We start from the raw sequence: 115343 nt of genomic DNA, 5'->3' as shown, positions 1-115343 counted from the left end.
TAACATTGCGCTCGACTTTGAAGAATCGCGCCTCGATGTAGAGGAGTTTTCTTGGTTTAAGCCAATAGGTGAGCCTGCGAACGCGATTGTTCGCGTGATCACAGAGGAAGAAGAACAGACGACCGAGATCGCCTTCATCGCAGAGGGCGTCGACTTCCAGGGTGATGTTTCTCTGGGCGCTGACGGACGGCTAGAAGACCTCTCAGTTGATCGTATCTACATCGAAGACGAGCTTGACCTGCGTGGTGAACTTCGGCGTCCGGATCCTCTCACGCTCGAACTGGAGCTAACCGGTCCGTATCTGAATGCCGCGCCTCTCCTGGAAGGGGTTCTGAACGCCGGCGCCGCAGGTGGCAGTGGTGCGCTTCCTATCTTTGGGGAAGTCACGCTGGATGCGAATATTGATCGCCTTCAGCTTAGAAATGATCTGCAGGCTCAGGACGCGACAATGCGTGTGGATTTCTCCGGGCCACGGCTGAACAGTTTTGAGCTTGCTGGGTCGTTAGAACTGGATAATCCGTTTGCGCTCTCTATTCAGGGGCTGGAGGATGGTAACAACCAGCTCACGGCGCAGGCGAGCAATGCGGGTGGATTGATCTCTGCGGTTCTCGGGCAAGACTTCGTGACGGGTGGCGAGCTCAGCATGAGCGGTATCATGCGAGCAGATGAGCAGCCGTCCGACCTGAATATCACTCTCAGAAATGCGCGCATGGCGAACGCCCCTTTGCTGACGCAGATTCTGTCTCTTGCGTCACTTCGAGGCTTGTCAGATGTGATGTCAGGTGAGGGCGTGCTGTTCTCAAATGTCGAGCTTCCGCTGACGCTCACACCTGAGGGGTTCTATATTCGCGGCGGCAAGGCATCGGGCCCGGCGCTCGGTTTAACAGCGAATGGTCATATGCTTGACGATGGTGAAGACCTGCAGATCAGCGGTGTGCTCGTGCCGTCATTCGGTGTGAACTCGGCCTTGGGCGGAATTCCGATTATTGGTGATCTGTTTGTTTCACGCGAAGGCGAAGGCGTGTTTGCTATCACCTATGATGTGCGTGGATCGCTGGAAGAAGCGCGTGTCTCGGTGAACCCGCTTTCAGGTATTGTTCCGGGTGTGCTGCGCCGCGTATTTGAAAACCCTGAAGCTCCGGTCCCGCAGCCAGAAGAAGTCACGGAACCGGAAGAGCTGGAACCTGCGCCCTAGCTGAGTTGAAGGCGGGCGTGGCGCTTTTTGCCGATGGACAATGTCGCCAGACCATCTGCATCAAAATCCGAAAGGCTGAATGTGGCGTTCTCGTCGCTGACGCTCTCGCCGTTGAGCTTAGCGGCATTCTGCTTGATGCTTCGGCGCGCTTCCCCGTTGGATTTCGTCAGACCAGCCGCAGAGAATCCGGCTGCGACCAGCATGCCTGCTTCGACATCACCTTTGGAGATATCAAAGGTTGGCAGAGCGTCTCCGCTTGCGCCTTGTTCAAACACTTTTGCTGCGGACTCTTTTGCGTCTTTCGCAGCTTGCTCGCCGTGAAGCATAGTCGTCGCAGCGTCCGCCAGAGCAATTTTTGCATCGTTGATCTCTGCACCTTCAAGTGCCTCAAGACGCTCGATTTCAGCCAATGGAATGTCGGTAAACAGACGAAGGAAGCGACCAACATCAGCGTCTTCAGTATTGCGCCAGAATTGCCAGAACTCGTACGGGCTCTTTTTGTCTGCGTTGAGCCATACAGCGCCACCAACCGTTTTACCCATTTTCGCACCGGACGCGGTCGTGATGAGCGGACAGGTAATGCCGAATCCCTGATTGCCATCCATTTTGTGGATGAGGTCCGTGCCGGCGACAATGTTGCCCCATTGGTCAGAGCCACCAAGTTGCATCATGCAATCTGCGCGTCGAGAAAGCTCGAGGAAATCATAGGCTTGAAGCAGCGTGTAGTTAAATTCGAGGAAGGTGTATGGCTGCTCGTTTTTGAGGCGTCGCGCGACAGTATCCTGTTTCACCATCGTGTTGATGGTGAACAGCTTGCCTACGTCTCGAAGGAATTCGATGTACCCGAGGCCATCGAGCCAGTCGGCATTGTTCAGCATCACAGCGTCTGTCGGTCCGTCACCGAACGTCAGGTAGGCTTCAAAAGCCTTTCGAATGCCAGCCGCGTTTTCCGCGATCTGCTCTTCGGTCAGGATTGGGCGCGACTTTTCCTTATCTGTCGGGTCGCCGATCTTGGTCGTGCCGCCGCCGATAAGTACAATTGGCTTGCCGCCCGCTTGTTGAAGGCGGCGGAGCATCATAATGCTGACGAGGTGTCCTACATGGAGGCTGTCTGCTGTGGCATCATATCCGGTATAAGCAACTGGCACACCTTTGGAGCAATAAGCGTCCAACTCAGCTTCGTGAGTGGTCTGCTTGATGTAGCCGCGGGATTGCAGCGTGCTTAGAAAATCGGATTTGAATTCATTCATGTTAGTCTCCAGTCGACGCGGCGATCTAGCACGAAGGGTATAAGGTTTGAACACTGAGACAGGCGTTTTTTCACCAATCTGGACAATAGGCTTTATGAGCGGCACTTCGATTGATGCGGTCGACGCTGCAATCATTCGTACGGATGGTGAAAAGGTGTATGAGTTCGGACCGGTGTCAGAGCGTAAATTTGCACCTGAAGAGCGTGCCGTCATCAGCGCTGCCGTGGAGGCTGCGCGTGCGTGGCACTGGGAAGGCGAGCCGCCGCAGGCTGCCTTTGACGCGGCTATGATTGTCCTAAATCGCGCCCACAAAGACGCTTTCGATGATGCTGTGGCTCAATGCGCGCCTGACGCTAGGCCAGCGCTTGCCGGCGTGCATGGACAAACCGTTCTGCATAAGGCGCCTCAAAACGGCGTGAACGGCCGGACGCTTCAGATTTTGGATGCGCAGTCTCTGCAAGCGTTATTGGGCGTTCCGCTCGCGTACGACTTTCGAACAGCAGATGTAGAAGCCGGAGGTGAGGGGGCGCCACTGGCGCCAGTCTATCACCTCGCACTGAGCGCTGATCTCGAGCAGCCTGTTGCGGTATTGAACCTCGGCGGTGTCGCAAACCTGACGTACATCAACGGTGATGAAATTTTCGGGTTCGATTGTGGTCCCGCCAATGGTCCTGTCGATGAGTGGGTCATGAAGCATCATCAGGGCACGTATGACGCCGATGGCCACGCTGCGCGACTGGGTGAGGTGCATGCCGAACGCCTCGCCGACTGGATGAGCCACCCGTATTTCAAACGATCTTATCCGAAGTCGCTTGATCGATATGATTTCAACGCTGATCTTGCAGATGGCCTGTCGTTCAATGACGGATGTGCAACCCTCACAGCATTTAGCGCCACCGGGGTCGCATCAGGGCTTAGTTTATTCCCCAAGCCTGTCACGAAAGTCATCGTTTGCGGCGGCGGGCGTCTGAATCCGTTTCTGATGGAAGAACTGAATCAGCGCTGCCCTGTGCCGGTTGTTACGGCAGAGGATGAAGGCTGGCGCGGTGATTCAATTGAGGCTGAAGCGTTCGCACTTCTGGCCGTGCGCAGCAAGCGTGGCCTGCCGCTCAGCTTTCCGGGTACGACTGGAGTGCCGTACCCGCTAACGGGTGGAAAAATGATCGAGTGATCAGATGTCGCCGAGGCGCTCGCGCTCGGCTTTCTGAAGGCTCTCATCGAGATACTGGGCGCAACGTTCAGTCATTTCGTCCAGCTTGCCTTGATAGAAGTGGTTCGCGCCCGGGATTGAATCACGTGTGATCACTTCGCCTTTCTGGACGCGTACTTTTGTAAGCGAGCGTTCGATGTCGGCTGGTGGCGCAACTTTGTCCTGATCACCTGACAGGATCAGGCCAGAAGCCGGGCATGGAGCCAGGAAGCTTAGGTCGTAGTGGTTTGCTGGCGGAGAGATAGCGAGGAAGCCATCAATTTCCGGACGACGCATCAGAAGCTGCAGGCAAATCCACGCGCCGAATGAGTAACCTGCAACCCAGCAGTAACGCGGCGTTTCAGTCAGCGATTCCATATAATCGAGAACGTAAGCAGCATCTGACAATTCGCCCGAACCCGATTCGAACTGGCCTTGGCTGCGACCGACTCCACGGAAGTTAAAGCGCATCACGGAAAAGCCGCGGGACTCAAACAGGTTGTAGAGGGAAATCGTCACTGGATCCTGCATCGTGCCGCCAGCACGCGGGTGCGGGTGAAGGATGAGAGCGATTGGAGAGGATTCATCCGGGCCTTCCGTGTAGCGGGCTTCGATACGACCAGCCGGGCCGGGAATGATAATCTCTGCCATGTAGTGCTCCTTAGTGCAGCGTGCGACAATTTGCTGAAGGCTGGGTGTAAACCTTCAATTGACTAAAAATCAAGAATTTCGGAAGAAAAATAGTTGACCTTTCTCAATGGGTATCTATCTCCCACTCAGCTGGAGTTAAAAGATGAAACTTGGAACGAAGGGCCGCTACGCGGTTATGGCACTGGTCGATCTGGCCGATTCTCCGCTGGATCAACCGAAGACGCTCGCAGAGATTGCTGCCAGTCAGTCTATCTCGCTTTCTTACCTTGAGCAGTTGTTTGCCAAGATGCGCCGCCGCGGCGTCGTTAAAAGTGTTCGTGGTCCGGGTGGTGGATACGTGCTTGCAAAAGACGCATCCAAGACCCGTCTGAGCGACATCATTCTCGCAGTTGACGAACCGATCAAGACAACACGTTGTGCGCCGGACTCCGGTCGCGGCTGTGGTCCGGACGGTGAGCAGTGTGCAACGCACGAACTGTGGGATTCACTTCGTCAGCACATTCTGGGCTTCCTGGCTCAGGTAACGCTGGATGATGTAGTAAATGGCCGTGCAGGTCAGATTGTCCAGACACGACGTCTTGATGGAAGTCAGGCTGCCTGACAGGCGCTATGATTTATTGTGATTACAATGCGACAGCCCCCCTTCGTCCAGAAGCGAGGGAAGCTTTAGGCTTTGCGCTTGATATAGGTGCAAACCCTTCGTCCGTGCATTCCGCCGGACGGAAAGCGCGTGGCATTGTAGAAAAGGCCAGACAATCGCTGGCGACCGCTATCGGCGGGCGATCCGAGGACATCGTTTTTACAAGTGGCGGCACGGAAGCGAACGCGCTTGCTATCAAGGGCGCTTTGGCGCTCGTCGAAAAGCCTGTTGTATTTGTTTCCGGTCTCGAGCACCCCGCGGTGTCCGCTCAGATGCCGGACAATGCTCGTAGGGTGTCGTTGAAGCCTACGGGTGAAATAGATCTTGATGATTTGAAGGTACAACTCGACGCACTGGAGGAAGGAGAAGTTCCGTTCCTCTGTCTGATGCTCGCAAATAATGAGACGGGCGTTATTCAGCCGGTTCAGGCGGCGGCACAAATGGTTCGCGACGAGGGCGGTTACACGCATTGCGATGCAGTGCAGGCGCTCGGGAAAATTCCGGTGAATGTTGGCCTTCTGGGCGTCGACTACGCAGCGTTCTCTTCCCATAAACTTGGCGGTCCGCAAGGCGTAGGAGCGCTCTGGTTTCGAGTTGGTGCGCCGCTAAAACCGCAGCTAATCGGTGGCGGTCAGGAACGGTCTATTCGTTCGGGCACTGAGAATGTCGCAGGAATTGCCGGGTTTGGAGCTGCTGTTGAAGCGTCTCAAGCTGTAACCGCGAAACGTCTAAACGACATTCGCGATCAGTTTGAGAATCTTGTCTCAGCGGCAGCGCCGGCCGTGTTCTTCGGCAAAACCTGCGACCGTTTGCCGGGGACGTCCTGTTTTGCCCTTGAAGGCTTTGCCAGTGAGACTCAAGTCATGGCTATGGACCTTGGCGGCGTTGCTGTATCAGCAGGCTCGGCATGTTCGAGCGGTAAGGTGAAAACCTCAGGCGTTCTGACGGCTATGCAGGTAGAAGAGAAAATTGCGCGGTCTGCGCTTCGGGTAAGTTTTGGATGGGCCTCAGAGCCCTCCGATGCGATTGCCGCAGCTCAGGCATGGATTAAAGCAGCAAAAAGAGCGGTTCCGGCCGCATTTAAGGAGAGCGCGTGATGTGTGATCACGATGTGTCCACGCACGAAAAAGACGAGACCGAAGTGAAGGTCAAAGAAGGTATCGATCAGGGAACGGTCGATGCCGCGCGCGCACTTGAGTCAAAGAATTATTCCGCGGGTTTTTCGACAGAAATCGAGCAGGAGTTCGCGCCGAAGGGGCTGAACGAAGACATTGTTCGCTTCATCTCTGAGAAGAAAGAAGAGCCTGAATGGATGCTGGAATGGCGTCTCAAGGCCTTTGAACGCTGGAAGCAGATGAAAGAGCCCGACTGGGCGAAAGTGAACTACCCGAAAATCGATTATCAGGACATCTACTATTGGGCGGCGCCTAAGAAAGGCGCGAAGTATGAGTCCATTGACGACGTTCCTGAAGAGATCCTCGAAACGTATAAAAAGCTCGGTATTCCACTTCGTGAGGCCGAGGTTCTTCTTGGCGTTGAAGGGGCAGCTGAGTCTGCTGCCGAAGCGCGAACTGACAAGCCGAAGGTGGCTGTAGATGCGGTCTTTGACTCGGTCTCTGTAGCTACCACCTTCCAGAAGGAGCTCAAAGAAGCCGGCGTGATTTTTATGTCGATTTCTGAAGCGGTGAAAGAATATCCGGAGCTGGTGAAGAAGTATCTCGGCACGGTCGTTCCGCAGTCTGATAACTTCTTTGCGACGCTTAACTGTGCGGTCTTCTCGGATGGTACATTTGTGTACGTCCCGAAAGGTGTGCGCTGCCCTATGGAGCTGTCCACTTATTTCCGGATGAATGCGCAAGGCACGGGTCAGTTTGAGCGTACGCTTATTGTCGTCGACGAAGGCGCTTATGTGTCCTACCTTGAGGGCTGTACGGCGCCGATGCGCGACGAGAACCAGCTTCACGCCGCGGTCGTTGAGCTGGTGGCTATGGACGATGCTGAGATCAAATACTCGACGGTTCAGAACTGGTGGCCGGGCGACGAGAACGGCAAAGGCGGCGTGTATAACTTCGTAACGAAGCGCGGTGACTGCCGCGGCGCACGGTCCAAGATATCGTGGACACAAGTTGAGACTGGGTCTGCAGTTACGTGGAAATACCCGAGCTGCATTCTTCGCGGTGACGACAGCGTGGGCGAGTTCTATTCGATCGCGGTTACGAATGGTCGACAACAAGCCGATACAGGCACGAAAATGCTGCACCTTGGAAAGCGTACGAAGTCTCGTATTATCTCCAAAGGTATCTCTGCGGGTAAGTCTGACCAGACATATCGTGGCCTTGTGTCGGTACATAAGAAAGCTGAGCGCGCACGTAACTTTACCCAGTGTGACTCGCTGCTAATTGGTGACACCTGTGGTGCGCACACTGTCCCTTATATAGAGACACGTCGCGCAGACGCACAGCTTGAGCATGAGGCGACAACAACGAAGCTTTCTGAAGATCAGCTCTTCTATGCCCGTCAGCGTGGTCTCGATGAAGAAGCAGCGGTCGCCTTGCTAGTAAATGGGTTTGTTCGAGACGTCATTCAGCAGCTGCCTATGGAGTTTGCAGTTGAGGCGCAAAGCCTCCTGCAGGTTAGTCTAGAGGGGAGCGTTGGCTAATGTCTCAATTCTGGTTCAAAAAGCGTACGAGCGTGACGGACTTCGGCCGACCTGCCAACTGGAAAGGCTGGGTCGCGGTCATCCTGTTCATATTCATTTTTGCGCTGATCATGCAGATGATCGGGGCCTGGGCATTTGGTGGCTTTGCGCCTGCTGTTACCGGCGTCTGGCTCTTTGCGATGCTGTTCGTGCTGTTTGGCGCATTCCTCAAAATTTGTAATCAGTTCTCGCCTCCGGCGGATGAGGCTTAGAAAGTAAGTTACCCATGCTGAAAATTGAAAATCTTACGGCGACAGTCGGCGAAGACGACGAAACGAAAGAGATCATCAAGGGCCTGACGCTTGAAGTGCCTGCCGGTGAGGTCCACGCAATTATGGGCCCGAACGGTGCAGGTAAGTCGACCATGTCATACGTTCTGACAGGCCGTGACGGCTATGAAGTGACAGGTGGTTCGGCTACACTCAATGGCGACAACATTCTGGAGATGGAGCCGGAAGAGCGCGCCGCAGCGGGTCTGTTCCTCTCCTTCCAGTATCCGGTTGAAATTCCGGGTGTTCCAGTCATGACATTCGTTCGAACAGCAATGAATTCACAACGCAAACTGCGTGGTGAAGAAGAAATCTCTGCGGCAGATTTTCTCAAGAAATCCAGAGCCGTTGCTGCCAAACTTAAGCTGACACCAGAAATGTTGAAGCGTCCTGTGAATGTAGGCTTCTCTGGTGGTGAAAAGAAGCGTCTGGAAATCTTTCAGATGATGATGCTGGAGCCAGGTTTCCTCATTCTCGACGAGACGGACTCAGGTCTGGATATCGATGCACTTCGCATCGTGTCTGATGGCGTTAATGAACTGCGTTCGCCTGATCGCGGCATGCTGGTTATCACGCACTATCAGCGTCTTCTGGATCACATTCAGCCCGATAAGGTGCACGTGCTTGCGAACGGAAAGATTATCGCGACTGGGGGACCAGAGCTTGCGCTTCGTCTCGAGAAAGAGGGCTATGACGGCGTCCTTTCGGAGGCTGCCTGATGGCTGCGCTGAAAGATCTGTTTCCAAACCCAAATGCAGCAGAGCTTGAACTGGCTGGCCTTTATGCCGGTTTGAAGGCGAACCCGCAGCGTGAACGCAATTTCGAAGCGTTTGCACAAACAGGGCTGCCGCATACACGCGTTGAAGCCTGGAAATATTCCGATTTGCGCAATGCAGTTCAAAGCCTGCCTGAGGCTGGCGTTGAAACGGAGATGACTTCTGCTTTCGTATCAGCAGATGCGACTGTTATTGAAATCGGCTCCGGTGTTCCAAAACTGCCGAAAGGCATGCGTGTTGCTTCTGAAGAAAATTTGACAGCGCTTGGCGGCGCTGAAGACCTGCCCGTGGCCGCTCTTGGAGCAGCCTTAACAAGGGCAGGGCAATCGTTGCTCATCGAGGTGACACAGAGCCCGGAGAAGCCTGTCCATCTGGTGTTCGATACTGTCTCTGCGAATGCCTTTCAGCGTGTAAGCTTCGTAGTTCGTAAGGGCGTGCAGTTCTCTGTTCTCGAAAGCCATATCCGTTCTGGCGGGTTTTCCAGCATTGTTCTGGAATACAGTGTCGAAGCGGGTGCCGCACTCGAACGCTTCATTTATCAGAAGGCGGTTACGTCCGCGGTTCAGGTTACGACCTGTATTATTCATCTCGCCGATGATGCCAGCCTGTCTCAAGCCGGTATTGGCTTTGGCGCAAAGCTCGCGCGTATGGAGACTCAGGTCTACCACCACGGTGAAAACGCAAAGGCCAGCATCAATGGTGCATACTTGGTAGGCGATGGATACCATCTCGATCAGACCAGCCTCGTGCGTCATGCGCAGCCGCACTGTGAGACAGAGCAGCTCGTAAAAGGCGCAGTTATGGACGGTGGCCGGGCCGTGTTTCAGGGCAAGTTCTTCGTAGCGAAGAAAGCGCAGAAGACGGCTGCTCAAATGGCGCACAACGCGCTCATTCTTGAGAATGGCGGCGAAGTGAATGCCAAGCCTGAGCTGGAAATCTACGCAGATGACGTTGAGTGCGCGCACGGCAATACCGTGGGTGCATTGGATGAGACGGCGCTGTTCTATATGCGCCAACGCGGTATTCCCGAAACGCAGGCACGTGCGCTGCTGACGCGGGCGTTCATCGGAGAAGCCTTAGATGACATGCCTGAAGCGCTTGGGGAAATTCTCATGGAAGAGGCTGGAGCATGGCTGACGGAGCGACTGTGACCCGTAACTTCGATATTGACGCCATTCGAGCAGAATTTCCGATTCTGTCTCGAGACGTGAATGGCAAGCCTCTTGTTTATTTCGACAGCGCGGCGTCGGCTCAGAAACCTCAGGCAGTCATTGATTGTTTTACGAACCAGATGAGCCATGCCTATGCCAATGTGCATCGGGGACTCCATACGCTTGCGAACGAAACAACCTCGGCGATGGAAGACGCGCGTGAAGATGTCCGTCGTTTCCTGAACGCTTCTGATGTGCACGAGATCGTCTTCACCAAAGGTGCAACCGAGGGGATCAACCTCATTGCGAATGGGATTGCAGAGCAGATTCAGCCGGGCGACGAGATTATATTGTCGGTCATGGAGCACCATGCCAACATCATTCCGTGGCATTTCCTCAGGGAGCGTCATGGGGCTGTCCTGAAGTGGATCCCTGTACTGGAAGACGGTCGGCTCGACATGGTCGCCTATGAGGCAGCATTCAGCGATAAAACGCGTTTTGTCGCGATGACACACATGTCAAACGTGCTTGGTACGGCCACCGATGCGAAACGCATTACGGATGTAGCGCATGCACGCGGCGTTCAGGTTCTGCTTGACGGGTGTCAGGGGGCTGTTCACCTGATCGTGGACGTTCAGGACCTGGATGTCGATTTCTATGTCTTTGCGCCTCACAAGCTGTACGGTCCTTCAGGCGTAGGTGTGCTTTACGGTAAGCGTGAAGCACTGGAGGCTCTGCGTCCATATCAGGGCGGCGGAGAGATGATCGAGACCGTCACAATGGATGGTGCGACTTATGGGGAAATACCACATAAGTTCGAAGCGGGTACGCCGCCAATTTTGGAGATTATCGCGCTTGGTGCTGCCATTCGCTGGTATGAGCAATTTGATCGCGGCGACGTTCAACGGCACGAGAAGGCGCTATATGAGCGCGCGTTTGATGCTGTGCGTCAGATCAATAATCTGACGGTTCATGGCACTGCACCGGGAAAGGGTAGCGTGCTGACCTTTTCCGTTGATGGCACACACCCGCACGATATCGCACAAATTCTTGACAAATATGGTGTGGCAATTAGAGCCGGTCACCATTGTGCTCAGCCATTGATGACCCATTTAGGGGTAAGCGCAACGGCGCGGGCGAGCTTTGGGATTTATAACACGGCTGAAGAAGTCGATACGTTCGTAGAAGCGCTGTCGAAAACGCTGAGAATGCTGGGTTAGGATGTCTTATGACTGGTGAAACTGCCGATCGCGATCTTATTGATGTTTCTGGCAGGGCAGAACGCCCTGCTGAAGAGGACAAGCCTTCTGCGATTCCAGAGGCAGAGCTTCTGCGTCTGACCGATGATTTGATCTCGGCTTTCAAGACTGTTTTCGATCCGGAAATCCCGGTCGACATTTATGAGCTTGGACTGATCTACACGGTCGATATCGATGACGATCGCAATGTTCAGATCGATATGACGCTGACTGCACCCGGCTGCCCTGTTGCGGGCGATATGCCCGGATGGGTGGAGAACGCTGCGCGTACCGTCAAAGGCATCAACGACGTAAATGTTGACCTCGTTTTTGATCCACCATGGGATACATCACGCATGTCAGACGAGGCGCGTCTCGCCTTGAATATGCTCTGATCCATCACGATCTGAGTCCGGAAGGAGAGGTTATATGGCCCGTCGACCACGTCCAAAACTTGTTACGCTGACTGACGCTGCTGCTAAGCGCGTTCGCGAGATTATGGAAAACAAGGGTAGCGGTTTCTTGCGTGTGGGCGTCAAAAATGGCGGCTGCGCGGGTATGGAATACGTTATGGACTATGCCGACGCCCCAGAACCGTTTGATGAGGTTGTTGAGGATAATGGCGTCAAAATCCTGGTAGACGCCAAAGCTGTTCTCTTTCTGCTTGGTTCTGTCGTGGACTATGAGATTACGCCGCTGCACGCAAAGTTCGTGTTTAACAATCCGAACCAGACTGACGCCTGTGGCTGCGGCGAGAGCGTTACCATTATTCCTGCGATCGCTGACGCAGAATAAGAAACGGCCTCGTCGAAACGAGGCCGGTACTGGATGAGCTAAATCTATCGATTATCCACGTCCTGTTGTCGGACAGCTCTGGACGAACGTTGAAAACGCATCGCTTGTTTCAGGGAAGGTGAGCGTCATAGGCTCCATTTGATTGAAATTCAAAACGATCTCTTCGCCGTGATTTACAGCGTTGAGCATAGTTACGATGGTTGATAGGTCGTTCGTGGTCAGCGTTGAGGCACGACGACGATGTGACCAACGGTCCTCGACTGTTTGATCTCCCACTGAAACAGTACCTGTTTTTTGTGACGTGAAACCGCGGCTGAATACGGCCTGGTCCACGATGTCATCGTCTGGCGTGTAAGCGAGTACAGCGCGCATTCCATTTCCTACGGTACAGACAAAAACGAGTCCCGGTCCCTGCTCGCTGATTGCTGCGAGTGTCCAGTTGTTTGCTGCTTCCAGATCTTCAGAGGCTTCGCCTCCTGCAAATGCGCGCATATCCCAGTCTTCTGCGGTTGCGGTAGCTGACCATGTGCCTGCAACGGCAATCATGGCGACGCTGGTGATAGTGGACTTGATCATGGGTGTTCCCTCAATTTCGATGTAAAACTTACTGCGCATCGAAATACAATAAACTCTAATCGAAATCCAGTATAAAAATATTGAAAAACGGTAATGTTGGGTTTGTTTTGGTGTCAGGACACGTGTCCGGACACCGGATTAGCGACTTCACCTTTCGCCGGATCGGGTATCAAAACTGTTGGTTTGACGGCGGTATTTCGTCCCTCGGCTACCAGTCTGGCGGTCGCTGTTTCAATGGTATGAGTTAGTTCAGACATGAAGGCGCTTTTATTCTCACCTGCCTCCATCGGGGGTAAAAATTCCACTACTGCCATGCCAGGTTTCTTTTGGTGGTCCTCCTGGCTCCAATAGAGGCCGATATTCGTTGCGACCGGCACGACGGGCACTTTCATCCCATTCGCCATATGCCAGACTCCGGCTTTGTATCTGAAGTGATAGTCGACCGGAGCGAGGTGTCCTTCCGGATAAATCAGAACTCTACGACCATCTTCGCGGATGCGCTCAAGTCCTTCTGCAAGGGATGCAGCTTTGCGTTCACCGCCGCCACAGGTGTCGATAACAATCGCGCCAAGCTTTTGCAGAATCTTCCCTACGAACGGAAATTTCTCAAGGTGATCGCCTGTGACGAAAGCAATGCTTTCGATCTCCGGATAAATCAGATAACCGTCGCCCCAGCTCTGATGCTTTGCCGCGATGACAAATGGTCCGTCTGGAAGGTTGTCGCGCCCGCGAATTTCATGGCGTATGCCGGCAAAGACCCGAAGGCTCCAGCGCATGCTTTTCACGTAAGACAGTATGAGCGCGCGGACGACCGTATCGCCTGGCAGTATCAGAGCGGGCAGGGTCACCAGCACGTACAGGATAGAAAACATCCAGTATGCCACTGAGAATATGAGGGAGCGCATTAGTCAAAATCACTCAGGCGATACTTCAGGATGGCCATGATTGCAGCGGCCATATCGTCCTTGTACTGGGAGAACGGACCCTTCAGACGATTATAAAGCTTGTTCTGACCTGCTTGCGTAATGACGCCAAGGCACATTGCAGAGAGGATTTCGGGATCGCCCTTGGGAATGTGTCCGTTCTCCATCAGGTCCGCGATCATCGCCTCGGTCAGAGATACAGGGTCATCTTCGCGGCGGACGTCATTCTTGATGAAGCGATTCAGAAATAGGAGGTGATAGCAGCAATACGCCCAATCCTCGTCGGCAAGTTCGCAATAAGCGCCGACGATTGCTCCGACGCGGCTTTTGAGGTCGTTTCCTGCGAGGGCGGCCTCAATGAGGAGTCGTGACAAACGGTCGTGCAGCTGCATGAAGAGCGCTTCGGCGAGCTCTTCTTTGCCTTTATAGTGGCGATATAATGCCCCTTCGGAAACGCCAGCGCGTTCTGCAATTTGCCGTGTCGTTGCTGCATCAATTCCTTCAGAAATGAAGAGCTCGATGGCTGCGCGTTCGATTTTAGGCTTGGCGTTTCTTGTTCTTGTCTGAGTGGGCATAGTAATCTCCATGCTGATCCAGATAGCATGGATAAGCGCCCTATGCAAGTGATCGTTCACTTACAATGAGGCGAGCACAGAATGCCGGTTGTTCCGCGCCGGTCTATGCGGCGCGTGTTTCTTTCTGGAGTTCAACGCTCACCTGATTACGGCCGGCTCGTTTTGCGGCGTATAGCTGCTCATCCGAGCGGCGGATGAGGGTTGAGCAGGAGTCTTCGTCAGTGAGTTCGGCTGCACCGAACGACATGGTGACGTTGCCAAGCGAGTCGCCTGTAGATTTGCGTTTCAGTTTCTTCACTTCGATTGCTTTGCGCATGCGCTCGAGAATGTCGCAGGCCTCTTCGGCAGTCACGCGAGGCATAATGATAGCGAATTCCTCACCACCATAGCGCGCCACGAGGTGATCTTTCAGCGCAAGACGTTCCAGCGTTGCAGCGACGAAGCGAATGACCTGATCGCCGGTTTGATGGCCCCAGGTGTCGTTAAACGATTTAAAATGGTCGATATCGCAGATCGCAAGCGTAAGCGGATAACCGAGATTGCGCGCTTCATGTGTCCGGAAGCGCAGCATATTGTCGAACTGTTTGCGATTTGCGACGCCGGTGAGAGCGTCCGTGAGGGCTTCAGTGCGGATTGTCTGAAGGTGTTCACGCAGATCGCTGATTTCCGAAGACGATTCTTCAAGCTTCTTTGTGAGCTCGGCATTCTGTTCTGACATCTGCTGGGTCGCAGAGGACAGCTTGGAAACGATTTCAAGAATTTTGTCAGGTGACAGGCTGGATTGCTCGAGTTCCTCAGCGGCATCATCCAGATGACCGGAGAATTCTTCTGTGCGGTGACCTGCCTGATTCAGTGCCTGTAGAGCGGCTGTGAGTTCGCTCGCGAGCTTTGCGCCTGTTTGGGCAACGTGAGCGCTGAAACGGCTGGAATTGAAGTATTTGTCGTAGAGAAGCTCGGTCTGCTGTTCGTCCAGATGGCCCGTATCCGAGATGTAAGATTCAATCTCGTTGCGCAGGCCTGGCGTCCAGTCATTCTGGTAGTGCAGCCATAGCTCATAGTTTTGTGGAGACGCGGACAGTTCGTGATCAATCACGCCATCAACTGCCTGATGGCCTGTTGTACGACCTTTATCGCCGGTGAGTTCACCAATTTTCATAATCGCGTCCCGTTCTAGCAACGATGACGTAATCAAACATAAAAAGGTAAAGGCAAAGAAAAACAGCGTCAGCTATTTCATCTAAACGCATCGAATTTTCTTAAGATTTAGCCGGATAGGCACGTGGGAAGCATGAAGGCCTCCCACATAAATGCGCTTTTGATTTAGATCGGGCGTTGTAAAAACGCTGGCACGTGATCACCGAGGCCGACTACTGGGCCTGCTGGCGCAGGTGGAAGAAGTTCAGAGTCACCGCGCGATTTTTTGCTACCACGGCTTTGTTTTTTCTCTTTGTCGTTGGAGCTTTCGCGGGCAGCTGACTTTTCGGTCCGGTCAGAGCGCTCAGAACGCTCGCTACGATCATTTCGGTCATTGCGGCGACCACGGGAGCGTGAAGAGCGGCCACCATCGGATGGGAGAGCCTCAAGCTCTTCCGCCAGCCCTTCAGGCATAAAGTCTTCTACAGACTTCTGCACGCGCTTTACGACTGCATCCCACAATTTTTCATCTTCCGGGCAAACAAGCGTGAAAGATTCACCTGTGCGACCTGCACGGCCGGTCCGCCCGATGCGGTGAACGTAATCGTCTGAGTTTGGAGGCGGTGAATAGTTGAAGACGTGGCCAACAGCTGGAATGTCGAGTCCGCGGGCAGCGACGTCGCTGGCGACGAGAAGCTTCAGTTCGCCATTCCTGAATTTGTCTAGCGTTTGCGTCCGGTAGGCCTGCGGCAGGTCACCATGGATCGGTGCCGCATCATGACCATGCTTGGTCAGTGATTTAGCGACAATGTCGACCTCAGATTTCCGGTTGCAGAAAACGATCCCGTTCGTGACGTCGCGGCTCTCGATTACGCGACGGATCGCTGTACGCCGTGCTTTGTGATCATTGGACTTGAGCGGAATTTTGTACTGGGTGATTGTGTCTGCTGTTTGCGCAGGACGGGACACCTCAATCCGCTTGGGATCATTCTGGAACTGCGCGGCAAGACGCGCGATCTCTGGCGGCATCGTTGCGGAGAAGAGAAGTGTCTGACGACGCGGTGGAAGCAGTTTGCAGATTTTCTCAATGTCAGGAATGAAGCCCATGTCCAGCATGCGGTCGGCTTCGTCGATGACCAGCATTTCGACGCCAGTCAGGAGCAGTTTGCCACGCTCGAACTGGTCAATCAGGCGGCCAGGCGTAGCGATAAGTACGTCGACGCCTTGCATCAGAAGTTTGTCCTGATCGCCGAAGGATACACCGCCGATAAGCAGCGCCATAGTGAGCTTGTGATTTACGCCATATTTTTCGAAGTTTTCAGCAACCTGCGCAGCGAGTTCGCGCGTCGGTGCAATGACCAGGCTTCGCGGCATGCGCGCTTTGGAGCGGCCCTGTGCGAGGCGGTCAATCATAGGCAGTACGAAGGCCGCGGTTTTGCCTGTACCAGTCTGTGCAATACCCGTGACATCGCGCATGCTGAGCACGCTTGGAATGGCCTGAGCCTGGATTGGTGTAGGTTCGCTATAGCCGGCTGCAGTGACGGCTTTGAGCAGTTCCTCGCTCAATCCAACTTCGTCAAACGTCATCGGGTAAATACATTCCTTTGTGATTATTGTGATGGGTATACATTATCAATGTTGCCCATCTGCGCGCAAAATACCCGCCAAGTCGTTAAAGTCAAATAAAACGACTGGTTCCTCAGCATAGCGACTGAGATTTTCTGGTAAATCAGATGTCGAGTTCTTCTACGAACTGCGCATTTTCCTGAATAAACTGGAATCTGAGTTCGGCTTTCCGGCCCATAAGTGTTTCGACAAGATCGTCTGGCGCAATCTCTGTGTGCTCAGGAATCACGACACGCGCCAAAGTGCGCGTCTCTGGGTTCATGGTCGTTTCTTTGAGCTGCGCAGGCATCATCTCGCCAAGACCTTTGAAGCGCCCCAGATCGACTTTTTTGTTTTTGAACGTGCTGGCGAGAATCTCATCCTTATGGGCGTCGTCCATCGCATAGATGGTTTTGCCCCCGCTCGTGAGACGATAGAGAGGCGGCATTGCAAGGAAGAGTCGGCCGGAATGAACCAGCTCTGGCATCATGCGATAGAAGAACGTGATGAGGAGGGCCGCAATATGGGCACCGTCCACGTCCGCGTCGGTCATGATGATAACGCGTTCATAGCGAAGCGCGCTGAGATCAAACTTCTTACCGAGGCCGCAGCCGAGTGCGAGCGCGAGGTCAGATAGCTCCTGGTTCTTTGATAGCTTGTCCGCGCTTGCGTTCGCGACGTTCAGGATTTTACCGCGCAGGGGCAGGATGGCCTGTGTCGCGCGGTTACGAGCCTGTTTCGCGGAGCCGCCAGCCGAGTCACCCTCAACGAGAAATATCTCGGTGCCTTCGGGTGAATTGCTCGAACAGTCAGCCAGCTTACCCGGCAGGCGCAATTTGCGTGTTGCAGACTGGCGAGAGACTTCTTTTTCTTTGCGTCGTTTGAGGCGATCGTCAGATTGCGCTACGACCCATTCCAACAGCTTGTCGGCCTCTTTCGGAGACGCTGCGAGCCAGTGGTCGAAACGGTCACGTACCGCATTCTCTACGAGACGAAACGCAGCCGTGGTGGAAAGCTTGTCTTTTGTTTGCCCCTGAAATTCGGGGTTAGGAACAAATACTGAGAGCAGGGTGCCGGTTGTGCCTAGCACGTCTTCCGCCGTCACCTGGCTCATTTTCTTATGGCCTTTAAGTTCGCCATAAGCGCGAAGGCCTTTTGTGAGCGCGGAGCGAAGGCCAGCTTCATGCGTGCCGCCTTCGGGTGTCGGGATGGTATTGCAGAAAGACCGGATCTGGCTGTCATGGTCGCCGAAACCGCGGCTGGTCCAAAATAACGCCCATTCGACCTTTCCGGATTTGCCAGCGTCGACACTGCCCGTGAACGGGTTCTCAGTGATGGTGGACTTGTCTTTCAGCCATTCTGAAAGCTGGTCAGCGAGACCATTTGGATAGTGCAGAACGCTTTCTGCTGGCACTGAGCCGTCAGCCGGTAGAAGTTCTTGTGCGCAGTGCCAGCGGATTTCCACGCCGCTTTGCAGATAGGCTTTGGATTTTGCCATCTGATAAAGGCGCTTTGGCTTAAACGCGCAATTTTCGCCGAAAATCTCCAGGTCCGGCTTAAAGCGTACAGTTGTACCGCGTCGGTTCGGCATTGGGCCGGCGTTCTGAAGTGGCCCCGTAGAGTGCCCACGTTCGAACGATTGTTTGTAAAGCGTCTTATTGCGCGCAACTTCGACTTCGACGCGCTCGGAAAGCGCGTTCACAACTGAAATACCGACACCGTGCAAACCGCCAGCAGTCTCATATGCTTTGGATGAGAATTTACCGCCTGCGTGAAGCGTCGTCATGATCACTTCAAGAGCCGATTTGTCTGGCATTTTAGGATGCGGGTCGACAGGAATACCGCGGCCGTTATCGGAAACCGTCAGAAAACCGTCTGTGCCAAGCGACACGTCAATCCAGTTCGCATGCCCTGCAACGGCTTCGTCCATGGAGTTGTCGAGAACTTCGGCGAATAGATGGTGCAGAGCACGTTCATCCGTGCCACCAATATACATACCCGGGCGACGGCGAACCGGCTCCAGACCCTCAAGGACTTCAATGTCCTTTGCGGAGTAGGTTTCAGTTTCCTGACGATCGGGATTAGAAGACGTTGACATGTGGTAACCATAACTGAGTCGGCGCGCAGAACGACATTTATTCGCCCGAGGAAAGCTCGATGACAACGCCTCTGGGGCACGCTTTAACACTTCCTTGTGGATTGGTGCTGCCAAATCGTATCGCCAAGGCAGCTCTCTCCGAATTCATGGCGGATTCAGAAGGCGTGCCCTCGGAGCACATGATCGCACTATATCGGCGATGGGGCGAAGGCGGGGCGGGCCTCATAATCACTGGCAACGTGATGGTTGACCCTCGCTACATTGAGGCGCCGGGGAATGTGATTCTGAACGGCAAGCTTTCGAAAGTGGCTCGGACTCAATTACAAGCTATTGCTGAAGCAGGAAAGTCGTCGGGAAGCGCTGTCTTGATGCAGCTCTCGCATGCCGGCGCGCTTGCTTCAAAACAAGCATGCGAGCGCCCGGTGGCTCCCAGTTTGCGTCGTCGCGGGACACCAGGGACCGGCGCTTTTTCAAGCGCACCCTGCAGGGCGCTGACGCAAGAAGAGATTGAGTCCATTGTTGCTCAATTCGTTGCTGCATCAAAAATGGCGTCTGACGCCGGATTTGATGGTGTGCAAATCCAAAGTGGTCACGGTCATCTGATTTCCCAGTTTTTGTCACCGGGACTGAATAGGCGCACGGACGACTGGGGTGGCTCGCTTCATAACAGAGCGAGGCTAATGCTGGAGATTGTTGACGAGGTTCGAGCTCGACTGCCCGGAAATTTCGCAATCAGCATAAAACTGAACGCAAGTGACTTCATTGAGGATGGCTTCAGATTTGATGACTGTCTCGGTGTGGTCGAGTGGCTGAACAGCGCTGAAATTGATCTGATAGAGATATCCGGAGGAAGTCGGGTTCAGCCTAAAATGTTCGGGTTGATACAGCCAGATTGTTATGAGGCGGATGGTAGACTTGCATCCGGCTATAATGGGACCGGGGCATATTTTGGTAGCTTCTCAAAAGCAGTGAAGACGGTCGCGCGTATGCCGGTTCTGGTGACCGGAGGGGTGCGAAGTCGGAAGGATGCAGAGCAAGTCATTTTGCACGAAGTTGCGGACATCGTCGGCTTTGGACGTCCCATGTGTCTGGATGAAAAACTACCGGAGAAGCTTCTGTTCGGGGAGGTGGATGTAATTGATGACATCATGCCGGAAGGGCTCGTGCCTGGCGGTCATCTCGGCTTTGATTCCAGCTTTGGATTTTTTCGGGACGTCCACTTTGAGGCATTGATTGCATGGCATTCAATGCAGATGGCGCGCTTGTGCAATGGTTCGAAGATGGATGCGCCAGTCAAGCTTTTGTCTGCTCTCAGAGCATTCCGAAAGTCTTTGAGGGCGACGCGTCAGCGCTAGTCGGCGAGGTCTCTTACACGCTGACCACCGGCGGATCTGCGGTATTGCCAGGACCATGGGCGCATGGCGGTGCCGACGCGTGAAATGAAGGATTGATCATCGGCGCTGTCTGTGGTCGCTGCTGCCAGCTCGGCTGCCGCAGAACATGTTTGCAACCCTTGAGAAATCTCGGCGGCATTTTCAGCAAAGGTCTGGGATCGATAGATGAGCCCGGTGTTTGAGCGCCATGCTCCGGACCGCAGATATTCAGGTCCTCTGCGCCATGCGATGTAGAAGGCCGAAGCATCGCCGGGAAGAATGTTCACGAATTCAGATGACGCCGCGAAGTACCAGCCCATGAAATCTGATACATCGTGCATGCTCCGTGTGGACGCGCCGCGGTTGCCCGCTTCGTGCACGTAACGATTCCAGGTGGCATCAAAGTAACCGGCGGGAATACCCGGTTCATTGCGGTCCAGTATGGTCCACTCAGGGCGCCAACGTGACGGCAGATTATCCGCCTCCAGCTGCCATTCCTCAGCAAACAGCGCGAGCTGTGCTTCAACGCTCAGCCCCCAACGCGTCTGCGTGTGTTTCATAATATCCATCCAGTCGGGGCGATCTTCCAGAACACGACAAGCAAGTGCCTCTGAAGGCGACATGCTTTCAGTAGCCGCCGCCGGTAGCGTGGTTGTCACCAGAGCAAGAATGAATGTTGAAAAGCGCATAATGAACTCCGTTCGACTCAGTGTCGCACGCAGTTACCAATAAAAAGCAAACCGCCGACATCTTGCGATGCCGGCGGCTGTTCCTGTAAAATATCGGAAGAAACTGCCGATATTAAACTTTGTAGTACATTTCGAATTCGACCGGGTGAGGGTGCATTTCGAATGCCATAACTTCTTCCATTTTAAGGTCGATGTATGCGTCGATCTGATCGTCGTCGAATACGCCGCCAGCTTTGAGGAAGTCACGGTCAGCAGACAGAGAGTCGAGAGCTTCACGCAGAGAACCGCAAACCTGTGGGATAGACTTCGCTTCTTCCGCAGGAAGATCGTAGAGGTCTTTGTCCATAGCGTCGCCAGGGTGGATCTGGTTCTGGATGCCGTCGAGGCCAGCCATGAGCAGAGCCGCGAATGCGAGGTAAGGGTTTGCACCTGGGTCAGGGAAACGTGTCTCGATACGCTTGGCTTTCGGGGAAGAGCCGTAAGGAATACGGATAGACGCGGAACGGTTACGAGCAGAGTAAGCGAGCATAACTGGCGCTTCGAAACCTGGGACCAGACGCTTGTAAGAGTTGGTCAGTGGGTTTGTCAGAGCGTTCAGTGCTTTCGCGTGCTTGATGACGCCGCCAATGTAGTAGAGGCATGTTTCAGAAAGGCCTGCATAACCGTCGCCCGCGAATGTTGGTCCGCCGTCTTTCCAGATAGACTGGTGGACGTGCATGCCGGAACCGTTGTCGAGGTACATAGGCTTAGGCATGAAGGTCGCTGATTTGCCGTAAGACGCAGCGACGTTGTGAACTACATATTTGTAGTCCTGAACGCGGTCAGCCATTTCGAGAAGCGTTCCGAAAACCATGCCGAGTTCGTGCTGGGCAGGTGCAACTTCGTGGTGCTGTTTCTCTGGCTTCATCCCGAGTTCTTTCATCACTGAAAGCATCTCAGAGCGCATGTCTTGTTCGGAATCGACCGGTGGGACCGGGAAGTAACCACCTTTAGGGCCCGGGCGGTGACCCATATTGCCCATTTCGTAGTCTTTGTCCGTGTTCACTGGCAGCTCTGTAGAGTCGAACTGATAGCCGGTTTTGTGCGGCTGAACGGACCATTTGACGTCATCAAACACGAAGAATTCAGGCTCTGGACCGAAGAAAGCGGTGTCGCCGATACCTGTAGATTTCAGGTAAGCTTCTGCTTTTTTCGCAGTCATACGTGGGTCGCGGTTATACGCGTCCATCGTGCCTGGGTTCAGGATGTCACATTTGACGGTCATAGTGGTCTGCTGGAAGAACGGATCGATCTTCGCAGTAGATGCGTCTGGCATCAGGACCATGTCGGACTCGTTGATGGCTTTCCAGCCAGCAATAGACGAACCGTCAAACATTGTGCCGTCTTCGAACATACCTTCGTCAACCGCATCAGCCGTGAAAGTCACGTGCTGCAGCTTACCACGTACGTCCGTGAAGCGCAGATCTACGTACTCTACGTCTTTCTCTTTCATTTCTTTGAAAAATTGTTCAGACACTTTTCCCTCCAAGTTTGGGTTTTGCGTATTCAGTTAGCCCGATTAGACCGCGGAATTACCGCGTTCGCCAGTTCGAATTCTCACGACATCGTCAATTGTGGACAGGAATATCTTTCCGTCACCAATTTTACCGGTCTGTGCCGTTTTCGTGATCACCGAAATGGCTTCTTCCGCCATGTCATCGGAAACGATGATTTCGATTTTGAGTTTCGGGAGGAAATCTACGACGTATTCCGCTCCGCGATAGAGTTCGGTATGCCCACGCTGGCGTCCAAAGCCTTTCGCTTCGACAACCGTCATGCCGTGAAGACCCAGCTCTTGAAGCGCATCTTTCACTTCGTCGAGCTTGAACGGTTTGATCACTGCCTCGATTTTTTTCATCCCGGTACCAATTCGCTATTTCAATATTCTGGTTCAATATTCTGGCACTGTGGCCTACCACTCACGGCAGACTTGATAAGAGATTGAAGGGCGGTAGGCGTCCGATTGTGTTCGTGGGTCTAAAAAATGGGCGTCGCTGATTAAAAATTGGACGCATATTTCTGCGAGAGCAGAAGCCTTCATGTTATCCGTGGGGGATATCAGGTGTGGCAGCTTGGCTGAAGGCAAGTTTTGGTATCGATTCAACGCATTGGGGAATGTAACGGCTGATTCCGAAAATTGGCGTTTATACAGTCGTTTAGCATGCTTTATTTCCGTTGTGGCCCGATGTGTGCCTGTCTGTTGCGCTTCTCGTGTGTTTTTGCAGGACTTACTACCCCGGAATGCTGTGTTGTCGGCAGATTTTGACCTCTGGGCGTGTAATTGGAAACTATTTCTTTGGTAAAACAGGTTGCCAACTGTCTTAAAAAGCGTCAGTAAGCGCGTTCTACGAGTGCGGATGTGGCGAAACTGGTAGACGCACCAGATTTAGGTTTATCTGATTTATAAAACTCAATTAAAACAATGAGTTATTGCGAATTTTGGTTCAGTAGCTTTGGGTTGTTCGTGCCACCGCAACTTGCATCTCATATTAAATGCAATAAAAACAGTGACCTTCTGCTCAAAAGTGTGCGAGGTCGCATATTCTTTAAGAAATTGAGTGGGATGTGACATGCAGCGGTGTCGCGACGCGCTGTTACTTAGCTCCGCTAGAGTCTAAAATTGCAAAGATCGAGTTAGGCCAGACGACACCTGATTTGCTGGTCTCAATGAAGACTCGTCTTACTTCTGTAGGGCTATATGGCGTTGAGTGCGGCACACGGTTATATCCCTCGAGGAGCAGTTGGAGCGCAGTTGCGTAAGCGTCACTTTTCATTTTTTGCGCTTTATACTCGGAAGAAACTATCCAAAGCAGAAAAACGAATAGCGGGATGCTTATTATAACGCCTGTTTGTATAGTGTTGGTGCCATCAAAAAATAAGTAGGACACTCCCGCCGATAAAATTGCGGCTATTAAGGCGACGATTAGCAGACCACGGAAAAATATACCTGCGACTGTTGGAACCTCTAAGGTTTTGTTTAGCTGATCGGCACAATGAACATCGTATCGGAAAGTAGTGATTTCACAGCCAGCGAGGGCGTCCATCAGCCTCAATTCGAACAGGTCTGATCTCAGTGGTTGGGACAGATATTTTCTGGCAGCGTAATCTAGCTCACCTCTGTCAAACTTTCGAAAGTTATCATACGGGTCACCGTCTAATATGAAGTTGTCATGTTGCCATAGTTCGTCGCCGAACTTGGGTTTGCCGTCATCGTCTTTGCCAGAGCAAGCCGCATATAAAAGCGCGTCCAACGCTTCCTGTGCATTTACAAAGTATTTTTCAGCCGACAGGAATTCTGCGTTCTTGTCGGTATGGTTTTCTGAAGCAGCGAGCTGTGAAGCAGATTGAGCGAAACTTTCAGCGATGCGATCATATGCTCGGTACATTCTGGATTTTAAACGATAACGATCAACCAAGCGGCTGTAAGTATCATAACTATCATCTTCGTAATCTATCACGCTGCAGTCACCATCTAGACTTCTGTGAGTAATTCAACTTTCGGTACTATAGCGAGGTATTTGCTATGGTGAACCCTGTGAATTGTAACCGTCCGGAGATTGACTAATTTCTCAGCGCGTATATCACGGCGCACGCGCGGCTATGGCGAAATTGGTAGACGCACTGGTTTTAGGTACCAGCGGGAGACCGTGGGGGTTCGAGTCCCTCTAGCCGCACCAACTCCTTGTGACACGTTGTGTGACGCGGTGACACGCGAAGTGACGCGTGTGTCGCAAATCGTACGCTTCGGTGACACGATATGGCTTTAACCTTCTGAAATAACGTATAATTTTTTTACGTTGACAGATTTAGGTTCTGGCGCCGAGAGGCGTGGGGGTTCGAGTCCCTTCATCCGCACCATTTATTTTTCCTGACATTTCGAGCCAGCCCGGTTTCGCTGAATGTTTTTCAGGAATCGTCTTTGAGAGCGTGTGTTATACAAAAGTCTTTCGGTTGGCCTTTGTCAGCAGTTGATGAAGGTAGCTGCAAATGCTTTTGCATAGAGGGCATTTATCAACCTTCTAACTCGGCTTGTTTACAACGCTCCGTGCGCCGAAAACGCCGTCATAGCGCAGTCTGAGACTTATTTCGTATAACAAAGCACTTGCAACTCACCCACCTCTTAAATAGTCCTGTGCGCGAACAGCCATGGCTCGTTCGCGGGGGATGTCATGAGACGCACCTGGCGGGCGAAATCACCCCAACATAAGCCAGGATTATCATGAGCCTATATACACAATACCTCGAAGAGATTGCAGCCCGTAAAAAGGATGGCCTTCACCCTAAGCCGATTGATGATGGCGCTCTGGTTGCTGAACTGATCGAACAGATCAAAGACACAGACAACGCACACCGTGCGGATTCCCTGAGCTTCTTTATCTACAATACGCTTCCAGGCACGACGAGTGCTGCAGGTGTTAAAGCCGCATTTCTGAAACAGATTGTTGTGGGCGAAGAAAGCGTAGCGGAGATCACACCGGATTTTGCTCTCGAACTGCTCTCTCACATGAAGGGTGGTCCATCTGTTGAGGTGCTGCTCGACCTTGCGCTTGGTGATGATGCAACGGTCGCGGCCAAGGCTGCTGACGTTCTGAAAACTCAAGTTTTCCTTTACGATGCTGATATGGCGCGTCTCAAAGATGCATTCGATGCAGGTAATGCTGTCGCGAAAGATATTCTTGAAAGCTATGCGAAAGCGGAATTCTTCACAAAGCTTCCGGACGTGGAAGAGGAAATCAAAGTCGTCACTTACATCGCTGCAGAAGGCGATATCTCCACCGACCTTCTTTCGCCGGGCAATCAGGCGCACTCTCGCTCTGACCGCGAACTTCACGGTAAGTGCATGATCACCCCGGAAGCACAGGAAGAAATTCAGGCGCTGCAAAAGCAACACCCTGAAGCTCGTGTAATGCTGATCGCTGAAAAAGGCACAATGGGCGTTGGCTCATCACGTATGTCCGGCGTGAACAACGTTGCGCTCTGGACCGGTAAGCAGGCCAGCCCATACGTGCCATTCGTCAACATCGCGCCAATCGTGGCTGGTACGAACGGTATTTCGCCAATCTTCCTCACAACAGTTGGTGTGACAGGCGGTATCGGCATCGACCTTAAAAACTGGGTCAAGAAGCTGGACGAGAACGGCAAGCCTATCCTCGACGAAAATGGTGATGCGGTTCTGGAACAGGCTTACTCTGTCGAAACAGGCAAAGTTCTGACCATCAACACGAAGACCCAGAAACTCTACGAAGGCGATAAAGAACTCGTGGATATATCTTCCGCGCTGACGGCTCCGAAAATGGAATTCATCAAAGCGGGTGGTTCCTACGCGGTTGTCTTCGGTAAGAAGCTTCAGACGTTTGCTGCTGAGACACTCGGTATAGAAGCGCCATCTGTTTTCGCTGCATCGAAGGAAGTGTCACACGAAGGTCAGGGCCTTACGGCGGTTGAGAAAATCTTCAACGCGAACGCAACGGGCACAACTCCGGGTAAGACGCTCCACGCTGGTTCTGATGTCCGTGTGAAGGTGAATATTGTTGGTTCACAGGACACGACAGGTCTGATGACCTCTCAGGAACTGGAGGCGATGGCTGCAACTGTGATCTCTCCGATCGTAGACGGTGCTTACCAGTCTGGTTGTCACACCGCTTCTGTCTGGGACATCAAGGCTCAGACCAACATTCCAAAGCTGATGGGCTTTATGAATAAATTCGGCCTGATCACTGCGCGTGACCCTAAGGGCGAATATCCGGCCATGACGGACGTGATCCATAAGGTTCTCAACGATATTACTGTTGATGACTGGGCGATCATTATCGGCGGTGACAGCCACACACGTATGTCTAAAGGCGTCGCGTTCGGCGCAGACTCCGGTACGGTAGCGCTCGCGCTCGCAACCGGCGAAGCGACTATGCCGATCCCTGAATCTGTCAAAGTGACCTTCAAGGGCACAATGGCTGATTATATGGACTTCCGTGATGTGGTTCACGCGACACAGGCTCAAATGCTGAAAAAGTTCGGCGATAACGTCTTCCAGGGACGTATTATCGAAGTTCACATCGGCACGCTGCTCGCTGACCAGGCCTTCACATTCACTGACTGGACTGCAGAGATGAAGGCGAAAGCCTCTATCTGTATCTCAGAAGATGAAACACTGATCGAATCTCTGGAGATCGCGAAATCCCGTATCCAGATCATGATCGATAAGGGCATGGACAACGAGAATCAGGTTCTTCAGGGCCTTATCGATAAAGCGGACAAGCGTATCGCTGAAATCCGTTCTGGCGAGAAGCCTGCGCTGAAGCCAGACGACAACGCGAAATACTTCGCTGAACTCGTTGTTGATCTCGATGCGATTAACGAGCCAATGATCGCTGACCCGGACGTCAATAACGAAGACGTTTCCAAGCGCTACACGCACGACACGATCCGTCCGGTTTCATACTATGGTGGTGATAAGAAAGTTGATCTTGGTTTTGTTGGGTCTTGCATGGTCCATAAAGGCGATATGAAGATCATTTCTGAAATGCTTCAGAACCTTGAGAAGCAAAATGGCGAAGTTAAGTTCGCGGCACCACTCGTTGTTGCGCCGCCGACTTACAACATCGTCGACGAGCTGAAGGCAGAAGGCGATTGGGACGTTCTGCGCAAATATGCAGGTTTCGAGTTCGATGACACTCACCCGAAAGCCAAAGCGCGCACAGAGTATGAAAACATGCTCTACCTCGAGCGTCCGGGCTGTAACCTCTGCATGGGTAACCAGGAGAAGGCGGCTAAAGGCGACACAGTGATGGCGACGTCTACACGTCTCTTCCAGGGCCGTGTTGTAGAAGACGCCGACAACAAGAAGGGTGAGTCACTGCTCGCATCTACGCCGGTTGTTGTTCTGTCTACAATTCTCGGCCGTACGCCAAGCATGGATGAGTACAAAGCGGCTGTAGAGGGCATCAACCTCACGCAGTATGCGCCGCCGGTGAACTAAACCGGAGTAATCCTCAGAAATTGGAAAGGCGGGCTTAGGCCCGCCTTTTTTTATCTGCGAATACCGGGGCTTTCCAGTTCTAGGCCAGATGCGCGAACCGCAAGGTAGAACTCAAGATCAATATAGGTCTGGGAGCCGAGCTCCACAGGTTCAGCGCGGACTCCGGTATCACAGTCATGGAGCCTGCGGTGTAACGAGCCGAAGTCTTCCCACTCAAAACGGTAGGCCGGGAAACCATTGCTGTGCCCCTGACTGATCGTGTCGCCGCGCAATTGCTTGCCCCAATTGTCATCATGACATAGCGTGCAAGCCAGATTCAGTTGGCCGCGACGGGTCATGAAATAGTCCGCGCCGCGTTCAAAGGCTGACATGGTTTGGGGGGTGATCTCAACGTCAATGGGCAGGCCACGGGATTGCTCTGCGATATAGGCAGTCAGTGAGAGTAGCTCATCGCTTTCATAGGGCAGGGCGGTCAGGCCTTGGTGCCGGGTTCGGCACAGGTTGATCCGACCCTCCAGATTGATGAGCGTCTGCGTTTCTGTGTCGAGAGCTGGATACCGCGCGGCGACGCCTTCCATTCCATCTACGTGGCAGCTTGCACAGCTGGTTTCGCCTTGCTCAAAGAGGTCGGCTCCACGTTCAACCCAGAGATATCCGGGATTTTCAAAATCATCATTTTGCTGGGCTACAGTTTCAGGCGTCAGGAAAGTAGAGCCGGAAACCCGCAGCGTATCTTCGATGGGAAAGTCTGGTTCCAGCTGCGTGGATTCCGAAGAGCAGGCCGCACCGATAAATAGGAAGCAGGCAGCGAGTAGCCGCATTAGCTAACCTCGATTTGCGCGCTATCAGACCAGCTTTGTCCGTTCTGATCCGTCCAGACGAATTCGAAACTGCCGGATTCAGTAGCGCGGGCATAAAATTTCAATAGCGGGTTTGCAGCGACGCCGGGGTGAAAGTTTGATGAGAAAACGAGGGTTCCATTATAGAAGCATTCAAATTTGGTGATGATATCCTGTGGGATCATTTCGCCGCGTGAGCCAAAGCGGAAGCCACTTTCCATCTCGTGCTGGATCATGGCGCGCAGTTCGATGATTTCACCTCGGTCTGCCGTCTCTGGAACTGAAAGTCGTATAGTTGTCATAGCTGCCTCAATCAATCACACAGGCGGCGAGAGTAACCAGAGTTTGTTTCGCGCCAGACCAGAGTGTTCCATCATTCATTTCGGCTATAACGCGAATTGACTGGGTGCCGCCGAGCCGTATACGCGCCGAAACATCAGCGCGTCCTGACATCGGAGTCAGATGATACTGTGCAAGAACGGGCAGCGGGTTTCGCGGAGAGAAAACCACGATTTGCTTCACGTAGTCGTCTTCTGTCATCGGGCTGTCGACGGAGATATCAATGGGCACGGAGAAGCCGTTTTCAGCAATGGGCGGCAGATCCACGTTAACACGACCTTCAGTGATTACCCGGTCTCCGAACATGCCGCTAATGGCCTCATTCATCTCATCTTCGGTTGCCGCCGCAACTCTCGGAATCAAAAGCATGCTCATGCTGGCTGCACCAAGACGTAGCATTGTCCTTCGGGATAATAGAGGCGTATGCGTTATCATCAGTCCTGTGTCCGGCTGGCGAGATAAGCGACCAGATGTTCAATCTGATCGGCGTTGAGGATGGTCTGGCCCTGAAATTGTGCCTGAACCTGATTTAGGTCATGAAGACGGTAATAGGAGGGCATGACTGTATCTGGAACCAGACTTTGTAAGTCTACGAGCCTGAACCTGATCTGAGCAGGAGAAAGCCTGTCGCCGACGGTCGAAAGATCCGGTCCGACATTTCCCTGAAACTCTGCATCTACGCCATCGATTTGATGACAGAGTACGCAGTGCCCCTGAGCGCGATCGACGAATACAGTTTCACCGACCTCTGAAGAAGAGACTGTGTCCGAGAGCGGTGCGGGGATTGTATCGCCAACAATCATATTTGGGGTGACGAGTCGTTCCGCGAATGCTTCGGGACCGCAGAAGAGAAACGGTACAAGGCTGGATAAGGCGCAGGCTCTGATCAACCGAACGCCTCACTTGTAATGGTTCTGAACCAGTCTTCTGCCTGACGGGCCTCTGCCTCGCGAATCTCCGCGTCTGCAGCCAAAGGTGAGATGCCGCCAGCGCCATCGACGGAGCTGAATGCGCCGTCATCGTTTCGGTATACGCCAGCAATTGAAACGGCTCTGTCTGATGTGATGAACGAATAACAGGTGTTTGCGAGCGTCGTGGGTAGAACGTCCTCGCCGCTGAGAAGCCGCGCGACGGAGGCTGCGCACACTTTTGCCTGCAGGTTTGCGGAAAAAGCGGATTTCGGCATCGGATTCGCAATTGTTGCGTCACCAATTACGTGAATGTTTGGCTGAAGCGAAGATTCAAAGCTAGTCGCGTTGATCGGGCACCAACCGGTGACATCTGTTACGCCAGCCCGTTCCGCGATTTCCCCCGCCTTTTGAGGCGGGATCACATTGGCCACGTCAGCGCGGATTTCATCGAAATCAGTGTAGAGCGTTTTGGTTTCGGCGGTGACGCGATTCACGCGTCCGTCATTTGATGCACCTCGCCAATCCAGATGATCTGGATAATGTTCGGCCCATGCCTCCTGAAAGAGCGGCATTTTCGAGAACGTATCTTTTGAGTCCAGAATAATCAGCTTGGATGCTGGTTTCTCGGTCTTGAGATAATTCGCGATCAGGCTTGCCCGCTCATATGGGCCCGGAGGGCATCGGAACGGGGCTGCCGGGGCGGACATAACGACAGTGCCACCATCTTCCATCGCTTCGAGTTGGCGTCTCAGTAGAAGCGTCTGCGTCCCTGCCTTCCAGGCATGAGGCATTAGCTCTGCAGCGGCCCGGTCGTAACCCTCCAGCGCGCCCCAACGAATAGATATGCCCGGAGACATAATTAGACGGTCATAGCTCAGGATCGAGCCGTTATCTAAAGTGACTGTCCGTGCCTGACTGTCGACATCCGTCGCGAATGCTTGCGCGATCTCGATACCGTCGCCGACAAGGCTACGATAATCAAACTTCTGATCAGCAATGGACCGTTGCCCGCCAATGACGAGATTGCTGAAAGGGCAGGCCGTAAATACAGGATTTGGCTCAATGAGCGTTACAGACGTATTGGGTAGATAGGACTTTATGAAACGAGCGGCTGTTGCGCCCCCAAAGCCACCGCCGATCACAACGACTTTGGCGCGTGTCTGGGCAAAGGCTTTCAAATCCGAAGCGCTGATTAGTGTTACGCTGGCGATTGCGGCCAGTAATTTGCGCCTCGAAAGCATATTTGTATCGAGCGCCATGTCGTCAGACCTGTTCTGCGAAATAGTCCGCTAATGCCGTGAGCTGTTCGTCTGTGTAGCCGCGAGCAATACGGTGCATCACCGTCGTTCCGGTATCAGGCTGGCCATAAAACCGAAGCGAGGCGAGTATTTGATCGGCACTGCGACCGGCAAGAGACGGAATGCCCTGACCGGCTGTGTCTGTATGACAGCCGGTACATGAAAGTGCTGAAACGGAAAGACCGTTCGGGTAATTGCGCTCGGAGGCAGGCCTTGTATCGACCTCGGCATCAACGCTGAGGGTGCTGCAACTGGATAGGAAGAGCGCCCCAGCGATGATGAGAAATGAAATCGGGCGAAGCAAATCAGGCCTCGCGCAGATTACGATAATTGAGCGGAAGTTCGCGCACGCGATTACCCGTTGCCGCGTAGATCGCATTCAGAACGGCCGGTGCTGCCACAGCAATTGTAGGTTCGCCTACGCCGCCCCAGAAACCGCCCGATGGCATGACGATTGTTTCGACTTCCGGCATCTCTGAAAGGCGCATCACATTGTATGTGTCGAAGTTTGTTTCCTGCACTTCGCCATCTACAAAATTCACATTGCCGTAGAGCATTGCAGACAGGCCATAGACGAAGGAGCCTTCGACCTGAGCTTCGATCTGTTGTGGGTTTACCGCATGGCCCGGGTCAGTTGCAGCAACGATGCGGTCGATCTTAAGCTGGCCATTTTCGTCGACTGTGACCTCGGCGCATGCAGCTGTGTAGGAGCCGAATGAATAGAAGGCACACAGGCCGCGGTGTTTGCCGTCGTCAGAGCCCCAGCCGGAACGGTCTGCAACGGCTTGCAAAACCGCTGCTGATTTCGGGCTGTCCTGAAGGTGAGCGAGGCGGAATTCCAGCGGATCTCGACCAGCAGCCACAGCCAGCTCGTCCATCAGGCACTCCAGATAGATCGCGTTCTGGTTGGCGTTTACACCGCGCCAGAAGCCTGGTCGCACTGGCGGGTTCCGCATAGCGTGTTCCATGCGGAAGTTCGGGAAAGTGTATTTCAAGCTCTGGTCTGCTGTGCGCGGGTTATCCGGCGACGCGAGGCCCTGGAAGGTCGCGATGTCGATGCCACCGACAATAGCCTGAGGCATGATGCCGGCGAGGATGGACTGACCGGAAATACGGATGTTTACGCCAGTCAGATTGCCGTTTTCATCCAGCGCGCCGCGTACACGTGCTTTAGTCGTTGGGTGATAGAATCCCTGACGCTGGTCTTCCTCACGGCTCCATTGAAGCTTGATCGGTGTGCCTGGCATCTCTTTCGCGATGAGAACGGCTTGCGCGACGTAGTCTGACATACCTCGGCGACCGAAACCGCCACCAAGCAGCTGCTTGTAAACATCACATTGTGAGATCGGCAGTCCGGACGCTCGAGACGCCGCCGCGAGTGCAGCTTCGCCATTCTGCGTAGGGCACCAGACTTCACAGCGCTCTTCTGTGTAGAGCGCTGTCGCGTTCATTGGTTCCATCGGCGCGTGGCTCTGGAATGGAAGATTGTAGGTTGCTTCAACGATTTGGGCAGCCTCTGCGAAAGCTATATCGACATCTCCGCCCTGATTACCTATCGCAGCCTCATCTGCGGTCAGGCCTTCATCGAGCTCGGCTTCGAAATCCGCTGAATTGAACCGGTCGCCACCCGCCCATTCAATAGGGAGCGCTTCAAGAGCTTTGTTCGCGCGCCACCAGGTGTCGGCAATAACGGCCACTGCATCATCGCCAACCTGCATGACTTTTACTACGCCCGGCATGCCTTCAACAGCAGACGCATCAAAGCTCGCTACCGTCGCATTGCGAACAGGCGCAGCTTTGATCGACGCGAGCAGCATGCCGTCCAACACGATGTCGGCGCCGTATTGTTGAGCGCCGGTGACTTTGTCAGCGGTGTCGAGGCGCGCGACTGGTTGGCCAACGATTGTCCACGTGGATGGATCTTTGAGTGTAATATCGGAAGGTGCTTCCAGCTGCGACGCAGCTTCTGCAACGGCACCGAATGTCAGCTCATTGCCGGAAGGACCGTGAGTGATGACACCCTTGCTCACTGAGCATTCGCCAACAGGAACGCCCCATTCATTTGCGGCGGCCTGAACCATCATCATGCGCGCTGCAGCGGCGCCTTCGCGAACATACTGATGCGATGATCGGATACCCTGGCTGCCACCAGTGGAGAAGTCACGCCAGACACGGTTTCGGGCGAGGTTCTCACCCGGTGTCGGATATTCCGTGACGACCTTATCCCAGTCAGCTTCGATTTCTTCCGCAACAAGCTGCGCGAGACCGGTAAGCGTACCCTGACCCATTTCAGATCGAGCGATTCGGATCGTAACAACGTCATCGCGACCGATATGGACCCAGGCGTTTACTTCTGGGTTTGGAGGCAGATCAGCGGCAGCGGGTGTGTTGTCATCTGCGCCAGCACAACCTGCGAGGAAAGAAATTGTCAGTCCCGCAGCACCAGAGCTTACGAGAAATCCGCGGCGGGAAAGCGAAATAGAATTGGTCATACTAATGCCTCCGCTTACATCTTGGTTTTCGCGAGTTGCACGCCGCGGCGTACACGCTGGAAGGTGCCACAACGGCAGATGTTGGTGATCTCTGCATCTGTGTCCTCGTCAGTCGCTTCAGGATTGCTGTTCAGCATTCCGGCTACAGCCATGATCATCCCTGGCTGACAATAACCGCATTGTGGAACATCAAGCTCTTTCCAGGCTTCCTGAACGGGGTGGCTTCCATCTTCGGATAGACCTTCAATCGTTGTGATCTGCTCTTCTTCGGAAATAGCCGAGGCCGGATATACGCAAGAGCGAACAGCCATGCCGTCAATGTGAACGGTACATGCGCCGCACGCTGCGACACCACAGCCGTATTTCGACCCCGTAAGGCCGAGTTGTTCACGCAGTACCCAAAGCAGAGGTGTGTCGTCGTCAAATTCGACGTCTACTACCTGACCGTTCACGTGCAGTCTTGCCATTCCGATAGCCCTTCTTGATTTGTCGAAGGCTCAAACGTCCGAAAGAGATAGTTGAAACCAGTCTTTCGTCTCTGAACGCTTCGTCTCCCCTAAGCGATACGCTCTGTTTCACTTCAGGATAGTTTAATTTATCCAACCTGCCTACAGTTCAATATGAACTCGTTTAGCGGCCAGTCTAACAAAAAAGTGAGCGACGTCGAATGAGCCGCCTCAAGCCTTGTGGAAGTCGCCTGATTTACCACCCGTTTTGGAAACCAGTTCGACACCCGTGATGACCATGCCTTTGTCTACAGCTTTGAGCATATCGTAAACGGTCAGGCAGGCGACAGATACGGCTGTCAAAGCCTCCATCTCTACACCAGTTTTTCCCGTCGTTTTCGCAGTTGCTCGTACAGCGAGACTATTCGGACGATCGGCCTCGCTTATCTCGACAAGTACGCCTGTGAGAGGAAGAGGGTGGCAGAGTGGGATCAGGTCCGAGGTCTTTTTTGCCCCCATGATTCCTGCGAGTTCAGGTATTGCAAGCGGGTCACCTTTTTTGGTTGAACGCTGCAAGGCTAGCGTGAGTGTTTCCGGCTTCATTTCGACATAACCGATCGCAACAGCGACGCGCTCGGTCTGCGCCTTGGTGCTTACATCTACCATCCGCGCGCGACCGTCAGGGCCTATATGTGTCAGATCGTTAGGCATCAGACCTCCGTCAGGCGCGGCATAAGTTCGACCATATTACACGGGCGATAGCGGCTATCGAGTTGGTATTTGAGTATTTGGTCCCAGCCATCTTTGACGGCACCGGTCGAACCCGGAAGACAGAACACAAACGTGCTGCCAGCAAGGCCCGCAACAGCGCGCGACTGTAGGGTTGATAGACCGACCGTTTGAAAGCTGACCTGATGAAATACCGCTGAGAAGCCATCAATGACTTTATCAAAGAGTGGCGTAAGTGCTTCCACTGTGACGTCGCGACCAGTCAGGCCTGTACCGCCACTGGTGATGACCGCGTCCACCTTAGGATCAGCGATCCAGCTTTGAACGGCTTGCCGAACCAGCTGACGGTCATCGATCACAATTTTACGGTCTGCAAGAACATGACCGGCTTCGGTCAAACGGTCCGCGAGTGTCTGGCCTGAAGTGTCAGTTTCCATGGTGCGGGTATCACTGACTACCAGAACGGCAATGCGTACGGGTTTGAAGTTCAGTGATTCATCGATTCCTGCCATTCAGTTGGTCTCCGATTTCTGCCAGCGCTGGTTATCTTGATAATCCTGTTCGCGCGGTTCAATCCAGACTTCGCCAGTTTCCGTGATCTCTTTTTTCCAGAAAACAGCTTCGGTTTTCAAATAGTCCATCAGAAAGTCTGCGGCTTCGAAAGCTGCGCGCCGATGTCTGGATGCCGTCGCAACAAATACGATGGTTTCACCGGTCCGGATTTTTCCCGTTCGGTGATACACGGACAGCGCTTCCAGTGGCCAGCGGTTGAGTGCTTGCTCGACCGCTGCTTCAACCCCGTTCTCGGTCATGGGAGAGTAGGATTGAAGAAATAGCCCCAACACGCGGGTATCCTTACCATCTGGCCGAACGACGCCAGAGAAGCTGACAACGCCACCGGATGACGACAGCCTGGATTCGAAATCGTTCAGAAGTTCAGGGGCAGAAATTGGTTGATCCGAAATGTTGATGAGAACGCTCATTCTCATCCACCACCAACGGGAGGCATGAAGGCAATTTCATTTGCATTGGCCAGAGGATGTGCGTCATCGACAATTTCGCCATTTACGGCGATGCGGACAGTCGGTTCGAGAAACACACCTGCTGCCTGAAATCGCGCTTCAGCCCATGATCTAAGATCGCGTGCATGCGAAATGTCCGATGGCAGATCAATGCTCTCGGTCGGTTTCCGGGTGATGTCGCTGAGGCGACCGAAATAAAGAATATCAGCCATAAGTTAACCTCCGGTCGTCGACATATGGCGTGATACGCCGGACGTCTGACCGTTCGCACTGATTTCAAAGTCGTGCTTCTCCGGCTTTTTTCGGATCGCACGGTCGAGTGCGGTATCTAGCGCGGCTTGCGGGTTATCGGTGTCGCGAACCGCGGCGCGCAGATCAATGCAGTCATCCTGACCAAGGCACATGTAAATGCGTCCCGTGCACGTAACGCGAACGCGGTTACAACCGGCGCAGAAATTGTTGGTAAGCGGCGTAATAAAGCCGAGTTTGCCGCCGGTCTCAGCAATACGAACGTAACGAGATGGCCCCGCATTCGTTGGAGAATAGGGCAGGTCTTTCAATGTCCAACGCTCTTCGAGTTGTCCGCGGACGTCGGGCAGCGGCACATATTGATCGAAACGGTCTTCGCCGGTCTCTCCCAGAGGCATGACTTCAATGAGCGTCATATCGAAGCCTTCGCCATGGGCCCATTGCACCATGGACGGAATTTCGGCCAGATTATCGTGCTTCAGCGCGACGGTGTTCAGCTTCACTTTAAGCCCTGCGCGTTGCGCTGCTTCAAGTCCTTTCAGCACAGGTGTGAGTTTGCCGCGTCGCGTGATCTTGAGAAATCTGTCTTCGTCTAGTGTGTCGAGAGAGACGTTCACGCGCCGGACACCAGCGGCGTAGAGCTCTTCGGCATATTGCGCCAGAAGGGTGCCATTCGTCGTCAGGGTGAGCTCTTTAAGGCCGTAACCCAGCCGGTCACCCAGCGCGCGGAATAGCGTCATGATATCGCGGCGCACGAGTGGCTCGCCGCCAGTGATACGAATTTTGGACACGCCTCGATCAATGAAGGCAATAGCAACCATCTCTGTTTCTTCGAGAGACAGCAGGTCCTTTTTCGGCAGAAATGTCATGTTCTCTGCCATGCAATACGTGCACCGAAGATCGCATCGATCGGTCACCGACAGGCGAAGATATGTAATCTCCCGCCCGAACGGGTCGATGAGTGAATTCATCTTGGGATGTTTCAGATCATCAGCCATGTATAACTTCCTTCATGGCTTCCAGATCGGAAACCGTGTCGATATCTATAGCGTGCTGAGGTCGCAGAGGCACAGTGGCGGTATTCGACAGTGCTTTGAATATCTTGCGAGCGCCCTGATCACCCTCGGCAGCAAGGATTTCACTAAGACTTGCTCGCGAGAAGAGCGCTGGCGGTGTCAACTTACCTTCAAATTCGCTCATTACGGCAGTTACGCCAGGTTTGAACGCTGCATACAGCGCTTCAATGTGTTCGTCTGGCACAAAAGGCATGTCTGCAAGCAGGACGAGCACTGATTGGATATCAGAGTTTGCCTGCGCCACCTGAATGCCAAGCTTTAAGGACGAAGACAGGCCTTGCTCGGGGGCGGGATTTTCTACAATGGACCAGTGATTGGCTTTGAGGGCGGATTGGCGGTCGTTCTGTTGTCTGCCCGTAATGGCAATGCGTGAGCGAAAGCGCTTCTCGCCAGCTTTAGACGCTACCGTTGCAAGCACAGATTGACCATTTAAGTCCGCGAGAAGTTTGTCGCCATCTTCGAAACGAGATGACTGTCCTGCGGCGAGGAGAAGAACAGCGGATTCTGCGTAAATATTATGAGTTCGGGTCTGAAACGCGGCGATGATCTCCGCGAGTGTCGACACAGCTATGGAGGATGACTCGCGTAGAGATGGAACGAGCCCTATAGGGCCGTGTATTCTACCGATCTCATGCTGTGGGACGCCAGACAAATTGAGTTCCCGGCACCTGATTGCGTGCGTACGCGGGCTGCCGACTGCGCCGATATAAAATGACGGATACTCAAGCGCTTGCTGTAATAGCGCCGTTTCCCAATGGCGATCATGGAACATCAAGGCGAAAGCCGTCCATGGGTCATCTGACACGAGCGGAAGCGTTTTGGGCGTTTTCAGTAGCTCTAGTTTCGAAACACCTATCTGATCTGCAAAAGCGTAATCATTTGTGTCTGGCAGTTGCAGATGAACTTCAAGCCCGCTTGCCGTGGCCAGACGTGCGAGGTCGAGACAGTCGGCGCCACGTCCTGCAATGCGAAGGCGTAGTTTGGGTTTATAATCGAATTTTATAGTCTCGCTTCCAACGGCGAATTCGAGCGAGCCAACAGACCGTGCTTGCAGCGTTGAAAGCGTGGTGCGCAACTTTGATGGGTCATTTATTGGTTCGATATAGACATGTATTGCGCCGCCGCAGGGTAGGGGCAGGTCTATGAAACGAGAGCCCTGACCGTAGTGCAGGGCCACAGGAGAGTTCGCTTCGAGCGATCGCTGTGCCTGGAGAACAATATCGCTATCGATGCAACCACCGGAAAGATAGCCGGCTGAGAGGCCGTCCTCCGTTACGACCATAAGTGAACCGGGTGCTCTGACGCCGCCGCCAACTGTTTCCGTTATCACTGCAATGGCAATGCGTTTTCCGGACATATGCCAGTCCAGAAGTCGCGCGATTACATCCTGCGCGTGCGCCTCATATGTCGATTGAACGCTCGTCATCTGCGGTATCTATGCATTGATGGCGGATATTGCGAAACCCTGCCGTTCTCAAAAGTCGGTGAACGGAGAGAAAAGAAAAACGCGCGATCTATGACCGCGCGTTTTGATTGGAAGGTTTTATTTGCGCCAGACGGACGCGAGAACCGGATCTTCGAGATCCTCAGAGCCAGTGTATTTGCGCTCTTCGTGACGACCGACAACCATGTGGTGCACTTCGTCCGGACCGTCAGCAAGACGCAGCGTACGCTGTTGTGCATACATGCGAGACAGAGGTGACCACTGGGATACGCCTGTCGCGCCGTGCATCTGGATGGCATCGTCGATGATTTTGCAGACCTTCTCAGGAACCATAGCTTTCACCATGGAAATCCAGACGCGGGCTTCTTTGTTGCCGAGAACGTCCATGGCTTTTGCAGCTTTGAGAACCATCAGGCGCATTGCTTCGATTTCGATGCGAGCGCGAGAGATTTTCTCACGGTTGCCGCCAAGTTTTACGAGTGGCTGACCGAAAGCTTCACGTGTCAGGCCGCGACGGACCATGAGATCGAGAGCGCGTTCCGCAGCGCCAAGGGAGCGCATGCAGTGGTGGATACGACCCGGGCCGAGGCGAAGCTGTGAAATTTCAAAGCCGCGACCTTCGCCGAGAAGCATGTTCTCTTTAGGAACGCGGACATTGTCGAATTTCAGGTGCATGTGGCCGTGCGGCGCATCATAGTCACCGAATACCATCATGCCGTCGACGATCGTCACGCCAGGGTGCGGCAGCGGTACCAGGATTTGCGACTGTTGCTTGTGTGGTTCTGCATCAGGGCTGGTTTTGACCATGCAGATCATGATGCGGCAGCGCGGATCGCCCGCACCTGAGATGTAGTATTTCTCGCCGTTGATGACCCACTCATCGCCTTCGAGAACCGCAGACATTGAGACGTTACGTGCGTCGGAAGAAGCTTTGCCCGGTTCGGTCATCGCGAAAGCAGAACGGATTTCGCCGTTCAGAAGAGGCTTGAGCCATTTTTCTTTCTGCTCAGGCGTGCCGACGCGTTCGAGAACTTCCATATTGCCAGTGTCAGGCGCTGCGCAGTTCATTGTCTCGGATGCGAGTGGGTTCTTGCCAAGTTCAGCTGCGATGTACGCATAGTCGAGGTTTTTGAGGCCTTCGCCAGTATGAGCGTCAGGAAGGAAGAAGTTCCAGAGGCCCTGCTTCTTTGCTTCGTCTTTTGCCGCTTCAAGTGCTTCCAGCTGGCCTGGGTTATAGCTCCACGGGTTGGTTTTGCCTTCACCAAGACGATGGAACTCTTCGCTCATTGGGTTCACGACGTCCTTGATGAAAGCTTTTACGTGCTCATAGAGCGGGCGTGCAGCATCGGACATACGAAGATCGTTCATCTCCGGTGAGTGCGTATCCAGTGGCTGTTGCATGTCGTCCATTATTGTCTCCCTCGAGTTCAGATTCTTATAGCTCGCTAACTTAGTAAATGAGATTTCCGGTGGATGAAACAGCTGAGTCGGGGGAACTCGGATTTTTGGAGTTTCGGGAAATCTATGCCGTAACGTGAGGTGAACTTGTTTAGTCAACACCTCTGAAAACGCTCGGGATTTGCCTGATAATTCGGCCGACCTTGAAAGAAAACGGTTTCAGGCGCACTATTATCGCCGGGAATTCAGCTTATCCTCGCCAATACACGGGCGGGCGATAAGCAGATCCGGGGTGGAAATGATGCAAGGTCTTTTGTCTGGCCATCGCGCTTCAACCAAGCCGCTATATCTTAGCGCTTGGTTGCTTTTTGCTTGTATGATGCTTGTTCCATTGGCGTCAGCGCGGGATTCAGGCGATCAAGCTGTGCAGGCCATTTATCAGGAAATCTCGGAGAAGCGCTCTGAAATCCAGCAAGCCCAGACGGTGATCGACACAAGGCGTTCTGCACTTGAAGCTGCCCAGCAAAATTTGCGCGATGCGCGTAGCGCTCTGAGTTCAGCGGAAACAGAGCTTCGCATTGCACGCGACAGATCGCTGTCGTCTCAATCTGCCTCTGATTATCTGTCTGCAACACGGGAGGCGCTTGATGACCTGCGGCGGCAACGTGCTTTAGCGTCTGGTTCCGAGCGGGATGTTCTCGATGCCCAGATCAGAGCTTTGCGTCGCCAATTGGATGAGGAAGCCCGTCGCTATGGCCGGGCCAGTCAGGGGCGGCAGTCTGCTTTGGATAGGGCTCTAACTGCCGTTAGCCGAGCCAATGCAGAGGTCGAGACGGCCACGGTTCAGGTTCGTACCGCTACGACAGCGTTATCCCGCGCAGAAGAACAAAAGAGGGCGCGTGAGGCAGAGTTGGGCGGCCTGCTGGAAAGAGCTGCGCAGCTGTCCGAAAATGCGGCCCCGCCATTCTTGCAAGAGATAGTCATTTCCCAGGGCGGTCGCGAAGTTTATCGCGCCTCCTGGAGTGAGAATACGGAAGAATACGATCTGGTTATTGCGGGCATTCAGGATCTGGAAAATCAGCTCCGCGGGTTTGAGAACCTGCGCGCTGAGCTTTTGAGGGAGCAGTCGACCTATCAACGTACGGTGAATATCGCGCTTGCAGAGCTTCCGGGGCTTCGTGAAGAGCTGGAATGGAATGAAGGCGTCATCCTCTGGTCGGATCGGCTGTATAATTTTGGTCAGCTTCTTTTATTGATAGCAACACCAGCGAGTATTGTTGAAGGTGTCTATCTTGAAACCACGGCGATGATTGCGACGGCCGGGCGAGCGAACGTGACACGGGCGGCGCTCACTCAATTTATCGCGCGCGAAATTCCTCGGCAGACGGCGCTGAATGTGGGGCTGACGCTCGGATCCAGCGGATTGCCGAATTTTCTTGTCTGGCCTGAATACGCACAACGGGTCGGACGTTTTTTCGGTGTGGTCTCGAATGTAAACACTGCCCGTCAAATGCTGATGACGGCAAACACCCTCACTGAACCGATTGCTGCGGGCATTACCTTGTATCAAACTTATGGCGGTGTGCGTGGAGCGATCGATGGGTCTTTGTTCGCAGACTCTGTATCTGAGCGATACAATGATGCAGACCAGCGACGCTTTGATGAGCGGATGCGTCGAGCCATTCGTCGTATCGATAGCTACAATAACGATGTGCTTGATTTTACTGCGGCCATGAATGCACGCCGTCAGTATGAGATGCAGGCGAGCCTGATGGCGAGCTGGGCGCTGGAAGACGTGAATTCAGCCATACGGGACCGGGAAAACTCCTGGGCGCGCACCCTGTTAGTTGGCCATGTCTGGGAAACTAATGCTGATATCGCGATGGCTTATGATTTGGCCCAAATCCGTTATTGGGAAGCTATGCGGGACGGATATCGCGGTTTCGTGGGAATGGTTGAGCGGGACCTTGTAAGGCTTGCCGACTTGCGTACAGAGACCGAAGACCGGCTGCGTGAATTGCGCGAAGAGCTTCCGGGCGCCGCGGTACGCAAGCTTACAGTTCATACCAATGAGCAGCTCAGACAGGATAATTCCGGATATGCGCAAATTCAGCTGACCTTTTCACAACCGGTCACGGCGACGCCCACGGCTCAGATTGGCGCTGGAGCGGCCGTCGCGTGGAGTGATGCACCAGCAGGTGATGGACTGCCACTTCCCGACATGGAGGGCTCAGTCCTCGCGGAGTTGTCCGGAAGCGGTGCCAACTGGAACGGTCGCTTTCCGCTGCGGCCTTTGCGGGGCCAGTTTGAACGCAATGAGCCGCTTCAAGTCGCAGTCTCAGCAACAGATGCGGCAGGTAAGAATCTGGATGCTGATCCGCGAACTTCCGCCCGCACCAACCAATACGGAAACTGGACGTATTCTGAAGCGGTCAGAAGTGGCACTGCGATCGGAAGTGCCGGCCCGGACCGCTGGCACGAACTCAATGTCATCGGTACTGGCGGAACGAGCTATGTCTTCGTCGTCGACGCATCCGGTTCGATGGCCGGGCCAGGTATTCAAAATGTACGGCGTAGCGCACGTAGTTTTCTGGCAAGTATGGAAGATGCCGACGAAGTAGCGGTGTTCGCGTTTTTTGACTGCGGAAACATCCAGCTACTGAGAGACTTCACGCGCGATAAAGCCGCCGTGCTCCAGACAATTGATGGCATCAATCACGCCTCAGGAACGCCACTCGCTGCTGCGATCATGACGGGTGGGAACTTCCTTCTTGAGTCCGCACATTACGACAGACGAAGTCTGATTGTTCTCACTGATGGGGAAGAAAGCTGCAGTGGTGACCCGCAGGCAGCAGCAGCTCAGTTCAGGAGTGAGGCTGATCTTTTAGGCGACATTGGAAATAGTTCGGCTGATACCGAGCCGGGCGAGAATGAAGACGAGCCAGCCGATCCGCCCGCGCAAGACGATGAAGACGAGGTGGTCGCTGTTCGGCCAGATGAGCGTACAGCATGGCGTGTAGAGCAGGTGGGTAGCCAGTCCATGCCCACCTTCGTCCTGATCGAGACCCGGTTTCGAGAATGGGGGCGCGATAATGAATGCGCTGCGCAAGTTACCGAGCAACGTTTTTACACGTATTATGGCGCTTCACAGGCAACAGACGGATCTGAACGCCGTCGGTTCGGCGTTAACGGCACACCATCAAGCTCGGATACGCTGGATTTTGCTTTGTGTATTCGTGGACAGGCCGGAATGGATCGTATCCGTTCCCAATGGGCCAACTTATCCGGAAGTGACTTCGAAACCGCCAGGTCATCGGCTGAGCAACGGGCGTATCGTGCGTTGGGGGATGCGCCATGATCCGCGTTTTGAGTTCACTCTTGACAGCTTGTGTCCTCGTGTTGCCAGCGTTCGCGCAGGAACCTGATGATAACACACGATTTGCAAGAGCTGCCTATCTCAATTTCGAGATGACAACGGAGGTTGCAAGTGTCGATGATATCGACTGGTTCCGTCTCGATGTAACCCGTCCCGGGCGCCTTAGTGTGGATTATTCAGCAGGAGATGGTTCAGGAGCACTCCCTCAATTCACGCTGATGAGTGATGACGAAGAGCTAGCTCTTTCGTCTGCGATAACGGATGATTCGGGTACTGTTTCTCAAAGCGCGATTGTCGAGCCTGGCATTCATTTTATCGGAGTGAGTAGTCCAACGGCTCCGGGCGAATATGGCTTTGAACTGGATTTGGCGCCGCTCTCTATCGGAGAAGCCTATTGGGCTAACGTTGTCGAAACACCCAGCGCAAGTGGAAGCTATCCTGTTCATCTTGAGGGCAGCAATGCGCCAACCGTTTTCTCACTTGAGGTAGATGATTTCAGTACGCTTCGTATCCGGTATGATAACCTCTCCGACGTGCAAACGCAGTTTGCCGGCCAGGTGTTGAATACCGAGACAGGAGAAACGGTTCCGATACTGCCGTTCATTGACACAAGCGATGTCGATCCCTCAGCGCTCGTCCAGCTGTTCCCGGGTGAATATGAAGTGCATTTAAGCCGCTACGGTGCGCCTGACGGACCAGCGCGTGTGTCGTTCTCTCTTGGGGCACCTGGAGATGCTTTCGAGCCCAACGATGCACCTGAAATGGCGAGCTATTTTCCGCTTAACCAGTCCGTTTCAGATGTTCATACTTATCGGGGGGATACAGACTGGCTGGAGGTAGAGCTGGATGTGGCGGGGCATCTTGAATTTGGCTTCCGGCCCGTCGAACCGACTGACATTGGATATCCGACAGCATATCTTTATCCCGAGGCGGATCTTAACAGCTATATAAGCGGCAACTGGAACTCCCGAACGGGTATTCTCGCGTACAGCCTTGAAGCCGGACGGTATCTCCTTCGAGTTACGGGACCAAACGCCGAATTAAGAACTCAGATTCGCGCGAATTTCCGCCCGCGGCAGACGGAAGACGTCGAAGAAACAGATACAAACTTCTTCATTGTTGGATTGGCCGACGCCGCGAACGAAGCGCTTCAGAATTCGATTAGCAGTATCGCGTCTGCAGGCGGTGGTGAGACGATACCCGTGTCAGGCGACGATATGGAGTTGGGACTGACACTGGCCAACATTGTGTCCCGATCCGAGGGGCGCACGCTTACCATAATCGATTACCTGCGGGCGACGTCTCAGGTCATGCTTCAGAGGTTGGGTACCCCACCTGAGAACGATCTTGCAGCGTGGCGTGCATCATCTGCTTCGCGGCTCGCGGAGACTGAATTGTTTGAGCCGCAGGAAGATCCTGCTGGCGATATTGCCGCGCAACAAGCGGCGCGTTTCAGAGACCGCATTCTCAGATATTTCCAACCTGCAGAGCCTGAAAATTAGAGAGAGGGAAGCTTATGTCGGAAAAATCCGAATCCCGGAAAACCGGACTGATTTTTGTAGCAACGATCGCATTCATCGTCGGGATGATCATGATTGGATATCAGTTCAAACTCCAGCCACTCGATATTTTTACGATAATACTGGCGATCGGAAGCTTGCTGCTGGCATCTTATCAGCGCTTTATCGCAAAGGACGAAAATCGTCTGCTCGATATTGCGCACGTTGTTGTGGCGGCAATTCTCGCCCTGAGATTCGGATTGCCACTACTCTTTGATCTCGCCTCACTGCCAACGCTTTTGTTGTATGGCTCGATCATACTCTTCTTTTACATCGCGATATCAGGTGCGATCAGTCTGTTCGCTGGCGGCCTTCCGAGCTTCGCTACGAAGACAGATAAAGGAACAACAGGAGCCGAGCCTGTCTCTACCGAGGAAGTGTCGGAAGAAATTGAAACTAAGGAAGAAACTGACCTATCAACTTTACCTGCGAAGGATGCAGAGAACCCGGTTGAACCTGACGCTACGGAAGCTGCGGACGACGAAAAGAAGACCTGAAAAATCCCTTGCATGACCGAGTGGAAATAGCTTGCTCTATCGATTTTCACGCCATAGGCATGGGATATGACGATAGATAAAGACCTCATCGCGGAGACGTATTCGCCTCTCTCTTCCGTCGCCGCGGTTTCCGAAGGCCTGCTTTCAGTTGGCTATATTTCCAGTGAAGAAATATCGACGGCGATCTATCTTGCCGTCCACCTCAGGAAGCCCATCCTGATCGAAGGTCCGGCTGGCGTGGGGAAAACAGACCTCGCGCAGTCTCTTTCTCGATATCTCGATGTGCCGCTTGAGCGCCTGCAATGTTATGAAGGTCTTGATGAGAGCAAGTCTCTCTACGAGTGGAAATACGGTAAGCAACTTCTCTACACCCAGATCCTCAAAGACCGCCTTAATGATGTTGTTGGCGATGCGGGCACGATTGCCGATCTGACGGGTCGTCTGGCGACATTTGAAGACCTGTTCTTCTCGCACGACTTCCTTGAGCCGCGCCCATTGCTCCGAGCTATGGAGCAGACAAGTGGCTCTGTGCTGCTCATCGATGAAATCGATAAGTCTGATGAAGAGTTCGAGGCTTTTCTGTTGGAAGTGCTCTCGGACTATCAGGTGACGGTGCCGGAGATCGGTACGATTAAAGCCAACGTGCCGCCTATCGTTATTCTGACGTCGAACAATGTGCGAGACCTCGGGGATGCGCTTAAGCGCCGCTGCCTGCACCTCTATATCGGTTTCCCGGATGCAGCACGTGAACGCGAAATTGTGCGAGCGCGCGTGCCGGATGTTTCCGATAGTCTCCTGACTCAGCTGGTGTCGTTCGTTCAGGATCTCCGGACAAAGGACCTCCGAAAGCGACCTTCGATTTCCGAGACTGTCGACTGGGCGAGAACGCTCCTGCTTATGCATGCAGACTCACTTGATGAAGCAATGGTCCGCAAGACACTCAATGTGCTTCTGAAATACGAGAGCGACATTGAGGCTACGTCTAATGCGATCGGATCTATGGCGCGTAACGCAGCTTCTGCATCTGAATCCAAACGCCTTCCGAGCGGATATCCCAGCCTGTCATGAGCGCGGAACGCACCATCACGGATTTTGTGAGGGCGCTGCGCTCGGCTGATGTGAAGGTTTCAACGGCTGAAACGCTGGATGCGGTGAAAGCTGTTGATCTCGTTGGATACGAAGACCGTGAGTTTCTGAAGACGGCGCTTCGCTCGGTTCTGGCAAAGTCCGAGGCCGAAAAAGATACTTATGACCGGCTCTTCGAGCTGTTCTTTCAAAGAAAGCAGAAAGAGCAGAGCGAAAAAACAGAGTCTTCAGAGCAGGAGACCGATGAAGATTCTGGCGAGCCGCAGAACTTCATGGATATCGCCGAAAGTTCTGATGAAGCAGTCATAGAGATGGCGCTGGAGCGTGCAGGGCAGGCATCTGGTCTTCAGGATATACGCTTCTCTACCCAGACCTCGTATTATGCTCAGCAAATGCTCAAGGAGATGGGCGTCCGCGAGATGGAGGCAGAGCTTCTGGAGCAATTGCAGGCACACACACCTGAAGGCGATGCTGAAGCTGAAAGGATGATGGACGCGCGCAAAAAAATGACGGCGCGCGCTATCGAGTTTGCGAAACAGCAATTTGAAGTCTTTGGTGCTGGCGCTACGCAGCAGTTCCGCGAAGACTTCCTTGCCGGCAAGCGCATCAACGAGATGGACCGCTCGGATATGGAGCGCATGAAGCCGCTCATTCAGAAGCTAGCCAAACGTCTCGTCAGCAAACATTCGCGGCGCAAGCGCCGGAAAAACCGCGGGCAGCTCGATATTCGCAAAACGTTGAGGGCCAATGCAGGCCGTGACGGCGTGCCATTTGATGTCCATTGGAGACAGACCAAAAAGGATCGACCAAAGCTGGTTTTGATTTGTGATGTCTCTGGTTCAGTTGCGCGGTTTGTCCGGTTTTTGCTCCTGTTCCTGTATTGCGTTCGCGATGTCGTACCGGATCTGCACACTTACGCGTTCTCGGCACGTCTCAAGGATGTTGGGCCATATCTCGATACGTCACTGGACGGGTTCGAAAGCGCGATGGAGCGAATCCTTGCGGAAATCGGATGGGGTTCCACTGACTACGGCCAGGCGCTGTCAGACCTTCAAGTGGATCATTGGTCCAAGATTGATCGACGTACGACCGTTATCGTTCTTGGTGATGCGCGATCCAATCATGGTGACCCGCGCATTGATATTTTTGAAGAACTGGCGGCCAAGACGAAGCGTATTGTCTGGCTCAATCCCGAAGCGCGTCCGCTTTGGGGAACGGGTGATAGCGAAATGCTACGCTATTTCCCGCATTGTTCTACCGTCACAATGCTCTCCAACCTGAAGCAGTTGGAGAGAGCCATTGATGACGTGTTGATGCACTACAGCTAGGCTTCATCTGCAAAGCTTCGGAAGACGCGTGCGAGAGAAGAGGCAGCTGACTCAATGATGATCTGGCCTTTTTCCACTGTCGCCTGAGACGGGTCTGAACCGATCCGGCCATCAGGGAAATTATCGCGGTAATTGTCGGCGTCGCGGAAGTCTGAAACTGGCGCAATCTTCGGAGAAATTTCCACATTTCGTACCTGATCAGGGTAGCCTGCATAGGTGACCGCGACCTCTGATGCGGTTGCATGCATGCCGTCTCCGGTCGGGAACTGGCGGCGGCACTCTTCCATCACTCCGGGCATTTCCCACCAGTTTTTAGCCTTCAGGCGTAGATCAGGAAGTGAATTTCTGCCCGGGCGCTGGAAGCTTCGTTCGGCATATAGTTCGGCAAATGCAGCCTGAAGCGTTGCTGTGTTACCGCCATGGCCGTTGAACCAGAAGATGCGTTCGAAGCCGTGACGGATCAGGGAATCTGTCCAGTCCTTCATTGTAGCGATCATGGTTGACGGTCGTACCGTCATACTGCCAGGAAAGCCAAGATGGTGCTGAGCAATGCCGACATTAAAGGTTGGCCCGATCAGCATGTCCGTTTTCTGCTCAGCAGCGAAAGCAATGATCTCCGGGCAGAGCGCGTCTGTGCCGATCAGACCGTTCGGTCCGTGTTGCTCGGTGGAGCCGACAGGTATCAGAATTGCTTTGGATTTTTTGAGATAAGTTTCGACTTCAGGCCATGTGGAAAGTTGCAGGCGCATTGTACATCCTTGTGATTTTCTTGATTTGAAAGCTGGAGGTGATCGCAGATGAGTTCAAGTGCGTGCCTGAACGGAGCATAAAAAAGGCGCCGTTTGGCGCCTTGTGGGGTTTTCAATTTAATTCGTAGTGCAGATGTCAGGCGCGCGATAGGGAAGGCCCAGCAGATCAAAATAGGTTTGTCCGAGTGCGATGTGGCGGAACGCGCGGTCATCCAGCTCTGACAGTATCATGGAGTTCACCTCAACTTCTTCGGCGTACACGTCGAAGGATTTATTGAAGCTGGCAACGAAGTCTGTTCCTGTAAGGATGCGATCGTAATAATGATTGAAGAAGGCTGTGTAAGCCGCGATATTTTCGGGCGTATCGAAGTAGTTATCAGCGATCACGCGCCAGGTTATATCGAGCATCAGGTTCGGATAACGGTCAAGACGCTCGGACATCAGCGCGATATGATCGTTGGCCGGTATTGTCGTGAGTTCGCGCGACAAGCCCATATGCACCCAGATGATCCTGTTGTGCGGATAGCGTTGCAACGCATAATCCATCAGCGCGAGATACTCCGTCGGGTCATCATCAGAGCCGAGATCCGAGTGGATGGCGATTGGCATATCGAAATGTCGAAGGCGCTCCATAAAGCCTCGCCAATCGTCGATATTTTCGGGAGTAGCCGGGACATGGCCATTGCCAAACAGGGCCTGCTTCACAAGGTTCACTTCGCCCATCCATTCGAACAGTCCAGGATACGTGGCGTCATACAAATCCAGCACGTCATTCACATTCTCTGGATTGGCGAGGTCGGGGAAGGTCGCCGATAGTGTCAGCACCAGGTTATCTGGTCGGTTCGTAGCGAGGTTGGCGGCATTGGCCATGTCGTTCTGGATGGACGACGTTGCGGGAACACCGGGGCAATCAAGATAATAGGTGCAGCTATTCGTGAACGGCAGCGATTGACCTATGCCGTAAATGTTAGCGAACAACACGCCGCTGTCTTCGAGATAGGCGAGCACCTCCTCGTATGGTCGTGGCTGGCCTCCAAACGGGCGGAAGTGGTTATGGGTGTCGACAACAAAAGTTGAAGGCTGCGTTGCACGATCATAACAGGCTTGATCCGGACCTTCGCGGAACATATCCAACGTTCTGCTTGATGCTGCGAGCGGCGCGCGCGCTTCAGTGTCGGGTGTCGATGTGGTTGTTGTGCAGGCCGCGAGTATTGCGATCGCAAACATGGCTGCTGATACGTGCTTGATCATTCTTCCCCCCTTGACCCTTTTGGGCCACGTCCCTCAAATGATTAGGAATGAAGTCAGTAAAACATGCAAGTCGTGGAACGTCCCTCCTTCGTTCAGGGGATGTGTAGAGGTCATGGTGACGGTTCACTGTATGCGACGTTTTTGATCAGAGGTTTGAATGAAACTTAGCATCGGACCAGGCGCTCTCGTTGCCGCAGCATTTATCGGGCCGGGAACCGTTACTGCCTGCACGCTCGCCGGTGCAAACTTCGGATTTGCTCTGCTCTGGGCTCTCGTTTTTGCGACCTTCGCGACTATGATTTTGCAATCCATGTCTGCGCGCCTTGGTGTGGGCGCGCGCTTGGGGCTTGGCGAAGCTTTAATGGCGGGCGCGGGAAGAACACCAGTTCGGTACGTGATTGCGGGACTGGTGCTTGCGGCGCTGGGGTTGGGGAATGCGGCCTATGAGGGCGGTAACCTTTCCGGCGGAGCTCTCGGTGCCGAGGCGCTATTGGGTGATCTGAACGAGGACGAGTTTAAAGCCGTGGTTCTTGCGTTATCGGCGCTCGCGGCTGCGTTGCTCATGCTTGGTGGATATAAGCTGATCGAGAAGGCACTGGTATCCGTTGTGATCTTGATGGCTTTGGCGTTTTTAGTCGCCGCTGTGCTGGTGAAACCTGATGTGGGCGCTATGATAAACGGGTTGGTTCCGGCGATTCCGGAAAACGGCCTTTTTACTGCGATCGCGCTAATTGGCACGACCATCGTACCGTATAATTTGTTTCTGCATGCCGCCTCTGCGCGCAAGCGCTGGACTGGGACTAGTGATGTTGCCGTCAACGAAGCACAGAGTGACACGGTGATTTCGGTTGGGCTTGGCGGATTGATCTCGATTTTTGTCTTGACTACTGCTGCGGCAAGTTTGTTTGGAACGGGGAGCGAGATTTCGAACGCGCTGGATATGGCGGCAGCTATAGAGCCGACTTATGGCCAGTTTGCACGTTGGCTTGTGGGCGTCGGTTTGCTTGCAGCCGGTCTGAGTTCAGCGATTACCGCACCTATGGCCACTGCCTTTGCTGTGACCGAGCTTTTCAAAAGTGATGACCCGCGCATTCAGGAAAGCGTGTTCAAGGGCGTGGCGCTAATCACATTGATGATCGGAACAGGATTGGCGGTTTCGGGTATCCGTCCGACCGATGTGATTTTTATCGCGCAGATCGCGAATGGGCTACTTCTGCCGATCATTGCAGCAAGCCTGCTATATGCGATGAATAGAAAGTCTCTGCTTGGTGACCGCGTCAATGGACTGCTTTCGAACATTCTGGGCGTGGGTGTGGTTCTGATCACACTTTTAATGGGTATTCGCGGGATTGGGCGCGCCGTCGGGTTCTGGCCATGACGAAAACAATTGATCTCAACGCAGACATTGGCGAGCTCGAAGGCGATGCAGGCCGCAGTCTGGATGCCGACATTCTTAGCGTGGTGACCTCATGTAATATCGCGTGTGGTGGTCATGCTGGTGATGAAGAGAGTATGCGAAAAACGCTGAGGCTCGCTAAGAAGCTTGGCGTTAAAGCCGGAGTGCATCCATCTTATCCTGACCGTGAAAACTTTGGCCGTGTGTCCATGGCCGTTTCACCTGAAGCGTTGCGGGCCAGCCTGAAGCAGCAGGTCCAGACGTTCATGGAAATAGCGGAAGATGAGGCGGTATCGATTACGCACCTGAAACCTCATGGCGCTCTTTATAATGATGCAGCGAAAGACGAGGACCTTGCTGCCGTGATAGCGGGCGTCGCGGCTGAACGCGGCATATCAACTATAGTGGGGCTACCAGGTAGCAAAGTGCGAGATGCTGCAATCACTCAAAATCTGCAGTTCTGTGCTGAAGGCTTTGCCGATAGAGCCTATGAAAACGATGGAAGTCTGAGAGCACGCGCCAAAAATGGCGCGGTGCTTCATAATGCGGACGAGCAAGCGAGGCAGGCGTGGGAGCTTGTCAGTGGGAACGTGACGACGTTTTCAGGCGAACATATTTCATTGGACGTTCAAACGATTTGTCTGCACGGCGACACTCCGGGCGCATTTGAAGCCGCCAAAGCAATTCGGAAAGCGCTTGAGGCGACAGGAGTTTTCATTGGCTCTGACTGAAGACAATATCAATGTGATTGGCGACGATCTTATCCGCGTTGCGGGCCTTCCCGGACCAGCGCTGCGAACACTGGTTCGCGCGCTCCGCGCTAGCGGCGAATGGTTGGAGGTCGTCGATGGAATTGAAGACTGCGTAGCCCAGTTTGAGCCGTTACGATGGCGACCGGATGAGGCTGTACGTCATTTATTGTCTTCAAAGCCGGTCAATGAAATTGGCAGCGACGCCGAACTTCCGGAGGTTTGTCTTGAGGTAGAGTTCGGCGGAGAAAACGGCCCAGATTTCAATTCTGTTTGTGACGAATTGAAACTGACGGAGCAGGAATTGATCGCCGCGATTTGTGACGCTGAGCTTTGTGTCGATATCGTTGGGTTTACACCGGGCTTTGCATACATATCCGGTCTTCCAGAGGTGCTTACAGTGCCGCGCCTGAAGGAGCCTCGAAAACGTGTCCCAGCGGGCTCTTTCGGCATCGCCGCTGGAAAATGCGGTACCTATGCACTGGAGGGGCCTGGAGGATGGCTCTTGATCGGTCGTGTCGTGAACCGTTTGTTCAATCCAAAAAGTGAGCAGCCGTTTCTTCTGTCTGCAGGTCAAAAAGTGCGTGTCGTGCGCCGGAGCGAAGTATGATTGAGGTTTTGAACGCAGGGCTTCAGACAACAATTCAGGCCGGCATCAGAGGAGGTCACCGACATTTCGGTGTTCCGGGTTCAGGGCCGGCTGATCTTTTATCGATGTCGCTCGCGAACCGGTTGGTCGGAGCGGACGCTATACAGCCGGCATTTGAGATGTCTTTGACGGGAGCAAGCTTTCGCTTCCATTCCGCGATGATGGTCTCTGTGACCGGCGCTGAGGCGAGCTTATCATTGAATGGTGTCGAAGCGCCCATGCATGCAACGGTTCCGGTAGCAGCGGGAGATGAGTTGGAGGTTGCTCCGGCCCGACATGGCTGCAGGTCCTATCTGGCGATATCGGGGCGGTTAAACGTCTCGGAATTTTTGGGCTCAGGTTCCACCTACCTTCCGGGCGGGTTTGGAGGATATGAAGGCCGAGCTTTAAAAGCTGGAGACCGTATCGGTGTCTCAGATGTGCGGTCTGTCGAGAAGCTTGAAACGCCGCACGAACTTCGTCCTTTGTTCAATGACAATGTTCTTTTGCAAGCGTGTCCGTCATCGGAGTTCGAATTTCTGAATGAGGATGCGCAAACGATACTTTTCGAAGAAGGCTTGAAGGCGACACAGCGCTCCAGCCGGATGGGTGTGGAGCTTTCCGGAGACCGTGTGGTCAGCTGCAATGCGCCAGAGAAGCAAAGTTCACCGGTTTTTCCCGGAAGTGTTCAATGTCCGCCGGAAGGCAAGCCGTTCATTTTGCTTGCAGATGCGCAAACGACGGGCGGCTATCCGCATATTCTTCAGGTGATCAGAAGCGACCGATTCCAATTGGGCCAGATCAAACCCGGTGCGAGGGTTCGTTTTATGCTAAGAACTCCGGACGACGCGGCGGATCGACTCAGGGCTCGTTGGGAGGCTTATTCGGACTGGTTGTTGTCGCCGGTTATTTGAGGTTTGCCTGATTTCCTACGCGCGCGAAAAAACGACTGCAGAAGCGCGGACGATTCTTCGGCGAAAGGGCCTTGTTCGACTTCCGGATGCCAGTGGCAAGTTGGTTGTTCGAAGAACTTTATGCCATTCGTCACCGCACCACCTTTAACGTCTTCGGCTGCAAATATGATCCGTTCGATCCGTGCATTCGCAATAGCACCAGCACACATCGTGCAAGGTTCCAGTGTGGTATAGAGATGCAATCCCATCAGGCGGTAGTTTTCGAGAATAATTGAAGCGGCCCGAATGGCTACGATTTCGGCATGCGCGGTCGCGTCATGACGCTCGATGGGACCATTTCGGCCTTCGGCAATGATGTCTCCGGTCTCCGGATCGACCAGCACGGCGCCTACGGGGACTTCACCTGCAGCCGCTGCTTCCTCGGCAAGTTCCAAAGCCCTTCGCATGTAAGTCGATTTATCCGACATTCTGACTGTGCTCCTGATCGCGGCTATGGACTTTATCGAATGTGTGTTTAAGCGGTACAGCTTCGTTTTGTACTACAGAGATTTGAGTTCAATGAGAATTGTTGCTGGTAAACTTAAAGGCCGCTCGATCAGAACACCTGACGGAAAGTCCACCCGGCCGACGACAGACCGCGTTCGTGAGTCTGTTTTCAATCTACTTGAACACAATGACGATATGCCGTCCCTGGATGGGGCCCGTGTAATCGATTTATTTGCGGGTTCTGGCGCGCTCGGGTTTGAAGCGATTTCGCGTGGTGCGTCATTCTGCCTGTTCGTTGAAATTGCGGCAGGTGCACGTGGGATCATCCGTGAAAATATCGAGGAGTTCCAGCTCTTCGGTATCACTCGTATCCACAGACGCTCTGCTACTGATCTCGGTAAAAAGCCTGCCGGTCTCAGCGACCCGTTTAATCTGGTTTTTCTGGATCCACCGTACAATCAGGGTCTTGTCGCGCCAGCTCTGCGACAGCTTGAATATGGTGAGTGGATCACGTCTGACGCGGTAGCAATCGTTGAAACTGACTCAGAAGAAGAGCTGGAAGTCACGAACTGGGAGCAGCTGGATGAGCGGCTCTACGGTGATACGAAAGTCCGTATCTATCGTTATTCACCGCAAACCTAGCTGAGATTATCCAAAAACTCATCTTTGATATCGACGGACGACTTCGTGCCAACTACGCCTCTATGGTCTGCAATCCATGTCTGAGCTGCGTCGCGTCCGCGGTTCTTAAGTTCGGTCAGAAACCGCCAGCTTGTTTCGTATTTGGTTTCGATCGACAGCTTGCAGAGTTGCTGGTCCGCGCGGATCGCATGAATAAACAGGCGGCGATACCGCGACTGCATCCGATCAGCGAGCCAGTTCTCATCAAGAAGCTTTTGAACGAATGCTATAGATCGTAGTTCGGACACCAGAGACGCATTGAAGGTGATCTCGTTTAGGCGATCCAGAATGGCCGATGCCGTTTTTGGCGTTCCTTTACGTATCAACGGATTGATGTGGACGATAAGAATATCTTTGGGCACGTCAGCATAGAATAGCGGATAAAGGGCAGGGTTGCCGACATACCCGCCATCCCAAAGCGGTGTGCCTTCTATCTCTACCGCTTTGAACACCTGAGGTAGACACGCCGATGCAAGAACCGCATCTTCGGTTATCTCGTTAGCTTTAAAAATGCGGGCTTTGCCGGTTTCAACGTTTGTAGCAGCGATAAAGAGATCAATCTCGGTTTCCGCCCTAAGGACATCAAAGTCGATTATCTTCCGCAGCGTTTGCTTGAGCGGATTATAGTCGAACGGGTTCAGGTCATATGGGCTGGCAACATTTGTCAGCGCCTGAAACATAGCAAATGGCGTGAATGGGCCGAACGCGGGAGACATGCTGCTCGCTGCCGCGAGCGGTGCGCCACGTTGCGAGACGTCGCGCCAGTAGGCTTCCAGTACTTCGCGTGCACCATCTCGGCCGTTTACTGCATAGCCATAGGCAAGCGCGACGGCATTCATAGCTCCAGCGGACGTCGCGGTGATTGCTTTGATGTCGAGTGAGCCTTCCTCGAGCAGATAGTCGAGCACCCCCCAGGTGAAAGCGCCATGGGCGCCGCCCCCCTGTAGGGCAAGGCTGATCGGTTGTGCTGCCATATTAGATATCTGTCCCCGTGCCGGGCGTCACAACACAACGAATAACCGCGCGATACGGTCTAACTAGGATTTAGGGTCGGGTTGCGGTCGGCTGAATACATACTTTGTGTTGGTGCTTTGCGCTTCATTATAAGAATAACCTTCCAGCGCGAAAGTTTTTAACGCGTCTTCGGAAGTAATCTTATTGTCGCATATCCATCGAGCCATCAGGCCACGTGCGTATTTTGCATAAAAACTTATCACGCGCGACTTATCATCTTTCTCCTCGCGGAAAACCATTTCCAGAACGGGCGCATCGAGATGCTTCTTTTTAACGGACGAAAAATACTCGTTTGAAGCGAGATTGATGACAGGACCCTCCGCGGATTGCAGGTCGCTATTTATAAGATCAGTGATTTTCTTGCCCCAGAAGTCATACAGGTTCTGGCCACGCTTTGTATTTAATCGAGTGCCCATTTCGAGGCGATACGGGTGGATCAAGTCCATAGGTCGGAGGAGGCCATACAGGCCGGACAGGATGCGCAGATTGCTTTGGGCATAGTCGAGCGTTTCAGTCGACGCGTTACGCGCGTCGAATCCGCGGTAAACGTCGCCGTTAAATGCCAATAGGGCAGGTTGCGCTTCTTCGGCAGACATGCCTTTTGCGAGCGCCTGATATCGTTCAAAATTGAGATTTGAGAGATCGTCTGACAGTTTCATGAGCGAGCCGATCTCGGAGCGGCTCAGCTTTTTGGTGCGTTCAACGAGCTCTGCTGTATCCTTTTCCAGCCGTGGAGCTGTCTTGTCGAGCGCTACAGGCATCTCTTCAAAGTTCAGGTTTTTGGCTGGTGATAGAAGTACGAGCATTGTTGTGTCTTTACCCTGAAGTAACGCGCTATTCTGGCGCTTTCGATATTTCGTGACGTCATCCTGATGAGGTTTGGATGTAGCGCTCAATTGGCGCGAGCAAACCCAAGCGTTTGTTTTATCTGCCCCGATTCGAACGCGAGCGGGCTGATCGTCGACTAGACAGTAAATATTCGGCCTGGATTCATGATGTTTTGGGGGTCCAGTCCGCGTTTGATCCGTCGCATGGTCTCAAGCTCTGCAGGATTTTTATGGTCGGGAAGTTCGTGGCGTTTCAATAGGCCAATCCCATGCTCTGCTGAAATCGAACCGCCCATTGAGGTCACAAGCGTGTGGACCAGATCCGTTATGTGTTCAGCCTGCGCCTTAACGATCGGGTGCTCCGCTGACGCAGGCTCTGCCACCGCATAGTGAAGATTACCGTCGCCTAGGTGACCGAATGCAAAGATATCAACATTCGCCACGTCGGATTTTAGCTTGGCTTCGCATTCTTTCAGAAATTCAGGGATACGCGATACCGGGATTGAAATGTCGTGGTTTACCGATGTCAGGAAGCCGCGTTTTACGAGCGGAAGGCTTTCCCGGACCTTCCAGAACTCCTCGGCATGGGTGAGGGACGCGGCTGTTGTTCCATCAGCAATAAGTCCGCTCTCGAATGCTTTTTCGAGCACTCGTTCCATCGTGCTCTGCGCGAGTGCTTCGTCCGCAAAGGAAAGCTCCGCGAGAACGCGCCAAGGAAGTTCATTTGGTAGTGGGTCTCTGCATCCTGTGATCTCGGAAGCTGCGAGTTCTACACCGCTTTTGTGCATGAGTTCGAAGCTGGTCACCGTGTCGCCTGCTTCACTACGGAATAACGACAGGAGGTCTACTGCGTGCTCCGGCGTTTCCAGCGCCAGCCATGCTGTAGCGGTGCGCGGTGTCGGGAACAGTTTAAGGCAAGCGCCGGTGATAATACCTAGTGTACCCTCTGCGCCTGCAAAAAGGTGCTTTAGATCATACCCGGTATTGTCTTTTCGAAGACCACGCAGCCCGCCCCAGATTTCACCATTGGCCGTTACGACTTCGATGCCGAGCAACAGGTCCCTCATCATTCCGTAACGGAGCACGGCAACGCCACCTGCGTTAGTGGAGATCAATCCGCCGATTGTTGCAGTCCCCTGGCTTCCGAGTGAGAGCGGAAAGAAGCGGTCGTTGTCTTCGGCGGCGCTGTGCACCGATGTGAGAATGCATCCGGCATCAACCGTGATTGAATTGTTCAGCGGATCAACGTCACGAATTGTGTTCATGCGTCTGAGAGAGAGGATAACTTCACCATGTGCGAGGCCCGCGTTCACAAGGCCGGTATTGCCACCCTGAGGGGTGATCGCGACGTTATGTTTCGCGCATAGTTTGACCGCAATTGCCACTTCCTCGGTCGATGCCGGCTTCAGAAGAAGCTGCGAATGCCCCCGATAATTTCCGCGCCAGTCTTCGAGGTGTGGACCTATTTCCTCAGCATCGAGACTCCAGCTCTTTTCGCTAAGAGCGGACTTGATTTCGTCGAGAAAGGCTTGCGGGAGGCTTTGGGCGTTGTGGGTCATGTGGATTAAATAATAGCTGAGCTTAGTGAATCACAGGGCGGCCCGACGAAGACGATCGTTAATGGCTGCGCCAATTCCATCTTCGGGAATGGGAGCAATGGCGATGGCATCATAAGAGTGATCGAGTTTGCGTATCATCGCATACAGGTTGGAAGCGGCTTCGGTGAGATCTCCTGTCTCAGAGAGTGACAGCGTCGTCTTCGCAGTGACAGGTCCGAAGCCGACATAGGCTTCGTCAGCTTCCGGAGACGTGACGTTCAGGCGAAGTCTGGCCTTCGGAGAATAGTGTCGGGAAAGCATACCAGGAGATTTGGGCGCGTTATCGTCGTGTAAAGACGACCCGATTTTGCCGACTACGGCCTCGACATCGTCTTTTGAAATGCTTCCGGGTCTCAGCAGGGTCACTTCATCGCTCAATACAGCGACAACCGTAGATTCCAGGCCAATACGTGCATTTCCACCATCCAGAACGAGCGAGAGATTTGCACCAAACTCATCTTTCACATGCTGCGCGGAAGTCGGGCTGACATGGCCGGAAATGTTGGCGGACGGGGCGGCGATCGGCTTTCCGAAGGCGGCGATCACTTCTTGCGCAACGGGATGGGCTGGAAAGCGCAGTGCCTGCGTATCGAGACCAGCTCTCGCCAGATCGCATATTGTATTAGAAGCGGATTTCGGAAGGACCATAGTGAAGGGGCCGGGCCAGAAGGCCTCTGCGAGCTGTTGAGCCTTGCCACTGAATTCTGCTTGCGCCGACGCCATGTCCATTGAACTGACGTGCGCAATTAGCGGATTGAACTGCGGGCGATTTTTAAGCGCAAAAATCTTTGCTACGGCGTCTGCATTGGTCGCATCAGCGGCAAGCCCGTAAACGGTCTCGGTTGGGAGGCCGATCAACTCGCCTGCGGAGAGCAATTCTATTGCAGCGGTGTAGTTCGTCATTCGGCGCTGATACCGGATAAAGAGGACGACATAAACTCTTATTGTTTGCTGCTGCCTTTGACGACAGCGGACGGCTCGTTGTACCAGCGTTATACGACATATAAAAAATATCGGGGAACAGAGATATGGATACAAAAACATCACCTGACGAGCAGATCGGAAAATCGCCCAAGGTGAAGTTGGACTATCCATATGAAGAAAGCGAAGCACCGGAGCAGGGGAAGGTAAAAGAAGTCGCTGACGGCGTTTTCTGGGTGCGAATGTCGCTGCCGTTCTCTCTGCAGTGGATCAACCTCTGGCTCTTGCGTGATCATGACGGTTGGGTGGTTGTCGATACCGGCATGGGAATGGAAGAGACCCGTGAACACTGGCGGACTATTTTTGACACCGTTCTGGAAGGTCAGCCGGTCACTCGTGTAATCGTCACACACATGCACCCGGATCATGTTGGCCTTGCAGGGTGGATATCGAGAAAGTTCGATGCGCCACTTCATATGTCTCAACTCGAATATCTTATGTGCCGCACGCTTGTCGGTGATACTGGGCGTAAGGCGCCTGAAGCGGGCATTCGGTTCTTCAAGGCTTCAGGCTGGGATGATCAGGCCATTCAAACTTATAAGGACCGTTTCGGACGGTTTGGGCTCGCCGTTTCACGACTGCCTGATTCCTACGAGCGTCTTTCTGATGGAGACGTGCTTTCAATCGATGGAAGTGAGTGGCAAATTTTAGTCGGCTCTGGACACTCGCCGGAGCATGCATGTCTGTTCAATGCCGAAAAGAACTTGTTCATTTCGGGCGATCAATTGCTTCCGCGGATCTCGTCGAATGTTTCAGTGCATCCAACTGAACCAAACGCTGATCCTCTGACTGACTGGATTGAGAGTTGCGCTCGATTGCGCGATGCCTTGCCGAAAGATGTACTGGTTCTGCCAGCGCATAATCTCCCATTTCGTGGAGCAAAGGCACGGTTTCAGGCTTTGATCGATGGACATGAGAAGTCCTTGCGTCGGCTTCTGCGCCGACTGGACGAACCAAAAACAGTGCCGGAATGTTTCGGCGCGATTTTTGTTCGTGAAATCAGTCCGGACATACTTTCGCTTGCGACAGGTGAAACTCTGGCCCATCTCAATTGTCTGATTGGACGTGGTCAGGTCGTTCGTACGCTCGGGGACGATGGCGTGTGGCGATATGAAAGGATGGACTGATGTTACGTGAAAAGAAGCCGATGTATCGCATAGGTATCGGACTTATTGGCCTGAGCGTTTTGGGCTGGATTGCCGTAATCGGATTGCAGCTTTTCGGTTTTGCTGCAGGATCGTCGGGCACGATTCAATCATCGTTGGTGTTCAGCGCACTGCTTCCAATTTGCGGGGGATTGGGCATGCTTGTTCTGCTCATTCAGGTCGTCATGGACAGATTGAACAGCAAAGAAGACGATTACTATTCGAAGAATGTGGAGCGCTGATATGATTATCACGACAACAGAGACGGTTCCTGGTCGCGAAATCTCTGAGGTGATTGGTATCACCAAGGGCAATGTTGTACGTGCACGCTTTGTGGGGCGCGACATTATTGCAGGCCTCAGGACGCTAGTTGGCGGTGAAGTCGACGAATACACCAAACTTATGGCCGAAGCGCGTGAACAATCTTACGACCGCATGCTTGAATCTGCGAGGCAAATGGGTGCAGATGCCGTCGTGAACGTCCGGTTCACAACATCCCTTATCATGCAAGGCTCATCTGAGATCATGACCTATGGAACGGCGGTACGTCTGAAATGAACGATATTACTGAGGACAATCAGGAAAAGGCATCGCTTCTTGAGCGTGGTCTTGGCGAACTGAAAGAGCTGATTGTCACCATCGCGGTATTTCTGCCGGTCTGGTTTTTTGTTTCGCTGTTTTTCTATGAGCTCCGTTCTATTCCAAGTGAAAGCATGGTGCCAAACCTTCAGGTTGGTGACCGGGTTGCAGTTTCAAAATTCGCATACGGCTATTCGCGCTATTCTCTTCCACTTGGCGTCGGCCGGTTTCTGCCATTGGGTGAAGGGCGAATGTTCGCGGGTGAACCTGAACGTGGTGACGTCATCGTGTTTCGCCACCCCCACCAGGACCGCGTGATGATCAAACGACTGATCGGTTTGCCCGGCGATCGAATTCAGATGTTTGATAATCTGGTACTTCTCAACGGCGAACCAATGCGACAGGAGCCTGTGCGCCGTGTCAGCTATCACGAACATCGCTACGGTCAGCTTCTAAATGCAGATGAGCTGATGGAGACGACACCTGAAGGCGTATCTTATCTGGTGCATGATATCGTAGAAGGAACGAGTGAAGATCGCGAGCCACGCGCGGAGACCCCGTTGTTTATCGTACCAGAGGGGCACTACTTCTTCATGGGTGATAATCGCGACAACTCTACAGATGCGCGTGCTCTTACAGGGCACTGTCCGCAGAGTTCCGAAGGCGTGATTGATCGTGCCGGTTGTACCCCAGCGCGCCGCTATCGTCAGGAAGCCAGCATCGGCTTTGTGCCGTTTGATCACCTGATTGGCCGTGCGGATACGGTTCTCTTCACTCTGAACTTCTGTAGCCGCTACGAATCAGGCTGTCCGGAAGGTCGGGTCTGGAAAAGTTTGTAGGCCTGATTATCCCTTAATTAGCCAGTTTATGAGAGCGTCCCTCGCCTAGAGGGATTGCTCCATGCTGTATGAATTTGTTCGCTTCGCCGACTTGTCAGACGATGATATTTCCGTTTGGAAAGCGATCATCTCCGGCGATATTTCGCTTTCAAGCCCGTTCTTCGAACCTGCATTCACCCGCGTTGTGTCTGAAGTCCGAGATGATGTATGGATCGTGCTTGGTCACCAGGATGGTAAATTGCAACTCGTATGGCCGATGCAACAGGACGGACGGGTGGCAGAACCAGTCGGTGCACCATTCTCCGACTATCACGGCCCCATCGTGGCGGCTGGTGCAGATTTTGATCCGGAAGAAATGATCAATGCTGTTGGCCTGAGCGTCATTAGAATGACGGGCGTGCATGACCAAGCCTGTCGGCTACACGCCTATGCACAGGAGTTTGATGGCGCCTTCGTAGTCGACGTTCGCAAAGGGGTGGATGCCTACTTTGCCACTCAGCGAGAACTCTACTCCCGTCACGCAAAAAAGCAGCGGCGCATCAAGCGAAAAATGGAGCGTGAGGTCGGTCCGATCAGCTTTGATTTTGATGACCGAAATGAAGAGCACTGGTCAACATTGATGCGCTGGAAGCAGCGTCAGTACAATGAGACGGGGCGCCATAATGTGCTTGGCCCGAAATGGGTACAGGACATGCTCTTTAGGCTATGGAAGAGCGATGATGCCGATTGCAGAGGGTATCTACATACTCTGACCCATGAGGGTAGACTCGTAGCTGCTGAGTTTAACCTTGGAAACAAATCCACCATCCACGGCTGGGTGCCTTCCTATGACCCGGAGTTTCACAGCTATTCTCCCGGTAACATGCTGCAGGATTTCATTATCGAGGGCATGGAAGACTACGGTCTGAGTTTCTACGATCTCGGTGTTTCGGCCGGTCACTATAAAAAATACTATGTCGAGTATCAGATACCCGTTATTCGAGGGGCGATCCGATCTTCTTCTGTAATGTCGACATTAGGCGGCGCAAATGAGCGGCTTTGGCTGAAGTTGGAAGACGCGCATATTCCGAAGGTCAGTCACGTAATGGGGCAGATTCGGCGCCGCTATGAAATTATCCGCTCCGCTGAACCGAGCTTCAGCGGCCGCATGGCGGGTGTAGCGAGCGCTGCTAAAAATGTTGTCAGCGGACCAAAACGTTCGTCGGAGCTGCCTGAAGATACGGAAAGCTGAAGACGTTTACCGATCTGTGCCCGCAATGGCTTGCGCATGTCCGGAGCGACGGTTAACACCTGAAGGGTATCGTTTTTTGGGGAGGTCCATGTGGCGACAGAAACGGACAGTCACATGACGCAAAGTCCTTCAGAAGAAACGCAGGCTTCCACAAAGAAGCCGGGTCCGATTATCGTGGCGCGCCATGGTCGTCCGGCTCTTGATCGTGCCGCGGGTCCACGCCTGTCTTGGCAGGAATACAAAGACTGGTGGGCGCGTTATGAAATCGGCAGCCTCGCCGATGGACAGGAAGCGCCTCAGAAACTCAAAGACATAGTCGCGGATAGTGATGTCGTTCTATCTTCAAGCCGCCCGCGTGCACGCGAGACAGCAATGAAGGCCGCACCTTGGGCTGATATCGAATCATCTGAGCTCTTTTGGGAGGCAAATTTGCCGCCACCGACCTGGGAGCGTGTACGATTTTTGCCGAAAACTTGGAATATCCTCGCGCGTGCTGCATGGCTTCGCGGGCATAAACTGGACGGTGAAGGCATACGCGAAGCTGAAGCACGTGCAGAACAGGCTGTGGACTATCTGATTGATCGCGCACAGGAGGGGCAAGTGTTTCTGGCTGCGCATGGTTGGTTCAATCGCATGCTGCGTCCACGTCTCAGAAAGCGCGGCTGGACTTGTAAGCAGGATGGCGGAGACCGGTATTGGTCATACCGGCTGTACACATTCGATGAATGACGTGTATCCCTGTAGCTTAAGATGTTCGGCTTATTTCCTGTAGGAGTAAAACATGGGTGATCAGACATCCGTTGAAAACCTGAGTTTTGAGGACGCGCTGAAAGAGCTTGAGACGATTGTCGAAAAGCTCGAGGGCGGCGATGTCGAACTCGAAGAATCTATCAAGATCTACGAACGCGGTGCCGCGCTTAAAGCGCATTGCCTCGGAAAGCTGAAAAATGCCCAGCTCAAGGTCGAACAGATCGTGCTTAATCAGGATGGTGACGTTTCAGCGACTCCCGTCTCTACAGAAAGCTGATTGGTGTTTCTGTGACGGATTTTGAAACCAAGCTTTCTGAAATCGCTGATAAAGTAACTGTCGTGCTGGATCGTCTGATTGCGCCAGCGGATGGGCCGGAGGCTCAGCTTATGCGAGCCATGCGTTATGCGTCGCTCGCGACGGGTAAACGTTTGCGTCCATTCTACGTGCTGACTTTCGGCTCGCTGTTTGATGCACCAGAAAAATCTCTGATGCGTACCGCCGCGGCGCTGGAATGCGTGCATACTTATTCGCTGATCCACGATGATCTTCCTTGTATGGATGATGATGATCTAAGGCGCGGTCAGCCGACGGTTCACAAAAAGTTCGACGAGGCGACTGCAGTTCTAGCTGGGGATGCCTTGCTCACGCTGGCGTTTGAAATTCTGGCGAGCCCCGAAACCCATCCGGATGCGCATGTCCGTTGCAAGCTTATTGAGAAATTGGCGAAAGCCTCCGGCGCTCAAGGCATGGTCGGTGGCCAGATGATCGATATGCTGTCTGGCGCCGTAAGACAGGATCTCAACTCCATCACCAGAATGCAGCGCCTCAAGACAGGCGCGCTGATTTCCTATGCTGGTGAAGCAGCCTGCATACTCGGCGGGGCAAGCGATGCCGAGCGACATGCAATTCAGGGCTTTACCCATGATCTCGGTCTGGCATATCAGATCGCCGATGATTTGCTGGACGTCGAAGGCGATCCGGAAGTCGTCGGAAAACAGACTCAGAAGGATGAAGAGGCCGGTAAAGCGAATTTTGTATCCGTTTTGGGTGTTGAAGATGCACGCCAGCGTGTGCGGTTTTTAGCCACACAATCCAAAGAACATCTCGCAATGTTCCGTAATCGTGCCACCTTATTGCTTCAATCCGTTGATTTTGTACTAGAACGACAAAACTAGATAAAAAGACGATTATAGTCGGAAATTGCTGAAATGACTACCACGCCGCATCTGGACGAAATTCACCTGCCTTCAGACCTCCGCGATAAATCTCGCGACGAGCTGAAGGTGATCTGTGACGAACTACGTACTGAGGTCGTAAATGCCGTTTCGACGACGGGTGGTCACCTGGGTGCCGGTCTGGGTGTTGTAGAGCTGACGGTGGCAATTCACCACGTCTTCAACACGCCAAATGATAAACTGATCTTTGATGTTGGGCACCAGTGTTATCCACATAAGGTTCTGACAGGACGTCGTGATCGTATTCGTACGCTTCGTCAAGGCGGTGGTCTGTCGGGGTTCACCAAACGCGCTGAAAGCGAATATGATCCGTTCGGTGCGGCTCACGCGTCTACGTCTATCTCAGCTGGCCTGGGGTTCTCTGTCGCCAGCGGGCTTGATGGGCGCGAAGACCAGACGGTCTGTCTGATCGGTGATGGCGCGATGTCTGCCGGCATGGCCTATGAGGCGATGAATAATGCCGGCGCGCTCAACAAGAAGTTGATCGTCATTCTGAACGATAATGATATGTCGATCGCACCTCCGGTCGGCGCGATGAGCCATTATCTGTCCAAGCTGGTTTCTGGTAAGCCTTATCGTTCGTTGCGCAAGCTTGCGAAAAACCTCGTAAAACCTATGGGGCTCGAAAAGCCGGTTCGTAAGGCGGAAGAGTACGCTCGCGGTTTCGCCATGGGTGGCACCATGTTTGAGGAGCTGGGCTTCTACTATATCGGTCCGGTCGATGGACATGACCTTGAAGTCTTGATCCCTGTGCTCGAAAACGTCCGGGACAGCTTTGATGGGCCGGTGCTGATTCACGCTGTTACGCAAAAAGGCAAAGGCTATGAACCGGCTGAAAACGCTGACGACAAGTATCACGGCGTTTCCAAATTCAACGTCGTAACCGGTGAACAGGCAAAAGCAAAACCGGCGGCGCCGAGCTACACGAAAGTATTTGGTCAGACGTTGACGGACCTCGCAAAATCCGATGATAAGATCGTGGGTATTACGGCTGCCATGCCTTCTGGTACGGGCATCTCGCTCTTTGCCGACGCGTTCCCCGAGCGAACCTTCGATGTGGGCATCGCTGAGCAACATGCGGTGACGTTTGCAGCGGGTCTGGCAGCAGATGGATTTAAGCCGTTTTCGGCGATCTATTCTACCTTCCTTCAGCGCGCCTATGATCAGGTGGTACATGACGTAGCCATTCAAAGGCTACCTGTGCGGTTCGCAATCGACCGTGCTGGTCTTGTCGGCGCGGACGGTCCAACCCACGCTGGCAGCTTTGATATCAGCTTTATGGGGCATTTGCCGCATATGGTGGTTATGGCTGCGGCTGACGAAGCCGAACTTGCGCGCATGGTTCTGACATCGTCTTTGATCGACGATTCTCCGTCTGCGTTCCGTTATCCGCGAGGAGCGGGCGTGGGTGTCGAAATTCCGACGGGTGATCTCCTTCAGCCTTTGGAAATCGGTAAAGGCCGCGTTGTTCGGGAAGGAAGTTCGGTCGCCATTCTCTCACTGGGCACCCGCCTTGCAGAGTGCCTCAAGGCAGCAAATTTGCTGAATGCACAGGGCCTCACAGCTACCGTGGCAGATGCCCGTTTCGCAAAGCCTCTGGATCATGCTCTGATCGACCAGCTGGTGCGCCATCATGAGGTTCTTATAACGGTGGAAGAAGGCTCTGTCGGCGGTTTTGGTGCGTTCGTGATGCACTATCTTGCGGACGCAGGTCATCTCGACCAGGGACTTAAAGTACGCACTATGACGCTGCCTGATATCTTTATTGATCAGGACAAACCTGAGGCTATGTACGAACTTGCAGGCCTCAGTGCGCGACATATCGCCGAGAAAGCAATTTCCGCTCTCGGCCGGGGCAGTGTAGCGGAGCTCAATAAGGCGGCAGTCTAGCCGCCTTCACCTTACGGTACCCCTTGATTTTAACGGTGATGACCGGCACTCAGATTGAAATATAAAAATCGTCTGAGGGAGATATCATTGTCCGGTCAACCAGTAGCCGCCTTACCAGAAGGCTGGCCCGTTATGTCCATTGAGGACGCAAGCAAAGTTCTTACATCACCAGGTCTGCCGTTTGAAATGGAAATCCAATCCGTCAATGGCGTTCGCATGCCTGTGTACAAGAACGCTTATCCTACTATGCGGGCTCTTTTTGAGTATGGTCGTGCGACTTGGGGGCCGCGCGATATGGTCGTTTTCGAAGACGAGCGGGTGACCTTTGAGGCAAATGCCCGGGCTGTGGAACATCTGGCAAAGGCATTGCTCAACGAATTCGGTCTGAAAAAAGGCGATCGCGTCGCGATCTGTATGCGTAACTATCCTCAATGGCCGGTCGCATTCTGGGCGTGCCTTGTTAGCGGTCTTATCGCCACGCCTCTGAATTCCTGGTGGAAGGGTGAAGAGCTCGAATACGGTCTTGAAAATAGCGTTGCGCGTGTCGCAATCGTGGATCCGCAGATTTTTGAGCGTATTCAGGAGCACTGGCCAAATGTCCCAACTCTTGAGCGGGTGATCGTAGCACGTGCAGATCAGGATGATTATGCCGACCCGAGTGTCACGGCACTTGAAGAAGTTATTGGCAATGTAGGCAATTGGGCGAAGCTCCCGGTTGTCGGGCTTCCAGAGGTTGAGCTTCTGCCGGATGACGACGCAACCATCATGTATTCGTCAGGAACTACAGGTCGCCCAAAAGGCATTCTGGCTACACACCGCGCGATCGTATCCAACATGTTCAATTCGATGGGTAATCAGGCGCGCGCGCTTCTGCGACGTGGTGACGAGATCCCGGTTAACGGGCCTGACGAGCCACAAAAGGCGACGCTCCTCGCAATCCCTTTCTTCCATGCGACGGGCGCTTTTGCTGTGCTGGCTCCGACGATGCATAACGGTCAGAAGATCGTCTCGATGTACAAATGGGACGCCGGTGAAGCGCTCCCTATCATTGAGCGGGAAAAGATCACGACATTTGGCGGCGTTCCAGCGATCGCATGGCAGGTATTGGAGCATCCGGATCGCGAAAAGTACGATCTTTCATCAGTGGAGGGCGTTTCATATGGCGGCGCGCCGTCTGCACCTGAACTTGTCGCAACGATTAAACGCACTTTTAAAGATGCGCATGCCGCGAATGGCTGGGGTATGACCGAAACCTGCGCCACCGCTACGCTCAACCTTGCTGAAGACTATATTATGCGTCCGCAAAGTGCCGGTCTTCCGGGCTTCGCAATGTCCCTCAAAATTGTTGGCCCTGACGGTAAGGAAGTGCCGCGCGGTGAGGTTGGAGAGCTTTGGTGCTTCGGCCCGTCAAATGCCAAACTCTACTGGAATCGGCCAGACGCAACCGCGGAAACCTTCATTGATGGTTGGGTCGTCACTGGTGACTTGGCGCGTATGGATGAAGAGGGTTTCCTCTATCTGGTAGACCGCGCTAAGGACATGCTCATCCGTGGCGGTGAGAACATCTACTGTATCGAAGTCGAGAATACGCTTTACGAACACCCGGCAGTTATGGATGCTGCCGTTGTGGGTATTCCGGATAAAGTGCTTGGTGAAGAAGTGGGCGCTGTGGTGCAGCTGAAACCCGGCATGGACGTAAGCGAGCAGGAAATTCGTCACTTCGTTGCAGGTAAGCTAGCGGCATTCAAAGTCCCAAAACGAGTGGAGTTCGAACGAGAGCCGCTGCCACGTAATGCGAACGGCAAAATCCTGAAGGGCGAGCTTAAAGAACGCTTCCTGTAATCTAAACCCAGTTTGCGGGGGCGAGTTACTCGCCTTCGCAAGCTACAATGCCTGTCTCATCGCAGCCTGCATCAAGCGCGGCTAGCAAAGAAACAGTTGCAGCAGCTAGATTAGCTTCTGTCTGAACAATCGTTTCACGGCTAGAAATAAGTGTGCGCTGGGAATCCAGAACATCAATGAAGCTGGCAAGACCCTCGCGGTACAAGGCGTCGAGTTGGTCGTAAGCCGCCTGACTGGCTTCCACGGCGCGAAGCTGTCCTTCAAGTGTCTCTTGGATGGCCTCAATGTTTACCAGCGCTATCTCAACTTCCTGAAGCGCGTCCAGCAGTGTCGCTCTATATGTGAGAGCGGCAAGTTCAGTGCGTGCGATCTGTATGTCGACCTCTGCCTGACGGCGTCCAAAATCGAATACAGGGATGTCTATGAGCGCGGACAGACTATAACCGATTTCGTCAGAGCGTCCTGAAACGTCACCAAAACCTGCCTGAATTTGACCTGGTATCCGAATGGACGGCAAAAGGTCTGCGCGTTCAGTATCTATCAAGGCCAAGGCGGAGCGATAGTCAGCTTCCGCAGCACGAACGTCCGGGCGACGTCTCACCAGATCAGCTGGAATACCGATATCAGAGACAAACTGAATCTGAGGAATGGTTTCTCTGTCAGGATTTGTGATCTGGTCCAGAGCCGACGGTTCTCCCATCAGGCGCTGGATTTCAAATTCCGCCTGCCTGCGTGCTGCGATGATCTGGCTACGCTGCGCAGCTGTGCGAGCGTAATCTGCCTGGGTGCGGTCTACGTCGAGTTTTGGTGACAAGCCGGCGCGATAGCGGGATTCCACAATTTGAAGCGTTCGCTCCTGAAGTTCCAACGTGGATTCTAACAGGGCCAGTCGGGCGCTGGCGCGGCGAAATTCGATATACTGGAGCGCAATTGCACGGGTTATCAAACGACGAACATCGTTTGCGTTCAAAGCACTTGATTCCAAAGCCGCCTGAACCGAGGCAATGCGAGCCGCAGTTTGTCCATTCAGGTCAGGATCGAACGTGCCGCCAATGCCGGTCGAGCCAGTAAAGTTTCCATCAAAGCCGCTAGTGATGACGCCGCTCAGCTGGTTGTTTACGAATGCGTCTAGTGTGGGAAGCAAATCTGATTGAGATGCGTCTCGCTGAAGCTGCGCGATATCGGTTTGCAAAAGCGCCTGGGCGACGCTGATGTTATTTTCTTGCGCGCGGTCTACCAGCTCAGTCAGAACCGGATCATTGAACCCAAGCCACCAGTCAGCATAGGAGAGAGTTGTGTCTTCTGCCGGAAGGTTTGTGACATAACTTTCCGGAAGAGATTGATCTAATGTAGGCTCTATGGTGCTCGTGGCACAGGCTGCGCAGAACGCAGTGGCGCCGAGTGCTAAAATTCGAATTGATGTCATTACTCTGCGGGCCCCGCATGAGGTTGCTCGTCCTGTTCGCTGTAACGTTGCAGATCGTTGTCCAGCTCATCGTCAGTCTGCGTTTTAGGAGAGGTGAAACGCGCGATTGAGAGATACAGAACTGGTGTCAGGAAGAGCGTGAAGACCGACGCCAGACCAAGTCCGCCAAAGATAACCCAACCGATAGCATTTCGCGCCTCTGCGCCCGCTCCGCTGGAGAGCAGTAGAGGGATGGCCCCGAATGCAGTTGAAATTACGGTCATGACGATCGGGCGCACGCGAACCGTCGCAGCCTCATAAACTGCGTCCTTCAGGGACAGTCCTTCAGCGCGCAGCTGGTTAGCAAACTCTACCAACAAGACGCCATTTTTTGCCATCAATCCGATCAGCAGCACGAGCCCGATCTGGGAATAGATGTTCAGTGACACGCCAGATAAGAATAGTGCATAGATCGCGGCTGCGAGCGCAAATGGCACAGTGATAATGATGATGAGCGGGCTGGACAGGCTCTCGAACTGGGCGACCAGCACCAGGAAGACGATCAAAAGCGCAAACCCGTAAGTGATCAAAAGATCGCGGTTGGACTCGCCTAGCGTTTCGGCCTCGCCACGAAAGATCATGGAGATGCCTTCAGGCAAGGTGTCGGCCGCAAGGCGTTGCATTTCTTCAATCGCTTCTGCGAGTGGCGTGCCTGACGCAACATCGGTTTGTACCGTAATTGCCCGTCGCTGTTCAACTCGGTCTAGCTCGGCGGCAACACCTTCCTCGACCAGAGTTGTAAGGCTCGAAAGAGACACAAGCTCACCGCTGTTAGACCTCACAAACAGATTGCTGAGATCGGTCGGTGTCTCAATGGCGTTGGTTTCTGCTTCCAACATGATTGGAATAGCCTGATCCTGCACGTTCAGGTCAGTGATATCTTCACCGCCAACCATTGCGCGAAGCGTCAATGAGATCTGATCGAGTGATACACCGAGATCTGCCGCGCGGCGTCGATCAACCTGAATGGATAGCTGTGGCTGTGTCGGCTGATAAGAAATTTCTGCGTTTGAGAGGATGGTCGATTCTGTCTCGACCGTGTCAGCAAGCTGGCGCGCTGCAAGATAGATTGACTGGTAATCAGGGCCTGTGAGTGCGACTTCAAGGCCTGAGCTGCGTCCACCACGGCCAAAGCTCAGACTGCTCGGCCCAAACGCGCTGGCTCGAATGCCGGGAACCTGTGAGAGTGGGCGGCGAAGTTCAGCGACAATTTCTTCCTGAGATCGCGTTCGTTCTTCCCATGGCGCAAGTTCGGCGGTGACGCCAACGCGGTTCGGGTCCCAGCGACCAACCACTGTAAAGATCGAACGGATTTCGCCTGAGTCCAGATACGGCTGAAGGATCGCTTCGACTTCGTCGGCCTGGCGTTCCATGAAGTTGAGTCCCACGCCGTCAGGACCGGATGCAAAGATTTCGATGCGCCCGCGGTCTTCACTTGGGACGAGCTGAGATGAGATGTTCTGGTATGCGAAGTAAGCGCCGCCAGCTGCTGCTAGGCTGACGAAAAATGTTACGAGTGGGAAGGCGAGACAAAGCTTGAGCATCCGGCCGTAGAGATCACGAAGCGGATTGCCGATGCGTGCGAAAACGTTTGGCTTATCGGATTTTTCTACGAGCGTGACTTTCGCTGCAATTGCTGGCGATAAAGTGAGCGCAACAAAGGATGAAATAATAACCGAGAAGGCGAGCACAAAACCAAACTCACGGAACAAACGGCCGACCGTCGATGGCAAGAATGAAAGTGGCACGAACACCGCCACAAGAACCGCTGTGGTCGCTATAACAGCGAAGAAAACCTGTCGTGTGCCTATTGCGGCTGCCGCGCGCTTTGGCACTCCCTGAGATTGCTGTCGTTGAATGTTTTCCAGGACAACAATCGCATCGTCCACAATCAGGCCGGTTGCCAGAACCAAAGCAAGGAGCGTGAGGAGGTTGATGGAGAATCCCATCAACCAGATGCCGGTCAGCGTACCGACAAGAGCAATCGGGATCGCGACAGTTGGAATGATCGTCGCTTTCCATGACCCGAGGAACACCCAGATTGTGGCGACTACGATAGCGACCGTGATCAGGAGAGAGATCAGAACTTCCTGAACGGATTTTCGAATGAAGACGGCATCGTCGGATGTGACGCTAATCGTGACACCCTCAATCCGGTTATTCAGGCGTTCGACAACATCTCGAACGGAGTCGGAAATCTGAATTGTGTTGGATTGGGCCTGACGTACCACGCCGAGACCAATGATTGGCTCACCATTGAGACGAAGCAGGTTGTTGGCATTGGCCGGAGCAAGTGTCACCTCCGCGACATCACCGATCTGAATATCATCACGGATGATGACTTCCTTGATGCGCTCGGGCGTAGACGCGGTTGCTTCTGCGCGCACGATTAGCGCCTGATCGGTTGACTGGAAGCTCCCGGCGGGCACGTCGAACGGGGCGAGGCGCAGAGCCGTTGCAACATCGCTGACGGTGAGACCGAAGCGGTTCATGCGCTGTGGATCGACGACGACGCGCATCTGGCGCTCGCGCGTGCCAAATTCGTTGAGCGTCGCGACACCATCAATGGCTTGCAGCGCTGGCATGATGTCGGTTTCGATAATACGGGTAAGCTCGTCTTCGGGATATTCCAGCGACACGACAGCCAGCTGCATCATTGGACGCGCGTCGTTATCGGCCTTGGTTACGAAGACGTTTTCCACGCCGTCGGGCAGGCGACGTTGCACACGGCTGACAGCTTCACGTACTTCGGAAGCTGCTGAGTTGAGATCGACCCCCGGATTGAACTCGATCCGGATGCGGGCCGAGTTTTCTTCACTGGAGGCGTTTATCTCTTTAACGCCAGAAACGGTTGCAACAGCGCCCTCAAGCACGCTGGTGACGTCGGCATCCATTGTTTCCGGTGCGCCGCCAGGAAGGCTCGCCGTAACCGAAACGATTGGACGGTCAACGTCGGGAAGTTCGCGGACTTCTACGCCAAATAGCGCAGCTACGCTCGCCAGAACAATGAGAAGGTTGAATACGGTAATGAGTAGCGGACGCTTGACCGCAAGTTCTGGGAGACCGGATTTAGGCGCGCCAATCATTGTACTGCAGCGCCCGTAATCGTGCGGCTGATTTCCGCGACAGGAATCTCGTTGTTAGCAGTCGGTTGCACCACAGAAACTGCCGAACCCTGACGAACTTTCTGAACGCCTTCTGTGATAATCATATCATTTTCGCTGAGATCAGCGCGGACGAGCGCATAGCCGTTGTCGCGAGACACGATCGTTACCGGAACCCGCTGAGCCTGGTTGTTCACGACCTTCCAGAGATATGCGCCGTCACCACCCCAGACAATAGACGCTTCTGGAACCGCCGGATAATCATTGCCGGGAAGCGAGAACTCGACACGGAAACTCATTCCTGGACGAAGGTCATCAGCGCTGTTGTCTACTGCAGCGCGGACCATGAATGAGCGACGATCAGCATCAATACGGCTATCCACGAAAGCGACAATGGCTTCGATGTCGCGTTCCGCAGCAGCGAACGGACGCATCGGCAGAGTGTCACCTACGTTGACCCGCCCGAATACCTGTTCAGGCAATGCGAAATCGACGAACAATTCCGTTCTGTCATCGATGCGGGTAATTTCGGTCTGCTGGTTTACCGTCGCCCCTATATCAATGTCGGTGAGCCCGACATAGCCAGAAAACGGAGCGCGTATTGTGCGATCCGCCAAAGTTTCTTCAGCCAGTCTCAGATCGATTGTAGCGGCCTCAACGGCCGTTTGTGCGCTATCAATCTGGCTTTCGGAAATCGCGCCGTCGACATCAATACGTTCATAGCGCGCGAGAAGTTGCTGTGCGTTCTGAAGCGTCACATTGGCCTGTGCTACACGAAGGCGTTCTTCAGCGCTGTCCAAACGCGCGAGGACCTGTCCTTCTTCGATATACTGGCCAGAAGTGAAGCTGACCGAAACGATTTCGCCGGAGCTTTGTGGATAGATAGTAGCTGCGAGACGTGCCCGGGCTGTCCCTACGGACTCGATTTGCTCGCGGTCAGCACGAAACTCTACACGTTCTGCCAGAATTCTTGTTGCGGGCATCTCACGCCCGCCACCCATCGCCGGGCCCGTCGATGCATTGTTATCGGAGCATCCGACGAGGAATAGGGCGGGGATCGCAATGAGGCCGAGGCGCTTCGGTGACATCAAACGCACAGTGTTTCCTTCAAATAGTCAGATTGCCTGTTGGCATTCCTACGCGTAATCGAACGTTCTGGATCACTATACGGGTGAACCTAGGGTTTCCGTCGCGTCGGATAAGGGAAATCCTACGCGGTTACGAATGTGTGATCTCTTACGACCAGCGAAGATCCAGCGTCGATGAGAAACGCGGATCCGTCTGGATATAACGCGGCGTGAATTGCCCCGCTGTATGGCCGGTTTCTGTGAAAGATGCGATCCGCCGTCCTTCTGCTTCCAGTGCATTAATCGGCCGTGTGTCGAAGTTGCGACCGCCTGGATGGGTAGGGAAGTAAGTGCATCCACCAATGGAGCGTCCAACACGGCTGTCATACAGGTCGAACGTTAGTGGTCCATGAGGCTGGATTGTCGGATGCAGACAGGAAGCCGGTAGCCAGGTCCGGAAACGTACGCCGCTAATCATTGTCTCGCTGCCCGGGATTTTATTCAGAGGGACAACGATGCCGTTGCAGAGCAATTGTCTCGATCCGAGATCGCCGGTCACGGTGACCTGAATGCGTTCCAGAGACGAGTCTACGAAACGGGCGGTTCCTCCGACTGCGCCTTCCTCGCCCAACACGTTCCATTGCTCCAGAGCATGGCGTAGCTCAATATCAACTCCGTCATAGGAAACGTTGCCGATTTTCGGGAACCTGAACTCCATGTGTGCATCGAACCAGCTTGGGTCCAGCTGAACACCGGTGCCTTCGGAGACTTCTCGCAGAATGTTGTTCAGGTCTGCGCGAAGGACTGCAGGCAGCATGAACTCATCATTCAGGTCCGTCCCGAGCGGCTTGAGGGGCGCCGTGTAAGGCGTGGTCCAGAACCAGGCGATAAGCGCCCTTAGCAAGAGTTGCTGAGCGAGATTCATTTCTGCGTGCGGAGGCATTTCGAACGCGCGGAATTCAACCAGTCCGAGGCGCCCTGCGGGACCATCCGGAGAATAGAGCTTATCAATGCAAATTTCGGAACGGTGTGTGTTGCCGGTCGTGTCGACAAGCAGGTGCCGCAACACACGGTCGACAAGCCATGGCGGTGCCTGTTCCGTAGATGGTGGCAGCTGTTTGAGCGCCAGTTCCATCTCGTAGAGTTGGTCGTGGCGGGCTTCGTCGATACGCGGCGCCTGACTTGTTGGCCCGATAAACGTTCCAGCGAAGAAGTAGCTCAGGGCAGGGTGGTTCTGCCAGTATCTGATGATCGAGGCCAGCAGATCCGGGCGACGAAGGAACGGACTGTCGTTTGGTGACGCGCCGCCCATGACGATGTGCGCGCCGCCCCCTGAGCCAGTCGGTCGACCATTAATCAGAAATGTCGATGAATCCAGCCCACACTGACGGGCGTCTTCGTACAATGTGCGTGTCAGATCTGAGAGCTCATCCCATGTGGACGTAGGCTGCACGTTGACTTCGATTACGCCCGGATCCGGTGTGACCTTGATTTCGCTGATGCGTGGGTCACGAGGCGGCGGGTAGCCTTCAATCCGCACTGGTAGCCCCGTCTGTGACGCGGCTTCTTCAACGGCGTAGATCAGATCAAGGAACGCTTCTGTTGAGAACACAGGCGGCATAAATACACACAGATGGCCGTCGCGATGTTCAATTGACATCGCGGTTCGGATGCCCGCCTGAACGAACTCGCGCTCTGGCATATACTCTGGTACGGCACGCTTGCCAGTGTCGCCAGATGCCTTACTTTGCAGGCGTGGCGGCAGGTTCTGAGGTGCTGCAATTTCGCCTTCGATCGCAAACGGATCGAGAGGAATTAGACCCGGATAGAGGCTCGCATTCAGCTCAGGAAGCGATTTGAGCGGAAGACGGAAACCTGCGGGGCTGTCGCCCGGCACCAGGAAGAGTTTGCCGCGGCGGCTTTCCCAGATTTCAGTCATCCATTCGAAAATCCGGCCCTGCTTGTTACGAGCTTGCTGAGTCTGAAGTGGAATGACGAAGCCTTTTGGATGTCCAAGGCCTTGTTCGAACGCACGAGCCAGTGTGCGGCGTTCCTCGGATTTTTTTAGCTTTGGATCTTCAGGATCGAGATTGATCGGAAGATTGCCCTCACCGAGAATAATTTCAGCAGGGTCCTCATAAATTGGTTGGGCGCATTCCGGCGCCAGATCGAGGCGCGTCGCAATTGTCTTGGCGAGCACTTCGGCATCTTCGGATTTAAATGATGCCGGCTCTTCTTCTTTTTGGATCAGTTCGGGATTGCGCCACAGATGTTCCCCGTCATTGCGCCAGTAAACTGTGAATGCCCAACGCGGGAGCGGTTCGCCCGGATACCATTTTCCCTGACCGTGTGTGAGCAGGCCATTTGGCGCATACTTCTTTTTGAGACGACGGATCAGCTGGTCGGCATATGTGCGCTTTTCCGGACCAACCGCGTCCGTTGTCCATTCTGGCGCATCACGGTTCGTTTCTGACACGAAGGTCGGCTCTCCGCCCATGGTCAGACGGACATCATTATCGTTGAGAATTTTGTCGATCGCGCGGCCTGCGATATTGATCTTTTCAGACTGCGCCGGACTCAAAGGTTTAGAATGACGGGGTGGATCAATGAGACGCTCGACCTTCATTTCGAAGTCGAACTCTACTTCGCAAGGTTCCAGTCCGCCAGAAATAGGGGCTGCCGATGATGGCACAGGTGTCGCTGCAAGCGGGATATGCCCTTCACCTGCAAACAGGCCTGATGTTGGGTCGAGCCCGATCCAGCCAGCTCCGGGAATATAGATTTCCACCCAGGCATGCAGATCTGTAAAATCGACTTCTGGACCAGATGGGCCTGTCACAGACGCGATGTCGGCGGTTAGCTGCACCAGATAGCCTGAAACAAATCGTGCTGCGAGTCCGAGGCGTCGGCAGATGTTGACGAGCAGCCAGCTGGAGTCGCGGCACGAGCCTTTTGCCAGCGCCAGCGTTTCCTCGGGCGTCTGAACGCCGGGCTCCATGCGAATTGTGTAGTCAATTTTGGCTTCGACGAGCTGGTTCAACGCGACAAGCGTATCGACGGTTGACGTCGCTTCGCCTTGCTTTGATCCCCAGATCTTCTTCGCCTGCAGGAGAAATTTCTCGAACTGCGGTCCTGTCGTGTCTGTTTCAAGATAGGGCTGGAGCTGCTTTTTGGTGTCGTCGTCGTAGCTAAAAGGCGTGTGGGACGCACTGTCTTCCAGAAAGAAGTCGAACGGGTTGATCGCGATCATGTCAGCGACAAGGTCGATCTCTACAGAAAACTGCGTCGTCTTTTCAGGAATGACGATGCGAGCAAGGTAGTTCCCGAACGGGTCTTGTTGCCAGTTGATAAAGTGATCTTCTGGCAGAATGGTCTGGCTATAGCTGACGATTGGCGTGCGGCAGTGAGGCGCCGGGCGTAGCCGGATTGTCTGCGGCCCCATTTTGACAGGTTTGTCGTAGGAATACGAAGTGCGGTGCGTAAGGCCAATGCGTATAGTCATAAGGCATGGCTAACGCCTAAATCGGACGGCCTGCAACCAAAACAATCAATTACGTGATTTTTTTCGGTCTTTGTCTTGGTAAATGATCAGCCGCATGCCAGCTTCATAGGCAATGGAGCAATGGTTGACGGTGTTAAATGTTCAGTGAGATGACTCAGAGCGGGCTGGTGCGGCCCGAGTATCAACAAATTGATACCTGGCTGAAAAGTCAGTCGATAGATGACCTCAAACAGGCTTCCTCGGAAGCTGAGACATTGTTTCGAAAAATCGGTATTACATTCGCGGTCTATGGCGAGGGCGGTGATCCCGAACGTTTGATTCCGTTTGATGTCATTCCACGTGTTTTTTCTGCATCTGAATGGAATGTTCTGCAGCGCGGCGTTGTTCAGCGTGCACAGGCTCTCAATGCTTTCATCGCAGACGTTTATGGTGCGGCACGCATTGTAAAAGAAGGTATCGTGCCAGCCGAAATTATCTTCAATAACGAGGCTTACGAGCCGGTTATGCGTGATTTCATGCCGCCGAAGAATGTGTACTCTCACATTTCGGGGATCGATGTGATCCGAACCGGCGAAGACGGATTTTACGTTCTGGAAGACAATTGCCGTACACCATCAGGCGTTTCTTACGTTCTTGAGAACCGCCGTATGATGTCACGTTTATTCCCCGAGCTGTTCATGAACGGAGACGTTGCGCCGGTCGAATATTATCCGGACATGCTGCGCCAGACCATGGAAAGCGTCGCGCCTATGAATGCAGTAGATGACGGAGGTATTGTCAGCGTTATCCTGACGCCTGGTCACTTTAATAGCGCTTATTACGAACATTCTTTCCTCGCTGATGAAATGGGTATTCCTCTCGTTGAGGGGTCTGACCTCTTCGTAGATGACAATAAAGTCTACATGCGTACGACGCGCGGCCCGCAACGCGTGCATGTTATCTACCGTCGGATTGATGATGCATTTCTGGATCCAGAGCAGTTTAATCCAAGCTCTATGCTCGGCGTACCCGGCCTGATACGCGCTTATAAAGCCGGCGGCGTGACCATCATTAACGCACCTGGCACTGGTGTGGCGGATGACAAGGCAATCTACTGTTTCGTGGAAGACATGATCCGCTTCTATCTGAGCGAAGATCCTGTTCTGAAAAACGTTGAAACCTTCCGCTGCAGTGAGCCATCGCAGCTCAGCCATGTTCTCGAAAACCTCGAACATCTCGTTGTGAAGGAAGTGCACGGTTCGGGTGGTTACGGCATGTTGATTGGCCCGAAATCAACTGCTGAAGAGCGTGAACAATATGCGCAACGTCTCAAAGCCAAGCCTTCAGCGTTTATCGCACAGCCAACATTGTCATTGTCGACTTGTCCGACGCTCGTTGAAGAAGGCGTTGCGGAACGTCATGTGGATTTCCGACCGTTCGTTTTGACTGGTGATATCACGCAGGTCACGCCCGGCGGACTGACACGTGTGGCGCTGCGTGAGGGGTCTCTGGTGGTCAATTCCAGCCAGGGCGGCGGCGTTAAAGATACTTGGGTTCTGACGGAGTAGGATAAGATGCTTAGCCGTGTAGCTGAAAACCTCTTCTGGATTGCGCGTTCAATGGAACGTGCGGACAATGTCGCCCGTCTCATCGATACGGCACGTCGTATGGTCACGCTGCCCAACGAATCCGGACGTCCGCTAGCGAATGAATGGTCGTCCATTCTGATTGCGGCTGGAGCAGGTGGCACATTTAAGGGAGACCTAGAACACGTAACGCGAGAAGAGGCCGTTGAGCATCTTGTCGCTGACCCTGATAATCCTTCCAGTATTTATAACTGCTTTCGTAATGCCCGCGAAAATGCGCGTGCAATTCGGTTTGGCTTGACCTCGGAGGTCTGGAACAGCCTCAACTCTGGTTGGAATGAATTGCCAGCACAGATAGGTATGCTCCGGACGCGCAAGGCGTATCTGGCAGAGTTTGTTGATTGGGTGAAAGTTTGTCAGGCTCAATATAGAGGCTCTGTGGAAGGCACTCTTGTGCGTGATGACGGCCTCGAGTTTTTGCGGATTGGTAGTCACCTTGAGCGCGCCGATGCGACTGCGCGTATTTTGGATGTGAAGTATCACGTTTTGCTGCCGTCGCTCGGGGCGATCGGTGGTACCCTGGACCATTATCAATGGATTTCATTATTGCAGGCAGTCGGCGTTCAACGTGCTTATCACTTTGTGACGAAGTCCGACGTGACCCGGGATGGTGTTGCAGCATTCCTTATTCAGAATGAAGTGAATCCAAGATCCCTGAGCTACAGCCTGTACAGAGTGGTTCAATCGCTCACACAACTAGAAGAATATTACGATCGGCAAACATCATGCCGCATTCGTGCAGAAGTCATGCTTAGCGGGCTTCGCACTGCTGACATCGAGCAAATTCTTACTGACGGCCTGCACGAATACCTCACATGGTTTATCGAAAGCGTAGGTAATCTGTCTCACGAAATCGGGCTCTCCTTCGCGTTTGCGCCGCCTTTAACGGTGGAAGATGGTGAAGAGAAAGTCGAAACTGAGGGGCAGACTCAGTCTCAAGGCACTTAACTGGCTAAATTACAAGACAGTTCGCCGTGTTACTCACGTAAAGCTTTCAGTTTTGCTGCTTGAAAATGCCGAGCGAAGGCGTAGAAGCGTTGCTTGCGATTTATAATAACAGAGCAATCGCGAGGAGACCTCAATGACGTATTGTGTTGGTATCAAGCTCAATCAGGGCCTTGTGCTGCTGGCGGATACCAGAACCAATGCGGGTGTTGATAATATCTCGCGAGTGAAAAAGTTGTTCACGTGGCAGGTGCCCGGTGAACGGGCTATCGCCATGATGACAGCGGGTAATCTCGCGATCACACAGGCGGTTATCAGCGAAATCAATGAACGCCTTGATGCACCTAATCCCAATGAGCCAACGATCTTCTCAGCGCCGAGCATGTTTGAGGTCGCTCAGGTCGTAGGAGATACGATGCGCAAGGTTCAGGCGCGCTATGGGCCCGGTCTGACTGCGCGTAATGTCGACTCAGGGGCGTCAATTCTGGTTGCCGGTCAGCGTGTGGGCGGGGTGCCGCGTCTGTTTATGGTCTACGCTGCGGGTAATTTCATTGAGGCCACCGAAGATTCTCCATTCTTCCAACTCGGTGAGCATAAGTACGGCAAACCAATTCTCGATCGCGTCGTCAATGTAGACACCGATATTCAGGACGGCGTGATCTGCGCACTCTTGTCTATGGACTCGACGTTGCGATCCAACCTGACGGTAGGTATGCCGCTGGACCTTGCGGTCATGAGAACAAACTCGTTGATGTTCGAGCAACAGCGCAGAATCGATGCCGACGATCCTCGGTTCTTTGCTTTTAGTGAGGCTTGGTCAAACGCGCTGAAGAACGCCTTTTCACAAATGCGGTTGATGGACGTATAAAGCGCCCCGTCAGGCGAAAACAACTGTTTTCAGGCCGTTTAGGAAAACCCGTCTTTCAGCATGAGCCTTTACTGCGCGAACCAGCGCGGTTGCCTCAAGTGATCGGCCCATCGCTACAAAATCCCCGGCAGAATGAGAGTGATCCACGTCCTGCGTCACCTGAGCAAGGATCGGACCTTCGTCCAGGTCTGCGGTGACATAGTGCGCTGTGGCACCGATCATCTTCACGCCACGCTCGTGCGCCCGATGATATGGGCGTGCGCCTTTGAAGCTTGGCAGGAACGAGTGGTGAATGTTGATGCACTTTCCTGAAAGCTGTTGGCATGCGTCATTCGATAGAATTTGCATATAACGTGCGAGAACCGTGAGCTCTGCTCCGGTCTGCTCGATGATATCAAACATTGCCTGTTCGGCCTGTGGCTTGGTGTCAGGCGTAACGGGTACGGTGTGAAACGGCAGACCCCAATGTTGAAGCGTTGGCGCGAGGTCTGGATGATTTGAAAGAATCGCAACCGGTTCGATGGGAAGTTCGCCAATACGAGCGCCATAGAGAAGTGCGTTCGCGCAGTGGTCCAGCTTTGAGACCATGATGAGCGTTTTCATTTTGCGCTCTTCAGGTTCGATATCCCATTCGGCTTCCAACCGGGAGGCTGTTTCCTTCAATTCGGCCTGAAGCTGATCCAGAGAAAACGAATCATTCTCTGGTTGGAATGAAAGCCTGAGGAAGAATGTCTTCGTTGCGTCATCACCGAATGAACGAGAACGCGCAATGAAGCATGAGTGATTCAGCAAAACATTTGAGACAGCCGCAATGATTCCCGAGCGGTCAGTGCAGGCGAGGGTGAGGATGTAGCTCTTTGGCATGCTGGAATCCGAGATAATTCAACAAAGCGGCGAGGCGCCGGAAGGGTAGATATCCACAATTTTGGGCAAGTACCATCGTGGAAAAACAAACTCTTTGCATCGAAATGAAAATAACCTCTTGACCCGAGCGATATTTTGATGATTTGTGCGCCGCTCAGGGCGGTTAGCTCAGTTGGAAGAGCATCTCGTTTACACCGAGAGGGTCAGCGGTTCGAGCCCGTTACCGCCCACCATTTTCTCCTGAAACACATTCGAATTTCGCCATCTCTAAGTAGGAAGTGGTGAAACCGTCGTTGTCGCATTATGCAGAAAATCGGGATTAAAGATTTTCATCGCACGTCATTTGTGTTCAGAATGTGGCATGCGGGGATTTGATGACATGACGACGCTTGTGTCTGACAGGGATACCATCTATCGACCTTCCCGCTGTGTACTGTGTTTAAGTAATACATGCTGGGTATTGGTATGATTTTGAAAGATCTGGCTATCCGCGGAATACTGAGGACGGCCCGTCACGTTTTTACGCGTGATCTTTCACATAGTCATAATACGTTCTGGCCGCGGGGGTTCGTGGTTTCCGGATTTTTTGGGGACACGTTCGGCGTTGCGCGCTCAGCGGATCTGACTGTCCACAAGCTCGAGCAGCTCGGCTTTCAGGTTATAAAGCACCGGTTAAACGCTTTTCTTTATTCCAAGGGTATGTTCGGTTGTGAGCTTGATGCACCAAAGGACTTTGGTTGGATCATGCATTGTAATGCGCCTGAGGCGCTTGCAACGCTCGCAAAAACCAACCCGATGAAGCTTCCGAATGGGCCGCGTCTCGGATATTGGGCGTGGGAGCTGGAAGACTTACCAGAAGAATGGAAACAGATTTCCAAAGTCTTCGATCAGATCATCGTTCCCAGCACCTTCGTGAAGGATAGCTTTGGTGAACTCCGAGAGAATGTGATCCGAAGAACCCATCCAGTTGAAACCAGCGGTCTCGTTCAAATGCTTGGGCCACCGAAAAACAAATATGCGCGGAATTTCATTGTTCAGATGGACGGTAAGTCCAGTCTGTCGCGTAAGAATATCGGTGCAGCTATTCGCGCCTTCCGGCATGCTTTCGGAGATAGTTCTGAATTCCTCCTCAAGGTGAAAACTCAGTCACTTTCAGAGCTGCAGCGCCAGACGATACGCGGATGGATCGATGGCGCGCCAAATGTTCAATGGATAGACAAAAAGCTGCCCGAACAAGAGCTAGCCGAGCTGTGGACCGATGTAGATTGCGTAATCTCCACCCATCGCTCCGAAGGCTACGGCCTCGCGCTCGCTGAAGCGGTATCTACGGGGCGCCAGGCCTACGCGACAGGATGGTCCGGTAATATGGACTTTATGTCAGTCGAGAAGGACGCTCTGATTGATTACCGGTTCATCCGCATCAAGGAAAGCGATGATGTTTATGGCCGTATGGCTGATGGTGAACGCCGATGGGCGGAAGTTCAATTCAGTTCAGTCGTGCAAGCCTTCCTGAGAGCGGCAGAGACTGTATCCATAGATCAGGGGCAGGGCATGCGTAGCGAACTCGCGAAACTCTCTCAGGACTGGAGTGATGTTACTCCGAATGAGCCGCTCTTCGCGTCTGACGAGCTCAGGCAGTTCGCCTGAGCCCGCTTCGTTCCTACTCAGCGTTTGGATTTGTAAGGTCGAATAAGGCCTTCCTGAGCGACAGTAGCAATCAGAACGCCATCGCGGCGATATATGCGCCCGAAATTCATTCCTCTGCCATTGGAGGCTTTCGGGCTTTCCTGCACATAGAGAAGCCATTCATCCGCGCGGAATTCACCGTGGAACCACATCGCGTGGTCGAGGCTCGCCATCTGCGCACCCTTGAAAAAGTTTACACCGTGCGGACGAACGCAAGTGTCTAGCAGCGACATGTCGGAGGCATAGGCAAGAATAGTGTGGTGCGTATGCTGATCATCGGCTGTCACGCGCTTTTTGAGTTTGATCCAGGTGAAGTTCTCTGGCTCAAGTTTTTGCGGATTAATGATATTCTGAGGCTTTACCGATCGAATATCGATTGGCTGCTCTGCCAGAAAGGCAGACTTCATTGGTTCTGGAAGTTGTTGTGCCATGTTGAGGCGTTGTTCGGCCTCTGATGTCAGGTCTTCGGGGGCGGGAACGTCGGGCATGTCCTGCTGGTGTTCGAAGCCATCTTCTATGTTATGGAATGAAGCTGCGAGATTGAAAATCTGCTCGCCGTTCTGGATCGCGATTACGCGGCGCGTCGCGAAGCTTTTTCCGTCACGTGCGCGATCGACTTCATAAAGAATCGGCACCTCTGGATTGCCCGGGCGGATGAAGTACGCATGGAGAGAGTGGCAAATCGGACCATCAACAGTACGGCAGGCGGCAACGAGAGCCTGGCTGATTACCTGACCGCCAAAAATGCGGATTGAACGAGACGGCGGTGTGAAACCGCGAAACCGGTCAACCTCAATGCGTTCCAGGTCCAGAATTCCGACCAGTTCATCAACCGGGTCGACTTTTTTGCCTTCGGTAGCCAAGCAATTCTCCAATTCATCGAGAGCGCGACGCTTTTACTGAACGTCTTTTTAGCTTCCTTAGTCGGATTTCTGGAAGCAAAACAAGATGACGTAGCGCTACACTTTGTCGGAAAAGGTGAACGCGCCTGCTGCATTCTTACCTTTTTGTCTGCACAATATTCATAGATTGTTGGCACATTCCGGACACGGGATGCGTTTGTTGGACAAGAGGTATTAGCTGCATGTGTGGAATTATTGGTATCGTAGGCATGGCGCCAGTAACGGCTCGTCTCGTTGCGACGCTGAAGCGTCTGGAATACCGTGGTTATGACAGTGCAGGTGTTGCGGTTGTTCTGCCAGAAGGCATTGAGCGACGCCGAAGTGTCGGAAAAATTGTGTCGCTGGAAGACAAGCTTCAGGAAGAGCCTTTGATTGGCTTCACTGGCATCGGACATACCCGCTGGGCTACACATGGCGAAGCTAGCGAACGAAACGCACATCCGCACACTGCAGAAGGCGTGGCTATCGTCCACAACGGTATCATTGAAAATTATGCCGAGCTTAAAACCGAACTGCGCAGCCAAGGATATGAGTTTCATACAGAGACAGACAGTGAAACGGTTGCGGTGCTCATTAGTACGTTTCTGAAACAAGGGGATGACCCGAAGGTCGCTGTTTCAAAGGCGTTGAAGCGTTTCACAGGTGCGTATGCGCTTAGTATGATTTTTGAAGGTTATACCGACATGATGATTGGCGCCCGACAGGGTAGCCCGCTCGTGATTGGTGTCGGTAAGGATGAAATGTTCCTGGGTTCCGACGCGCTGGCAATCGCTCCTTTTACGAATCAAGTGATTTACCTTGAAGAAGGAGATTGGTGCATTCTGTCTCGCACGGGATATGAAATCTTTGATATGAACGATCAGCCGGCCGAGCGTCCTGTTCAGACGGTTGAAACCGAAGACAGCGTTGCTGACAAAGGCAATTATCCGCACTTCATGTTAAAAGAGATTTTCGAGCAACCGAAAGCGCTGACGCGTACTCTGAAGGCGTATACGCATCCTGCGCGCGGAACGGTTAGTCTTCCTAAATCTGGTGAAGAAGAGCTCGATTTTTCAACGGTATCCAGTCTCTACCTGATTTCCTGCGGCACGGCGCACTATGCGACGCGGGTGGCAGAGTACTGGTTTGAACAGCTTGCTGGCATTCCTTGCAAAACGGATATCGCGTCTGAATTCAGGTATCGCCGACCAGCGCTTGCGCCAAATTCCGCAGCGATCTTCGTTTCGCAGTCGGGTGAGACGGCCGACACGTTGGCGGCGCTCCGCTATTGCAAAGAGCAGGGTGTCAAAACCATCGCGATCGTGAATGTGCCAACGTCCACAATCGCGCGTGAGGCGGACATCGTCCTGCCAACGCTCGCAGGCCCTGAAATCGGTGTCGCGAGCACAAAGGCCTTTACCGCGCAGCTTCTCTCCTTACTGGCGTCTGCGATCCATGCAGGTCACACACGAGGCGTGATCACGGAAGAAGCGTTCGCAGATTATAATAAATCTGTGTTTTCTATCATTGATCTCGTTGATGAGACGCTGGATCTTGATCGCCAGATTTATTCCGTTTGCGAGCTGATCGCGGAAGCTGATGATGTCTTCTATCTGGGACGTGGCGTGCATTATCCGCTAGCTCTGGAAGGGGCGCTGAAGCTTAAAGAGATTTCGTATATTCACGCTGAAGGATTTGGTGCAGGTGAGCTCAAGCACGGGCCGATCGCTCTGATAACCGACAAAACCCCCATCGTTTTCATCGCGCCTACAGACGAGCTGTTCGAGAAGTCACTGTCGAACTTGCAGGAGGTCGCTGCGCGCAAGGGTCCGGTATTACTGCTCTCTGATCGAAAAGGTGTTGATCTTGCCGGTAATGTGCCGACAGCAAGCCTTGAGATTCCAGCGTGCAATCCAATCGTGGCACCATTTGTGTATGCGGTTGTTTTGCAGCTCATCGCATATCACACCGCCGTCATGCGGGGCACGGATGTGGATCAACCGCGCAACCTCGCCAAGTCTGTGACTGTTGAATAGCGCCGAGAGTCAGTATCTCTGGTCGTAAAATGTATCAGCGGGGATCAAATGGCGGAAAAGCTGTTCGGCACAGATGGAATTCGTGGAACGGTAAATAAGGGCGCGATACGCCCTGATATGTTTCTGAGATTCGGAGAGGCGCTCGGCTATACGCTTGGTAAAGCCGGCGATCGTCCCGTCGTCGTTATTGGACGTGATACCCGTGCCTCAGGATTGATCCTTCAGTCGGCGATCGTGTCGGGGCTTCTGAATGCGGGGGCAGATGTCGCCTTGGTGGGTGTGCTTCCAACACCAGCGCTAGGCTGGCTGACGGTTCAGAATGGTGCAGCGGCGGGTCTTATGATCACCGCCTCCCACAATCCTTTCCACGATAACGGCGTGAAAGTTTTTGGGCCGGAAGGCTACAAGTTGTCAGGTGCGCAGCAGGACGAGATTGAAACCATTATTCAAGACCCCGGATTTGATTGTACAGTGCCTGCAGAACGCTTTGGTCGTGTCGTTGATGCCGAATTCGACGTTTCGTCTTATGTGGACTTTGCGGCTCGCACCGCTGGAACTGATGTGAACTTCAGTGGCTTGAAGCTAGTGATTGATGCAGCCAATGGCGCTGGCGTGAGCGCCGCGGAACCTGTTTTCCGATCATTGGCTGCTGAAGTAATTATGCTTTCCGACGCACCAGACGGTGTGAACATCAACACCAAATGCGGTGCACTTCACCCTGAGGGGCTTTCGGAAGCGGTCCGTGCGCATTCAGCCAATGTTGGAATCGCTTTTGATGGCGATGCAGATCGTATTCTTGTTGTCGACGAAAACGGCGAAGTTGCAGATGGCGACCAGATTATGGGTGCCATAGCCATTGACGCTAAAGCGCAGGGGCGACTTGCTGGCGACACAGTCGTTGCTACAATAATGTCAAATCTTGGTTTGGAGGGTGCGCTCTCGCGCGAAGGGATAAAACTGGAGCGAACCAAGGTGGGCGACCGTTATGTCGTAGAGCGCTTGCGGGAAGGCGGTTTCTCGATAGGTGGAGAGCAATCAGGGCACGTCGTTCTCGCAGACCATGTGACGACGGGAGATGCGATTATCGCCGCAATCGCTGTGCTGTCCATCATGGTTCGCGAAGGCAAAAAAGCATCGGAGGTTCTGTCGGTGTTCGAGCCTGTGCCGCAGCTTCTGGAGAATGTTCGCTATCAGTCGGGCGACCCACTTTCGGCTGAAAATGTGAAAGCCAGGATTGAGAACGTATCTCACGCTCTGGGTGCTTCTGGTCGTGTGGTTGTGCGTAAGTCCGGTACCGAACCACTTATTAGGGTTATGGCTGAAGCCTATGAGCGCGAAAGCGCCGAGCGTGCAGTAAGCGAGATTATCGCGGAAATCCTGAAAGCGGACGGCCAGTAATGTCGAGGCAGAAAGCGCTCATCTTCGGTGTTACCGGTCAGGATGGCGCTTATCTGGCAAGAAGACTTCTCGCGCTTGGGTTTGAAGTAACTGGTACCTGTCAGCACGTGCAGCTGAGCGATAAATGGCGCCTACAGTTCTTGGGTATCTGCGAACAGGTGACGTTGGTCACCTGCGGCCTCGATAGTGCTAAGGCGGTCCAACAAGTCATCCGAGACACCGAGCCGGATTGGGTTTTCAACCTTGCCGGCTATACCTCGCTCGCAGAAGCAGACGTGAGTCGTGACAAGACGCTTTTTGTGAATGGCGAAATTGTTCAGGTGATGCTGGATTCCGCTTTAGAAGCCAACGACTCAGTTCGATTTTTTCAGGCGTCCAGTGCTCAGGTTTTTGGAAATGAAACTTCAGGGCCGCAGACAGAAGAAACGCCGGTAAATCCAGCAAACTTCTATGCTGAGGCCAAAGTGATTGCCGACGACATCGTTTCTGATGCGCGATCTGCCGGCGTGTTTGCGGTTTCAGGTGTTCTCTACAATCATGAATCACCGCTACGAACCGAGCGCTTTCTAAGCCGCAAAGTGACTATGGGAATGGTAGAGGCTGCGCGCGATCAAGAGTTCGTGTTGCGTGTTGGCAATCTTAATTCGCGGCGAGACTGGTCGTATGCGGATGATTTCATGGAAGCGGCTGTGCTGTCGCTACAGAATGAAGCTCCCAGCAGATATATTCTGTCGAGCGGGCAGTTTCACTGCGTTCGAGACTGGATTGATAACGGTGCCGCTTATTTGGGGCTCGACATAAGGTGGCAGGGCGACGGTGTCGATGAGATTGCTGTCGACACAAAAACGGGTCGGACCATCGTAGCGGTAGCGCCCGAATTCTATCGAGCGCAGGATCCTGATGGTTTAATCGGTAATCCTCAGCGGGCTAAGCAAAAGCTCGGCTGGTCAGCGAAGACGCCGTTCAATTCGCTTGTCGAGATGATGGTCGCGGCTGACTTAGCGCGTGCCGGGTAGGCTTAGCTGCTTCAATGTATGACGTTTGTCTGATCTGAATTTCAGGTTAAACATTGTACTGCTTTAAGAGTGATCTAGCTCCGTTGCTATGGCGACAACGCTTAAAGTCTATTTTGATGTAAGTTTCGTTTCCGGGTGGTGGTGCTTCTGCGGAAACCTGCCTCCCAGCAGGACTTCTGGAATTTTTTTAAGGTCTTTTATCGAAGATAGGCAATTGCGTGGTTGAAACCTGACGAAAACCTGAATAACCAGCATGGAACATTGAAGGGCTGAATCGACATGAACGAGCTGCAACCTGTTCTTCTGAACTATCTGCCAGTGATAATCTTCCTCGTTATCGGATTAGGGCTTTGTTTCGCCTTCCTGCTCGTCTCGACCATTCTGGCGCCATCCAAGCCAGACCCGGAGAAACTCTCCGCGTACGAATGTGGTTTTGAGGCATTTGACGATGCGCGTCTCAAGTTCGACGTCCGTTTCTATCTTGTCGCCATCCTTTTCATCATTTTCGACCTTGAGGTCGCTTTCCTTTTCCCGTGGGCAGTCAGCCTCGGGACGATTGGCGTCTTCGGATTCTGGTCCATGGTCGTTTTCCTCGGCGTTCTGACCGTCGGTTTCATTTATGAGTGGCGCTCTGGCGCACTGGAGTGGGAATAGTGGCTGATAAAGACTATCACATCCCCGCATTATCAGGCGGTCGGGCTGGCGTCGAAGGCGCTGGTCCAGTTCGTGGTGACGACCCGTTTTTCGCGGGGCTGAGCGATGAGCTCGCAGATAAAGGTTTCTTCGTCGCGGCTGCCGATGATCTGATCACTTGGGCGCGTACAGGCTCGCTGATGTGGATGACTTTCGGTCTCGCATGCTGTGCGGTCGAGATGATGCATGCGGGTAACCCGCGCTACGACCTCGAACGGTTCGGTATGGCGCCTCGTGGGTCGCCCCGTCAGTCTGACGTGATGATTGTAGCCGGTACGCTGACAAACAAAATGGCTCCAGCGCTCCGTAAGGTTTACGATCAGATGCCTGAGCCTCGCTACGTGATTTCAATGGGATCATGTGCGAATGGCGGTGGTTATTATCACTACAGCTATTCGGTTGTCCGCGGATGTGACCGGATCGTTCCTGTAGACATCTATATTCCTGGCTGCCCTCCGACGGCAGAAGCGCTCGTGTACGGTCTCCTTCAGCTTCAGAAGAAGATCCGTCGCGAAGGTACGATCGAGCGATAAGGTGAACGACGTGGACGAGACTCTGAACGATCTTGCTGATCACATTGCTCACGCCGAGCCGCATGCGGTTCAGCGCTGGGAGATTACGCACGGCGAACTCACCATCCATTGTGTGCGCGACCAGATCCGATCTCTGATCAAGTTTCTGCGCGACGATAGCCAGTGCCGCTTTGAAACCCTGATTGACGTATGTGGCGTGGATTTCCCGGAGCGCCGTGAGCGCTTCGAGATTGTGTATCACATGCTCAGCATGCGTATGAATCAGCGCATTCGCGTAAAAGTCAGCACCGACGCGGAAACAGCGGTTCCGAGCATTGTAGAAATTTTCCCGTGTGCGGAGTGGTTCGAGCGTGAGGCCCTCGACATGTATGGCGTCCTGTTCGCAGGCAACACAGACATGCGCCGTCTTCTGACGGACTATGGCTTTGAGGGGCACCCGCTGCGCAAGGACTTCCCGCTGACGGGTTATGTTGAAGTTCGTTACGACGAGCTTGAAAAGCGTGTCGTGTATGAGCCAGTTAAGCTCGTTCAGGAATACCGTAACTTTGATTTCCTCTCACCATGGGAAGGCGCTCAGGCAGTCATTCCAGGCGATGAAAAAGCGACCGAGGGAGCTGAGTGATGGCTGACGGACAAGCCCACAATCCTGAAGATCGTAGCTTTACGTTCAACTTTGGTCCTCAGCACCCTGCAGCGCACGGCGTTCTGCGTATGGTTGTTGAGATGGATGGCGAGATCGTTGAGCGCGTTGATCCACACATCGGTCTTCTGCACCGCGGTACAGAGAAGCTGATCGAGTACAAGACCTATCTTCAGGCTTTGCCGTACTTTGATCGCCTCGATTATGTGGCGCCGATGAACCAGGAACACGCCTACTGTCTGGCGATCGAGAAACTTCTTGGTCTCGAAGTGCCGCGTCGTGCAAGCCTGATCCGCGTTCTCTATAGTGAGATCGGCCGTATCTCGAACCACATTCTGAACATCACGACACAGGCAATGGACGTTGGTGCGCTGACGCCAATCACATGGGGCTTTGAAGAGCGCGAAAAGCTTTGCGTATTCTACGAACGCGCGTGTGGTTCTCGTATGCACGCGGCTTATTTCCGTCCCGGCGGTGTTCACCAGGACCTGCCGCCTGAGCTTCTTGATGATATCCTGAAGTTCTGCGATGAGTTCCTGCCGGTTTGCGACGATATGGAAGGTCTTCTGACCGACAACCGTATCTTCAAGCAGCGTAACTGTGATGTTGGCGTTGTTTCCGTTCAGGATGCGCTCGACTGGGGCTTCTCAGGTGTCATGGTTCGTGGTTCTGGCATGGCGTGGGACCTTCGTCGCGCGCAGCCTTACGAGTGCTATAATGAACTCGACTTCAAGATTCCTGTCGGTAAGCATGGCGACTGCTATGACCGTTATGTCTGCCGTATGGAAGAGATGCGCGAGTCTGTAAAAATCATTCGTCAGTGTATCGAGCTGATGGAGCCGGGCCCTGTGCTTGCAGAGAGCTCGAAGATCGCACCTCCACGTCGTGGTGAAATGAAGCGATCAATGGAAGCTCTCATCCACCATTTCAAACTCTACACTGAGGGCTTCAAAGTTCCTGCGGGTGAAACTTACACAGCAGTCGAAGCTCCGAAGGGCGAGTTCGGTGTGTATCTCGTCTCGGATGCTACCAACCGTCCATATCGTCTTAAAATCCGCGCTCCGGGTTTCCCGCACCTGCACGCAATGGATTACCTGTCCAAAGGACACCAGCTGGCTGACGTTTCCGCCATTCTGGGTTCTCTCGACATCGTATTCGGGGAGATTGACCGCTAATGGCTGTTCGTCGTTTTGATCTGGAAGCTGGCGGTGACACGTTTGAGTTTGCATCTGAAACAGAGGGCAAAATCTCATTCTGGCTGGCAAAATATCCTGAAGACCGTAAGCGTTCAGCGGTAATCCCGCTTCTATGGCTTGCCCAGAAGGATAATGGTGGCTGGCTTTCTGAGCCTGCGATGCGCGAAGTCGCTGAGCGCCTCGAAATGCCATACATCCGTGTGTACGAAGTTGCGACTTTCTACACGATGTTCCGTCTGCAGCCGGTTGGTAAGTTTCACGTTCAGCTTTGCGGCACCACGCCTTGCATGCTGCGTGGCGCTAATGACCTCAAAGAGATTTGCCAGAACAAGATTGGTAAAGCGTTTCAGGTCAACGAATCTGGCCGCCTGTCATGGGAAGAAGTCGAATGTCTGGGCGCATGCGTGAATGGCGCAATGGTCCAGATCAATGACTATTACTATGAAGACCTGACGTCGGACACGTTTGCAGAGATTATCGACAAGCTCGAAAATGGCGTTGAGGTAGAACCAGGTAACTTTGTAGCGCGTCAGCGCTCTGCGCCTGAAGGTGACGCCATTACGTTGATTGATAGCGCACTATTTGATGGCTCTGTCCCAGCCGGCATTAGTGCACTGCCAAACGCACCGTCTGAGCTTCCGGAATCCGATCTTCAGCCACTCGGTGCGAAGACGGCTAAGGTCAAAAAAGCAAAGACAGTCAAAGCCGAGAAGAAAGCTGCTGATGCAGCAATCGAGGCAACGGCAGAGCTGCCTGAAGAGACCGATGACAAGAAGCGTCCGGAAGTTGTCGAAGCGCCAGCGAAAGGCGAAACCGACAATCTGGAAGCGATCAAAGGCGTCGGGCCGGTTCTGGTCAAAAAGCTTAACTCCCTTGGGGTGTTCTATTTCGAACAGATCGCCGCTTGGGGTGAGCCAGAAATGGCATGGATTGATGAGTATCTGAGCTTCAAAGGCCGGGTCGCGCGTGAACGCTGGATCCCGCAGGCTCAGGAACTGGCGGAGAAGAAAAAGTCATGATCGTTATGACCCATTATCCGCTTGTAACCTTGAAGGAGCGCAACTGTGCTTGAGGACAAGGATCGCATTTTCACTAACCTCTACGGCCGAGAAGATTGGTCTCTAGAGGCGGCTAAAAAGCGTGGTGCATGGCACCTGACGCGCGATATGCTGCAGTGTGGCCGTGACTGGATCTGTGATCAGATCAAGGCATCCGGTCTGCGCGGTCGCGGCGGCGCTGGCTTCCCGACAGGTCTGAAATGGACCTTCATGCCAAAGCAAGTTGGTGATCGCCCGCACTATCTCGTGGTGAACGCCGACGAGTCCGAACCCGGTACTTGTAAAGACCGTGACATCATGCGCCATGATCCGCATCTGCTGATTGAAGGCTGCCTTGTTGCGTCTTACGCAATGCGTGCTCACGCTTGCTATATCTACCTTCGCGGTGAGTACATCTATGAGCGCGAGCGTATGGAAGCTGCCGTCAAGGAGGCTTATGAAGCCAAGCTGATCGGTAAGGACAACGTCCATGGCTGGGATTTCGATGTTTATATTCACCACGGTGCAGGCGCTTATATCTGCGGTGAAGAAACAGCGCTTCTGGAAAGCCTGGAAGGCAAGAAAGGGCAGCCGCGTCTGAAGCCGCCATTCCCTGCGAATGCCGGCCTTTATGGTTGCCCGACAACTGTGAACAACGTTGAGTCCATCGCTGTAGCGCCGACTATTCTGCGTCGCGGCGCGGAATGGTTCTCAAGCTTTGGCCGTGACAACAACAAGGGCACGAAAGTGTTCTGTATTTCCGGTCACGTGAACAAGCCGTGCAACGTAGAAGAAGCGATGTCTATTCCGATGAAACAACTCATCGAAGAGCACTGCGGCGGCGTACGTGGCGGTTGGGAAAACCTGAAAGCGGTTATTCCGGGCGGTTCTTCCGTTCCACTTCTGCCGCGTGAGATTTGTGATACCGTTCTGATGGATTTTGACGCGCTACGTGAGGTGCGTTCTGGCCTCGGTACTGCCGGTATGATTGTCATGGATAACTCTACTGACATCGTGAAGGCGATCGCGCGTATCAGCTATTTCTACAAGCATGAGAGCTGTGGGCAGTGCACGCCTTGCCGTGAAGGTACGGGCTGGATGTGGCGCGTTCTTGAACGTATGGCGCGCGGCGAAGCCGAGCACTCCGAAATCGACATGCTGCTCGACGTGGCAGGTCAGGTTGAAGGCCACACGATCTGCGCACTCGGTGATGCGGCGGCGTGGCCTGTTCAGGGGCTCATCCGTCACTTCCGTCACGAGATCGAAGAGCGCATCTCTAATTATCGAATTGGCAAGCCCCTCGTTCAGGGCGCCAGCGTAGCGGCGGAGTAAGGCATATGTCAGATACCTTTAAACTCGTCGTTGACGGCAAAGAAGTGGAAGTTCCTCGCGAATACACGCTTCTTCAGGCGTGTGAAGAAGCGGGGGCAGAGATTCCACGTTTCTGCTTCCACGAACGTCTCTCTGTGGCGGGTAACTGCCGCATGTGTCTCGTCCAGTGGGAAGGCGCACCGAAGCCGATTGCCTCTTGTGCGCAGACGGTTGGTGACATGCGGATGAACCCTGATGGATCACCGCCGAACATCAACACCAAAGGCGAGTACGTCGAAAATGCTCGCAATGGCGTGATGGAATTCCTGCTGATCAACCACCCGCTTGATTGTCCGATTTGTGATCAGGGCGGCGAGTGTGACCTGCAAGATCAAGCCGTCGCCTACGGTCGTTCTGACTCGCGCTATGAGATGAACAAGCGCGCGGTCGAAGACAAAAACATGGGGCCGCTCGTCAAAACGATAATGACGCGCTGTATTCAGTGTACGCGTTGCGTGCGCTTTGTTGCGGAAGTAGCTGGCGTCGAAGAGATCGGCATGATCAGCCGTGGTGAAGACGCGGAAATCACGACATATCTCGAGCAGTCTCTCACATCCGAACTTTCCGGCAACGTGATTGACCTGTGTCCGGTTGGCGCGCTGACGTCCAAGCCATACGCGTTTAATGCGCGTCCTTGGGAACTTCGTAAAACCGAGTCGATCGACGTGATGGATGCTATCGGTTCTTCCATTCGCGTAGACGCTAAAGGTGCTGCAGTTATGCGCATCATGCCGCGCGTGAATGAGGAAGTGAACGAAGAGTGGCTGTCCGATAAATCCCGTTTTGTTTGGGACGGTCTTGGTCGCCAGCGTCTTGATACGCCTTATGTTCGTGAAAACGGCAAGCTGCGTCCGGCTGACTGGTCCGAAGCGCTTTCAGTCGTCGCAGAAAAGCTCAAAGGTGACGCATCCCGTATTGCGGCGTTTGCCGGTGACCTTGCTTGCGTAGAAGGCATGAAAGCAGCGAAAGATTTGATGATAGCAGTCGGTGCTACGGCGCTCGACTGTCGACTATCTGGCCAGAAATTGGGTATTACACCTTCTGGTGACGCGCTTCCGCGTGAAAGCTACATTCTTAACCCTACGCTTATGGGCGTAGAGGAAGCAGATGCGCTTCTCATAATTGGCGCCAATCCGCGCGTCGAGGCGGCCGTCTGGAATGCACGCATTCGTAAGGCATGGCTTTGGAATGATCTGAAAGTTGGCCTTATCGGCGAACCGCATGATCTGACCTATGATTACACGCACGTTGCGTCATCTACTTCAGGATTGAATGACCTTGGTGCATTCGGTGACGTTCTGAAGAACGCGAAAAAGCCAATGATCGTTGTTGGTGAGCAGGCGGTTGTTGGTGATAGCGGTTACGCTACGCTAAAGGCTGCTCATGAACTCGCTCTGGAATGTGGCGCGATTGTTTCTGGTGATGATGCCTGGGCTGGCTTTGGTGTCCTGCATAATGCTGCTTCTCGTGTTGGCGCTCTGGATGTCGGCTTCCTGCCGGGTGAGGGCGCTAAGTCCGCTTCGGAGCATCTCTCATCGAATTGTGCGGACCTCGACACCGTCATTCTTCTCGGTGTTGATGAAGTTCCAATGTCGCAGTTCGGTGACAGCTTCGTAGTATATCTCGGAAGCCATGGTGACGCAGGTGCAAGCCGCGCGGATGTTATTCTGCCGACAGCCGCTTATACTGAAAAAAACGCGACCTACGTGAATACAGAAGGCCGCGTTCAGATGACTACGGCTGCCGTTCAGCCTAAAGGTGCTGCGAAAGAAGAATGGGCGATTTTCCGCGCGCTATCTGATCTGGTTGGTAAAACGCTTCCTTACAACAGCGCTGACCAGCTTCGTGATGCGCTGCGTGAAGATGTGCCAAGCTTTGCAGGCATGAACTTCGCCCCTGGCAATGCTGGTGCCGAAGCTCTGTCTGCGCCATTGCCTGCAGCTACAGAATCGCTGTCGGACGATCCGGTCTTCTGTCCGATCGGCGACTTCTATCTCACAAATCCGATCGCACGTGCATCAGCTACTATGGCTGAGTGTTCACTGCAGAAGCAAACTCTGGAGGTCTCCGCAGCTGCGGAGTAGGGGCTCGTCATGGAACAGTTTCTCGGATGGACAGAAAACCCGATTTTGCTTGTGCTGCTTTCGCTCGGGCAAATCCTGCTGGTAACTGTCGTTCTTCTTCTGGCGATTGCCTTCCTTCTCTATTTTGACCGTAAGGTTCTCGCGGGCACGATGCTCCGTAAGGGACCTAACGTTGTTGGCCCATTTGGTCTGTTTCAGTCGTTTGCCGACTTCGGTAAGTTTGTTCTGAAGGAAATGATCATTCCGGCCGGTGCGAACAAAACGGTCTTTATGATCGCACCGATCCTCGCGACGACGCTTTCCCTGATCTGTTGGGCAGTGGTTCCGATTGCGCCGGGCTGGGTCGTTTCTGATCTGAACGTCGGTGTTCTCTACCTGCTTGCAATGTCTTCACTCGGTGTCTACGGCGTGATTATGGCAGGTTGGGCGTCGAACTCAAAGTATCCATTCCTCGGCGGCCTGCGGTCGGCAGCTCAGATGGTCTCTTATGAGGTCTCTATCGGTTTTGTCCTCGTTACGGTCATTCTGCTGTCCGGTTCGATGAACCTCACAACTATCGTTGAATCCCAAACGGGTGGCTTCTGGAATTGGTACGCTTTCAAGCTCCCTACGATTATCGTGATGTTCCCGATGATGGTTATTTTCTTCATCTCGGCGCTGGCTGAGACGAACCGCCCTCCCTTCGACCTTCCGGAAGCGGAATCAGAGCTCGTAGCGGGGTACCAGGTCGAATACTCAGGTACGCCATTCCTTCTTATTTATCTGGGGGAGCAGATCGCAATCACGCTGATGTGCGCGATGACGAGTGTACTGTTCCTCGGCGGTTGGCATTCTCCTGTAGGCGATCTTGGCCTGTTCGATGAGAACACGCTGGCAGGCCTTCTGGGTACAGGCACGTTTGAAAGCCTTATCGGGGCATTCTGGTTCGCTCTGAAAGTCACATTCGTGTTCTTCATGTTTGCGTTCGTTCGTGCGCTGGTGCCGCGTTATCGTTATGACCAACTGATGCGCCTTGGCTGGAAGATCTTCCTGCCGACGTCTCTCGTGGCAGTGCTGCTGATCAGTGGCTATGTCGTCTACACAAGCGCAGCGGCCGCTTAGGAGGGGATGATTTTATGAGAATTGCACAAGCCCTCAAAGGCGCCCTTCTTCTCGACTTTATCGGTGCGATGGGTCTCGGCTTCCGGTACCTGTTCCGTCGCAAAGCGACGATCAACTACCCGTTCGAGAAGAACCCGCTATCTCCACGTTTCCGTGGCGAACACGCACTGCGTCGCTACGCGAATGGCGAGGAACGTTGCATCGCGTGTAAGCTTTGCGAAGCGATTTGTCCGGCGCAGGCGATCACGATTGAAGCAGAACCTCGTGACGATGGCTCACGTCGTACGACGCGCTACGACATTGATATGACAAAATGTATCTACTGTGGCTTCTGTCAGGAAGCCTGTCCGGTAGATGCTATCGTTGAAGGCCCAAATTTTGAGTTTGCTACGGAAACTCGCGAAGAGCTCTTCTACGACAAAGAAAAATTGCTCGCCAATGGTGACCGTTGGGAGCGTGAGATTGCACGTAATCTCGAACTCGATGCGCCGTATCGATAACGGCAAAAAGATAGGACCTGTTGTGGGTAACGCGTTTAACGGCGGAAACGCCATCGGCTTAGGGGGCTGATATGGAAGTCATCGCATTCAGCATTCTTTCAGCGATTGTACTGATTGCCGCTTTCTGTGTGATTGCGGCACGTAATCCGGTACACTCTGTACTCTTCCTTATCCTTGCCTTCTTTACATCGTCGGGCCTCTTGGTTCTGATTGGTGCAGAATTCCTAGCTATGCTGCTCATCGTTGTTTACGTCGGCGCGGTCGCGGTTTTGTTCCTGTTTGTCGTGATGATGCTCGACGTGGATTTCGTAGAATTAAAGCAGGGCTTCCTCAATTACGCGCCATTCGGCGGCGTTGTGGCTCTGGTCTTCTTCGCGGAGATTGCTCTCGTCGCCAGCGCGATGGGTGCGAGCCGTCCGGAAACTTTTGATGCAAGCCCGAACGCGGAGACGAACGTCGAAGCAATCGGTCAGGTCATGTACACCGACTATCTGCTTCTCTTCCAGATTTCCGGCATCGTTCTGCTCATCGCTATGATTGGTGCGATCGTACTCACACTGCGTCACCGACCGGGCGTTCGTCGCCAATCTGTTGAAGAACAGACGGGTCGTAAGCGCGCGGATGCGGTTGAACTTAAGGACGTCCGTCCGGGACAGGGGATCTGATATGGAACTGACACTCGCCCATTATCTGTCGCTGTCCGCAGCGCTGTTTACGATTGGTGTCTTTGGCATCTTCGTGAACCGGAAGAACATTATCGTCATTCTGATGTCACTGGAACTTATGCTTCTGTCCGTGAACATCAATCTCGTCGCTTTCGGCGCGTTCAATGGCGACATCAAAGGCCAGATTTTCGCGATGCTGGTTCTGACCGTAGCGGCTGCTGAAGCCGCGGTCGGCCTTGCGATTCTGGTCACTTATTTCAGAAACCGCGGCGATATTGCTGTGGAAGATGTCAATCTCATGCGGGGCTGATAAACAGATGACATTGCCTGACCCCCTAATTTTATTCATCGTGCTCGCACCGGGCATCGCTGCAGCCATAGCAGGCCTGTTCCAGCGCTTTATCGGTGACCGTGTTGCGATGCTCGTAACGACGATTACTGTCGGCTCTGCCGGCATTCTGTCGCTGTATCAGCTTTTTGCTTACGCCTTTGGCGGCCACCATGATGCACATCACCACTTCCAGCACGTAATCCACCTTGCACGCTGGATTGATGTTGGTCAGTTCCATGCCGACTGGGCCATCCGTGTCGACGCAATGTCGATTGTTATGATGGCCGTGATCACAAGCGTTTCTGGTCTCGTGCACCTTTATTCCTGGGGCTACATGTCCGAGGACCCGCATAAAGCGCGCTTCTTCTCGTACCTGTCGCTCTTCACTTTCATGATGCTTATGCTCGTGACTGGCGACAATCTGATCCAGATATTCTTCGGTTGGGAAGGTGTTGGCCTCGCGTCTTACCTGCTGATCGGCTTCTGGTTCCACAAAGACAGCGCGAACAGCGCGTCCATTAAAGCGTTTGTTACAAACCGCGTCGGTGACTTCGGTCTTGCGCTTGGCATCATGGCGGCGTTCTTCGTGTTTGGCACCGTCGAACTCAACCCGATGCTTGAAGCGATCAAAGAGAACACGTTTGAGCATGTAGCGCCTATCGTGAGCTTTGCTGAAGCGGCGACACCACGCGACGCGTCTATCGACTTCCTTGGTTATGGCGTTCCAGTTCTGGAACTTATCGGTGTCCTGCTCTTCATCGGCGCCATGGGTAAGTCAGCTCAGTTCTTCCTGCATGTCTGGCTGCCAGACGCGATGGAAGGCCCGACACCTGTATCTGCGCTTATTCACGCCGCGACAATGGTTACCGCGGGTGTATATCTCGTGTGTCTGCTTTCGCCGATCTATGAGTACGCCCCATATGCCTCTGGTTTCATCGCGCTGATTGGTGCCGTGACAGCTCTCTACGCTGCGACAGTAGGCATGGCGCAAAATGACATTAAGCGCGTGATTGCATTCTCAACCTGTTCCCAGCTTGGCTACATGTTTTTTGCGGCGGGTGTCGGTGCGTATCAGGCGGCGATGTTCCACCTGTTCACGCACGCCTTCTTCAAAGCGTTGCTTTTCCTTGGTGCGGGGTCCGTAATTCACGGTATGCACCACGAGCAGGATATGCGCCGTATGGGCGGCGTCGCCAAGTATATGAAAATCACATACGCTGCGATGCTTATCGGCACCATTGCGATTATCGGCCTCGGTATTCCGCACACGAAATTCGGTTTTGCGGGCTTCTTCTCTAAAGATGCCATTATCGAAACTGCGTTTGCGGCAGGTATCTCCGGTGTATCATTCGCACAGCTCGCATTCTGGTTCGGTATCATTGCTGCACTACTCACAAGTTTCTACTCATGGCGCCTCATTTATATGACGTTCCACGGACCTATGGCTGAATCAAATCACCATGACGATGCGCATGAGGATGATGGCCATGAGGACGACCACCATGCTCATGGCGGCAAGCCTCACGAGTCTCCTCTCGTGATGCTTGTTCCGCTAATTCTTCTGAGTGTCGGTGCCGTGTTTGCGGGTTATTTCTTCTATGACGCTTTCGTGGGGCACCACTACGAGGAGTTCTGGAGCGGTGCGATCTATGCGGCCCCTGAAAATCATGTTCTGCATGATAAGTATGATGTTGCTCATGGCGGCATCAACCCGGGTTGGGTCTTCTGGGCGCCTCTGGTCGTAACGATCCTCGGCTTCCTTATCGCGACCTTCACTTATCTGTTTAACCGTGGCCTCGGTAAGCGCATTGCCGATACTGGCGGCCCTCTGCATGCTCTGTTCGCGAACAAGTGGTACTTCGACGAGATCTATCAGGCGACATTCGTTCGCGGCACAAAAGTGCTGGGTGACTTCTTCTGGAAGGTCGGTGACCGCAAGATTATCGACGGCTTTGGCCCGGACGGTCTGAGTGGACTGGCAAAGTGGGGTGCAAGCCGTCTGTCGGCGATGCATACAGGCTATCTGTATCACTATGCCTTTGTCATTCTCGGTGCTGCCGCGGTCTTCGGCGCAGTCATTCTAATTAACGTAGCAGGAGCGAATTGATGGGCGACTTTGCGCTCCTTTCCTTCATGATTTTTGCACCGGCTCTCGGGGCGCTTCTGCTCCTGTGGGTCCGGAAAATCACGGCGTCTAATGCGACGTCAGTTGAAGAAGAGTCTCGTGTAGCTTTCCTCGTCGGTCTGGTTGTCAGCGCTGCGACGTTTGTTCTGTCGATTATTGCGCTGGCTTATTTCCAACCGGGGGCTGAAGGGTTCCAGCTCGTTGAAGATCATTCCTGGTTCGGCGGCACGCTGAATGAGGCGGGTGAAGTTGTCGGCGGTATTCGCTACAAGATGGGCGTCGACGGCATGTCGATCCTGCTCGTGCTTTTGACGACTTTCCTGACGCCGCTCTGCTTCCTGGCTAGCTGGGGGAGTGTAAAGCACCGCGTAACCGAGTACGTAGCGGCGTTCCTGTTCCTTGAAACGCTGATGCTTGGTGTATTCTGTTCGCTCGATCTTATGTTGTTCTACGTCTTTTTCGAGGCTGGCCTGATCCCGATGTTCATTATCATTGGCATCTGGGGCGGCGCAGAACGTGTCTACGCTTCGTTCAAGTTCTTTCTGTATACGCTGCTTGGCTCTCTGTTCATGCTGCTCGCGGTCATCGCTATGTACCTGCAAGCAGGCACGTCAGATATCGTTGAATTACAGACGGTCATCCCGCAGATTTTCGCTGTCGAAGACGGAAAGTTTGGCGTCCAGCATCTGTTATGGCTCGCATTTTTTGCATCCTTTGCTGTGAAGCTTCCAATGTGGCCGGTTCATACCTGGCTTCCGGATGCGCACGTACAGGCGCCGACCGCCGGTTCCGTGATTCTGGCGGGTGTTCTGTTGAAGATGGGCGGCTATGGCTTCCTGCGCTTCTCTTTGCCCATGTTCCCAGAAGCCAGCGTCTACTTCCAGCCGATGGTCTTCGCGATGAGTGTTATCGCGATTGTATATGCTTCGCTGGTCGCATTCCGTCAGACGGATATGAAGAAGCTGATTGCTTATTCATCCGTCGCTCACATGGGCTTTGTCACACTGGGTATTTTCTCGTTCACTGAAATCGGCATTCAGGGCGCTATCTTCCAAATGATCTCGCACGGCGTGATTTCCGGTGCACTCTTCCTGATCGTTGGTGTCATTTATGATCGCATGCACACTCGTGAGATTAAGTTCTATGGTGGCCTCGTCACCAAGATGCCGGTTTATGCAGCGATCTTCATGCTGTTTACGATGGCGAATGTTGGCCTGCCGGGCACAAGCGGTTTTGTCGGCGAGATTTTGACAATGGCAGGTAGCTTCCAGGCTTCTACCTGGGCGGCTACAGGTGCCGCACTCGGCGTGATCTTCTCTGCCGTATACATGCTCACACTTTATCGGCAGACAGTGTTCGGTGTGATGACCAATGAGAAGCTCGAAGGCATCAAGGACATCAACCGCACAGAAGCAATTGTGTTCGCACCTCTCATCATCGCTACGATCGTACTTGGTGTATTCCCTGCGATCATTTTTGACATCACTGAACTCAGCGTGGCGCCTATCATGGCTGCCGTATCTGGATTGATTGGATAACTGACCATGAACTGGGACGAAATCTTCGCAGCAGCTACGCCCGAGCTCTACCTCGCATTTGCGGGTCTGATCGCGGTTGTTCTTGGTGCGGTTCTTCGCGAACGTTTTGCAACGGTTTCTATCAAAGCCGGCGCGCTGATACTTCTCGGCGCTTGCGCGCTCTCGCTCTTCAACATTGAAGGCGGCGTTGCCTTCAACGGACTTTGGGAAACGGATCGTTTCACGAACCTCGCTAAAGCCGTTTGTTACTTCTGCGCAGGTGTGGCTTTGCTGATCGCGGAACCATATCTCGTGAAAGAGCGCCTTATCCGCTACGAGTACGCGCTTCTGGTGATCTTCGCATCGCTCGGTATGGGCATCACGCTCTCAGCAAACGATTTGATGACGCTTTATCTCGGCATCGAGACCCTCAGCCTCTCATCTTATGTGCTCGCAGCCTTTAATCGGGACAGCCAACGGTCTTCTGAAGCGGGTCTTAAATACTTTGTACTCGGCGCGCTCGCATCTGGTCTGATCCTCTACGGCTCCTCGCTTGTGTACGGTTTCTCTGGTTCGACCAACTATGATGCTATTGCACAGGCCGAGTTCGGTATTGGTCTCGTGTTCGGTCTCGTACTGCTGATTACTGGTCTTGCGTTCAAAGTATCTGCGGCGCCACTGCACGTCTGGACGCCTGACGTATATGAAGGTGCGCCGACGCCGGTTGTCGCTTTCTTCGCCTCTGCGCCAAAGCTTGCGTCTATGGTTGTCTTTGCGACGATCCTGTTTGAGGCCTTTGGTAACGCAATCGACCAGTGGCAGGATGTCATCCTGATTATCTCTGGTGCATCTATGCTGATCGGAGCCTTTGGTGCGCTGCGCCAGACAAATCTAAAACGCCTGTTTGCTTACTCTTCTATCGGCAATATGGGCTATGCGCTCATTGCTCTCGCCGCTGGTGAAGATATCGGCGGACCAGCTTTGCTCGTCTATATGGTGATTTATGCGCTGTCACAGCTCGGGATCTTTGGGGTGCTTCTGTCTATGCGCCGTCGTGGTGGTATGGTCGAAGACATCTCAGAGCTTTCAGGTCTGTCATCCACAATGCCTTGGCTCGCAGTCTGCATGACTGCTCTGGTCTTCTCTGTGGCTGGGATTCCTCCATTGGGCGGCTTCTTCGGTAAACTGGTTGTGTTCCAGGCTGGTGTTGAAGCAGGTCTGTGGCCAATCGTGATTATCGGCGTGATCGCGTCAGTCGTTTCGCTCGGCTACTATCTCCGCATCATCATGATCATGTGGGGCGGCGACAAGCTTGCACCGTTTGAGAATATGTCCGGCACTGTCGGCATCACGGTGAGTGCAGCCACTATCCTTGCTTTCCCTGTTTTCACCGTAGTTATCGGTTGGATGATGTCACTCGCCGGTGGCAGCTTTTCACTCGGTTAAGCGCCAGTGTTTCAGCTGAACGCTCTGGCGAATGCCTGGCCAGTTGAATGGTATGATGAAATCGACAGCACTTCTGCTCTTGCTGGGCGACGTGCTGTCGACGGCGTTCAGAAACCTGTCTGGTTCGCAGCTAAAGCGCAGACAGCTGGCCGTGGACGCCTTGGTCGCAAGTGGATATCCGAAACCGGAAATCTCTACACGACTGCTCTTATCCCGATTGATGGCTTGTCTCCTGCAGTTGCGGGCGTTTCACTGAGTATTGGGCTGGCCGTCAGGGATATGGTCATCGAGCTCAGTCAGGGACGACTCATTCCGGGCCTTAAATGGCCCAATGACGTGCGCATCGACGGGGCCAAGCTCAGTGGTATCCTGCTCGAAAGCGGAAGATCGTCTCAGACCAGACAATTCTGGCTGTCTATCGGTATCGGAGTAAACCTCGCCTTTGCTCCGGATATTCCCGATTATTCAACCGCCAGTCTGGCAGAGGTTTTACCTGATATTGCTGTAGCTCCTGAAACAGCGCTTTTGGTACTTGATGGGTGCTTACGTAGACGCCTTACGCAATTCTCTGAGTTCGGCATGTCTTCGGTAATTAATGACTGGATGAAGGCGACAGACCAGATTGGTGCAATTTGCCGCTCAAAACTTGGCGATCAAACCATAGAAGGTGAGTTTCACGGGCTGGACGAGCACGGTCATATGTGTCTGAACACCTCGACCGGCGAGGTCGTCACGATCACGGCTGGTGATGTTGAGCTTGTGAAGGAACGCTGAGCCATGCTTCTGGCGATCGATGTCGGCAATACGAACACTGTTTTTGGGCTCCATGACGGCAAGTCATGGGTCGCACAGTGGCGTAGCGCAACCGACAGTACAAAGACGGCCGACGACTATGCGGTCTGGCTGACGCAACTCTGCCGGATGGATGGTATTCCGTTTGGCGATCTGGATGCCTGCATTATTTCATCCGTTGTTCCGCAAGCTCGTTTCAATTTCCGCAATCTGGCGCGCCGTTATCTGGATATCGAGCCAATGTTTATTGGAGGATCTTCGGTTGAGTTGGGTGTCCCAATCAGGATCTCGAGACCCGAGCAGGTAGGTGCTGACCGTCTGGTGAACGCCGTTGGCGCACATGCGCAGCATAAAGGTGCTCTCATCGTAGTGGATAGCGGCACCGCAACGACGTTTGACATTGTTGGCGCTGATGGCGGTTTTGAAGGCGGGATCATTTCTCCCGGCATAAACCTCTCCATGCGTGCCCTTCATGACGCCGCTGCCAGCCTGCCGCGCATCGCAATTCAAAGACCGTCCCAGGTGATCGGACAGGACACGGTATCTGCAATGCAGTCCGGTATCTTCCTCGGTTATCTTGATCTGATTGATGGTCTTATCCGTAGGATTAAGGCAGAGTACACAGAACCGATGACGGTGATTGGAACAGGCGGTGTTGCATCACTATTTGAAGGTGAGAGCGAAGAGATCGATATCTACGATCCTGATGTCACAATCCGTGGCCTACTTGAGATTTACCGCCGGAATAAAAAATAGAACGTATGACAGATAAAGCAGAACTCCTGTTCCTGCCGCTTGGCGGTTGCAACGAAATTGGAATGAACCTCAACGCCTACGCTTACGGTCCTGTACATGACCGGCGCTGGATTATTGTTGATATGGGCGTGTCGTTTGGTGACCTCAGAACGCCTGGTGTCGATGTCATTATTCCAGATCCAGGCTTCATTGAAGAGCAGCGAGATAACATTGAAGCGATTTTCCTCACGCACGCGCATGAGGATCATATCGGTGCCGTCGGGCATCTTTGGCATCGCTTCCAGAAGCCGATGTACGCAACGCCGTTCACCGCGGAACTGATTCGGCACAAGTTGAATGACGCAGGCGTAATAGACAAAGCAAAGCTCAATGTTGTTCCGCTCGGTGGCAAAGTAAAAGCTGGGCCGTTCGAGGTGGAGTACGTCACGCTTACACATTCAATTCCCGAACCGAACGGTCTCGCGATCAAAACGCCCGCAGGCACTATTCTTCACACTGGTGACTGGAAAATCGACCCTGATCCGCAGATAGGCGCACCGTTTGATTCAACTGTCCTTGAGAAGATGGGCGATGAAGGCGTTCTCGCCATGGTCTGTGACTCTACCAATGTGTTCGAAGAAGGCGAAGCTGGATCAGAAGGTAGTTGTCGTGATGAACTGGTCGACCTGATCGGAGAGCAGACGGGGAGGGTAGCGGTTACCGCTTTCGCGTCGAACGTTGCGCGTGTTGAGAGCATTGTGCGCGCCGCCGAGGCGAATGGACGCCATGTATGCCTTGTAGGCCGATCCATGCATCGGATTACAGCAGCCGCAAAAGCGGTTGGTATGCTGGCAGATTGTGCTGAGTTCGTTGATGAGAAAGAAGCGGGCTATCTGCCTCCAGAAGCTATTCTTTACCTTTGCACTGGGTCTCAAGGTGAGCCACGCGCTGCTCTTTCTCGTATCGCGCAAGGCAACCACCCACACGTAACTCTGAATAAGGGCGATACGGTTATTTTCTCGTCGCGCGTGATTCCGGGTAACGAGCGTGGGATCTTTGACCTGCAGAACGCGCTTGCGGAGAAGGGCGTGAAGCTCATTACAGATCGTATGCGGCACATTCACGTTTCAGGTCACCCGTGCCGCGACGAACTGCGCCGGATGTATTCATGGGTGCGTCCGCGAATCTCTGTGCCTGTGCACGGCGAGCGTCGTCACATCCTCGAACATGCCGACTACGCGAAGTCTCTACAGGTGTCTGAGGCGGTAACGCCGAAGAATGGCGACGTCATTCGATTGGCACCAGGGCGTGCAAAGATCGTCGATGAGGTGCCGACCGGCCGTCTTCTCCTCGACGGCAATCGTCTCATTCCGGAAAATGCTCAGGGTATCCAAGAGCGACGACGGCTTTCATTCGCGGGCCATGTCACCGTTGCCATTTGTTTTGATGACAACGCGGACATCATCGACGGCCCGGAAGTATTTGTCCGGGGCTATTCAGAGCCAGATGGAAGGACGCTCGACGAAACGATTGATGCGTTCGATGAGGCCGCGGAAAATGCGATAGATGGTCTCAAGCGTAAAGCGAGGCTTGACGATGAAACGGTCGAGCGTTCACTTATCCGCGCGCTGCGCAAGGTAGGCGAGCGTGAGCTTGGAAAACGTCCGCTGATCGATGTTTCGATCCTGCGGGGATAATCAACAGACTGAAAGCGGGGAAACATGATCGGTCCACTCAACCATGTAGGCGTTGCGGTTCCTTCCATTGAGGAAGCGGCTCAAACCTATCGTGAACTGTATGGCGTAACAGACATTACCGAACCAGGCGAAATGCCCTCACAAGGTGTCCGCTTTTGCTTTGTAAATCTCCCAAACAGCCAGATCGAACTGATTGAGCCGCTGGGTGACGATTCCCCGATCCTTAACTTCCTCAAAAAGAACCCGAAGGGTGGCCAGCATCATGTGTGTTTCGAAGTTGAAGACATTCATGAAGCCAAGCGTGAAATGGAAGCTAAGGGCGCGACAGTTCTGAACGAGCCACGCATTGGTGCGCACGGAACGCCGATTATCTTCGTTCATCCGAAAAACTCGAACGGCGTGCTGATCGAGCTGATGGAAACTCCAAAACACTAATGGGTATTTTTTCTGCTTCCGTCGTCTTTCTGATTTCATGGTGGATGGTTTTTCTGGCTGTCTTGCCAATTGGCGTGCGCGGCCAGCATGAAGACTATGTGCCGGACGACGGAACAGAGCCCGGCGCGCCTCAGGCCGCGAACCTTTGGAAGAAAGCCATATGGGCGACTATCGGTGCCGCCGTGGTTACACTGTTTGGCTTTATTGTCGCGATCAGCGGAATTCTCCCTGAACCGGATCGTATCTGGTAGAAGCTGATTGCGCGCGACTCATACGGGCGCTAGATCAGCATGATCTTCTTTTACAGCGAATGGCATCATGAAGCTTTCTAACTATTTCCTGCCTGTTCTCAAGGAAACTCCAGCCGAAGCGACGATCTTGTCGCACCAGTACATGCTTCGAGCGGGTATGATCCGCCAGAACGGCGCGGGCATTTACAGCTGGCTGCCGCTGGGTTTGAAGGTGCTCCGTAAGATCGAGGTGATCGTGCGTGAGGAGATGGATCGCGCAGGCGCCGTGGAAATGCTGATGCCGACGATCCAGCAAGCCGAGCTCTGGCAGGAAAGCGGTCGTTATGATGACTATGGTAAGGAGATGCTGCGCATCACCGACCGTCATGATCGTGAAATGCTCTTTGGTCCGACCAATGAGGAAATGATTACCGACATTTTCAGGTCGTATGTGCGTAGCTACAAGCAGCTGCCCCTGAACCTGTATCACATCCAATGGAAGTTCCGTGACGAAATCCGTCCGCGCTTTGGCGTGATGCGTGGTCGTGAGTTTCTGATGAAAGACGCTTATTCCTTCGACATCGATGCTGACGCGGCCCGCCGGTCCTATCAGAAGATGTTTTGTGCTTATCTGAACACGTTCGACCGTCTCGGCCTGACTGCTGTGCCTATGAAGGCGGACACTGGCCCTATCGGCGGCGATCTAAGTCACGAATTTATCATTCTCGCGGAAACTGGCGAAAGCGAAGTGTTCCTTGATAAGGCGCTTCTTGATGTGCCAGCGCCGGGTATTGATTTCGATTTTGATGGTGACCTCACAACTGAAATCGACAAGCGTACTCAGTATTACGCAGCAACCGACGAAATGCATGATGTAGCTGAGTTCGAAGCTGTTCCAGAAGACCGGCGCGTATCCGCTCGCGGTATCGAAGTCGGTCATATCTTCTTCTTTGGCGACAAATACTCTTCGCCGATGAAAGCAGAGATCATGAACGCGGAAGGTAAGAGCGTTCCGGTTCAAATGGGCTCTTACGGTGTTGGTGTGTCGCGTCTGGTTGGCGGCATTATCGAAGCGTCTCACGATGACAAAGGCATAATCTGGCCGAAGTCTGTAGCGCCTTTCGACGTCGGTATCGTAACTGTGAAGGCCAAGTCTGAAGAAATTCAGGCAGCTGGTTCAGACGCATATGCACAGCTTCAGAATGCTGGTTTAGATCCTTTGTATGATGATCGTGATGCCAGCCCCGGCGTAAAGCTCTCTTCAATGGAACTGATTGGCATTCCATACGTCTTAGTCATCGGTCCGAAGGGACTGGAAAAAGGCGTGGTGGAGTTAAAGACGCGCGCGACGGGAGAATCTGAAGAAATGTCACTCGAAGCGGCCATCAATAAACTGAAAGCGGTAGCGTGAGCTCCGTAGCTCCCGAAGCACTCAAAGACAGACCGTTTGGTTATTACGAACGGTCGCTCGCGTTCCGATATATCCGCGCTCGTCGTGAGCACGGCGGTGTGGCTATTGTTTCCATTCTGTCTCTCGTCGGTATTGCCCTCGCAGTTGCTGCGTTGATTATTGTCATGTCGATCATGAACGGGTTCCGAGCCGAGCTAATTGATCGTGTTCTAGGAAACTCGGGACATATCCGCGTTTATTCCGGACAGAACCTTGCAACTGAGATCGACGATCTGATCATCCAGCTTGAAGCGAGAGATGACGTTCTCAGCGCTGTGCCGATCGTTGAGGGAGCCGTTCTGGCTTCTTCCGATGCTGTCGCGCGTGGTGCCTATGTGCGGGGTATCAGTCCCAGCGATACTGATGCGTTTGAGTTTCTTCAAGGTGATCTTTACCGCGGAAGTATGGAAACCTTTGGTGACGGACGTTTTGGCGGCGACGATATCATCATTTCAGAACGACTGGCACGCTCGCTATATGTGACGGCAGGTGATTCACTCACGCTTATCGCTCCCGAAGGCGCTGCGACTATGGGCGGCGTCATTCCGAGACGTAAAGTATACAACATTGCGGGGGTGTTTGAGGTTTTCTCGGGAAACGCAAACCCGCTCGACGACTCGCTGATCATTATGCCGTTGGAACAGGCTCAGCTCTTTTTTAATTCGCGTGATCGCTATCCGATTGTCGAGCTGAAGATTAATGACCCGCAGGATGTTGATGTCGTGCTTCAAACGCTACAGAGGGAAATCCTTCCGAGAGGCATGCTTACGCAATCTTGGAAAGAGTTGTACCGCGGCATTGTAGGCGCGCTGGAGGTCGAGCGCAGCATGATGCGGATGATTTTCGCGGTCCTGATTACCATCACCGCCTTGAACATTATTACCGGCATTGTGATGCTCGTGAAAAATAAGGCGCGCGACGTCGCTATTTTGCGTACGATGGGCGCAAGCCGCAGCACGATACTTCGTGTCTTCCTGATGATTGGCGGAATTCTTGGTGTATCCGGTCTGGTGCTCGGTCTGACGTTGGGTCTGCTCTTTTGCTTCAATATCGAGCCAATTCAAGACTTCCTGAATATGCTGACAGGCAACGCAATCTGGAATCCAGATGTTTACGGTCTGCCTTACATTCCTGCGCTAATCGATTGGTCTGAAGTCGGTTTTGCGTCAGCTTATGCATTTCTGGTTTCGATAGTCGTGTCCGTGCTCCCAGCATGGAACGCTGCAAAGCTCGACCCCGTCGAAGCATTGAGATCGGAGTAGAGCTATGAGCGTTGTATTGCAGCTTTCCTCTGTGGTGAGGACTTACAGGACGGGCGAAAACGCCGTTGATGTTCTTAAAGGTATAAACCTTGAACTAAGGCGTGGTGAGCTTGTGGGGCTTGTAGGGCCTTCCGGCTCTGGAAAGTCGACGCTTCTGCACACCGCAGGCCTCTTAGAGAAGCCCGACGAAGGATCTGTGCTTCTCGATGGCGAAGATTGTTTGAAGCTGAATGACCGCCAGCGGACACTCATGCGTCGCACGCGCCTTGGGTTTGTCTATCAGTTCCACCATCTGCTTCCGGAGTTTAATGCGATCGATAATGTCGCAGCTCCACTTTACCTCTCAGGCGTTCATAGGAATGTGGCGCGCGAGCGTGCCGTGGAATTGTTGGAAAAGATGGGGCTTGGTCATAGGCTGAACCATCAGCCGATGGAGATGTCTGGCGGTGAGCAGCAGCGGGTCGCAATTGCGCGTGCACTGTCGAACCGACCGAAGATTCTGATTGCCGACGAACCAACTGGTAACCTTGACACAAAAACAACGGAAAGCGTGTTTCAGCAGTTGATTGAAACCGGCAGGACTGAAGGTCTAGCCATGCTGATCGCAACCCACAACCTCGCACTGACCCAGTATATGGACCGTGTACTGACCCTCGAGGACGGGAAACTCACAACTTTCGAACCTGCGAAGGCTTCTGGCTGAGACCGTTTTCTTCCATGATGGTTAAAGGTCAGGAAGATTATGATGTCAGAAAGCTATAAAACTCCGCGCTTTGTTCACCTCGGTGTACGTTCTTCTTTCTCTCTTCTGGAGAGTATGATTACGTCCGGTGCACTGAAGTCCTGGGCTGAAGGCAATCTAGTCTCCGCCGTTGGCGTAACCGATCACAACAATCTTTTCGGCGCACTTGAGATTTCGGAGTATCTGGCGGGTATTGGGGTTCAGCCGGTCGTTGGCGTCGCTTTCGATGTGATGCCGGCACTGCATGATGCCCAACCCTATAAACTGACGATCTATGCCAAAGATGAGACGGGCTATGAACGTCTTATGGAAATTGCTTCGGCTGCTTATCTCGAAAGCGAGGATGGTGTTCCGGTTCTTAAAGAGCATCATGCTTTTGAAAAGACCGAAGGACTGATTGCGCTTTCTGGCGGAGCGTATGGCGAGGCGGGTCAAGCGGCTTGCCGCGGCAAGTATGACCAGGTTTTGGCCTCCCTTAAGCGACTGGCCGATGCCTATCCTGACCGCTGTTACGTTGATATTCAGCGCCATGACGAACCTGAAGAAATTCAGAGCGAGCCCATGCTCATTGAAGCTGCGTATGAGCTTGGATTGCCGCTAGTCGCTATTCAGGATGCAAGATTCCTGAAACGCGAAGACCATGCGGCTCATGATGCGCTCATGTGTATCCGTAACGGAAGCTATATCGGCCAGACTGAACGCTATCGGATCACAGAAGAGCATTATCTGAAGTCGTCGGACGAAATGGAGGCGCTCTTCGCCGACATTCCCGAGGCTATTGAGAACACTATAGCTCTCGCTCAAAGGTGCGCTGTGCGCCCCCGTCTGCGAAATCCAATCCTTCCGCACTTCGATGGCGGGTTTGGTCGTAGCGAAGCAGATGAACTTCGCGCACAGGCGAATGAGGGCCTCGAACGGCGCCTTGCCGAAGTCGAAAAGATGTACGGTACGCGAGAGGATTATCAGGAGCGCCTCGATTACGAGCTCGGTATCATCGAGAATATGGGCTTTCCGGGCTACTTCCTGATCGTATCTGACTTCATCAAATGGGCTAAAGAACACGATATTCCCGTTGGGCCGGGGCGTGGTTCAGGTGCGGGGTCTCTGGTCGCCTGGGTGCTGCTTATTACCGACCTAGATCCGCTTCGTTTCGGACTGCTCTTCGAGCGTTTTTTGAACCCTGAACGTGTTTCTATGCCTGACTTTGACGTCGATTTCTGTCAGGAGCGTCGTGGTGAAGTCATCCGCTATGTGCGCGATAAATATGGTGAAGCCAGCGTCGCATCGATCATTACCTTCGGTACGCTTCAGGCGAAGGCTGTGGTGCGAGATGTCGGTCGCGTTATGCAGATGCCTTACGGGCAAGTGGATCGACTTTCCAAGCTGATCCCGTTCAATCCGGCAAAGCCGCCAAAGCTGAAAGACGCGATCGCGGATGAACCGAAGTTCGATGAGGAAAAAGATCGAGACCCTCTGGTCGGCGAGATGCTGGAAAAAGCGCTCGCGCTCGAAGGGCTTTACAGGAACTGTGGTACGCACGCCGCCGGCGTCGTTATCGGCGACCGGCCACTCGTTCAGCTGACGCCGCTTTTCCGCGATCCAAGGTCCGACCTTCCGGCGACCCAGCTCAATATGAAATGGGCTGAGCAGGCCGGACTCGTGAAGTTCGACTTCCTTGGCCTGAAAACGCTGACCGTCATCCACCGCGCGCTCAAATTCCTGAATGAGACGGAAACGTCCATGCCGAAGGCCTGGCGTGCCTATGACGATGAGTCGACCTATCAGCTGATGTCTGTAGGCGACACGCTGGGTGTGTTCCAGCTCGAGGGGCAGGGTATGCGCGATACCTTGAAAAAAGTGCAGCCGGGCTCGATGGAAGATGTGATCGCTATCATCTCTCTCTATCGTCCGGGCCCAATGGATAACATACCGCAGTTCGTCGACGTTAAATTCGGACGTGTTGATGCGGACTATTATCACCCGCTTCTGAAACCGATCCTTGAAGAGACTTACGGCGTTCCGGTCTATCAGGAACAGGTTATGCGTATGGCGCAAGAGCTTGCGGGCTACTCGCTCGGTGAAGCGGATATGCTCCGCCGCGCTATGGGTAAGAAAAAAGTCGAGGAGATGCTCAAGCAGCGTAAGCGCTTTATCGAGGGTGCTGCTGAGAAGGACGTTCCAGAGAAACAGGCCAGCCATATCTTCGATGTTATGGAGAAGTTCGCCGGCTACGGTTTTAACAAATCCCACGCAGCTGCTTATGCCGCAATTTCTTACCAGACGGGTTATTTGAAAGCGAACCACCCGATCGAATTTCTCGCGGCTTCAATGAGCCTCGATATCCAGAACACTGATAAACTTGCAGCGTTTTTCCAGGAAGCGAAGCGTCTGAATATCACGGTCCAAGCGCCAGATATCAATCTCAGCAATCCGGACTTCGATGTTCGCGATGGTTCCATCATCTATGCTCTCGGCGCGATTAAGGGCGTGGGCATGGAAGCGATGAAACATGTTTGTGAAATTCGCAAAGAGCGACCGTTTGATAGCCTTCATGATTTCGCAGAGCGGGTGGATCCGCGTCTGATCAACCGAAAGTGTCTCGAGTCGCTCGCTAAATCAGGCGCGTTTGACTCGCTGGAACCAAATCGGGCGCGCGCACTAGCGGCTGTCGATGTTCTGGTCGCCACGGCTTCGTCCGCAGCCGATGATCGAGCAGCAAACCAGAATAGCCTGTTCGGAGATGATAAATCTCAGACGCGGGCGCCAATTCCGAAAGTCCCCGCTTGGAGTTCGACACAGCTGCTTGACCATGAGTTCAAAGCAGTCGGCTTCTACCTCAGTGGACACCCGCTCGACGGACTGCTCCTTGCCGGCGCCAGAGACAGGATTACTTTCGCCATGGATATCCAGACGGCAGCGCGTGAGAAGGGCGCTCTGGAGATGATGGGTATTGTACGAGCCAAGAATGAACGCCCAGCTCAGTCTGGTGGTAAGTTCGCGTGGGTCACGTTCTCTGACCCGACCGGCGAGTTCGAAGCTATGGTGCCGCCAGAAACCCTGATGGAGATTCGCGACGTTATCGAAACCGGCGCCTCAGTGGTGGTCCGTATCCGTCCTCGTGTTAAGGACGATGAGATCCGGCTGACAGTTGATGGCGCCATCCCACTGGAAAAGGCGGCTCTTGGTGCGCCTAAGGGGCTTATTGTAAGTCTCCTTCCTGGAACGGACCCGGCAACCTTTGTTGAGGTGTCAAAACACCTGGTGAATCTGAGCACGCATGAGCGCGGCGAACTTCGTGTGGAGGTGCCGATTTCGGGTAACCGGATTGCGCTGGTAAGCTTGCCCGGTAAGTACGCTGTCGGCACGGCCGCGGCTCAGGCGTTGAAGTCTGCTCCGGGCGTTCGTGCCGTACGTGAACTTGCTGCGTAATCGCGGGTTGCCAGAACGCCTAAACTCTGTATAAGCCACGCCTATTCCGACACGCGGGCAGCACTTTCGTGCATCCGGTGCTGGGTCATGTGACCCGGCTATGCCTGCGGCGGCTAACCGGATAGGAGAAAATAAAAATGGCACTGCCTGAATTCACTAT

104 protein-coding genes and 2 tRNA genes (2 of these 106 only partly in view) are annotated in these 115343 nt (G+C 53.5%); 66 read left to right on the top strand and 40 right to left on the bottom strand.

Annotated elements, in window-relative coordinates:
• Positions 1 to 1195: the 3' end of a YhdP family protein gene (locus G523_RS0113470; protein WP_022695588.1), read on the top strand. Its footprint begins 2204 nt before the window's first position; the window shows 1195 of its 3399 coding nt (coding positions 2205-3399); the start codon falls outside the window, past its left edge; its stop codon occupies positions 1193 to 1195.
• Here G523_RS0113470 and tyrS read toward each other — a convergent pair.
• Positions 1192 to 2445, bottom strand: a complete 1254-nt coding sequence (gene tyrS, locus G523_RS0113465) for a tyrosine--tRNA ligase (RefSeq protein ID WP_022695587.1) — start codon at positions 2443 to 2445, stop codon at positions 1192 to 1194. The two genes, G523_RS0113470 and tyrS, sit on opposite strands and share 4 nt — an antisense overlap.
• A gap of 46 nt (positions 2446 to 2491) precedes the next feature.
• On the opposite strand from tyrS, the gene G523_RS0113460 reads away from it, so the two are divergent.
• Positions 2492 to 3616 (top strand): anhydro-N-acetylmuramic acid kinase, encoded by a 1125-nt coding sequence (locus G523_RS0113460; protein ID WP_022695586.1) that lies wholly within the window; start codon positions 2492 to 2494, stop codon positions 3614 to 3616.
• On the opposite strand, the gene G523_RS0113455 is transcribed toward G523_RS0113460, so the two are convergent.
• Positions 3617 to 4285 carry an alpha/beta hydrolase gene (locus G523_RS0113455; protein ID WP_022695585.1) on the bottom strand — a complete coding sequence of 223 codons (669 nt, stop codon included), beginning with the start codon at positions 4283 to 4285 and terminating at the stop codon, positions 3617 to 3619. It abuts the gene before it with no gap.
• 142 nt (positions 4286 to 4427) lie between these two features.
• Between G523_RS0113455 and G523_RS19340 the strand changes: the two genes are divergently transcribed.
• From G523_RS19340 to G523_RS0113410, 9 genes are read left to right on the top strand one after another with little or no spacing between them, the layout of a single operon-like run.
• Complete coding sequence (locus G523_RS19340; RefSeq protein WP_022695584.1) at positions 4428 to 4886, top strand: Rrf2 family transcriptional regulator; 459 nt, start codon at positions 4428 to 4430, stop codon at positions 4884 to 4886.
• Between the two features lie 8 nt (positions 4887 to 4894).
• Positions 4895 to 6022, top strand: coding sequence for a cysteine desulfurase family protein (locus G523_RS0113445; protein ID WP_022695583.1), 1128 nt, complete (start codon positions 4895 to 4897; stop codon positions 6020 to 6022).
• A complete protein-coding gene (gene sufB / locus G523_RS0113440; protein WP_022695582.1) occupies positions 6022 to 7584 on the top strand; it encodes a Fe-S cluster assembly protein SufB in 1563 nt (520 codons plus the stop codon). Before G523_RS0113445 ends, sufB begins: the two co-directional genes overlap by 1 nt.
• A complete protein-coding gene (locus G523_RS0113435) occupies positions 7584 to 7835 on the top strand; it encodes a hypothetical protein (protein ID WP_022695581.1) in 252 nt (83 codons plus the stop codon). The genes sufB and G523_RS0113435 overlap by 1 nt, the downstream gene beginning before the upstream one ends.
• Positions 7836 to 7849: 14 nt before the next feature.
• Positions 7850 to 8611 (top strand): Fe-S cluster assembly ATPase SufC, encoded by a 762-nt coding sequence (sufC, locus tag G523_RS0113430; protein ID WP_022695580.1) that lies wholly within the window; start codon positions 7850 to 7852, stop codon positions 8609 to 8611.
• Complete coding sequence (gene sufD, locus G523_RS0113425; RefSeq protein WP_022695579.1) at positions 8611 to 9819, top strand: Fe-S cluster assembly protein SufD; 1209 nt, start codon at positions 8611 to 8613, stop codon at positions 9817 to 9819. The genes sufC and sufD overlap by 1 nt, the downstream gene beginning before the upstream one ends.
• Positions 9798 to 11039: an aminotransferase class V-fold PLP-dependent enzyme gene (locus G523_RS0113420; RefSeq protein WP_022695578.1), complete on the top strand. Its 1242-nt coding sequence runs from the start codon at positions 9798 to 9800 to the stop codon at positions 11037 to 11039. The genes sufD and G523_RS0113420 overlap by 22 nt, the downstream gene beginning before the upstream one ends.
• An 8-nt stretch (positions 11040 to 11047) precedes the next feature.
• A complete protein-coding gene (locus tag G523_RS0113415; RefSeq protein WP_022695577.1) occupies positions 11048 to 11452 on the top strand; it encodes an SUF system Fe-S cluster assembly protein in 405 nt (134 codons plus the stop codon).
• Between the two features lie 34 nt (positions 11453 to 11486).
• On the top strand, positions 11487 to 11852 hold the full coding sequence (locus tag G523_RS0113410) for a HesB/IscA family protein (protein ID WP_022695576.1): 366 nt from the start codon (positions 11487 to 11489) through the stop codon (positions 11850 to 11852).
• A 51-nt stretch (positions 11853 to 11903) separates the two neighbouring features.
• Here G523_RS0113410 and G523_RS0113405 read toward each other — a convergent pair whose 3' ends face one another.
• The 6 genes from G523_RS0113405 to parE form a co-directional block, all read right to left on the bottom strand.
• Positions 11904 to 12428, bottom strand: coding sequence for a hypothetical protein (locus tag G523_RS0113405; RefSeq protein WP_022695575.1), 525 nt, complete (start codon positions 12426 to 12428; stop codon positions 11904 to 11906).
• A gap of 113 nt (positions 12429 to 12541) precedes the next feature.
• Positions 12542 to 13300 (bottom strand): lysophospholipid acyltransferase family protein, encoded by a 759-nt coding sequence (locus tag G523_RS0113400; protein WP_233347305.1) that lies wholly within the window; start codon positions 13298 to 13300, stop codon positions 12542 to 12544.
• Positions 13301 to 13332: 32 nt separating this feature from the next.
• Positions 13333 to 13926, bottom strand: coding sequence for a TetR/AcrR family transcriptional regulator (locus G523_RS0113395; protein WP_033233314.1), 594 nt, complete (start codon positions 13924 to 13926; stop codon positions 13333 to 13335).
• A 103-nt stretch (positions 13927 to 14029) separates the two neighbouring features.
• Complete coding sequence (locus tag G523_RS0113390) at positions 14030 to 15082, bottom strand: GGDEF domain-containing protein (RefSeq protein WP_022695572.1); 1053 nt, start codon at positions 15080 to 15082, stop codon at positions 14030 to 14032.
• A 164-nt stretch (positions 15083 to 15246) separates the two neighbouring features.
• Positions 15247 to 16647 carry a DEAD/DEAH box helicase gene (locus G523_RS0113385; RefSeq protein WP_027441744.1) on the bottom strand — a complete coding sequence of 467 codons (1401 nt, stop codon included), beginning with the start codon at positions 16645 to 16647 and terminating at the stop codon, positions 15247 to 15249.
• Positions 16648 to 16789: 142 nt separating this feature from the next.
• Positions 16790 to 18763 carry a DNA topoisomerase IV subunit B gene (parE, locus tag G523_RS0113380; RefSeq protein WP_022695571.1) on the bottom strand — a complete coding sequence of 658 codons (1974 nt, stop codon included), beginning with the start codon at positions 18761 to 18763 and terminating at the stop codon, positions 16790 to 16792.
• Positions 18764 to 18822: 59 nt separating this feature from the next.
• Between parE and G523_RS19335 the strand changes: the two genes are divergently transcribed.
• Positions 18823 to 20118, top strand: coding sequence for an oxidoreductase (locus G523_RS19335; protein WP_022695570.1), 1296 nt, complete (start codon positions 18823 to 18825; stop codon positions 20116 to 20118).
• Here the strand turns inward: G523_RS19335 and G523_RS0113370 are convergent.
• The 4 genes from G523_RS0113370 to G523_RS0113355 form a co-directional block, all read right to left on the bottom strand.
• Positions 20115 to 20825, bottom strand: a complete 711-nt coding sequence (locus G523_RS0113370) for a transglycosylase SLT domain-containing protein (RefSeq protein WP_022695569.1) — start codon at positions 20823 to 20825, stop codon at positions 20115 to 20117. The two genes, G523_RS19335 and G523_RS0113370, sit on opposite strands and share 4 nt — an antisense overlap.
• A gap of 112 nt (positions 20826 to 20937) precedes the next feature.
• Positions 20938 to 22341, bottom strand: coding sequence for a type I glutamate--ammonia ligase (glnA, locus tag G523_RS0113365; protein WP_027441743.1), 1404 nt, complete (start codon positions 22339 to 22341; stop codon positions 20938 to 20940).
• Positions 22342 to 22383: 42 nt separating this feature from the next.
• Positions 22384 to 22722, bottom strand: coding sequence for a P-II family nitrogen regulator (locus G523_RS0113360; protein WP_022695567.1), 339 nt, complete (start codon positions 22720 to 22722; stop codon positions 22384 to 22386).
• Between the two features lie 736 nt (positions 22723 to 23458).
• Positions 23459 to 24322, bottom strand: a complete 864-nt coding sequence (locus tag G523_RS0113355; protein WP_022695566.1) for a hypothetical protein — start codon at positions 24320 to 24322, stop codon at positions 23459 to 23461.
• A gap of 136 nt (positions 24323 to 24458) precedes the next feature.
• Between G523_RS0113355 and G523_RS0113350 the strand changes: the two genes are divergently transcribed.
• Positions 24459 to 24541: transfer RNA gene (locus tag G523_RS0113350), tRNA-Leu, on the top strand.
• Between the two features lie 542 nt (positions 24542 to 25083).
• A complete protein-coding gene (locus G523_RS0113345; RefSeq protein ID WP_022695565.1) occupies positions 25084 to 27840 on the top strand; it encodes a bifunctional aconitate hydratase 2/2-methylisocitrate dehydratase in 2757 nt (918 codons plus the stop codon).
• A gap of 50 nt (positions 27841 to 27890) precedes the next feature.
• Here the strand turns inward: G523_RS0113345 and soxA are convergent, their stop codons facing one another.
• The 15 genes from soxA to G523_RS19330 all read right to left on the bottom strand — a co-directional run bounded on the left by soxA (position 27891) and on the right by G523_RS19330 (position 40095).
• Entirely contained in the window at positions 27891 to 28661 is a 771-nt protein-coding gene (soxA, locus tag G523_RS0113340; RefSeq protein WP_022695564.1) for a sulfur oxidation c-type cytochrome SoxA, read from the bottom strand.
• On the bottom strand, positions 28661 to 28981 hold the full coding sequence (soxZ, locus tag G523_RS0113335) for a thiosulfate oxidation carrier complex protein SoxZ (RefSeq protein ID WP_022695563.1): 321 nt from the start codon (positions 28979 to 28981) through the stop codon (positions 28661 to 28663). Before soxZ ends, soxA begins: the two co-directional genes overlap by 1 nt.
• 7 nt (positions 28982 to 28988) lie before the next feature.
• Positions 28989 to 29393 carry a thiosulfate oxidation carrier protein SoxY gene (locus G523_RS0113330; protein WP_233347304.1) on the bottom strand — a complete coding sequence of 135 codons (405 nt, stop codon included), beginning with the start codon at positions 29391 to 29393 and terminating at the stop codon, positions 28989 to 28991.
• Between the two features lie 59 nt (positions 29394 to 29452).
• Positions 29453 to 29908, bottom strand: coding sequence for a sulfur oxidation c-type cytochrome SoxX (gene soxX, locus G523_RS0113325; protein WP_022695561.1), 456 nt, complete (start codon positions 29906 to 29908; stop codon positions 29453 to 29455).
• A complete protein-coding gene (locus G523_RS0113320; RefSeq protein ID WP_022695560.1) occupies positions 29905 to 31188 on the bottom strand; it encodes an NAD(P)/FAD-dependent oxidoreductase in 1284 nt (427 codons plus the stop codon). The genes soxX and G523_RS0113320 overlap by 4 nt, the downstream gene beginning before the upstream one ends.
• A 4-nt stretch (positions 31189 to 31192) precedes the next feature.
• Positions 31193 to 31531: a c-type cytochrome gene (locus G523_RS0113315; RefSeq protein WP_022695559.1), complete on the bottom strand. Its 339-nt coding sequence runs from the start codon at positions 31529 to 31531 to the stop codon at positions 31193 to 31195.
• Between the two features lies 1 nt (position 31532).
• Positions 31533 to 33719 carry a xanthine dehydrogenase family protein molybdopterin-binding subunit gene (locus G523_RS0113310; protein WP_022695558.1) on the bottom strand — a complete coding sequence of 729 codons (2187 nt, stop codon included), beginning with the start codon at positions 33717 to 33719 and terminating at the stop codon, positions 31533 to 31535.
• 14 nt (positions 33720 to 33733) lie between these two features.
• The gene (locus G523_RS0113305; RefSeq protein WP_022695557.1) at positions 33734 to 34186 is read right to left on the bottom strand and encodes a (2Fe-2S)-binding protein; all 453 of its coding nucleotides are present in this window, start codon (positions 34184 to 34186) and stop codon (positions 33734 to 33736) included.
• A 210-nt stretch (positions 34187 to 34396) separates the two neighbouring features.
• A complete protein-coding gene (gene moaC / locus G523_RS0113300) occupies positions 34397 to 34876 on the bottom strand; it encodes a cyclic pyranopterin monophosphate synthase MoaC (RefSeq protein WP_022695556.1) in 480 nt (159 codons plus the stop codon).
• Complete coding sequence (moaB, locus tag G523_RS0113295; RefSeq protein ID WP_022695555.1) at positions 34876 to 35406, bottom strand: molybdenum cofactor biosynthesis protein B; 531 nt, start codon at positions 35404 to 35406, stop codon at positions 34876 to 34878. The genes moaC and moaB overlap by 1 nt, the downstream gene beginning before the upstream one ends.
• A complete protein-coding gene (locus tag G523_RS0113290; RefSeq protein ID WP_022695554.1) occupies positions 35407 to 35877 on the bottom strand; it encodes a molybdenum cofactor biosynthesis protein MoaE in 471 nt (156 codons plus the stop codon). It lies immediately after the preceding gene.
• 2 nt (positions 35878 to 35879) lie between these two features.
• Positions 35880 to 36128, bottom strand: a complete 249-nt coding sequence (locus tag G523_RS0113285) for a MoaD/ThiS family protein (protein WP_022695553.1) — start codon at positions 36126 to 36128, stop codon at positions 35880 to 35882.
• Positions 36129 to 36131: 3 nt separating this feature from the next.
• Positions 36132 to 37163: a GTP 3',8-cyclase MoaA gene (gene moaA, locus G523_RS0113280; protein WP_022695552.1), complete on the bottom strand. Its 1032-nt coding sequence runs from the start codon at positions 37161 to 37163 to the stop codon at positions 36132 to 36134.
• Complete coding sequence (locus G523_RS21110) at positions 37156 to 38667, bottom strand: NTP transferase domain-containing protein (protein WP_022695551.1); 1512 nt, start codon at positions 38665 to 38667, stop codon at positions 37156 to 37158. The genes moaA and G523_RS21110 overlap by 8 nt, the downstream gene beginning before the upstream one ends.
• A 117-nt stretch (positions 38668 to 38784) precedes the next feature.
• The gene (locus tag G523_RS19330; protein ID WP_022695550.1) at positions 38785 to 40095 is read right to left on the bottom strand and encodes an acyl-CoA dehydrogenase family protein; all 1311 of its coding nucleotides are present in this window, start codon (positions 40093 to 40095) and stop codon (positions 38785 to 38787) included.
• A 412-nt stretch (positions 40096 to 40507) separates the two neighbouring features.
• Between G523_RS19330 and G523_RS0113265 the strand changes: the two genes are divergently transcribed.
• The 5 genes from G523_RS0113265 (at position 40508) to G523_RS0113240 (ending at position 47929) form a co-directional block, all read left to right on the top strand.
• Positions 40508 to 43441 carry a vWA domain-containing protein gene (locus tag G523_RS0113265; protein WP_162141053.1) on the top strand — a complete coding sequence of 978 codons (2934 nt, stop codon included), beginning with the start codon at positions 40508 to 40510 and terminating at the stop codon, positions 43439 to 43441.
• A complete protein-coding gene (locus tag G523_RS20420) occupies positions 43438 to 44961 on the top strand; it encodes a hypothetical protein (RefSeq protein ID WP_022695548.1) in 1524 nt (507 codons plus the stop codon). Before G523_RS0113265 ends, G523_RS20420 begins: the two co-directional genes overlap by 4 nt.
• A 14-nt stretch (positions 44962 to 44975) precedes the next feature.
• On the top strand, positions 44976 to 45515 hold the full coding sequence (locus G523_RS0113250) for a hypothetical protein (protein WP_022695547.1): 540 nt from the start codon (positions 44976 to 44978) through the stop codon (positions 45513 to 45515).
• A 66-nt stretch (positions 45516 to 45581) separates the two neighbouring features.
• Positions 45582 to 46583: an AAA family ATPase gene (locus G523_RS19325; RefSeq protein ID WP_022695546.1), complete on the top strand. Its 1002-nt coding sequence runs from the start codon at positions 45582 to 45584 to the stop codon at positions 46581 to 46583.
• Positions 46580 to 47929, top strand: coding sequence for a vWA domain-containing protein (locus tag G523_RS0113240; protein WP_022695545.1), 1350 nt, complete (start codon positions 46580 to 46582; stop codon positions 47927 to 47929). The genes G523_RS19325 and G523_RS0113240 overlap by 4 nt, the downstream gene beginning before the upstream one ends.
• On the opposite strand, the gene G523_RS0113235 is transcribed toward G523_RS0113240, so the two are convergent.
• Entirely contained in the window at positions 47926 to 48678 is a 753-nt protein-coding gene (locus G523_RS0113235; protein ID WP_022695544.1) for a creatininase family protein, read from the bottom strand. The two genes, G523_RS0113240 and G523_RS0113235, sit on opposite strands and share 4 nt — an antisense overlap.
• A 117-nt stretch (positions 48679 to 48795) precedes the next feature.
• Positions 48796 to 49929 carry an amidohydrolase family protein gene (locus G523_RS19320; RefSeq protein ID WP_022695543.1) on the bottom strand — a complete coding sequence of 378 codons (1134 nt, stop codon included), beginning with the start codon at positions 49927 to 49929 and terminating at the stop codon, positions 48796 to 48798.
• Between the two features lie 157 nt (positions 49930 to 50086).
• Between G523_RS19320 and G523_RS0113225 the strand changes: the two genes are divergently transcribed.
• The 4 genes from G523_RS0113225 to G523_RS0113210 are packed head-to-tail and all read left to right on the top strand — an operon-like array spanning position 50087 to position 53616.
• Positions 50087 to 51307: an Nramp family divalent metal transporter gene (locus tag G523_RS0113225; protein WP_022695542.1), complete on the top strand. Its 1221-nt coding sequence runs from the start codon at positions 50087 to 50089 to the stop codon at positions 51305 to 51307.
• Entirely contained in the window at positions 51304 to 52056 is a 753-nt protein-coding gene (gene pxpA, locus G523_RS0113220) for a 5-oxoprolinase subunit PxpA (protein WP_022695541.1), read from the top strand. The genes G523_RS0113225 and pxpA overlap by 4 nt, the downstream gene beginning before the upstream one ends.
• The gene (locus G523_RS19315) at positions 52043 to 52684 is read left to right on the top strand and encodes a 5-oxoprolinase subunit B family protein (RefSeq protein WP_022695540.1); all 642 of its coding nucleotides are present in this window, start codon (positions 52043 to 52045) and stop codon (positions 52682 to 52684) included. The genes pxpA and G523_RS19315 overlap by 14 nt, the downstream gene beginning before the upstream one ends.
• Positions 52681 to 53616, top strand: a complete 936-nt coding sequence (locus G523_RS0113210; RefSeq protein ID WP_022695539.1) for a 5-oxoprolinase subunit C family protein — start codon at positions 52681 to 52683, stop codon at positions 53614 to 53616. Before G523_RS19315 ends, G523_RS0113210 begins: the two co-directional genes overlap by 4 nt.
• Here G523_RS0113210 and tadA read toward each other — a convergent pair.
• A complete protein-coding gene (gene tadA, locus G523_RS19310) occupies positions 53583 to 54083 on the bottom strand; it encodes a tRNA adenosine(34) deaminase TadA (RefSeq protein WP_081648821.1) in 501 nt (166 codons plus the stop codon). The genes G523_RS0113210 and tadA overlap by 34 nt on opposite strands.
• 91 nt (positions 54084 to 54174) lie before the next feature.
• Between tadA and rsmD the strand changes: the two genes are divergently transcribed.
• Positions 54175 to 54744 carry a 16S rRNA (guanine(966)-N(2))-methyltransferase RsmD gene (gene rsmD, locus G523_RS0113200; protein WP_022695537.1) on the top strand — a complete coding sequence of 190 codons (570 nt, stop codon included), beginning with the start codon at positions 54175 to 54177 and terminating at the stop codon, positions 54742 to 54744.
• Here the strand turns inward: rsmD and G523_RS0113195 are convergent.
• The 4 genes from G523_RS0113195 to G523_RS0113180 form a co-directional block, all read right to left on the bottom strand.
• Complete coding sequence (locus tag G523_RS0113195) at positions 54741 to 55757, bottom strand: patatin-like phospholipase family protein (RefSeq protein WP_022695536.1); 1017 nt, start codon at positions 55755 to 55757, stop codon at positions 54741 to 54743. The genes rsmD and G523_RS0113195 overlap by 4 nt on opposite strands.
• A gap of 63 nt (positions 55758 to 55820) precedes the next feature.
• The gene (yaaA, locus tag G523_RS0113190; protein WP_022695535.1) at positions 55821 to 56603 is read right to left on the bottom strand and encodes a peroxide stress protein YaaA; all 783 of its coding nucleotides are present in this window, start codon (positions 56601 to 56603) and stop codon (positions 55821 to 55823) included.
• 158 nt (positions 56604 to 56761) lie between these two features.
• Positions 56762 to 58183 (bottom strand): FAD-binding oxidoreductase, encoded by a 1422-nt coding sequence (locus tag G523_RS0113185; RefSeq protein WP_022695534.1) that lies wholly within the window; start codon positions 58181 to 58183, stop codon positions 56762 to 56764.
• Between the two features lie 30 nt (positions 58184 to 58213).
• The gene (locus tag G523_RS0113180; RefSeq protein WP_022695533.1) at positions 58214 to 59125 is read right to left on the bottom strand and encodes an L-threonylcarbamoyladenylate synthase; all 912 of its coding nucleotides are present in this window, start codon (positions 59123 to 59125) and stop codon (positions 58214 to 58216) included.
• 125 nt (positions 59126 to 59250) lie between these two features.
• Here G523_RS0113180 and G523_RS19305 point away from each other — a divergent pair, with 125 nt between their 5' ends.
• The 10 genes from G523_RS19305 to G523_RS0113130 all read left to right on the top strand — a co-directional run bounded on the left by G523_RS19305 (position 59251) and on the right by G523_RS0113130 (position 68715).
• Positions 59251 to 60330 (top strand): MBL fold metallo-hydrolase, encoded by a 1080-nt coding sequence (locus tag G523_RS19305; protein ID WP_022695532.1) that lies wholly within the window; start codon positions 59251 to 59253, stop codon positions 60328 to 60330.
• Complete coding sequence (locus tag G523_RS0113170) at positions 60330 to 60590, top strand: hypothetical protein (protein WP_022695531.1); 261 nt, start codon at positions 60330 to 60332, stop codon at positions 60588 to 60590. Before G523_RS19305 ends, G523_RS0113170 begins: the two co-directional genes overlap by 1 nt.
• 1 nt (position 60591) lies before the next feature.
• Positions 60592 to 60906: a YbjQ family protein gene (locus G523_RS0113165; RefSeq protein WP_155802742.1), complete on the top strand. Its 315-nt coding sequence runs from the start codon at positions 60592 to 60594 to the stop codon at positions 60904 to 60906.
• Positions 60903 to 61766 (top strand): signal peptidase I, encoded by an 864-nt coding sequence (gene lepB / locus G523_RS0113160; RefSeq protein ID WP_022695529.1) that lies wholly within the window; start codon positions 60903 to 60905, stop codon positions 61764 to 61766. The genes G523_RS0113165 and lepB overlap by 4 nt, the downstream gene beginning before the upstream one ends.
• Positions 61767 to 61827: 61 nt before the next feature.
• Positions 61828 to 62997: a GNAT family N-acetyltransferase gene (locus G523_RS0113155; RefSeq protein WP_022695528.1), complete on the top strand. Its 1170-nt coding sequence runs from the start codon at positions 61828 to 61830 to the stop codon at positions 62995 to 62997.
• Between the two features lie 114 nt (positions 62998 to 63111).
• Complete coding sequence (locus G523_RS0113150) at positions 63112 to 63726, top strand: histidine phosphatase family protein (RefSeq protein ID WP_027441733.1); 615 nt, start codon at positions 63112 to 63114, stop codon at positions 63724 to 63726.
• 52 nt (positions 63727 to 63778) lie between these two features.
• Positions 63779 to 64024, top strand: coding sequence for an exodeoxyribonuclease VII small subunit (locus G523_RS0113145; protein ID WP_022695526.1), 246 nt, complete (start codon positions 63779 to 63781; stop codon positions 64022 to 64024).
• 11 nt (positions 64025 to 64035) lie between these two features.
• On the top strand, positions 64036 to 64923 hold the full coding sequence (locus tag G523_RS0113140; RefSeq protein WP_022695525.1) for a polyprenyl synthetase family protein: 888 nt from the start codon (positions 64036 to 64038) through the stop codon (positions 64921 to 64923).
• A gap of 33 nt (positions 64924 to 64956) precedes the next feature.
• Entirely contained in the window at positions 64957 to 66873 is a 1917-nt protein-coding gene (gene dxs / locus G523_RS0113135) for a 1-deoxy-D-xylulose-5-phosphate synthase (RefSeq protein WP_022695524.1), read from the top strand.
• 132 nt (positions 66874 to 67005) lie between these two features.
• Positions 67006 to 68715: a class I adenylate-forming enzyme family protein gene (locus G523_RS0113130; protein WP_051134847.1), complete on the top strand. Its 1710-nt coding sequence runs from the start codon at positions 67006 to 67008 to the stop codon at positions 68713 to 68715.
• A gap of 25 nt (positions 68716 to 68740) precedes the next feature.
• Here the strand turns inward: G523_RS0113130 and G523_RS0113125 are convergent, their stop codons facing one another.
• The 4 genes from G523_RS0113125 to G523_RS0113110 all read right to left on the bottom strand — a co-directional run bounded on the left by G523_RS0113125 (position 68741) and on the right by G523_RS0113110 (position 77853).
• Positions 68741 to 70141, bottom strand: a complete 1401-nt coding sequence (locus tag G523_RS0113125; protein WP_022695522.1) for a TolC family protein — start codon at positions 70139 to 70141, stop codon at positions 68741 to 68743.
• Complete coding sequence (locus G523_RS0113120) at positions 70141 to 73266, bottom strand: efflux RND transporter permease subunit (protein ID WP_022695521.1); 3126 nt, start codon at positions 73264 to 73266, stop codon at positions 70141 to 70143. The genes G523_RS0113125 and G523_RS0113120 overlap by 1 nt, the downstream gene beginning before the upstream one ends.
• The gene (locus G523_RS19300) at positions 73263 to 74372 is read right to left on the bottom strand and encodes an efflux RND transporter periplasmic adaptor subunit (protein WP_022695520.1); all 1110 of its coding nucleotides are present in this window, start codon (positions 74370 to 74372) and stop codon (positions 73263 to 73265) included. Before G523_RS19300 ends, G523_RS0113120 begins: the two co-directional genes overlap by 4 nt.
• 148 nt (positions 74373 to 74520) lie before the next feature.
• Positions 74521 to 77853 carry a transglutaminase family protein gene (locus G523_RS0113110; protein WP_022695519.1) on the bottom strand — a complete coding sequence of 1111 codons (3333 nt, stop codon included), beginning with the start codon at positions 77851 to 77853 and terminating at the stop codon, positions 74521 to 74523.
• A gap of 137 nt (positions 77854 to 77990) precedes the next feature.
• Between G523_RS0113110 and G523_RS0113105 the strand changes: the two genes are divergently transcribed.
• The 3 genes from G523_RS0113105 to G523_RS0113095 all read left to right on the top strand — a co-directional run bounded on the left by G523_RS0113105 (position 77991) and on the right by G523_RS0113095 (position 81291).
• A complete protein-coding gene (locus G523_RS0113105) occupies positions 77991 to 79400 on the top strand; it encodes a circularly permuted type 2 ATP-grasp protein (RefSeq protein WP_022695518.1) in 1410 nt (469 codons plus the stop codon).
• A 6-nt stretch (positions 79401 to 79406) separates the two neighbouring features.
• On the top strand, positions 79407 to 80426 hold the full coding sequence (locus G523_RS19295) for an alpha-E domain-containing protein (RefSeq protein WP_022695517.1): 1020 nt from the start codon (positions 79407 to 79409) through the stop codon (positions 80424 to 80426).
• A 133-nt stretch (positions 80427 to 80559) separates the two neighbouring features.
• Positions 80560 to 81291: a peptidase gene (locus tag G523_RS0113095; protein ID WP_022695516.1), complete on the top strand. Its 732-nt coding sequence runs from the start codon at positions 80560 to 80562 to the stop codon at positions 81289 to 81291.
• Between the two features lie 9 nt (positions 81292 to 81300).
• Here G523_RS0113095 and purU read toward each other — a convergent pair whose 3' ends face one another.
• Positions 81301 to 82155, bottom strand: a complete 855-nt coding sequence (gene purU, locus G523_RS0113090; RefSeq protein WP_022695515.1) for a formyltetrahydrofolate deformylase — start codon at positions 82153 to 82155, stop codon at positions 81301 to 81303.
• Positions 82156 to 82312: 157 nt separating this feature from the next.
• On the opposite strand from purU, the gene G523_RS0113085 reads away from it, so the two are divergent.
• Positions 82313 to 82388: transfer RNA gene (locus tag G523_RS0113085), tRNA-Val, on the top strand.
• Positions 82389 to 82725: 337 nt separating this feature from the next.
• Entirely contained in the window at positions 82726 to 83802 is a 1077-nt protein-coding gene (locus G523_RS0113080) for a glycosyltransferase (RefSeq protein ID WP_155802739.1), read from the top strand.
• Positions 83803 to 83819: 17 nt separating this feature from the next.
• On the opposite strand, the gene G523_RS0113075 is transcribed toward G523_RS0113080, so the two are convergent.
• Entirely contained in the window at positions 83820 to 84704 is an 885-nt protein-coding gene (locus G523_RS0113075) for an acyl-CoA thioesterase (protein WP_022695513.1), read from the bottom strand.
• A 221-nt stretch (positions 84705 to 84925) separates the two neighbouring features.
• On the opposite strand from G523_RS0113075, the gene glmS reads away from it, so the two are divergent.
• The 27 genes from glmS to rpsB all read left to right on the top strand — a co-directional run.
• Entirely contained in the window at positions 84926 to 86758 is a 1833-nt protein-coding gene (glmS, locus tag G523_RS0113070) for a glutamine--fructose-6-phosphate transaminase (isomerizing) (RefSeq protein WP_022695512.1), read from the top strand.
• A gap of 48 nt (positions 86759 to 86806) precedes the next feature.
• Positions 86807 to 88156, top strand: coding sequence for a phosphoglucosamine mutase (glmM, locus tag G523_RS0113065; RefSeq protein WP_022695511.1), 1350 nt, complete (start codon positions 86807 to 86809; stop codon positions 88154 to 88156).
• Positions 88156 to 89172, top strand: coding sequence for a GDP-mannose 4,6-dehydratase (locus tag G523_RS0113060; RefSeq protein WP_022695510.1), 1017 nt, complete (start codon positions 88156 to 88158; stop codon positions 89170 to 89172). Before glmM ends, G523_RS0113060 begins: the two co-directional genes overlap by 1 nt.
• A 279-nt stretch (positions 89173 to 89451) precedes the next feature.
• Positions 89452 to 89826, top strand: coding sequence for an NADH-quinone oxidoreductase subunit A (locus G523_RS0113055; protein WP_022695509.1), 375 nt, complete (start codon positions 89452 to 89454; stop codon positions 89824 to 89826).
• A complete protein-coding gene (locus G523_RS0113050; protein WP_162141052.1) occupies positions 89796 to 90398 on the top strand; it encodes a NuoB/complex I 20 kDa subunit family protein in 603 nt (200 codons plus the stop codon). Before G523_RS0113055 ends, G523_RS0113050 begins: the two co-directional genes overlap by 31 nt.
• 10 nt (positions 90399 to 90408) lie before the next feature.
• Entirely contained in the window at positions 90409 to 91020 is a 612-nt protein-coding gene (locus tag G523_RS0113045; protein WP_027441730.1) for an NADH-quinone oxidoreductase subunit C, read from the top strand.
• A complete protein-coding gene (locus tag G523_RS0113040) occupies positions 91020 to 92213 on the top strand; it encodes an NADH-quinone oxidoreductase subunit D (RefSeq protein ID WP_022695506.1) in 1194 nt (397 codons plus the stop codon). Before G523_RS0113045 ends, G523_RS0113040 begins: the two co-directional genes overlap by 1 nt.
• Positions 92213 to 93253: an NADH-quinone oxidoreductase subunit NuoE gene (gene nuoE / locus G523_RS0113035; protein WP_022695505.1), complete on the top strand. Its 1041-nt coding sequence runs from the start codon at positions 92213 to 92215 to the stop codon at positions 93251 to 93253. Before G523_RS0113040 ends, nuoE begins: the two co-directional genes overlap by 1 nt.
• A 45-nt stretch (positions 93254 to 93298) precedes the next feature.
• Positions 93299 to 94603, top strand: a complete 1305-nt coding sequence (gene nuoF / locus G523_RS0113030) for an NADH-quinone oxidoreductase subunit NuoF (RefSeq protein WP_022695504.1) — start codon at positions 93299 to 93301, stop codon at positions 94601 to 94603.
• Positions 94604 to 94608: 5 nt separating this feature from the next.
• On the top strand, positions 94609 to 96726 hold the full coding sequence (nuoG, locus tag G523_RS0113025) for an NADH-quinone oxidoreductase subunit NuoG (RefSeq protein WP_022695503.1): 2118 nt from the start codon (positions 94609 to 94611) through the stop codon (positions 96724 to 96726).
• Between the two features lie 9 nt (positions 96727 to 96735).
• Positions 96736 to 97827 carry an NADH-quinone oxidoreductase subunit NuoH gene (gene nuoH / locus G523_RS0113020; RefSeq protein WP_022695502.1) on the top strand — a complete coding sequence of 364 codons (1092 nt, stop codon included), beginning with the start codon at positions 96736 to 96738 and terminating at the stop codon, positions 97825 to 97827.
• Positions 97828 to 97841: 14 nt separating this feature from the next.
• Positions 97842 to 98327 (top strand): NADH-quinone oxidoreductase subunit NuoI, encoded by a 486-nt coding sequence (gene nuoI / locus G523_RS0113015; protein WP_022695501.1) that lies wholly within the window; start codon positions 97842 to 97844, stop codon positions 98325 to 98327.
• A 71-nt stretch (positions 98328 to 98398) separates the two neighbouring features.
• Positions 98399 to 98992 (top strand): NADH-quinone oxidoreductase subunit J, encoded by a 594-nt coding sequence (locus G523_RS0113010; protein ID WP_022695500.1) that lies wholly within the window; start codon positions 98399 to 98401, stop codon positions 98990 to 98992.
• A gap of 1 nt (position 98993) precedes the next feature.
• Positions 98994 to 99302: an NADH-quinone oxidoreductase subunit NuoK gene (gene nuoK / locus G523_RS0113005; RefSeq protein WP_022695499.1), complete on the top strand. Its 309-nt coding sequence runs from the start codon at positions 98994 to 98996 to the stop codon at positions 99300 to 99302.
• A gap of 7 nt (positions 99303 to 99309) precedes the next feature.
• Positions 99310 to 101430 (top strand): NADH-quinone oxidoreductase subunit L, encoded by a 2121-nt coding sequence (gene nuoL, locus G523_RS0113000; protein ID WP_033233294.1) that lies wholly within the window; start codon positions 99310 to 99312, stop codon positions 101428 to 101430.
• A complete protein-coding gene (locus tag G523_RS0112995) occupies positions 101430 to 102986 on the top strand; it encodes an NADH-quinone oxidoreductase subunit M (RefSeq protein WP_022695497.1) in 1557 nt (518 codons plus the stop codon). Before nuoL ends, G523_RS0112995 begins: the two co-directional genes overlap by 1 nt.
• Positions 102987 to 102992: 6 nt before the next feature.
• Positions 102993 to 104411: an NADH-quinone oxidoreductase subunit NuoN gene (gene nuoN, locus G523_RS0112990; RefSeq protein ID WP_022695496.1), complete on the top strand. Its 1419-nt coding sequence runs from the start codon at positions 102993 to 102995 to the stop codon at positions 104409 to 104411.
• 6 nt (positions 104412 to 104417) lie between these two features.
• Positions 104418 to 105185: a biotin--[acetyl-CoA-carboxylase] ligase gene (locus tag G523_RS0112985; protein WP_022695495.1), complete on the top strand. Its 768-nt coding sequence runs from the start codon at positions 104418 to 104420 to the stop codon at positions 105183 to 105185.
• A gap of 3 nt (positions 105186 to 105188) precedes the next feature.
• Positions 105189 to 105959: a type III pantothenate kinase gene (locus tag G523_RS0112980; RefSeq protein WP_022695494.1), complete on the top strand. Its 771-nt coding sequence runs from the start codon at positions 105189 to 105191 to the stop codon at positions 105957 to 105959.
• A 5-nt stretch (positions 105960 to 105964) separates the two neighbouring features.
• Positions 105965 to 107635, top strand: a complete 1671-nt coding sequence (locus G523_RS0112975; RefSeq protein ID WP_022695493.1) for a ribonuclease J — start codon at positions 105965 to 105967, stop codon at positions 107633 to 107635.
• A gap of 24 nt (positions 107636 to 107659) precedes the next feature.
• Positions 107660 to 108070, top strand: coding sequence for a methylmalonyl-CoA epimerase (mce, locus tag G523_RS0112970; RefSeq protein WP_022695492.1), 411 nt, complete (start codon positions 107660 to 107662; stop codon positions 108068 to 108070).
• Positions 108070 to 108321, top strand: a complete 252-nt coding sequence (locus tag G523_RS0112965) for a DUF1467 family protein (protein ID WP_022695491.1) — start codon at positions 108070 to 108072, stop codon at positions 108319 to 108321. The genes mce and G523_RS0112965 overlap by 1 nt, the downstream gene beginning before the upstream one ends.
• Positions 108322 to 108388: 67 nt before the next feature.
• Positions 108389 to 109711, top strand: coding sequence for a proline--tRNA ligase (gene proS, locus G523_RS0112960; protein WP_022695490.1), 1323 nt, complete (start codon positions 108389 to 108391; stop codon positions 109709 to 109711).
• Complete coding sequence (locus tag G523_RS0112955; RefSeq protein WP_022695489.1) at positions 109708 to 111012, top strand: lipoprotein-releasing ABC transporter permease subunit; 1305 nt, start codon at positions 109708 to 109710, stop codon at positions 111010 to 111012. Before proS ends, G523_RS0112955 begins: the two co-directional genes overlap by 4 nt.
• A 4-nt stretch (positions 111013 to 111016) precedes the next feature.
• Entirely contained in the window at positions 111017 to 111715 is a 699-nt protein-coding gene (locus G523_RS0112950; protein WP_022695488.1) for an ABC transporter ATP-binding protein, read from the top strand.
• A gap of 42 nt (positions 111716 to 111757) precedes the next feature.
• Positions 111758 to 115183 (top strand): DNA polymerase III subunit alpha, encoded by a 3426-nt coding sequence (gene dnaE / locus G523_RS0112945; RefSeq protein WP_027441727.1) that lies wholly within the window; start codon positions 111758 to 111760, stop codon positions 115181 to 115183.
• 137 nt (positions 115184 to 115320) lie between these two features.
• Positions 115321 to 115343, top strand: the 5' portion of a protein-coding gene (rpsB, locus tag G523_RS0112940; RefSeq protein ID WP_022695486.1) for a 30S ribosomal protein S2. Its footprint extends 769 nt past the window's final position; only the first 23 of its 792 coding nucleotides appear in the window; its start codon is at positions 115321 to 115323; its stop codon lies beyond the right edge, outside the window.

This window comes from Ponticaulis koreensis DSM 19734 (assembly GCF_000420665.1).
Taxonomy (GTDB): domain Bacteria; phylum Pseudomonadota; class Alphaproteobacteria; order Caulobacterales; family Hyphomonadaceae; genus Ponticaulis; species Ponticaulis koreensis.
Note: the sequence above shows the minus strand (reverse complement) of the source record. Positions and strands in the feature narration are given on the sequence as shown.

Excerpts from the sequence above, each read along its gene's own strand:
- sufD (WP_022695579.1), top strand. The coding sequence starts at position 8,611 with ATGGCTGCGCTGAAAGATCTGTTTCCAAACCCAAATGCAGCAGAGCTT.
- G523_RS0113420 (WP_022695578.1), top strand. The coding sequence starts at position 9,798 with ATGGCTGACGGAGCGACTGTGACCCGTAACTTCGATATTGACGCCATT.
- rsmD (WP_022695537.1), top strand. The coding sequence starts at position 54,175 with ATGAGAATTGTTGCTGGTAAACTTAAAGGCCGCTCGATCAGAACACCT.
- G523_RS0113150 (WP_027441733.1), top strand. The coding sequence starts at position 63,112 with ATGACGCAAAGTCCTTCAGAAGAAACGCAGGCTTCCACAAAGAAGCCG.
- G523_RS19325 (WP_022695546.1), top strand. The coding sequence starts at position 45,582 with ATGACGATAGATAAAGACCTCATCGCGGAGACGTATTCGCCTCTCTCT.
- G523_RS0113370 (WP_022695569.1), bottom strand. The coding sequence starts at position 20,825 with ATGCGCTTTTCAACATTCATTCTTGCTCTGGTGACAACCACGCTACCG.
- G523_RS0112965 (WP_022695491.1), top strand. The coding sequence starts at position 108,070 with ATGGGTATTTTTTCTGCTTCCGTCGTCTTTCTGATTTCATGGTGGATG.
- G523_RS0113445 (WP_022695583.1), top strand. The coding sequence starts at position 4,895 with ATGATTTATTGTGATTACAATGCGACAGCCCCCCTTCGTCCAGAAGCG.
- G523_RS19330 (WP_022695550.1), bottom strand. The coding sequence starts at position 40,095 with ATGGACGACATGCAACAGCCACTGGATACGCACTCACCGGAGATGAAC.
- G523_RS19300 (WP_022695520.1), bottom strand. The coding sequence starts at position 74,372 with ATGTCACCGAAGCGCCTCGGCCTCATTGCGATCCCCGCCCTATTCCTC.
- nuoL (WP_033233294.1), top strand. The coding sequence starts at position 99,310 with ATGACATTGCCTGACCCCCTAATTTTATTCATCGTGCTCGCACCGGGC.
- tyrS (WP_022695587.1), bottom strand. The coding sequence starts at position 2,445 with ATGAATGAATTCAAATCCGATTTTCTAAGCACGCTGCAATCCCGCGGC.
- G523_RS0113060 (WP_022695510.1), top strand. The coding sequence starts at position 88,156 with ATGTCGAGGCAGAAAGCGCTCATCTTCGGTGTTACCGGTCAGGATGGC.
- G523_RS0113240 (WP_022695545.1), top strand. The coding sequence starts at position 46,580 with ATGAGCGCGGAACGCACCATCACGGATTTTGTGAGGGCGCTGCGCTCG.
- soxA (WP_022695564.1), bottom strand. The coding sequence starts at position 28,661 with ATGCGGCTACTCGCTGCCTGCTTCCTATTTATCGGTGCGGCCTGCTCT.
- G523_RS0112975 (WP_022695493.1), top strand. The coding sequence starts at position 105,965 with ATGACAGATAAAGCAGAACTCCTGTTCCTGCCGCTTGGCGGTTGCAAC.
- nuoE (WP_022695505.1), top strand. The coding sequence starts at position 92,213 with ATGGCTGTTCGTCGTTTTGATCTGGAAGCTGGCGGTGACACGTTTGAG.
- G523_RS0113225 (WP_022695542.1), top strand. The coding sequence starts at position 50,087 with ATGAAACTTAGCATCGGACCAGGCGCTCTCGTTGCCGCAGCATTTATC.
- yaaA (WP_022695535.1), bottom strand. The coding sequence starts at position 56,603 with ATGCTCGTACTTCTATCACCAGCCAAAAACCTGAACTTTGAAGAGATG.
- nuoK (WP_022695499.1), top strand. The coding sequence starts at position 98,994 with ATGGAACTGACACTCGCCCATTATCTGTCGCTGTCCGCAGCGCTGTTT.
- G523_RS0113415 (WP_022695577.1), top strand. The coding sequence starts at position 11,048 with ATGACTGGTGAAACTGCCGATCGCGATCTTATTGATGTTTCTGGCAGG.
- G523_RS0113435 (WP_022695581.1), top strand. The coding sequence starts at position 7,584 with ATGTCTCAATTCTGGTTCAAAAAGCGTACGAGCGTGACGGACTTCGGC.
- G523_RS0113360 (WP_022695567.1), bottom strand. The coding sequence starts at position 22,722 with ATGAAAAAAATCGAGGCAGTGATCAAACCGTTCAAGCTCGACGAAGTG.
- G523_RS0113040 (WP_022695506.1), top strand. The coding sequence starts at position 91,020 with ATGGCTGACGGACAAGCCCACAATCCTGAAGATCGTAGCTTTACGTTC.
- G523_RS0113400 (WP_233347305.1), bottom strand. The coding sequence starts at position 13,300 with ATGTTTTCTATCCTGTACGTGCTGGTGACCCTGCCCGCTCTGATACTG.
- nuoI (WP_022695501.1), top strand. The coding sequence starts at position 97,842 with ATGAGAATTGCACAAGCCCTCAAAGGCGCCCTTCTTCTCGACTTTATC.
- G523_RS0113155 (WP_022695528.1), top strand. The coding sequence starts at position 61,828 with ATGCTGTATGAATTTGTTCGCTTCGCCGACTTGTCAGACGATGATATT.
- G523_RS0113310 (WP_022695558.1), bottom strand. The coding sequence starts at position 33,719 with ATGACCAATTCTATTTCGCTTTCCCGCCGCGGATTTCTCGTAAGCTCT.
- G523_RS19320 (WP_022695543.1), bottom strand. The coding sequence starts at position 49,929 with ATGATCAAGCACGTATCAGCAGCCATGTTTGCGATCGCAATACTCGCG.
- G523_RS0113210 (WP_022695539.1), top strand. The coding sequence starts at position 52,681 with ATGATTGAGGTTTTGAACGCAGGGCTTCAGACAACAATTCAGGCCGGC.
- parE (WP_022695571.1), bottom strand. The coding sequence starts at position 18,763 with ATGTCAACGTCTTCTAATCCCGATCGTCAGGAAACTGAAACCTACTCC.
- G523_RS0113405 (WP_022695575.1), bottom strand. The coding sequence starts at position 12,428 with ATGATCAAGTCCACTATCACCAGCGTCGCCATGATTGCCGTTGCAGGC.
- nuoH (WP_022695502.1), top strand. The coding sequence starts at position 96,736 with ATGGAACAGTTTCTCGGATGGACAGAAAACCCGATTTTGCTTGTGCTG.
- moaA (WP_022695552.1), bottom strand. The coding sequence starts at position 37,163 with ATGGCTGATGATCTGAAACATCCCAAGATGAATTCACTCATCGACCCG.
- G523_RS0113105 (WP_022695518.1), top strand. The coding sequence starts at position 77,991 with ATGTTCAGTGAGATGACTCAGAGCGGGCTGGTGCGGCCCGAGTATCAA.
- glmS (WP_022695512.1), top strand. The coding sequence starts at position 84,926 with ATGTGTGGAATTATTGGTATCGTAGGCATGGCGCCAGTAACGGCTCGT.
- sufB (WP_022695582.1), top strand. The coding sequence starts at position 6,022 with ATGTGTGATCACGATGTGTCCACGCACGAAAAAGACGAGACCGAAGTG.
- G523_RS0113285 (WP_022695553.1), bottom strand. The coding sequence starts at position 36,128 with ATGGCTGATATTCTTTATTTCGGTCGCCTCAGCGACATCACCCGGAAA.
- nuoN (WP_022695496.1), top strand. The coding sequence starts at position 102,993 with ATGAACTGGGACGAAATCTTCGCAGCAGCTACGCCCGAGCTCTACCTC.
- glmM (WP_022695511.1), top strand. The coding sequence starts at position 86,807 with ATGGCGGAAAAGCTGTTCGGCACAGATGGAATTCGTGGAACGGTAAAT.
- G523_RS20420 (WP_022695548.1), top strand. The coding sequence starts at position 43,438 with ATGATCCGCGTTTTGAGTTCACTCTTGACAGCTTGTGTCCTCGTGTTG.
- G523_RS0113145 (WP_022695526.1), top strand. The coding sequence starts at position 63,779 with ATGGGTGATCAGACATCCGTTGAAAACCTGAGTTTTGAGGACGCGCTG.
- G523_RS0113010 (WP_022695500.1), top strand. The coding sequence starts at position 98,399 with ATGGAAGTCATCGCATTCAGCATTCTTTCAGCGATTGTACTGATTGCC.
- G523_RS0113390 (WP_022695572.1), bottom strand. The coding sequence starts at position 15,082 with ATGAAAATTGGTGAACTCACCGGCGATAAAGGTCGTACAACAGGCCAT.
- proS (WP_022695490.1), top strand. The coding sequence starts at position 108,389 with ATGAAGCTTTCTAACTATTTCCTGCCTGTTCTCAAGGAAACTCCAGCC.
- G523_RS0113180 (WP_022695533.1), bottom strand. The coding sequence starts at position 59,125 with ATGACGAACTACACCGCTGCAATAGAATTGCTCTCCGCAGGCGAGTTG.
- G523_RS0113125 (WP_022695522.1), bottom strand. The coding sequence starts at position 70,141 with ATGACATCAATTCGAATTTTAGCACTCGGCGCCACTGCGTTCTGCGCA.
- G523_RS0113055 (WP_022695509.1), top strand. The coding sequence starts at position 89,452 with ATGAACGAGCTGCAACCTGTTCTTCTGAACTATCTGCCAGTGATAATC.
- purU (WP_022695515.1), bottom strand. The coding sequence starts at position 82,155 with ATGCCAAAGAGCTACATCCTCACCCTCGCCTGCACTGACCGCTCGGGA.
- dnaE (WP_027441727.1), top strand. The coding sequence starts at position 111,758 with ATGTCAGAAAGCTATAAAACTCCGCGCTTTGTTCACCTCGGTGTACGT.
- moaB (WP_022695555.1), bottom strand. The coding sequence starts at position 35,406 with ATGGCAGGAATCGATGAATCACTGAACTTCAAACCCGTACGCATTGCC.
- G523_RS0112950 (WP_022695488.1), top strand. The coding sequence starts at position 111,017 with ATGAGCGTTGTATTGCAGCTTTCCTCTGTGGTGAGGACTTACAGGACG.
- G523_RS0113305 (WP_022695557.1), bottom strand. The coding sequence starts at position 34,186 with ATGGCAAGACTGCACGTGAACGGTCAGGTAGTAGACGTCGAATTTGAC.
- G523_RS0113110 (WP_022695519.1), bottom strand. The coding sequence starts at position 77,853 with ATGACTATACGCATTGGCCTTACGCACCGCACTTCGTATTCCTACGAC.
- sufC (WP_022695580.1), top strand. The coding sequence starts at position 7,850 with ATGCTGAAAATTGAAAATCTTACGGCGACAGTCGGCGAAGACGACGAA.
- G523_RS21110 (WP_022695551.1), bottom strand. The coding sequence starts at position 38,667 with ATGACGAGCGTTCAATCGACATATGAGGCGCACGCGCAGGATGTAATC.
- G523_RS0113410 (WP_022695576.1), top strand. The coding sequence starts at position 11,487 with ATGGCCCGTCGACCACGTCCAAAACTTGTTACGCTGACTGACGCTGCT.
- G523_RS0113195 (WP_022695536.1), bottom strand. The coding sequence starts at position 55,757 with ATGGCAGCACAACCGATCAGCCTTGCCCTACAGGGGGGCGGCGCCCAT.
- G523_RS0113330 (WP_233347304.1), bottom strand. The coding sequence starts at position 29,393 with ATGAGCATGCTTTTGATTCCGAGAGTTGCGGCGGCAACCGAAGATGAG.
- pxpA (WP_022695541.1), top strand. The coding sequence starts at position 51,304 with ATGACGAAAACAATTGATCTCAACGCAGACATTGGCGAGCTCGAAGGC.
- G523_RS0113385 (WP_027441744.1), bottom strand. The coding sequence starts at position 16,647 with ATGACGTTTGACGAAGTTGGATTGAGCGAGGAACTGCTCAAAGCCGTC.
- G523_RS0113120 (WP_022695521.1), bottom strand. The coding sequence starts at position 73,266 with ATGATTGGCGCGCCTAAATCCGGTCTCCCAGAACTTGCGGTCAAGCGT.
- G523_RS0113455 (WP_022695585.1), bottom strand. The coding sequence starts at position 4,285 with ATGGCAGAGATTATCATTCCCGGCCCGGCTGGTCGTATCGAAGCCCGC.
- G523_RS0113170 (WP_022695531.1), top strand. The coding sequence starts at position 60,330 with ATGTTACGTGAAAAGAAGCCGATGTATCGCATAGGTATCGGACTTATT.
- G523_RS0113165 (WP_155802742.1), top strand. The coding sequence starts at position 60,592 with ATGATTATCACGACAACAGAGACGGTTCCTGGTCGCGAAATCTCTGAG.
- tadA (WP_081648821.1), bottom strand. The coding sequence starts at position 54,083 with ATGTCGGATAAATCGACTTACATGCGAAGGGCTTTGGAACTTGCCGAG.
- moaC (WP_022695556.1), bottom strand. The coding sequence starts at position 34,876 with ATGCCTAACGATCTGACACATATAGGCCCTGACGGTCGCGCGCGGATG.
- G523_RS0113095 (WP_022695516.1), top strand. The coding sequence starts at position 80,560 with ATGACGTATTGTGTTGGTATCAAGCTCAATCAGGGCCTTGTGCTGCTG.
- G523_RS0112980 (WP_022695494.1), top strand. The coding sequence starts at position 105,189 with ATGCTTCTGGCGATCGATGTCGGCAATACGAACACTGTTTTTGGGCTC.
- nuoG (WP_022695503.1), top strand. The coding sequence starts at position 94,609 with ATGTCAGATACCTTTAAACTCGTCGTTGACGGCAAAGAAGTGGAAGTT.
- G523_RS19295 (WP_022695517.1), top strand. The coding sequence starts at position 79,407 with ATGCTTAGCCGTGTAGCTGAAAACCTCTTCTGGATTGCGCGTTCAATG.
- dxs (WP_022695524.1), top strand. The coding sequence starts at position 64,957 with ATGACTACCACGCCGCATCTGGACGAAATTCACCTGCCTTCAGACCTC.
- G523_RS0113345 (WP_022695565.1), top strand. The coding sequence starts at position 25,084 with ATGAGCCTATATACACAATACCTCGAAGAGATTGCAGCCCGTAAAAAG.
- G523_RS0113250 (WP_022695547.1), top strand. The coding sequence starts at position 44,976 with ATGTCGGAAAAATCCGAATCCCGGAAAACCGGACTGATTTTTGTAGCA.
- G523_RS19335 (WP_022695570.1), top strand. The coding sequence starts at position 18,823 with ATGACAACGCCTCTGGGGCACGCTTTAACACTTCCTTGTGGATTGGTG.
- G523_RS0113395 (WP_033233314.1), bottom strand. The coding sequence starts at position 13,926 with ATGCCCACTCAGACAAGAACAAGAAACGCCAAGCCTAAAATCGAACGC.
- G523_RS0113130 (WP_051134847.1), top strand. The coding sequence starts at position 67,006 with ATGTCCATTGAGGACGCAAGCAAAGTTCTTACATCACCAGGTCTGCCG.
- G523_RS0113185 (WP_022695534.1), bottom strand. The coding sequence starts at position 58,183 with ATGACCCACAACGCCCAAAGCCTCCCGCAAGCCTTTCTCGACGAAATC.
- G523_RS0112995 (WP_022695497.1), top strand. The coding sequence starts at position 101,430 with ATGGGCGACTTTGCGCTCCTTTCCTTCATGATTTTTGCACCGGCTCTC.
- soxZ (WP_022695563.1), bottom strand. The coding sequence starts at position 28,981 with ATGACAACTATACGACTTTCAGTTCCAGAGACGGCAGACCGAGGTGAA.
- G523_RS0113320 (WP_022695560.1), bottom strand. The coding sequence starts at position 31,188 with ATGGCGCTCGATACAAATATGCTTTCGAGGCGCAAATTACTGGCCGCA.
- G523_RS19340 (WP_022695584.1), top strand. The coding sequence starts at position 4,428 with ATGAAACTTGGAACGAAGGGCCGCTACGCGGTTATGGCACTGGTCGAT.
- lepB (WP_022695529.1), top strand. The coding sequence starts at position 60,903 with ATGAACGATATTACTGAGGACAATCAGGAAAAGGCATCGCTTCTTGAG.
- G523_RS0113235 (WP_022695544.1), bottom strand. The coding sequence starts at position 48,678 with ATGCGCCTGCAACTTTCCACATGGCCTGAAGTCGAAACTTATCTCAAA.
- mce (WP_022695492.1), top strand. The coding sequence starts at position 107,660 with ATGATCGGTCCACTCAACCATGTAGGCGTTGCGGTTCCTTCCATTGAG.
- G523_RS19305 (WP_022695532.1), top strand. The coding sequence starts at position 59,251 with ATGGATACAAAAACATCACCTGACGAGCAGATCGGAAAATCGCCCAAG.
- G523_RS0113290 (WP_022695554.1), bottom strand. The coding sequence starts at position 35,877 with ATGAGCGTTCTCATCAACATTTCGGATCAACCAATTTCTGCCCCTGAA.